The organism is Gordonia aquimaris, from assembly GCF_026262595.1.
Lineage (GTDB): Bacteria > Actinomycetota > Actinomycetes > Mycobacteriales > Mycobacteriaceae > Gordonia > Gordonia tangerina.
Genome location: NZ_JAPKFM010000011.1, coordinates 57672 through 148331, shown reverse-complemented (window position 1 = coordinate 148331; position 90660 = coordinate 57672). Strand labels below are relative to the sequence as shown.

Genomic DNA, 90660 nt, shown 5'->3' with positions numbered 1-90660 from the left:
CAGGTTGCCGAGAACCGACTGGACAACTCACTCGGCCAACGATTCTCGGCTGAGAAAGGCATCGATCGGGTGGCGTCGAACCTGTTGGTGGACCTCGCTTCACACGACGACGACTTCACCGCCGGCGACCTGACCGCGGTGACGTCGGCAGTCCTCGACGTGGTTGCCGCAGCGGTGAATACACGAGTTCCGGCGGCAACACTCATCGAACGCGCACATGATGCCGACCTGCGCGTGGTGCAGCAGGTGATGGTGCGCGAGATCAGCAATCCCGATCACCGTCTCACCGATGTGGCCGGCGAGGTCGGCATGTCGGTGCGGTATATCCACAAACTGTTCAGCGCCGCCGGCACCACCCCGCGAACCTGGTTGTACGCGCGGCGTTTCGACCGTGCGCGGTCGCTGTTGTTGCAGACCGACCTGCCGGTTGCCGACATCGCCGAACAACTCGGCTTCCGCGACGTGTCGCACTTCAGCCGGGCGTTCAGCAAGCATTTTGGCACCAGCCCGGGCCGCTACCGCACCGCCGGGTCCTGACTGTTCGACGGGGCATCATTCGCCGACGTCGCGGCCCGCTCCGCGATCGTCACGTCGCCGGCGGCAAAGTGCGTCGGTGGCACTTCCCGGACCACCACGCGGATGTTGGCCGCCGGCGCACCGACGGCTCGTTGGGCAGCCGCGGTCAGCTCGTGGATGAGCGCGCGGATCTGCTCGTCAGAACGCCCTTGTGCCAGCGTCACATCGATGAACGGCATGTCACCCTCCCGCAATCGTGATCGAGCCCAGCGAGGTGAAGTGGGCGGCCACCCGCGCGCCTTCGGGCACGGCCACCGCATCGGTCATGCCGCCGGTGAGTACCGTCCAGCCGGCCTCGAGCGTGTGGCCACGAGCGCCCATGGTGTTCGCGGCGAACGCAAGCGCCTCCGCCGGGTGGCCCAGAACCGCTGCGCCGGTGGCACTGTCGATGACGTGACCGTCGACTTCCAGGAGACATGCCTCCAGGCCGAGGTCCAGGTCGGCGGGTCTACGTGGCACGGGTCCGGTCACGTACACACCCGACGAGTTGTTGTCGGCGACGGCATCGGCGAGGGTGAACTTGAAGCCGGAGTAGCGGCTGTCGATGATCTCGATGGCGCCGACGACCGTGTCGACCGCGGCAAGCGCCTGCGCGGCCGTCACACCCGGTCCCTTCAGTGGTCGTTTGAGCACGAAGGCGATCTCGGGTTCGGCCCGTGGATGAATGAGCTGGGCACGCGGCACCGGCAGACCGGCAGGCAGCACCATCGCGTCGGTCAGCCATGCCACCGACGGCACATCGACACCCATCTGCCGCTGCTTGGCGCGTGAGGTGAGGCCGAGTTTGACGCCGGTGATCACCTCACCCCGCGACAACCGGTCGGCCAATGCCACATCCTGTGCGGTGTAGGCGATGTCCAGATCGAGATCAGGCCATTCGGCCTGGATGGACATGCGGGCGGTGCGGGTGCGTTCGGCGGTCAGCAGGATGTCGGCAACGCGGGCCGCACTCCACACTGTGGCGGTCTCCGTGGTCATCGGTCTTCCTTTCCTGCGAGAACTGCGGTGACGCTGCCGACGCCGGCGATGTCGGCGACCACCGCATCACCCGGGGCGATCGGCACGGCCTTGGTCATCGATCCGGGCAGGACGACGTGTCCGGGTTCGAGTGTCACGCCGAGCGGACCGACGGTGTTGGCGAGCCACACCAGAGCGTTGAGGGGTGAACCCAGCACAGCCCCGCCGGCGCCGGTGGCGATGAGCTCGCCATTGACGTGCAGGGTGCAGCCGGCCAGCCGTAGGTCGACATCGGCGAGCCGGACCGGGCGGCTGCCGAGTACCACGCCACCGGAGGAGGCGTTGTCGGCGACGGTGTCGAAGATGCCGATCTGCCAATCCTGGATGCGGGAGTCGACGATCTCCAGCGCGGGCAGGCAGAAGTCCACGGCCGCCGCAGCTTCCGCGACGGTAACGCCGGGTCCGCGCAGCGGCTTGGCCAGTACGAACGCCACTTCGGGTTCGATGCGCGGTTGGATGAATGTGTCCGCGGGAATCGGCTGGTGTTCAAGGTGGAACATTTCCGCGGTGAGGTGGCCGAAGTCGGGTTGGTCGACATTCATCTGGCGCTGGATGGCGCGGGAGGCAAGCCCGACCTTGTGCCCTTTCACCACGTCGCCGTCCTTTACCCACGACTCGACCTGGGCGAGTGCGATCTCGTAGGCCGTCGACAGCGGGGCGTCGGCGAAGCGTGCGGCGATCGGTGAGATCGGTTGGCGGGTGCGGTAGGCCGTCAGCAGGGCATCGGCCGCCCACTGCACATCAACGGTCATCGGATCTGCTTTCTGTGGAAGGGTCAGCCGGCGACGGCGCGCAGGCTGGGGTCGTCACGGTCCTGGCCGAACGGCTTGTCGACGGCGGCCACGAGCGACTTCGAGATGGCCCCGGCTGCAGCGATGACGGCCCGCCGATACTCGTGGTGGCCGGCTTTGAACCTGGTCTCGGGCGCGGTCATGCTGATGGCGGCGACCACCACGCCCATCTCATCGCGGATGGGCGCGGCGACGCAATGCACCTCGGCGACAGCTTCCCCGGAGTCGTAGGCACAGCCGTTGCGCAGCACCGCCCCCAACTCGCGCTGCAGGTGGGCCGGGTCGGTGATGGTCGACGACGTGAATCGGCGCAGCGGCTTGTCGGTGATGTTGCGTTCGATCTCGGCGGTGTGACAGTGCGCCAGCAGCACCTTGCCGACGGCGCTGCAGTGCGCGTCCAGGTGGGCGCCGACTCGTGCGCCGTTCACATTGATGACGTGGTTGCCCAGCACCTTGTCGACGTACATGACGCGGTAGCGCTCCATGATCGCCAGATGTGTGGTCTCGCCGTACTCCTCCGACAGGGCCTGCAGAATCGGTGCCGCGCAGGTCTTCACGTCGACGGTGCCCTGCAGAGTCTGATTGAGTTCTACCACCCGCCAGCCGATCCGGTAACGACCGCGCGATCTGCACTGCAGTAAGCCGATGTCGACGAGTGACGCCAGCAAGGCATGAGCGCTCGATCGCGGCAGCCCGAGTTCACCGGCGACCTCGGTGACCCCCCACTCCGGCCGCTGCACGGTGAACAGGTCGAGGACCGGGCCGATCTTCTGGACGGTTTGCAACGCGGCCATGTCCTAGAACCCCCAGCCGTCGGAGGTACCCTGCAAATCCAGGGCGCGGAAGCTGCCGGTGTAGAACAGCAGCGGCCGTCCGTTGTCGTACCAGAGTTCCTCCACCTGACCGACATGCAGCGTGTGGTCGCCCGCCGGATGCGAGTCGGTGACCGTACACGACAGGTGCACCAACGCCCCATCCAATAGCGGAACCCCTCTTCGCCAGGTGAATCTCACCAAGTCGGGTTCATGCGCGGCACCGGCGAAATGCAGCGACAGCGGTTCCTGATCGCCAGCGAGGATCGACACACCGTAGCGGCCGGTCTCGGTGATCTTGTCGTTCATCCTCGCCCGGTTGGCGATCGACACGAGCACCAGCGGCGGGTCCAGCGAGACCGAGGTGAATGCGTTGGCGGTCATGCCGTGCACGGACTCTTCGCCTGGCCCTTCGGCAGTGGTGACGATGGTGACCCCGCTGGCGAACCGTCCGAGCGCCTTCCGCATCCGCGGCGGTGTCGGGTCCAGCTCGAGGGTGTGGTCGGTAATAGTGCTCATGGCAGCCCTCTCAGCGCCGGACGATGGCGAGGTCGTCGTTGTTGATCAGGTCCGGTCGGGTCCAACCGTCGACGTTGTACTCCGACATGCACTGTTCGGCGAAGCCCTTGAGTGCCAGATCCTGCCCGGTGCCCTGGTAGGCGAACAGGGTCTGGAAGCGAACGGCTTCGTGGTCGCCACCGTAGTTGCGTTCGTACAGTTCGTGGCGTCCCCCAAACTCGGAGCCGACAGCGTCCCACAGCAGTTTGAGCAACTGCACGCGGTCGATGGCGGCGATGCCGTTGGAGCCGCGGACGTACTGGTTGAGATAGGGCTCGATGTCCGGGTTGCCCCAATCGTCGGCGTGGGAGTTGAGATAAATCAGACCGCTACCGAGCACCTGCTGGATGATCTCCTTGACCCGCGGATAGCCGATACCCATGAAGGTTCGGTACGCCAAGCCGTAGTTGAGATTCGGCTGCACCGCACCGTTGACCCACTCGTCGGGCGACTTGGCCATCGCATCCGAGAGGCCCCAGAACATGTCGCGCCAGTTGAGGATCTCGCCAACCTGCATCTGCACCCCGCGGAATCCCGCGGAGCCGGTCATCTCCACGCCCTTCATCACGCAGCCGGCGATGAAGTCCAGTTTCACCGCCAGGCGGGCGCAGCCGTGGAACATGAAGCGGTTGAGAAAGCCGGAGCGCATCACGAAGTTGTTGGTGGTGTCGACGTCATAGGCGAAGACGTTCTCCCACGGCACCAGTACCCGGTCGAGCACCATGATGGCGTCGTTCTCGTCGAACCGGCTCGACAGCGGATAGTCGAAGGGGGTGCCCATCACCGCGGCGTTCATCTCATACGAGGTCCGGCACAGCAGTTTCAGGCCCTTCGAGTCCATCGGGATGGTGAAGATCAGGCCGTATTCCTTCTTACGCAACGGCAGTCCGTAGTGCGCGATGAAGTTGGCGTTGGTGATGGCCGACCCCGTCGCCACGACCTTCGCGCCGGAGACGATCAGGCCGGCATCGGTTTCGTCGACCACATGCACGCACACGTCGGCGGTCTCGTCGGCAGGCTTGTCGCGGTCGATCGGCGGGTTCACGATCGCGTGATTGAGGTAGAGCATCCGCTCCTGCGACTTCTTGTACCAGTCCAGCGCGTTCTGCTTGTAGTCGCCGTAGAAGTCGGCATTGGCGCCCAGGGTGCCCAGGAAGGATGCCTTGTAGTCGGGTGATCGGCCCATCCAGCCGTACACCTCTCGCTGCCAGGTGACGATCGCGTCGCGGGCGGCGACCAGATCATCCGCCGAGTGCGCCGTCTTGAAGAACGGATGGGTGAAGCCACCGTTTCCGGTGTCGGTCGGTACCGCCAGCACACCCTGCGCGTCGGGCTGATGCATAGCGTCATACATCCGGGCGATCGAGCGCGCCGAATTCCGGAATGCCGGATGCGTGGTCACATCGTCGACGCGTTCTCCGCGAAAATAGATCTCCCGGCCGTCCCGCAGCGATTCCAGATACTCTGCGCCGGTCATGGGGCGGACGTCGTTCTCCTCGGATGCGGTTGCTGCCGGGTTCACTGTTGCGGGTGCTGATGTCACGGAACAAACCTCCTGGTACGGACCGACGATGTGCCCGATCGCCGGGTCATCGGTCGAATCTGTTGCGTGGGTGCCGAAATGACAGCCACTCGCGGGACCGTGACGTTTCGGTGTATGTTGGCCGAGCCACGTCCCTGTGACGTAGAACACTAAGAGGCGGAGGTGTGGCGCGGAATGGCTGAGAACGAACAGTCACATGGCGGATTGCGCACGGCCGACACCGACGATGTCGTCGAGCTACGAACCGGTGATCTCGATTCAACCGAAGGGCGAGCCGAATGGGCGCGCACGATCGGCCAGCTCTACGGCGAGATGGACGTGACCTGGGACAAACCCACCGAGCGCTACGACGCCGAGTGGGGCGGGCGCGCGTTTGGTCGGCTCCACGTGAGCGCGATCCGGTCCGACGTCCAGACCGTCGTCCGGTCACCGGCCATGATCCGCGACAGCGGAGAGGATGGCTACCTGCTGCTGATGGTGACCGACGGCGCGGTGGAGGTCACCCAATGCGATCGGACGGCAGAACTAGGGCGCGGCGCGTTCGCGATGGTGAACCTCAACCGACCCTTTGTATTTCATTCACTTGTTCCGTTTCATCAAGTGGCGGTGCGTATTCCGACGTCGCTGATGGAATCTCGGCTGCCGGCACGACTTGCCGGCCACGCGGTTGCGCGAACATATGAACCCTTGGGGGCGCCTGCTGTTCTGGGACGTCTGCTGGCAGACCTGGCCGGCAGCGACGAGTCCATGTCGCAGTCGACGAGAGCTTCGTTCGGGTCGGCCACGGTCGACATGCTCGCCGCAGCGCTGAGTGAGACGACCTCCATTGGCCCCGCGTTGACGCAGCGGGAACGGGATCTGGCGCGGATCGCCCAGATCATCTCCGATGGGCTGCACGACCCGTACCTCAGCCTGCCCGACGTTGCGGCTGCGGCCGGGATGTCGTTGCGCAACATGCAGAAACTGGTGAGTGCCACTGGACACACGCCAACCGGCCTGCTGCATCAAGCTCGTGTCGAGCGAGCCAAGAATCTTCTCCTGACGACCGACCTGTCGGTCGCCGATGTTGCGGCAGCCGTCGGATACCTCGACGTGTCGCATTTCAGCCGCACATTTCGCCGCCTCACCGGGCACAGCCCGGGGCGGTTTCGCGCGGCGAACTCCTAGTCGCTACTTTTTCCCGCAGGTGCAGTTCTCGCCACACTGGCAGTCGGGCCCGCAGGTGCAGTCGGGGTTGTCGCAGCCTTTTGTATTGTCAGCCATGCATATGAGCATACGCGCTCGCCGGCTCGCTGCGTCGTGCTCGACGCGGCCACCGCGAATGGGTGTCGGTGGGCCATACCCGCTACGCAGCAGGTTGTTCCCCATCGTTGTGCGGGGTCGGCTCCACCGACCGCCCCCGTCCGGTCAACTTCATCGTCCACCGCGGACGACGCTGTCCGGCAACAGCACTCACGGTCCGATCGCTCGCCGGCCGCCCCTCGAGACGATCCGCCAACCACCCCACCGCCATCGGCCCCGACAGCGGCAGCAGCGAGTAGTGCTCGCTGAGCTGGTCGCGGACGTAGGTGACCGTGGCGCCCTGCTCGCGGTAGCGGGCGACCTGACCGTCGATGTCGTCGACGGCGATCACCTCGTCGTGCACCGCCTGCACCACCAGCAGCGGGATCGTCGGGGCGTGGGTGCCGAGCTGGAGGTCGTCCATCATCTCGACGATGTCGGGTTGGGCGAGCAGGTCGGCGAGCGGGATGTCGAGGTAGTCGTCGATGTCGTGGTGGCGGAACTGCCGCACGGCATCGAGCACCGGCAGCCGGGCGATCTCGTCGAGGTGCCGTCGCCCCTTCTCAGTGGCATGCTCGCCGATCGCCCGTTCCAGCTGCGGATAGACGCGGCGCAGGCCGGCGATCGCCATCACCGGCAGCCCGGCGTGCAGGCCACCGTTGAGCCGCATCAGCGCCGAGGCCATGTCACCGACCGGGGACCCGAGCACCGCGCCGATCAGGTTGAGCTCGGGCGCGTAGTCCGGTGCAACCTCCGCTGCCCACGACGTCGCCATCCCACCACCCGAGTAGCCCCAGAGACCGACAGGAGTGTCGGCGGGCAGTTCGTGATGCGGGAATGCCAGGGCGGCGCGGATGCCGTCGAGGGTGCGGTAGCCGGGTTCACGGGGCGCGCCCCACGCACCGACCATGCCCTCGTGGTCTGGGATGGAGACCGCCCAGCCCTTGGCCAGTGCACGACGCACCACCAGGAATTCGAACGGCGCGATGGTTCGGACCGAGTCGGCACCCTTGCGCAGTGCATACGACGGAAAGCATTGGCTCGAGACCGCGTCGATGGCGCACTGGAACGACAGGAGCATGAACCGGCCGGCGGGCGCGGGCTTGCGCGGCAGCACCACGGTGGTCGCCGCCACACCGGCGCCGCCGTGCAGGTCGGTCGAGCGGTACAGCAACTGCCACGCCTGGCTACGGTGATGCGACGCCCAGTAGTCCTTGAGCTCCACTTGGCGTGACCGGATCAGGTCGCCGGGCCGCATACGGTCCAGGTCGGACGGGACGTCGTAGAACGCATCGTCGTCGGGTAGCAGCAGGTCGGCAGCGTTGGCCGGCCCGCGCGCGGTCTGCGTGGTCATGGTCACCTCGGTTCGGCCCTGTTGGGTGTCGATCCACGTTGATCCCCCCTGTTCAGAGCCTGTTTGTGCTGTGTTCAACGCCGTGGCCTCGACAGCGATTCCATCGACCTCGCCGCGGCGACGGTTCACCTGACCTGCGGATGTAACGCGACACCCATCGTTGCGCGATGCAACAATGACACCGCCACCGGAATCAAGCCCGCGTTCCGAGGGCGTATCCCACCGAGACGATCGCGTCATCCTGTCGGATACCTCCCCTATGGTTCAGACACCGAGAAGCACCGCGACACCGTCCTGCGAGCGGTCCACCACTGCCGCCGCACCGGTCACGTCGCACGCCTGACGAGAGGAGATGCCATGCGCGACTTCGATTTCGACGCATCTGTCGATGACGCCTGGCGTGCGTTCCGCATCGACCTGGCCGACCGGGCCGCACAGCTGCGCGCCGACGACGAGCATCATATGGTGCAGGTCCAGCAGTCCCCCGACGGCCCGCGAGGCACCCTGACGTTCACCGTCACCCGCGCGCACCGCATCCGCTGCACCGCGCATGTCGCCGACCTGCACCCCGCACCGAACGTCCACGCCGAGCAGCTCGACGCGCTAACGGCAGCCGGGTGGCGGCTGCTGCGCGACGGACGGCTGATCGTCGAGGTCAGCCGCCGCCACGTCGACCGGTTGGCGCAGGTCGCCGTCGACGCGCTGCGCGAGAACTGGGAGGTCGTGCACCCGTCCTTCCTCGAACAAGACCTCCCTGTTATCCGCGAAGCGTCCGTCGCCGTCGGCGCACACCCGGTGTCGCGCGAGCACCTGCTGCGGTTGATCGTGTCCGCGCTGCAGGACATCGCCGGCCGCCGCATCACCGTCGACGACGACGGCGACATCCCGCTGCCCACCGGGTCGCTCGCGTCGTGGCTGCGGGTACTCACCGAGGAGCCGACCATCGAGTTCGTCGCGACGCTGGTCGACGAGGTGCCCGACACAGCGATCGCCGCGGAGTTCATCGCCACCGAATCGGTGCGCTGGCCGGGCATCACGCTGGTGCTGCACCAGGGATCGCTGATGGCGTTCTCATCGGTCCCGATGACCGCATTCCACCGGGAGAACCTCACTGCAGCCGTCGGGCACTGGTTGCAGTTCACCGCAGAGACCGCGCCCGGCATCATCAGCGCACTGGCCGGCTCCGGTCCCGCCGCGCAGAACGAGGCGCTGCCCGATCCGCTACAGACGTTGATCGTGCTCGACGAGGACGGCTCCACCCTCGACCCGCACGAGGTCGCGACGATCTGCCGCCATGACCAGTCGGCCATCCTCGACTACATCCGCACCAGCCAGGAGCAGTACCTGGAGTGGATGAAGTCGGCGGCCGAGGCCGACCTCGCGGGCGACGCCGACGAAGCGGCGGCCTGCCGACACGAGGAGCAGGCGTGGCGGGCAACCACCGAACAGTTGCGCGCGGCGTTGCGGGTGGTGGTGTTGCGCGGGGACGGGGATGTGCCGTCCCAGCGAGTGCGGTGAATCGGAGCACCATCCACGTCTACCGCTCCATCGACGCGTCGGTCAGCGTGTCATGCAACGCTTTTGGTCCGTCGAAGGCGGAGATCAATGCAATGGCGACACTCACCTTGTCGAGATCGGTCCGCATTCCCCGATCCGGTCAGGTGGACGGTGTTCGCGGAAGAAAGAAGCGCTCGCAGTCCCGATAGCAACGTTCGATACGGAAGCTCTGTGTTCGATATCGCGGCGCGAGGTCACTACTACGTGTACTTGTAAAAGCCTTCGCCGGTGGATGTTCCGAGCTTTCCTTTGTCGATGTAGTTGGTTTTCAGGTAATCGGCGAACTGCTGCTGGATCGGACTCTCTGATGCCGCAGCGATGTTGCGGGCGGTCGTGAGACCCACGATGTCGAAGATCTGAAACGGGCCGAGTGGCGCGCCCGTACCGATCCGCCAGGTCTTGTCGACAGTCTCGATGTCAGCATACCCACCGACAAGAAGTTCCGCGGCGGCGTCGAGAAGCGGCACCAGCAGCGAGTTCAGGACGTAACCCGCCTTCTCCTTCTTGAGTTCCACCGGCACCATGCCCATGCGTTCGGCGAAGTCCACAGCGGTCTGGAACACCGCATGATCGGTGTCGCTGGTGCCCATGATCTCGGCAGTGTTCTGTGCCCAGATGTGATTGGCGAAATGAATGGCGAGGAACTTCTCCGGTCGGCCGGTGAAATCCTTGAGCGAGCTGGGCAACAGCGTCGACGAGTTCGTCGCGAAGATCGTGTGCTCGGGGGCCGATCCTCCGACCCGCGTCCATGTGTCCCGCTTGATGGAGGGATCCTCGGGCACCGCCTCGATGACGAGATCCGCCTCGGCGAGCGCGGTTGTGAGGTCGGTCGTGAGCGTGATCGACGTGGCCGTGTGACGAGCTTTGTTTGCGTAAGTCGCGCCCTCCACATCACTTTCGTAGGTGTCGGCCAACTGCTGGAATCGCGTGCCGGCCGCGGTGACGGCGTCGTCGCTGATGTCCCACGCCGTGACGTGGAAGCCAGCGTACGCTGCCTGGTAGGCGATCTGTGAGCCGAGCACCCCGGTGCCCAGAACGGTCAGATTCTCGATCGTCATGATGGTTCTCCTTGCGTGTGATGGTGGTTGTGTCTGATCGGGTGTATGGGGTCCACGTCGATGACGGAGCGACGAGAACTTCTGTTGCCGAGTATGTTCCAAACCAGAACGACGAGTGTGCCGGCCCCTGCGTAGAGACCGAGGCAGAGCAATGCGAAACCGTTGCCGGCCTGTGGGAAGTAGAGGGAGTTTCTGATGAGCTCAGCGCCTCCTCCGGTTGGGAGCCACTCGCCGAGCACCGCCCAGAATCTCGGGAGGAAGTCCCACGGGATAGACGCGCCGGAAATCGTTGCGCCGACAAGGAAATAGAACGCACCAGACAGCGATCCCACCGGCCCGAACAGCGTGACGAATCCTGCGGTGGACCCGGTGATCGCCAGGGAGACGAGCGTGTATGTCCAGAAGAGCTTCGTGGTATCCGACGAGCCGCCGACGCCGAAGAACGACGAGAACAGCAGGACGATGGCAGCCGAAACCACCGCGTAGGCGACGAGCGCGGCCACATGACCGACGCCCCGGCGCAACGATTGCGGCACACGCGGCATCAATCGTCCCAGCCCGAGCGAGGCGATGCTGCCACCGAGCGAGATCACCTGGAGGATGTAGCCCAGTGACGATCCGTTGATGTCCTCGTCGGAGAGTTCGACCACATCGACCGGCAGGGTCTGCGACATCCCGTTCTGTTCATTGACTTCGGCGGCAACTGCTTTCACGGCCGTGGCGGGCAGCGCTCCGCCCGCCCCGGCCGTGACGGCGACGACGCCGTCCGGGGTCACCTCTAAGCCGCCCGCCTCGGTCCGCTTCTCCACGGCGTCCGTCAGTGCATCGAGTGTCGGATACCCGGTGACATCGAACGATCCGTCGGACTCCAGACTTGCCGTCAGCTGTGCCGTTTGCTGGTCTGACCCGACGATGCCGATGGGCATCTCGCGCGGCGACGGCGAATGGCCGACTGCCAGATAAAACGTACCCAGGGCGAACTGGGTGAGCCCGCCCAGGAGCACCACGGCGAGCAACAGCCTACGATACTTGGCGCCGAACGTCATCGGTTCGGGTGACAGCAAGATCAATGGTGTGGTCCTTCGATGTCAGATCAGATCACTGTCGCTGAGCAACTCGCCGATCTCGGTTCGGTCGAGCTTGGCCAGCAGTCGCTTTCGGAGGAACTCGGGTCCGGGGAGGCGGATCTCTTGACCATCGCGAACACGACTGGTCGCCGCGAGGAGGCTGCGGATGTCGTAGGTCGAGTTGAACACCTCGGGCACGCCCCGCTCGACGTCGAGAAGGGTGTAGACGGCCTCCATCGGTGTGCGCACCGAATACTCGGTGGTGAAGATGCAATCACGTTCCTTCGATTCGGCGAACTGGCCGATGAAGGCGAAGTTGACTGCCCCCTCCGGCACCACGTCGGGTCGATCCCCGGCCTGCCTGGGCATGAAGAATGAAGTGACGTAAGGCATCATCACGGGAACCGTCTTGGCGCCGGTGGCGGCCAGTTCGGCGATGTCCTCGACAGGGACGCCGAGGTGGTAGAGCCACTCCTGCGTGATCTCCTCGCCCGTGCAGTTCTGCATCGGCTTCTTCACGTAGTCCCCAGGGGTATCGACGAAGAGCGCGTACACCCATACGACGATCTCCTCGGCTTTCTGTGCCTTGAAATGCGGCTGGCGGTTCACCGTCCAACTCAAAAGCCACTGTGAGTCCTTGGCGGTCACGATCCCACCGGTGACGACCTTGCCGCTGAAAGGGTCTCGCTTGCAGATCTTCTCGATGTAGCCCGGTATGCGGGGGTCGACGGTGGTGACTGTCGCCGATTCCCACTTCGTCTGCGGGATATGGCCACCGAAAACATCGGGGCGACCGAATGAATCGTCCTTCGCGGCGATACGCCGCCACAGATCCCACGCGGGAGCAGGGCCTTCGTCGAGCTCGGCCGGATGATGGTGATCTCCGTTGAACGAGTTCTCGGTCAGCGACCCGATCGTCATGAACAGCAGATCGTTCTCGCTGAGGCTGGTGCCACCCTCGGTGCCATTCTCGTCGATCCAGTGGAGGTACGACGCCTGCTTGCGGCCGGAGCGGATGTCGAAATCGACGTCGGTGACCTCGGTGTCGAAACGGAACTGGACGCCTTGATCGAGCAACCACGTGTACAGCGGCAGCACCAGCGATTCGTACTGGTTGTACTTGGTGAACTTCAGCGCGGAGAAGTCGGGGAGACCGCCGATGTGATGGATGAACCGGTGCAGGTAGAGCTTCATCTCCAGCGCCGAATGCCATTCCTCGAAGGCGAACATCGTGCGCCAGTACAGCCAGAAGTTGCTGGCAAGGAATTCGTCGGAGAAGACCTCGTCGATCCGCTTGTTCTCCATCTCTTCCCGGGTGGCGAGGAAGACCTTGACGATGTCCTTCTGCGCCTTGTCGGACAGCGCGAAAAGTCCATCGGTGTGTGCGTCTTTCCCGCGGTCCACGGTCGCACGTTGCAGCGAGTAGTTGGGGTCGTCGCGATTGAGGCGATAGAACTCGTCGAGCACGCTCGCGTCCTCGACCTCGAGCGAGGGAATCGAACGGAAGAGATCCCACAGACATTCGAAGTGGTTTTCCATCTCGCGACCACCGCGAATCACGAAACCCTTCTCGGGATGCTTTATGCCGTCGAGCGCACCGCCGGGAAGTGGCAAGCGCTCCACGATGGTGATCCTGTCTCCTGGCATCTGTGCATCGCGGATGAGGAATGCCGCCCCCGACAGCGACGACAATCCTGCACCGACGAACCACGCGGTCTTCTCATCGACTCCGGCCGGCCTGCGCGGCCGAACGAACGCCTCGTAATTGCCACTGGTGTAACGCATCTGTTCTTCCTTCTCTGTGTAGTGAGATGTCAGCGATCCTCAAATGTCAGACGGGCGAAGAATCCCTCCACCGCAACACCGGCCTGCGCCCGGATGTCCTCGATCGGATCGCGGTCGGTGTGCGTCCGCGTAGAGGGGCGGGCGATTGCGAGGTGGGTGACCCCGAATACCATGTTCGCCGCGAGCGCGGCGAGCTGCGGATCCGGGCTCAGGCCCCGCTGCCGGGCGTCGTCGATCATCCGTCGAGCAATCCGATCCTGCAGTCGCAGAATGAGATCCAAACCCTCGGCGCGATACATGTCGTCGGAACTCCCGAACAGCAGTTCACGCTGGTAGGCGAGCCCATTCGTCGGATGGCGGTGCGCGTACTCGACAATCGGCAGCACCATCTGAGTGACTGCTTCCGCGGTCTCGCTCTCGACGGCGCCACGCTCCGCGCCGGCCTCGAGCGCGGTCCGAAGCATGTCGTTGAGCACCATGAGCAGGAGCTCACCCTTCGACGACGCGTACCGGAAGACGGTCCCGATCGCGACATCGGCCCGCTCGGATACCTGGCCGGTCGAGACGTCCTCGAATCCACGCTCCGCGAAGAGTTCGGCAGCGGCACGAAAGATCCGGTCCTGCTTGTCACGCATGTTGCGCGCTCTGCGGCCACCGGATTGGGGCGACAGGGTCGTCATGGCTCGAACCTCCAAGAGATAATGAGTGGACTCAATAATGAGTGTACTCCACAACTGAGCCATCGCCAGTCGACCAAGGAAATCCACCGACCCTGTGGCGTTCCTCCATCCCGGCGCAGGCGTCACTGACTCCGAATCTGCTCGGTGCACTGGACTCAGTGGGCGCCACCTCAGACGACGGTGCATCGGTGCCTGGTGTCTGCGTCGACGGCACCTACGATGTCGAGGACTCGGACGGTGCTGTCGGCCCCCGGATAGAGCCCATCCGACGTCACCGGTGCCGGCGGTGTGTTTGGGTACCTCCGAGGCGTCCGGCGGTGGTGGCACCGTGGTCGCGATCGATGGCACATCAGCGTTGTTGGGTGGTCGGCAGTAGCCCGCCGACTGTCGACGGTCCTGAGTGCGCTGAACGTTGCGGGCACCGGTACGTTCAACGCACACCGCAACGACGATCGGAGCGCCGCCGATGACCGCTGAGCCGATTCAGGGCAGACGACGACTCCCCATATGGGGCTTCATCGTGCTGGCCATCGGATATCTGGCGATCATCCAGACGGTGCCGCTGCTGACCACCCCGGACGGCGCCGAGTACGGCAACTTCGAAACCGTCTCCGAGATCACCCGCGGATTGTGGGTGACCACCGGCCTGGGCTGTCTGATCGTGCTGATCGCGGTCGGAGTGCTGCGCTGGTGGCGGCCGGTGTTCGTCGAGGAGAACCGCCTACCCCGGTGGGTGTGGCTGTTTCCGGCGGTGATGCTGTTCGCGATCGTCGCCGGAACCGCCTACTCGCGGTTGGCCGACAAGGGTCTCACCTTCACCATCCTGCTGCTGCTCGGCACCCTGGCCGTCGGGTTCAGCGAAGAGGGCATCTTCCGCGGCATCGGTGTGGTGAGCTTCCGCGACGCCGGTTACAGCGAGCCCATGGTTGCGCTGTGGACGTCGGTGCTGTTCGGGTTGGCGCACGCCACCAACCTCTTCTCCGAAGGCGTCGGCGCCATCCCGCAGGTGCTGACGACCGCCATCGCCGGGTACTTCTTCTACCTCGCACGGCGCGTGTCGGGGACGCTGATCTTCGCGATGGTCCTGCACGGCCTGTGGGACTTCGGGCTGTTCACCAACACGATCGGCGACGACATTGGTCTCGGCGCGATGCTGTTCATCCTGGTCGACATCATCCTCGCCATCATCGCGTTCGCGACCATCCGCAAGCTCTTCGCACTGCGCAAGACCGCGTCCGCGGACGTGCCGCCGAATACCTGACCCGGGTATTTCAGCGCGGTTTCAGCATCGGCGTCGCACACTCGGGGCATCTGTCGTCCGGCCAGGAGTTCCCGACGGTGTGGTCCGCCACTGCTCGCACGTTACTGATGGCTGTGCTGTCGGCGGCCGGATTCCTCGCACTGCCTGCCGAGCCTGCGGCTGCGACGCCCGCGCCGATCAGACCCGCTCCCCCGCCCGGGTCGCTGATCGTGGCCTTCGCCGACAATCAACTCACCTACTGCTCGCTGATCTGTCCGCATCTCGTCGACTTCGTCGTCGACGTCCCGCGGGCGCTGGTGCAGGCTCCAGGTGTGTACGACTCGGCCCGCTCGAACGGCCATTCCCTCGAGCGCGCAACGGGTATCGCGGCGGCGACGGTCACCGCACCGGCCCGCTCGGCGATGAGCGGGATCATCGACAACGACCTTAACCTGGTGTTGCCTCGCGCACAGAACGCCCTCGAGGTGGCGGTGGTGGAGATACTCGACGTGGCCGACGTCGCGTGGTCGGGCGCAGATTCGGCGGCAGTGGGAGCACGCGTCGACACCGGCCGGGCGCGTGTGCTCGACGCCCTCACGGCACCGATCGTGCCGAATCCACCACAGATCGCCGTGCCGACGACCCCCGCGCAGCAGGCGGCGCTCGCCGTCGTCGACACCGGGTCCGCGGTGTTGTTCCAGGCTCCTGAGATCCTGATGACCGGTGCCACCGAGTCGGCCGACGTCGCCGCGAGCGAACTCGCCGTCAGCGGAGATGTCGATCGTGCGCGGGCGGGCGGGATGACCCGATTCGGCGAGTTCCTCGACGCGGCGGACGCGGTCATCGACGCCACCCGATGAGCACGGTCAGCGACTCGCGACGAGGTGGCTGACCACGATCACCACCGCCGCCATCAACCCCGACATCGCGAGCAGGAAGTCTGCGCCGGAACCGGCCGCAGCCGCCCACACCCCACCGAGCACGGCCACGGCAATCATCGCCCAACCGACGCGGCGCACCAGCTCCCAGCGCACGGGCGGTCGCGCCGCAATCGCGGCCATCGCCAGATAGCCGGCGGTATCTGCCGCGCCGTCCACCACTGCGAAGACCCCGCTGCGCGGTACGTCGGCGATTACCGGCAGCGTCGACGTCGCCAGCGTCATCATCAGCCCGGCCAGCGCGAGCGTGATGACGAGAACGCTCTCACGACTGGTGGGGTCCAATGGTCTGCCACGGTCCGGGTCGTCGGGGTCCGGGTCGTCGGGGTCGGTCATGGTCTCCGTCCAGAATCGGTGCCTCCACGCTACGTTTTTGTGGTGTGGGGGGTGACCCTTCGTGACGCCCTCCGCAAGCTCCGGGCTCCTCAGGGACCAGATGTTGCGACGCCCTGCGCAAGTCCTCGGACACCCTTGCGCCGTCCCGTGCGGGAGAGCACGATTATCGGTGGAGTGGCTGCGGCCATGGGCCGTCGGTGTGCGACGGGACCTGCGACGGGTCGGCCACCACCAGATGATCTCACTGCGGAAATCCGCACGGAGGCAATCATGTTCATTCAACTCTTCCAAGGAAAAGTATCCGATGCCGACGGGCTGCAACGCTGCCTCGACCGATGGGACACCGAACTGAAGCCGGGCGCGACCGGCTACCTCGGCACCACCGCCGGCATCACCGACGACGGCACCTTCGTGGCGCTGGCTCGGTTCGAATCCCAAGAGGCCGCGAAACGCAACAGCGAACGTCCCGAACAGGGCACCTGGTGGGCCGAGACCGAGCAGTGCTTCGACGGCCCGGTCACGTTCATGGACTGCACGGATGTCACCGAGTGGATGCAGGGCGGTTCCGACGACGCCGGCTTCGTCCAGATCATGGAAGGCCACTCCAGCGACGTCGGCCGCATGCGCGAGCTGATGGGCGAAGTGTCCGACCGGGTGCACGAGGGTCGCCCGGACATCATCGGCGGACTGCTGTGTGGCGACGGCAGTGACTCGTATGTGGAGGCCATCTACTTCACCTCCGAGGCCGCGGCCCGCGAGGGCGAGAAGATGGAGATGCCCGACGATCTGCGGCCGCTGTTCGAAGAGGAGATGCGGTTGATGGGCGACATCTCCTACTACGATCTGCACACCCCGCTGCTGGCGTCGCGCTGAGGATTGTCACCCGCCGATGTCGGTCAATGCGCCAGGTACATGACGATGTCGGTGGTGCCGTCGTCGGCGCGACGGGATTCGACGGCGAACGGGGTGGTGTGGTCAACCCCGACGCCCAGCGTGGTGACACCTTCGAAGGAGGTGGCGAAAGCGATCTCGCGCAGTGTGCGGTACTGCTCGTCGGCCGTGAAGTCGAAGGTGTCGGTCAGTTGTGGGTCCAGCACCGGCGCGGACACCGAGACCTGCAGGAACGCGTCACCGCGGAGCGGGACGGGTCGACCCGATCCGTCCTCGGTGACCTGCGGTACGTAGCGGACGTTGAAGCCGACGTCGGAGTCGGTGTCGGTACGGATGACGATGGTGTCGAAACAGTCTCCGGCGCTGGGGGTCACGTCGGTGACTCCGCCGTCGGTGACCGGGGCGAGCGGCGGTGCGGTGTCGGTGGCGGTGTTCCAGGTGGCTGGGTCCATGCCGTCCTCGACACAGTTGGTGTTGCCCGGTGATCCGGCGGCTTGGCTACTCGCCGCAGTGCTGGGGGTGACAACCAGCGTGCTGGTCACGGTGGCGACACCCACGTCGTCGTCGGAGTCGCCACACCCGCTCAAGGCCGCCGCGCCGACCAGCATCACCGCCACCGCCATCGCCCGTCGTTTCATCATCACGCTCCCTCAGATCCGGCATCGAGCGTAGTGGCGGTCTAAGACTGACTGCGGCACGATGCGCCGTCGGTCAGGTGAATACCTCCGACGATGCCCGCTGGTGCAGCTCCTGCAGGGTCCGCGCCTGACGTTTCGCGTCCTCGTCATAGATCCGTAGCTGCTCAACGGTGCCCGGATCGACGACGTCGTCGCCGATGGCGATGCCGAGTTCCCACATCGCCTTCTTCGCCAGTACCAGTGACCGCATCGCCTCAAGCGCGAGGACGCGCCGAAACCGCCCGCGGGTGGGGCGCAACGGGGCCACGACGCGGCGCACCCCGGCGGTGAGAGCGAACGTCGGCGGTACCCACGACTCGGACAAACCACTCACCGACGCCGCCCAACCCCGAGCGAAGGTGGCCTCGTCGGCGAGTTCGTCCGGTAGGTGGTCGAGCCGGCCGTCGGTCCAGGGATCACCGGCCAGCAGTTCGGCCAATCGAATGCCGGCGCCCGCGCCGACGAGGTGCATGCGCAGATACGTCGCGAGGAGTTGACGGCGGTACGGACTCGGAGTGGTCATGGTGACCGGATACCCAGGACAGGGCGGGTTGAACACGTGCCTGCCGCTCTGAGCCACGACATCCGCGTAGCGCTACCAAGCAACTGCTTGCTTTGCTAGCTTGCCCACGATGGGATTCCTGAAGCAGAACACCCCTGAGATCGACTTCCCGACGTGGAGTCAGGGGACGCGGGCGGAGAAGATCCGCCCGATGGCGAAACACTGGGCCGAGGTCGGGTTCGGGACACCGGTGGCGTTGCACCTGTTCTATGTCGGCAAGATCGTGGCTTACGTCCTGGTCGGGTGGATCATCGTCGTCGCGACCCCGGGTATCGACGGGTTCTTTGATGTCACCGCCTGGTACAACGAGCCGATCGTCTTCCAGAAGGTCGTGCTGTACACGATGCTGTTCGAGGTCATCGGCCTCGGCTGCGGATTCGGGCCGCTGAACAACCGGTTCTTCCCGCCGATGGGATCGGTCCTCTACTGGCTGCGACCGGGCACCATCCGCCAGCCGCCGTGGCCGGCACGCATCCCGCTCACCCGCGGCGACACCCGCCGACCCCTCGACGCGGTGCTCTACGGCGCCTTCCTGCTGATGCTGCTGGTGGCATTGTTCGGTTCCGGTACCGGACCGATCCCCGCGCTCGACACCACCGCCGGCGTTCTGCCGGTGTGGCAGATCTGGACGATCCTGATACTGCTCGCGGTCCTCGGCCTGCGGGACAAGACCGTCTTCCTCGCGGCCCGCGGCGAGGTGTACGCGGCCCTCACGGTGACGTTCCTGTTCGCCGGCGCGGACATGATCATCGGCGCGAAACTGATCTTCCTGTGCATCTGGCTGGGCGCGGCCACGTCGAAACTGAACAAGCACTTCCCGTTCGTGATCTCGACGATGATGTCGAACAACCCGATCTGGCGGTCGCCGGCGATCAAACGCAAGTTCTTCGAGAACTTCCCCGACGACCTGCGCCCCGGACGACGCTCCCGCTGGATCGCCCACTTCTCCACCGCCGTCGAGGGTCTGGTCCCGATCGCGCTGTTCTTCTCCCACGGCGGCTGGATCACCGCGGTGGCAGCCACCGTCATGCTGATCTTCCATTTCGGCATCCTGTCCTCGATTCCGATGGGGGTGCCGCTGGAATGGAACGTCTTCATGATGTTCGGCGTGCTGGCGCTGTTCGTCGGCCACGCCGACATCGGCCTCACCGACCTCCAATCCCCCTGGCCGATCGTGTTGTTCGCGGTGTCGGCGGGCACTGTGGTCCTCGGTAACCTCTCGCCACGCACCGTGTCGTTCCTGCCCGGCATGCGCTATTACGCCGGCAACTGGGACACCAGCCTGTGGTGCATGAAGCCGTCGGCGTCGGCGAAGATCGAGAACGGCATCGTCGCCATCGCCTCGATGCCGGCCGCGCAGCTCGAGCGGTTCTATGGCTCCCCCGAGGCGGCGCAGATCCCGCTGTACATGGGATATGCGTTCCGCTCCTTCAACAGTCACGGCCGGGCATTGTTCACGCTCGCCCATCGCGCCATGGCGCCCCACGACGAGTCGGCGTATGTGCTGACCGACGGCGAACGCATCTGCTCGACGGCGATGGGGTGGAATTTCGGCGACGGCCACATGTGCAACGAGCAGCTCATCGCCGCGCTACACAGCCGCTGCCGGTTCGAGCCGGGCGAGGTACGTGTCGTGCTGCTCGACGGGCAGCCCATCCACCGGCAGACCCAGCAGTATCGGCTCGTGGACCCGGCGATCGGTGAACTCGAACGTGGCTACGTCAACGTAGCCGACCTGGTGACCCGCCAACCGTGGGACGACACCGTCCCGGTGATCGTCACCTGGCGCGCTGACGCCGGGGCGGTCTGAGCAACAGATAGACCTGGTGTTCGCCCCGCCGCAACCCCGCTCGAGTCGTCGAACCGTGCCTCACTATGCACGATCGCCGCGGCAGCCTTCACTGACCGAGTCGGCATGCAACACACCACGACCCCGGCGCCAGGGAGAGTGGGCACCGGGGTCGTGGCAGCTGGGTGTGGCGGGTCGGGGTTTACTTCCACACCCAAATCCAGCGGCGCAGGCGCTTGTCGAACTGGCGAACCCGACGACGGCGGCGCTGCGGGGCGATGTTGGTGTTCTTGGCGGGAGTCGGCATCGTTGCCCTTCCTGTTCGGTCCGGCCTCACGCCGGCGCATCTCTGACAGGAACAACGATGCGCCCCGAACCTGGTCAGCACATCGGGTCCGGCTGGGAGATTGCTGACAGGACATCCGAGGTCTTTGCTCAGGACTCGGCTCCCCTGACGATGGACCACAGCCGCTGCATGGCAGCTATTCCTCGGTCAGCTCGTCCAGCGACGCCTCCGAGGTCGCGCTGATGACATCGAGCACCCGCTCGTAGGACGGCGCGTCCGATGAGACGATCGCCGCGTGGTCGATGTCGGAGAGCAGGACCAGCGAGGCGGTCCCGTCCTCGCGCTCCACGGCTTCGACATAGCGGCGCGAATTGACCGGGGCCACAACGGTGTCGGCGGAGCCGTGCATCGCGATCACCGGCGTGTCCGGATCGATGTTCTGAATCGGGTCCACCGAGGTGTACCTGTCGGGCACCTCGCCGGGAGTGCCGCCGAGCACGGTCACGATGCGGTCATCACCGTGTGTCGCGGCGTAGCGCATGTCCAGGGGACCGGCCAACGACACGACTCGGGTGGGCCGGAACTCCGGACGGGAACCGACCTCGTCGTTCTCCAGTTTGTGTCGGGTTCCGCCCCACACCGCCAACTGCGCACCCGCACTGTGCCCGACGACGAGCTCATCGTCGGTGGTCAGTTGCGGGTAACGCTTGTCCACGTCGACCACATGATCGAGGGCACTGGCGATGTCGCGGAAGGTGGTCGGCCACCCGCCACCGGATCCGACGCGCCGATACTCGACGTTGTAGACCGCCATCCCCCGCGCCGCGAGGTCGCGAGCCAACGGGTCGAACAGATCCGCACCCAAGTGGCTCTGCCAGGAACCGCCGTGGATCAGCACGACCAGCGGGACGGTGTCGGGTTCCTGCGCATTGGCGGGCAGGTAGAGGTCGGCCCAGTTCTGTTCGGTGTCGGCATCGTCGACGGTGGGGTACTCGATGCGGGTGACGGTCACCTCACCCGCATCGGCACCCGAGGTCGCGACTGCGCTGTGCTGGCCGCCGGCCGGTGGTTCGGAACCATCCGAGCCACAGGCGACGGCGGCCATCACCATCGCCCCGACCACTCCGGTCATCGTGGACCTATTCAATCGCCGCACGCGGGCTCCTGTTCAGCTTCTACCACCGCGACCGCCTCTGCGGTGGTCGTTGTCGTCAGTGTTGTTCTGCTCGTTCCGAATCGCGCTTGCCTACCGGCGGGTGCAGCACCAGCACGACGACGATGGCGATCAGTAGCACCGCGGTCAGGGTCACCGGTACCGGGATGAACGGGTCGAAAAGCACCAGCAGCGCACCCACCGGCACCACCGTGTTGACGACGCGATCGGCGTTGGCGCGCATCGCTATCCACCAGATACCGAGGATGAAGATGGCGATCGGGACGGTGACGGTGAACGACGCCTGGGTTTCGGTGAGTTCGCTGTGATGGGTCAGCACGTCGATCTCCACCTCGATCCCCGCCGAGAACGCTCCCGCCGCGGCGAACACGAAGTAGTGCACATAGCCGTACCGAATCGACTGCGAAAGTGACCCGATGGCGCGATGGTGCTGCGGCCAGAAGTAGATCCAGAACAGCGAAGCAGTGACGATGAAAGTGAGGATCGCCAGCGAGATGAGGGGTGCGAGTTCTTCTTCACCATGTAGCGCCTCGATGATGGCGTTGGCTGAGGCCAACAGGCTCTCGCCCAACAGGATCAGCGTGAACAGGCCGTAGCGTTCGGTGATGTGGTGTGGATGCCACGGCGTGTTGCCCCGGCGCTCGGCGATCACCGGCACCGCCAGCTCGGCAACCACCAGCACACACCATCCGATGATGCCGACGACGTTGTGGGGAAGCAGCAAGTAAAGCAGCCACAGCACCTGCACCACAGCGATTCCCGCCGCATAGATCTGCGTGGTCCGCCGCATCGTGCCGGCCCCGCGTGAGGCACGCAACCATTGCGCAACCATCGCCAACCGCATGATCACGTAACCTGCCACGACCAGGGTCAGGTCGCGATCGGCGAAGGCGGGCTCGATCCCCGCCGCCAGCACCAACACACCGGCCATCTGGACGAAGGTAAGCACTCGATAGAGCCAGTCGTCGGTGCTGAAGGAGGTCGCGAACCAGGTGAAGTTCATCCACGCCCACCAGATGGCGAAGAACACCATCGCATACGACAGCAGCCCGTCCGCCACATGGCCTTCGGTCAGTTCATGGTGCAGCTGCACCGCGGCGATGGCCACCGCCACCACGAAAACGAGGTCGAAGAACAACTCGAGCGGACTAGCGGAGCGGCCGGGTTCGGCCGGGTCGCGCGGTCGCATGCTGCTCAGGTGAAGTTGAGGCGGCATTCTCATCTTCCCGGTGGGGTCTTGGGTCACGGACCCTCGCATCATGTCACTCGAGCCCCGCCACCGCTGTGGACATCCTTCAATGCGGATGCGGATCATCCCGCAACGCACTTATGTACTATCGTGCACCAGCGATCAAGTATGACACTGGGGAGGGTGGTCGGCACATTGGTCCGCATGCAACGCATCGAGATCGTCGACGACATGGATGGGGAACCGATCGATCCCGATGACTTCAACCGCGTCGAGTTCGAGGTGAAGCTACCCGGCCGGCGGTCGGCGCGCTACCGCCTGGACCTGCGTTCGGCGAATGTCGCCAGGTTCGAGGCGGGCATCGCAGAGTACGTCCAGATGGCAGCGCGCGTACCGACCATCGATGGCCCAACCGGTGGCTCCACGCGCGCCAAATCGCGCCAACGCAACCAGGCCATCCGGCTGTGGGCACAGGAGAACGGCTACGAGGTGTCGACACGCGGACGGCTATCGGCCGAGCTCATCGACGCATTCGACGCGGCGGCGTCGTAAGGCGCTGCCTTGTCAGACGGTTCGGCATCCGACCGTTCACCACCGCATCGGCCGCCGCGATTGACCACCCAGGTGGCACCGAGCGCCATGCTCAGCCCGAGGATGGTTGTCCACGTGAGTGGTTCGCTGTACATCGCCGCTCCCCAGACCGCCGTCACCGGCGGCATGAGGAACATCAGGGTGTTCGTCGATGTCACGCCGACCCGGCGAACGAGCACCCAGTACATGCCGAAGCCGCCCAAGGTCGAGAACACCACCAGCCACCCGATCGCGAGCCAGAAGTCCAGCGCCATCGGCGGAACCACGGCGCCGGTCGCGATCGCCAACGCGGCGAACAACGCCGCCGATGTCACACAATGCACGGTGAACGCCTCCCACACCGACATCGGCGAGTCGATTCGCCGCTCCAAAAAGGTTGCCGCAACGAGACACCCCATACCGATGAGCGGCACCAGATAAGCCCACCACGGCGCGTCGGTGGCCGCACTCGCCGCATCGGTCCCCGTCACGATCACCACGCCCGCAGCTCCGACGAGCAAACCCCACCACTGCCGTCCCGTCGCGGCGGTGCCGAGGACCGGCCCGGCCAGTGCGGCGACCACCAGCGGCTGCACGCCGTCGATGAGCGCAGTGGTCCCGGTGCTGACGCCCAGCCCGATGGCCCAGAACACGGTTGCGGCGTAGCCGAACAGTGAGAGCGCGCCGATGACGACCTGATGGCCGTAGACGCGCGCCGCACGGCGAGGTGGTGCTGCCACACGTCGCACCAGGGCGCCCACCAACACGAGAAATACGCTGACCACCACAAACCGCCATGCCAAGACGGTGGTCATCAGCGCATCGGCGGCACCGAGCTTGGCGCCGATGAATCCCGACGACCAACAGAGAACGAAGAGCACCGAAAGGGCCGGTGTCACCCACGAAGCAGCTTTACCGATCGGTGAAGTCATCATGTTCGCGACTTTACCGATCGGTGTAGTATTTGCAAGGTGAGTATCGAGGTCGACTGGACACCGAAGGCGCGGGTGATCCTCGACGCCGCTTCCGAACTGTTCTATGAACAGGGCATTCACGCCGTGGGGGTCGAGGCGATAGCCGCGCGTGCCGGCGTCACCAAACGCACCCTGTACGACCGGTTCGGGTCCAAGGAGCAACTCGTTGTCGAGTACCTACGGGCGCGGGACCTCGCGTGGCGAGAACTGGTCAATGAACGTCTCGCGCAGGCCGGCGACGAGCCGGTGACACGCCTCCGGGTGATCTACGCCGCCACCCGGGACTGGGCTGTCGACCGAAGCCCAAGGGGCTGCAGCATGATCAACGCTCATGCCGAGATCAGCGACCCCGGTCACCCCGCGTATTCGATCATCATCGGCCAGAAGCACTGGATGCTCGACCTGTTCACGCAAGTCGCCGTCGACGCCGGGATCGGGTCGTCGGCGGACGTCGGCGAGCGGCTGCTGCTCATCCATGAGGGCGCACTGGTCACCAACGGGATGGGCGTCGTCGACGATGCTTTCCGGGTCGCCGAAGAGCTGTCGGTGACGCTGATCTCCACTGGTTGACGATGTTGTCCGCCGCAGGTGCGCGGTAGGCGATAATGCCTGCCATGGCGTCCTCGCGACTCGACCGCTACCTACCCGGACTGGCCACCCTCAAGTCGTACGACCGTTCCTGGCTGCGCGGCGATCTCGTCGCCGGCGTGGTGCTCACCGCCCTGCTGATCCCGGCCGGCATGGGGTACGCCGAGGTGGCCGGCCTGCCGCCGGTGACCGGCCTGTACGCCACCATCATCCCGCTCATCGCCTACGCGATCGTCGGTCCATCACGCATCCTGGTGCTGGGCCCGGATTCCTCTCTCGCACCGATCATCGCCGCCGCCATCATCCCGTTGGCCGCCTTCGACGAAGAACGCGTGGCCCTTGCCGGCGTGTTGGCCATCGAGGTCGGCATCGTGCTGGTGATCGGCGGGCTGTTGCGCGTCGGGTTCGTCACCGATCTGCTGTCCAAACCGATCCGGATCGGCTATCTCAACGGCATCGCGTTGGTGGTGTTGTTGAGTCAGCTGCCCAAGCTGCTCGGTTTCTCCATCGAGGGCGACTCGGCGCTGGAAGAAGTGGTCGACTTCGTCACCGGCATCGCTGACGGCGAGGTCGACGGGCTGTCGACCGCGATCGGTGTGTCCTGCCTGGGGGTGATCCTGCTGCTCAAGCTGTGGCGCAGAGCTTTTCCGGGAGTTTTGATGGCCGTCATCGGTGCGATCGTGGTGGTCGCCGTGTTCGGCTGGTCCGACGACATCCCGGTGGTCGGAGCGATGCCACGAGGTCTGCCCACCCCCGCGCTCGGTGGTGTCACCCTCGACGACGTGATCAACCTGATCGGGCCGGCCATCGGCATCGCGCTGATCGCGTTCGCCGACACCAGTGTGCTGTCACGGACCTTCGCGGCGCGCGCGGGCACCACGGTCAACGGCAGTCAGGAGATGGCCGCCATCGGTACCGCCAACATCGCCACCGGCTTCCTGAGCGGCTTCGCCATCTCGGCATCGTCGTCGCGGACACCGGTGGCCGAATCATCTGGTGCACGAACACAGCTGGCGCCGTTGGTCGGCGCGTTGATGATCGTGGTATTCATCTTTGCCGCCCCGAATATCACCGAGTACCTGCCGTCGTCGGCGTTGGCCGCAGTGGTGATCTCGGCTGCGCTGACGCTGGTCGACATCCGCGGGGTGGTGACGCTGTTCCGGATGCACTGGATCGAGGGAGCCTTGTCGGTTGCGGCGTTCCTCGGTGTCGCGCTGATCGGCGTGCTGCAGGGCATTCTGGTGGCCATCGGACTGTCGTTCCTGGCGTTCATCAACCAAGCGTGGCGGCCCTATCGCACCGAACTCGGACGGGTGCCGGGCGTCCGCGGATACCACGACGTGAGCCGCCACCCCAGTGCCGAACGCATCGAGGGTGTACTGATACTGCGGTTCGACGCGCCGCTGTTCTTCGCCAACGGCGGGATCTTCGATGACTACGTGCGCACTGAAGTGATGCGCGCGCACCGCGACCTGCACACCGTCATCATCGCCGCCGAACCCATCACCGAGATCGACGCGACCGCGGTCGACGAAATCGTGGAGCTCGACGACTTCCTGCGCGCACAGGACATCACCCTGGTCTTCGCCGAGATGAAGGACCCCGTACGCGACCAACTCGCCCACTACGACCTCACGTTGCATGGCGAGCCGCGCTTCGACGAGAGTCGATTCGCACCGACCACCGGGGCGAAGGTGGATGAGATCACCGGGCAGTGGCGCGGGGATCTGGGGCCCGCATAGTCGGGAGCTGGCAGTTCGTCGGTGGACATCATTCGTGCGACCGACGTGACGGCGGGCCTCCCACGGTGCCGCGCAGCGGTCCCGTACGGTGCTGCGCGACATGACCGCCCATCCGTACGCCCCGCCACCGACGACGGGACCTGCCGCCGACCTCCGTCGACGACCGCTCCCCACTCGGGCGTGGGCGCGTCGACCGCACGTCGCCTCGTCCCAACCAGTGCGTCGGCCCGGTCGGGCACCGCGACAGTTGCATCAGGGTGTGGCGATCACATGCTGGCTGGCGGCTGCATATCTTCCCGCGCCGCTGGGCGGTGCTCATGTGGTGGTCGACGGTCACGAATTGCTGCAGGGACGGTGGGGGCGCATCGAGCTTCCGCTGCCGGCCGGACATCATCAGGTTCTGATCTATCTGCGGCGCGGACGACGGCGGAGCCGGGTCGCGCAATGTGCGATTCATGTGCCCGCACACCATCTGGTGGAGCTTGAATACCGGTTGGCGGCAGGGTGGTTCGGTGGGGCGGGGTTGGCGCAACCCCCCGATACCTGAGGAGGACCGGAGCCTGCGGAGGTCCGTCACGAAGGGTCGCCCACAGATGCGTCGTCGCCGACGAGGGCACGGACGTCGGCGGCGCTGATGACGGTGCCGAATAGGTCGCCCTCGTCGACGACGGCGTCGAACAGCGCGCGCTTGCGGTCCTGCAACTCCACCACTTTCTCCTCGATGGTGCCCTTGGACACCAGGCGGTAGACGGTGACCGGTCGGGTCTGCCCGATGCGGTGGGCGCGGTCGACGGCCTGGGCCTCGGCGGCCGGGTTCCACCACGGATCGCACACGAAGCAGTAGTCGGCTTCGGTGAGGTTGAGGCCGAAACCGCCGGCCTTGAGGCTGATCAGGAACACCTTCGCGGTGCCGTCGGTGAAGGCGTCGATCTGGGCCGTGCGCTGGGCCGCCGACATCGAGCCGTCGAGGTAGCTGTAGGCGATGCCGAGGTCGTCGAGCCGCTCACGGATCAGCCCGAGGAAGCCGGTGAACTGGCTGAACACCAGCGCCGCATGGCCTTCGGCGATCAACTCGGGCAGTTTTTCGGCGAGGTAGTCGATCTTCGCCGACGCCACGTCGCGATGCTTGTCCTCCACCAGCCCGGCGTGCAGGCTCAGCTGTCGCAGCATGGTCAGCGACCGGAAGATCGCGAACCGGTTCTCCTCCCAATCCCCGAGCAGACCGAGCACCCGTTGCCGCTCCCGGTTGAGGCGAGTCTGATAGATCTTGTCGTGTTTGGCGGCCAACCCCACGGCGAGCACCTGCTCCTGTTTCGCCGGTAGGTCGCCGACCACCTGATCCTTGGTGCGGCGCAACATGACCGGCCGGATACGCTGCCGCAGTTGCTCGAGCCGGCCCGGGTTCTGTCCGGACTCGATGGGTTTGCGGAAATAGTCGCCGAACACCTTCGGCGACGGGAACAACCCGGGCGCGGTCAGCGACAGCAACGACCACAGCTCCATCAGGTTGTTCTCCATCGGGGTGCCGGTGATGGCCAGCTTCATCTCGGCCCCAAGCCGACGTGCACATTGATGGGTTTTGCTGTTGTGGTTCTTGACGAACTGCGCCTCGTCGAAGATGACGCCCGTCCATTGGAATTGGCTGATCTGCTGGAACTGCAAGCGCAGCAGTGTGTACGAGGTGACCACGATGTGTGCGCCGTCGACCTGTTCGGCAAAGCTCACTCCGCTCTTGGCTTCGGTGGCGGTGACCGCGACAGCCCGCAGATCGGGCACGAAACGCTGTGCCTCGCTGACCCAGTTCCCCACCACACTTGTCGGCGCGATCACCAGGAAGCTGCCGGTGGGGACCTCGGCGGAGGCCTCGGCGATCAGCGCGAGCGCCTGCACCGTCTTGCCCAGTCCCATGTCGTCGGCGAGGATGCCACCGAGCCGGTTGTGCCAGAGGAAGCGGAGCCAGTCGAGGCCGTCGGCCTGGTAGTCGCGCAGCTCGGCGTTCAGACCGGCAGGTGGCCCACCTGGACCGGGCAGGGTGGCGGTGGCCAGTTTACGCACGCGCTCATGCCATTCGGCGAGCTGATCATCGACCACACCGAGGCTGAGCAGTTCGTCCCAGAGGCTGGCGTGATAGGTGTCGCGGCGCACGTGCCCGTTGTCGACCTCGCCGAGTTCGTGGGCCTCGTCCATCAGTTCGGCGAGCCGCCGCAGGCCTGGGTCGTCGAGCGGAAAGTAGGTGCCATCCGCCAACAGCAGGTGGGTGGCGCGCGCGGCGATGGCCCGGATCACCACACCCAGCGGGACGTCGTGCCCGTCGACGGTGACGGTGATCGCGAGATTCAGCCAGTCGTTGCCGGCGGTGGTCTCCTCCTCGGAGATCGCGATCTCCGGTTCGTTCTCGGCGGGCCGGAAATCGGTGGCGTTGCCGGTGATCTCGACGGCGATGTTGTCGCCCAGCTCTGGGATGAGCTCACCGATCAGGACGGCCGTGTCGAGCATCGAGTAGGTGAAGGTTCGCCGAAGCAGCCGGGTGCTGGCCTTCTGGACAGCGGTCTCGGTGTCCTCGGCCACCACGGCGTCGAGATCGGCGTCGACGCCCGCGGCACCACGCAGATCGCTGTGTACCCATCGCGTGGCCTGCGGCAACCACCGTGAGCAGCGCATCGCAACGAGCTCCAGCGCAGCGCGCGCATCCTTCCAGGCCTGCGCTTCGGCATCGACATCACGCAAGGTGCTGGCCGCCGGCGACTCCCGCTCCTCGAAGTCGCGCGGCCGCCCGTTGATCGTGTAGCGGATGCTCCAATGCACGAGCGCCGACTCGTCGCCGACCTGAACCGTCAACAGGGGTGTGGGACCGTCGATGACCGGGGCGGCGATGGCGTCGTCGACGATGTCGACCGGTACATGCGCCGACAGTTCGGGTAGCAGCTCGGCTGCGAACTCGTCGATGTCGTCGTAGGGAATGGTGATACCACCGGAAGCAACCAGACTGTCCAGGGCGCCACGGTGGGTGGGGCATTCGAACGGTCCCATCAGCAACACACCGTCAGCGACGGTGAACGCACTGTGCGGCATCGGAGAACCGATGAGCCCCACCGGCGACTGGTCCCACTGCTCGTGGTCGACCTGCAGATACGGGGAGACCAACGCACCGTCGTCGACGGCGGTGATGCGTAACGCGATGCGCGCACCCGCGAATACCTCGACCCGGTCGGCGCCCGTTGACCGATCCGCGACCAGTGCCACCCCGGCGGCCTGTGCCTCGGCGAGCATCGTCCAGATGTCGGCGGGCGCCCACGTCAGCGACAATGTGTCGACGTTCATCCCGCCCTCGGCGACGGCACGCGCGATCGCGACGACGGCCCGATGCTGGGCGGGGTCATAGCCGGCCGGCGACCTCGCGCTGAATGCGCCCGATGCGGCGCCCGACACCGTGCGCCAGTTGATGCCGGTCCGAACCCACTTGCCGCTGGTGCCGCGCCGAACCAGCCGCAGAGTGGGCGCCGGATTGGGCGCATACCGATGGGTGGGCGGCAGTTCCACGAGGATGCCTAGCGGGTCGGGTTCGGTCTGCTCCGGCTCGACCGGGACAAGTGCGCTCAGCGTGGTCCGCCACTGCGCCGGCAGGTGCGCAACCGACGCAGGCGCCACTGGCGTAGGTGGGTGTGCGGTCCGTCGCTCTTCGTCGAAGGCCGTCAACAGCAACGCGACCGCGTGCTTGCAGAAGAACCCGACCGGGCAGCTGCACTCGGTCGTGTCGAGTCGGCGGGTGCGCTCGTGGGAGGTGAACTCGATGGTGGTGTGATAGCTGTGGCCGCCCGATCCTTGACACAACCCGGACAGCACCAGCTCGTCGTCGGACCAGCTCATACCGGCGATGCGCCCCTGGTCGGCATAGGCGGAGCCGCGATCGACAGTGCGCTCGTCGAAGGCAGTGAGGTGGTGAGCCCCGTTGGTGCCGATGGGTTGATAGCCGGACATGGCCCCCAGCGTAGGACTCGACGACGACGAAATTCGTGATGAGCGTGCGTTGTGCACAGGATCTGTGGTTACCGTGTCGTCTGTGAATGAAGTGATCGACGAGCTCCACCCGTGGCGCTGGAGCAGCTATGCCACGCTGGCCGACGTCCTGCCCGCGATTGACGACTCGCTGAACGGTCAGCTGTCGGCGGCGGTACCGGTGCCGGGGAGCAAGGATGTGGTGCTGCTGCTGATCGACGGCCTCGGTGACAGTCTGCTCACCGCGCACGCCGATGTGGCGCCGACCCTCACGTCGCTGCGCTCGACCACCATCCGCGCCGGCTTCCCGGCCACCACCGCGTCCAGCATCACCAGCCTCATGTCCGGGGCTTCGTGCGGCAGTCACGGCGTGATCGGTTACTCGTTTCGCACCGACCGTGCGGCCACCCGGGCACCGAACCGGCAGCTGCTCAACGCCTTACGCTGGACCCTGGACCGCTCCGACGGCCGCTCGGCGTTGGGAACCTATCTACCCGAACAGATCCAACCCATCGAGGGATTGTTGCCGGAGATGGCGGCGCGTGGCGTCGAGGTCACCTATGTGATGCCGGGGCTCTACCGCGGATCCGGTTTCAGTCGGGCAGCGTTTCGAGTGGAGGGCACCTATCGGCCGGCGCAGAACCCGGCCGAGATCCTCGCCGGGGTGGGTGAGGCGCTCGCGCCGCAGAGTCCACGGCACCAGTTCGTGTACGCGTACTGGCCCGACCTCGACGCCGCCGGCCACCTCTTCGGACCCGGATCTCCGCAGTGGGTCAAGGCGTTGGCTGTGGCCGACCGCATGGTGGCCGACCTGGCCGCCGCGCTCGGTCGCGACGCCACGCTGGTCGTCACCGGTGATCACGGGATGATTCAGGCGAACAACAGATTCGACATCGACACCACCGACGAGATGTTGAAGGGCGTGGAGGCCGTCGCGGGCGAGATGCGGGTGCGTCAGGTGTACACCCGGCCGGGCGCCCGCGACGATGTGCAGTCGTTCTGGACCGACGCGCTGGGCGACGATGCGCATGTGGTGGCGCGTGAGCAGGTGCTTGACGAGGAGTGGTTCGGGGTGGAGGTGACCGACGCCGTGGCCGAACGGATCGGTGACCTGGTGGCGGTGGCGCGCGGTACGACGATCCTCACCCGCAGCCTGACCGATCCCGAGATCGAGGTGAACATGGTCGGCCACCACGGGGCGTGGACCGCTGCCGAGCAGCTGGTGCCGGTGTTGTTGGCGCAGGGGTGATCTCGGCGTTGGGTGACGTGGTCTCTCGGAGATAGGTCACGTGGTCTCGATACGTCTCTCGCCTAGCGGCTCGAGACTACTCGACCACCGACGGAAGTGACTCACCCATTCGGTGGTCGAGTAGGGACGAGCCGCTAGGCGAGGACTGTATCGAGACCACGGCCACCGACAGGGTAGGGATGCGCCGCATAGAACTCGAGGTGCGCTTGGGCGGCGTTGTCCCAGGTGAGCGACCTGGCCAGCGCTTCACCGGCTGCGCGCCGGCCGGGATGGGAGGTGCGCGCCGCGTGTAGCTGCGTGGCCAGCGCGTCGAGGTCGGCGGCATAGGTGACGGTGTCGCCGAACACCTCGCGCAGGATGGGGAGTTCGCGGGCGACCACCGGACGACCTGCGGCCAGCGCCTCCATGGCCGCGAGACCGAAACCTTCCTTCGTCGACGGGAATGCGAAGACCTCGCACCCGGCGACCAGGGCGGGCAGGGCGTCGTCGGCCACCGGGCCCAGCACGACCGGCTCCACCCCGAGTTCGGCTTGCCGACGCTCGAACTCGGCCCGATAGTCACGGTAGTCGAACAGCGTTTCACCACCCGCGAAAACCAAAGCTAGATCGGGATTCTGCTGCCGCAGCGCGGCGTAGGCCTCCAGAAGATCGATGCTGCCCTTGCGCGGTTCGATACCGCCGACCGCGAGCACATACGGCCCGAGCCGCTCGCGCCATCGTCGACGATCCTCCGTAGCGGCGGGAGCAGCCGCATCGTGGAACCGCTGGTAGTCAACGCCATTCGGTATCACCGTCGGCGATAATCCCCAACCGCCGTGCACCTCGTGGGCGACCGCCCGGGACACACAGATGTGTGCGTACGGGTTGACGACGGCCTTCTCGTGGCATTCCACCAGGATCGGGGTGGTGAACTGGTCGAGATGATGAATGGTGCGGATGCATGTTCCGACAGCGTTGGCGCTGATGCAATCTTGCGCGTGCACGATGTCGTAGGCACTCGGGTCGAACGCGTGACGCAGGGTCTCGATGGAGCGCACGATCCGCTCGGTGATGGTCTCGTCGGCAACGTCGGCGAACGGGATGAGCCGCTGCGTCACCGTCGGGTCGATCTGGCGGAAAAAGCCGTCGTCGCCGCCGCGGGCGAGACTCCACACCGTGACCTCGGCGCCGTGGTGCGCCAGCGCCTCGGCGAGGTTGAGCGTATGAACGACGCCTCCGCGCGGCTTGGTGGAGTACGTGAGCAGGGCGATACGCATGGTCATCGGCGTCCGTAGGCTTCGCTCTTGAGTTCCGCGAGGTGGTTGAGAACCTTGCGGGCGCGAGTGATCTCGGCGGTCACATCCACGTCCACCTTGGCCAGGCCGCCCTTGGATCGGGTATTGGCCAGGACATCGCCGCCCGGCCCGACGACCTTGGCCTGCCCCAGGAATCGCAGGGAGCCGGTGACACCGGTCAGGTTCGACGACGCGACGAACACCTGGTTCTCGGCGGCGCGCGCACAGTCGTACAGGTCGAACAACCGCGACTGACGGTCGGCGGGCAGTCGTGCCGCCCGGTCGGTGACACTGGCCGGCCAGGCGTTGAGGGCGGCGATGATCCGCGCACCATCCAGGGCGAGCGTGCGGGCCGATTCCGGGAAGGTCTTGTCGTAGTCGATCAGCATGCCCATTCGACCCACCGGGGTATCGAAGGCGCAGAACGACTCTCCGGCAGCGTAGGCGAGCGACTCTCCCGCCGGCTGATGCACCTTGCGATGCCTGCCGAGAACGCCGTCGCCGGACAGGCACACGGCACTGTTGTAGCGCTTGCCTTCTGCCGCTTCGGTATACCCGATGCAGACTGTCATCGCACCGGCGGCTGCGGCGATGGCCGCGAGTTCGGGACCGTCGGGATCCAGTGTCGGCGGCAACTCGGTGGTGTCGGGCCGACGCAGGTCGCCGATGTAGCCGCCGATCGAGGCGTCCGGGAAGACGAGCAGATCGACCCCATCTCGCCTGGCGGCTTCGATGATGCCCACCGCTTTGGACACGCCGCGGTCGACATCGCGTCCGAAATGCGCCGCGAGGGCGCCCAGCGTGACCGTGGTCATGTCATCGGACTCTACTCACGCGGCGCCCAATCCGGTGACCGTGGATGCGACGGCGACCGTCACCTCACCGTCGGGCCAGCGTAGTCGCACACCCGGGTCACCGGTCAGCCGTCCGCACGATGCGCCGACGGTGGGCCCGGCAACGGTGTCGTGCGCATGCCGATCTGCCACCAGCATCGCGTAACCGGGGAAGCAGGTGAGCCAGTTACCCATACTCGCGTCGGTCGGCCGCGGGATCGCGGCGACATCGAGTTCGGCGCCCGTCCCGGACGCCTCGGCCAGCATGCCGAGAGTCCCGGCGATACCGGCCATGCTGACGTCCTTGGCCGCGGCCGGCTGCAGTCGTCGGATCAGTCCGGCCATGTCGGCGAGTTCGTCGGCGGATCGTGCGCTGCTGGAGTCCCATTGCCGTCCGTGGTAGCCGGGTCGCCAGCCGCCGCCGAGGTCGGCGATCAGCGAGACCGTGTCGCCGACCCGGCCGCCGCCGGCCGGGACCGGTCTCGCGGTGCGACCCAGCGCCGTGACCGACAGCGACGCGTGCACACCCACCTGGGTGTGTCCACCGAGCACGGGCGCCCGCCACGCCTGCGCGGCCGAGGCGACACCTCGCATGATGCGGGTCAGATGTGATCGGGTCGGCGCGGCAACGGCATCGAGCAAGCCCAGGGGTGCGGCACCCATCGCGGTGAGGTCGTTGAGGTTGACCAGCACCGAACACCAGCCCGCCCATTCCGGGTCGCGGTCGACCATGGCCGGCAGGATGGCGTCGCAGGCAGCGATCACGTCGGACTCGGGTACCGGCACACCGTCGTCGCCGCGGAAGCCACTGGGACCCAATCCTCCCGGCTGCCGACCGAGTGGAGCGAGAACGTCGGCGAGCATGGCTTTGGTGGAGTCGGCGGTCTCCTGAATGTGCCCGATGGGCCACCGCATCTCGCGGTGGGCACGTCCGGCTAGTGTCGGGCCCGCAGCGCGGTCCGCCCAGCCGAGGGTGCGGAACATCCCCGCGTAGCGGTCCTGCACGGTCGCGTCGAACCGCACCACCCCAACGGACTCCACGTAGGCGCATGCGGCGCGAACCAGCGCCGCGCCGATACCGGCGGCGTGCGCCGGGTCGGCGACAACGAGTCGGCTGCCCGACCACCAGCCGATGTCGGTGGCGGTACACGGCGCCACCCGCACGCCCCCGATCAGCGTGCCGTCGCCGGTCACGGCGGCGAGCACCACAGCACGTGGATCGTCGTCGGTGTCATCACGATCGGTGCGGTCGAAAAGACCCTGTCGCTCGACGAATTCGCGGTGGCGCAGCGCGTGATACGAGGACAACTCGTCGGGTGTGTCGACCACTTGGATCAGGTACGGCGGCATGGGGCGGACTCGGGTGCCGGCCAAGATCGACAGGTCGCCGGATGGCCGCAGAGCCGGGATCATCGTGTGGGTGCCGTCCAGCATCGGTCAGCCTCCCACGTTCTGCAGGACGCTGCAGGCCCCGCAGGCGGCACAGCCGGCACGTTGCTCCGAGCCGGTCATGCCGATCCACTGTAGGTGCGCGGCGACCTCGCGACTGATCTTCTCGACGATGGCCGGGTCGGGCCCGGCAGCATGGTCCACGTCGACCGCGAGGGTGCCTGCGTGCGGCCGGAACGGCACGATGAACGGGTAGACGCCGGTGTCGGCGAGTTCTTTGGCGCCGGCGATCATCTCGTCGGGGTTCTCGCCCAGACCGACGAGCAGGTACGTGGACACCTGGTTGCGGCCGAACACCCGCACCGCCTCAGCCCAAGCGGCGCGGTAATCGTCCAGGGACACCGTCGCCTTGCCGGGCATCCAGCGTCGGCGTACGTCGTCGTCGAGGGATTCGACGTGGATGCCGATCGCGTCGGCGCCGGCGTCCCGGAGGTCGGTGATGGTGACGAGGTCGGCGGGCGGTTCACACTGCACCTGGATGGGGAGATCCGGCACGGCCGCCTTCACCGCCCGCACGCAGCGCGCGAGATGCTTGGCGCCGCGGTCCTTACCGTTCGACGTCCCGGTGGTCATCACCATCTGGGTGATCCCGTCGAGTTCGACAGCGGCGCGGGCGACGTCGGCGAGCTGCTCGGGTTTCTTCACTGCCACTGTCGCCCCGGACCGCAGCGATTCCTCGATGGAGCAGAAGCGGCAGCGCTGGTCTTCTGCGTAGCGGATGCAGGTCTGTACCACGGTGGTGGCCAGCACGTCGGCGCCGTGCAGTTTGGCGATCTGCTCATACGGCACCCCGTCGTCGGTGGTGAGATCGTAGAAGCGGGGCCGCCCGATCGTCGCCACCTCGACACCCGCGTCGACACCGTCGAACAGAACGCGGTCGCCGTCGAAGATGAATGGACTATTCGGGTTTCGTGGTATCGCGGCGTTGAGGCCATCGATCAGCAAGTGACCGTCGTCGGACGGTCCGGCGCCGCCGGTGCGATTGACCGGCGGGGTGCCGCGGATACCGAGCAGGGCGAGGTCGACTCGGGTGGACACGGTCATGCGGGTACTCCGTTCACGTGCAGGGTCGCCAGTTCCGGGCTGCAGCCTGTCAGCGACCGCCGGCGGATCTTGCCCGCGTCGTTGCGGAGTGGTCGATGGGCCAGACAGATGCGGTCGGGTCGGTGGGATCGTGGTAGGTGCGCTGCGGCGAAAGCCGCCAAAGCGTCGGTGGTGAGAGCATTGTCGGCGACGTCGGCCACGACGGTCAGCCGCGCGCCCGCCGCGTCGTCGCCGACCGCCACCGCACCGCGCACCATCGGGTGTCGCTCGAAGACCTGCTCGATGTCGGCGGGATAGAGGGTTGTGCCGTCGCGATGCACGACGTCCGCGGCCCGGTCGATCACGTACAAATATCCGTCGGTGTCGAGATACCCGATGTCGCCGAGTGTGTCCCAGCCGTCGGTCGTGCGCCGCGACCCGACACCGAGGTAGCGGTAAGCAGTGCCGAGCCCGCGGCGCATCCATATCTCGCCGGTCTCCCCCGGTGCGGCGAGTGTGCCGTCGGCACGTGTGATGCGGGTATGGGTGCCGCCGATCGGTTTTCCTACGCTGCCCGGATGGGCTAGCCACTCGGCTCCGCCGACCATCGTCAGCCCGTTGGACTCCGTACCCGCATAGACCTCGACGACGCGGTCGGCTCCGAGCCAGTCGATCAGGGCCAGCTTGTCCGGTACCGGGCAGCGTCCACCGAGGTGCAGGATCGATTCCAGCGAGCTGAGATCGTGGCGGTCGCGTACGTCACGGGCCAGCCGCAGCAGACGGCGGATCGACGGTGGCGACACCACCGCCCAGCTGATCTGATGTCGGTCGACCGCAGCGAGGAAGCTCCGTTCGTCGAACTCGGGCTCGATGACGAGGCGATGTCCCGCCGTCAGTCCGCGGAAGGCATACGTGAAGGCTGTCGCATGCCACAGCGGTGACGACACGAGTTGTATCGCGCGGTGCGGGACGAACGGCGCAATCGGCGCCTCGGGATCCACGAGAGCGGGTGCGGTACTGGCGATCACCTTCGGTCGTCCGGTGCTCCCCGACGACGTCGGGGCCTTCCAGCAGTGAGCCCACCGATCCGCCAGTTGTGCGTCGGAGAACCCGGCGGCCTGTGCCTCGTCCACCCACGCGATGTCGGCACGAAACGGCGGCGAGCCGAACGCCGCAGCCGGTCGCGCCACCTCCTCCAACGCCGCACGATCCTCGTCGGACAGTCCTGGCGGCAAGGGCATCGGGGTGGCGCCCACCCGCCAGACGGCCATGCAGGCCACCACGAATCCGACGTCGTTCGGTAGCGACACGGCGACGAGGTCGTCGCGCCGGACACCGCGATCGATCAGCAGACGGGCCAGTCGGGTGGCGCGGGTGTTGATCTCCCCGGCGGTCACATCACCGTTTCGATCGGTCACCAGGACGTCCGCCGGCCCGACGCGTGCGCGGTGCGCGAGCACAGCGGAAATCGGTTGTCGTGCCATCGTTCCCCGCCTACCGAACGGCAGCGAGCCGGGGCGCAGCGGCGCGGAGCCCGTCGATGATGGTGTCGGCGAGGTGTCGGGCGTCGCGGTCGACGCCGAGGAATCGTCCCGAACCCCAGGTGTGCATCCACGGCAGACCGATGAAGCTCAGTCCGGGCACCTGGGTGGCGCCGCGGGTCTGCATGGGCCGGCCGCCGCCGTCGAATGCGCTGGCCTCGATCCACCGGTAGTCCGGGCGGAAACCGATGGCCCACACGATGCTGGTCACGCCCGCCGCGGCGAGGTCGAGTTCGGTGGGATCGGCCTCGGGTGTCCACACCGGTTCGTAGCGAGTCGGTGGTGGGGCGTCGATGCCGGCGGCATCGATGTGGCGGTCGATGTCGGCGCAGATGGAGTTGTAGACGGAATCGGCCTTGTCCAGAGCTGCGGTCAGGGTCGGAGCGAACCGCAGCCCTGTGTCCTTGCCGTCGGTCAGGGTGCCGTAGAGCTGCATGCCCTCGGCGGCGAACTGGCGCAGATCCACATCCCGGCCACCGTCGCGGCCGGTCACATAGTGGTTCGTCTTCTCCTGCGCGGCTTTGCCTCCCGGATATTCCTGGGCGGGTGTGTCGTAGAGTCCCATGTCGGCGAGCCAGGTCATGCAGTCGCGGCCCCGGTAGAAGCGGGCCACGCGCGGCGCGTTGCCGACGGCCAGGTGCACCTGCCGACCGGCCAGGTGCAGGTCTTCGGCGATCTGCGCCCCGGACTGGCCGGAGCCGACGACGAGAACCGCACCGTCGGGGAGCTGCTCGGGATTGAAGTACTGCTCGGAGTGGATCTGGGTGATCGACCGGTCGAGTGATGACGCGTAGGGCGGGATGACCGGCAGCGGGTAGCCGCCGGTGGCGATCACCACCTGGTCACAGGTCACGAGTTCCACACCGTCGGAGCCGGTCAGGGTGAGTTCGAAGCCGGCGTGGCCGTTCTGGCGCAGCCGGGTGACCCTGGTGTGGGTGCGTACCGGCGGGTCGAAGGTGTCCAGCCAGCCCGCGAGCCAATCGACCACCTCGTCGCGGGTCATGAATCCGTCCGGGTCCGGGCCGTCGTAGGTGTAGCCGGGTAGCCGGCAATGCCAGTTGGGGGTGACGAGAGTGAAGTTGTCCCAGCGTGAGTCGGCCCAGGCGTGGGTGGGGGTCTCTGCTTCGACAACAAGGTGGTCGATGCCGGCGCGGCCGAGGTACCAGCTGACCGAGAGTCCGGCCTGGCCGGCGCCGACGATCACGACGGGGTGATGAGCGGGAGCGCTCATGATGTCTCCAGTGGGGTGGGCAGGGGTGGGTACATGCGGACGACTTCGACGGAGGCACCGGAGTCGTGGCGTTGCGCCGTTCGGATGATGTCATCGGCGGAGGCGGCAGCGGACGTGCAGGCGAAGCCGAACTTCGCCCGCACCCGGTCGGCGGCCTCACCGAGCGCCGTGGTGGCGCGGCTGGTGAATTCATCGACCGTATACTGTTGCCCGACAACGAGATGGTCGTGCATCACCAGGCTCGGCGAATAGCATTGCTGCACTTGGCCGTCCGGCCAGCGGACGGTGAACGTCATCTCAGGCATGCGACAGATCCCGCCAAGGTGCGGTTCCGGTCGCGTCGAGTTCGGTGAGTACGCCGTAGGCGTCGGGCCGACGATCCCGCAGGTGGAACATGCCGCCACGCATGGCGGTGAAGGTTCCGGCGATGTCGACGTCGGCCACGGCCATGCCGCTGCCGAGCAGGGTGGTGTCGAGAATATTGCCACCGGGATCGACGATCTTCGCGTTGCCGACGTAGCGCAGCGAGCCAAAGGTTCCGGATTGGTTGGACGCGATCCAGAACACCTGGTTGTCGAGGGCACGCGCGGTGTCGAACAGGTTGAACCGGTAGGTCCACCGGTCGTCCTGCAGATTCTCGGCGGTGGCCGTGCGGGCAGCAGGCCACGCCGACAGGCTCGCGATGATCTCGGCCCCGTTGAGTGCCATCACCCGCGCGGCTTCGGGAAACGCTTTGTCATAACAGATCTGAAGTCCGACCCGTCCGACCGGGGTGTCGAAGACGCCGTAGTCGGTTCCCGACGAATACGACATGTTCTCACCCAGCGGCTGATGCACCTTGCGATAACTGCCGTAGATCTGCGAGCCGTCGAGCACAGCCGCCGCGTTGTAGCGGGTCTCCCCGTCGTCGGCGATCTCGCAGAAGCCGATGGCGATCACCATGTCACCGATGATCGATTGCACGCGTTGGATTTCCGGCCCGTCGATGCGGATGGCCGGCGGCATCGATCGGCTTGTGTTCTTGACGGTGTCACCGTGATTGCCGAGTGACGAGAGGTAGCCGCCGATGGCCGCTTCGGGGAAGACCAGGAAGTCGACGCCCCGGTCACGGGCCTGCGCCACGTAGTCGGCGATGGTTGCGTAGTTCTGTTCGAGGTCGCGGGTGAAATTGGCCGCGACCGCGGCGATGGTGGTCATGAGGTTGCCTCGGGTTCGGTCACACCATGTAGGTGGAGTTGATGATCGCGCCCTTGCGCGCGTAGTGGATGATCGCGTCCTGGACATCGAGTGGATGGGCAGGAATCACGCCTTCGATTAGATCCTCCTCGCGGCCACCGTGCAGGGCCAGACCGAAGCGGCAGCAGAACACGGTGCCACCCTCGGAGATGAAGGTCGCCAGCGAGTCGTTGATGTTCTGCTCACCCGGGAAGCCGGAGTCACCGGTCTTCGGAAAGCCTCGGGTGGCAAGGCAATTAATGGCGCCGGGGCCGTAGAAGTAGATGGCCGATTCGAAGCCCTTGCGCAGTGCGCGGGTGGCCTGCAGAACCGCGACGAACGACACCGACGATTCGTGGGCGATGCCGTGCACGAGGGTGAAGTAGGTCTCGCCGTCCTCGGCCTGGTAGTCGGGGAAGATCTTGGTGCCACCGTAGATGTTGGAACCCTTCGGCAGCGAGGGGTGCGGGATCTCACCGAGTGACGTGGCGATGTTGTCGGTGATGGTCTCGTCGAAAGTAGGCACGGAGTCTCCTAGAATGAGGCACGACGGTTCACGGCCGTCGACCCGGTTAGCGGAAGTCGAGGCGACGCTGCCTCGCAAGAGGATTCGATCCGGAGATCGGGGTTGTAGCCGTCGGGCGGCTACGACATTCAGTTCACGCCCGATCTATTGCGTGGTGGTTACCGGGAGAATAATTGCGGCACGGGTTTCGTTAACATGGCCCGCTATGCGGCTGTGTGGTCTCGATACGTTCCTCGCCTAGCGGCTCGGATCTACTCGACCACCGAACGGGGCGGCTGCGCACCACTCAACCACCGAAGGGAGCGGCTGCGCACCACTCAACCACCGAAGGGAGCGGCTGCGCACCACTCAACCACCGAAGGGAGCGGCTGCGCACCACTCAACCACCGAAGGGAGCGGCTGCGCACCACTCGACCACCGAAGGGGCCGCTCCGCACCACTCGACCAACAGGTAGGCGGCTCGGACTACTCGACCGCCGAAGGGGTGGCGACGGCGGCAACCCCGCCGTGGCGTCCACGACGGGGTTGCGGGGAGGGCGAAGCCCGAAGCTAGCGGCGGCCGCAGGTCACTGCCAGATCCAGAGCCAGCGGCGGGTGCGCTGGTCCCAGTGACGCACGCGACGGCGGCGGCGGGCGGGGGTCTGCGGGGCCTTATTCTTGTTGGTGGTCTTCTGCGGAGTGGGCATCGTCGGCCTTTCTCGTCGGTGTGCGACCCGGGGTGGATCTCGTTGACACCATTGAGAATGCGGGCCAGGGCTGGTGAAACCTTCGACGCCCGCTGGGAGGTTGCTGGTGATGGCCGATCAGACGGTGACCGGTATCTGCTCGGCGGGGAGGTCGTCGCCGAGCAGCCGACCTCCGTCGGGTTCGGCGCGCAGAAAACGTCGCTTCTCCCGCCATCCGGACACCAGGCGTTGCTGCTGGAAACGAAGATCCGAAACCACCTCACGGGTCGGCACCCCCGGCCGACGCACTGCCTTGACCACGGCACTGGCCACCGTGGACGGCGACATCATGGCCGCCGGCGGCTGCACACGGTTGTAGATGTCGCTGAGCACGGCGGCGTAGTCGGTCTGTCGCTGCGCTCGCCGGTACAACTCGTACTCCAGCGGCGACGGCGGCAGTCCCGAGGCCAGGAAGTTGGTCCACTGGAACACGTCGATGCAGTCGCGGTCACGTTGCGCCGCCCAAGCCGCGGTCGCGCGGTCGAGAGCCGACGCATCCACACCTGTTCGCGCACCGAGCACCGGCGCGATCGCCTCACCCAGGAGGCGGCCATAGCGCAGTCCGTCACGGATGCCCTGTGCGGTCACCGGGTCCTTGAAGTGGCCGGCGTCGCCGGGCAACGCCCAGCCAGGACCGCTCGAGCGGCGGAAGTAGGACTCGATCCCGACGCCGGCCCGAACCCGCGAGGTCAGCTCACACCCCGACAGCCTGGCCGCCAGCCCCGGCAACGCCGCCACTCCCTCCAGATAGGCGTCATGGGCCTGACGTCCCCGGAACTGCGGGATCATGTCCACCGGCGGTTGCAGCAGGCACAGCAGATCGCCACCGTCGCAGGGGAACGCGGTTCCCAGCAGCCGATCGACTCGCCATTGGGATGCGATGTGGCGCAGGTCGTCACGGTCGTCGGACCAGTACGCGTAGTAGCAGGCGCGTCCGCTGGGCGCGAGAAGTGTCGGCGTCTGCGCTCCGACCTGACGGGCGACGAAACTCTTGCGTCCGTCCGCGCCGATCACGATGGGCGCGTGGATCTCGTGAGTTGTGTCATCGTCGTCGGTGTAACTCAGGCCTGCCACCCGCCCGTCGACCCGAATGAGTTCGGTGGCCGTGCACTGCTCACGGATATCGGCGCCCGCGTCCCTGGCCGTCTGGACGAGGACGTGGTCGAGGTGGGTGCGCCTCAAACACATTGCGTAGTCGATGCCGGCGACCGGCGAGTATGTGGTGCGCCAGCCGATATCGTCGAGGATGGCCTCGGCCATCGGCATCCTGGGCGCACCGATCGCCTCGACCGCCGGGAGCGCGCCCAGCGTCTGGATCTCGGCCATGGTGGTCGGCCACAACAGGTGGGTGGACAGGGTGTCCGACGGGAATCGCGCGGAATCGATCGCGAGGACCCGCAATCCCCGTTCGGCCGGCGTGATCGCGGTGGCCGATCCGGCGATGCGGGCCCCGACGATCACCGCGTCGAACTGCTCGACGGTTGAGCTCATGACCTCGCTCCTCCCGGCCGGCCCCCGACATGCAGTCCGACACAGTGTCAGGCTGACGTTATGCCTGCACAACCCGGGTGTCAAGGGTGGCGTAGCATCAGGCGCATGGGGTCGGTGACGCGGGCGCACACGGGGCAGACGCTGCAGCGTCGGGCCGAGGTCACCGATCGGGTGCTCGGCGCCGTGGAAGATCTGCTCGGCGCCGGAGAACGCTTCACCGAGCTACCGGTGCAACGGATCGCCGAGCGATCGGGCATGTCGCGCACCAACTTCTATCAATACTTCCCGAACAAGAGTCAGGTGTTGATCGAGGTCGCGGAGATCGCGTCGAAGGAATTCTTTGCGGCCCCGACGTCGTGGTTCGCTGACGACGCCTCGCTCGATGCCGGGGTGGCCGGGGTGCAGCGGGCCATCGCCGAGATGTTCGCGGAGTTCCGCAAGCACTGGCCGTTGATGCGCGCGCTGGGCGAGGCCGCCGCCTACGACACCGAAGTCGCCGAGTTCTGGTTCGGACGCACCCACGAGTTCATCGACTTCGCCGCCGATCGGGTGGCGCGCTGGCAGACGCAGGGCCGCGTCGACGCCGTGGTGACCGCCGAGTCGGTGGCAGCGGTGACCTGGATGGTGGAACGCAGCATCGCCCAGCACATCATCTCCGCAGACAGCGACGTCTCCGACGACGATCGGGTGGTCGCCGCGCTGTCCCGCACCATCTGGCTGACCATCACCGCCGGGCCCGACTGACCGCCGATACAGCGGCGGTTACAGCGAGGTCCCGGAACAATAATTGACGCGACGATCCGCTGGCACCGCTGGCGGATACGGCGCTCCCGGCACCTACCGCAGGTGGTCGGTTTCGTTGAGCGACATCACCTGGCGGTAGCCGCCCGGCAGCGCGATCACCCGCGACACCGAAGTGTAGAAGGGTTCGGTGAAGAACATGCGCTCGGCGCCGATGATGTGCGAAAGGTAGGCGTTGATCACCCCGCCGTGACAGACCACAGCGACGGTCCGCTCGTCGTCGACGATCAGAGATTCGATCCCGTCGACAACGCGACTGCGGAACTCGTCGAGGTCGAAGCTGTTGTCTCCCAGGCGACCGGCGTTCATGTCTGTGAGGAGGGTCGCGCGGTCGGTGTAGGTGTGCACGACTCCGTACGTCGTCCACCCGTGATCGAGTTCGACGAGTCGGTCGTCGAAGGAGATCTCATGCGACAGCGCTGCCGCGGTGACCGATGCGGTCTGCGCCGCCCGCCGCATCGGGCTGCTGACCACCGCATCCACCTGGCCGTAGCGTCCGGCGGCCATCGCCTTCGCCAGCAGCTTCGCCTGGTCCTCGCCCTCTGGCATCAGATCGGGGTCGGCCCCCGCCGGATCGGACAGCCGGAACGGTTTGGCGTGACGGATCAGCAGCAGTTCCATGCGTCCAGTTCAGCGCATCGTCGGCGCCGACGCGACGTCGGGGCAGTGGTTACCCATCACCGGCTCGCCGCAGCCACCTTGTCGATCGCGGAGGTCACCGTCTGCCGGAAGGTGTTCACGTCCGGATCGTCGGCGACGGCGCCCGCCGAGGTCACCGTCACTGCGTAATCGCCGACCGACGCCCAGGCCAGCAAGGTGGTGGAGGCAACCTCACGGCCGTTGAAGGTCGACGTACTGGTCTGCTCGACCGCGAACACGTCGTCGGCTGCAGTGTCGGAAAGGTCGATGGGGTCGCTGGTGATTCTCGATTCGGCTGCGCCACCTCCGTTGCCGATGGTCGCCGTCACGTTCGCACATTGTCCGGTGCGCGAGGCGCGGACGTCGTCGAGCGAGCCCCCGCCACCGGGCGTCACCGTCTCGGTGACCGTGGTGGAACCGGAGACGGCCATCAACATCACCATCCCGGAGTCGTCGGCGGTACCGGTCGCCGCACACTCGGCGGGACTGATGGTGGCACCCTTGGCCACATCGAGAACGCTGTTGGCGGCCTGCGCCACCTGCCCGGCCGGGATGGGCATGGTGCGGAATCCGGCCGGAAGCTCGTCGGTGGTCAGCAACAGCGCGTTGACCTCTGCCGACGCCGACTGCTCGGCCGACTCGCCGGTGTCCGGTTGCGAACCCGAATCCCCGCATCCCGTAACACCGATCGCGGCGACCGCCGACACCGATATCGCCGTCACCCGAAATTGTGATGTGCGCACTGATTCCACCCCCTGATCGAACGAACCCCGAAGGGCAGGGTAGCGGATCGGATCTATCGGTCGGTGAAGCGTTCGGCGATGGCGTCGCCCTCGGCCTCTTCGGGGATGGTGTCGCCGGTGCGTTCTCGCCACTGTGCCAGGGTCTCTGCCAGGATGCGCTGTGTCTCGCGGTGTGCGGGATCGTCGGCGAGGTTGTGCAGTTCCCCGGGATCGGCAGTGAGGTCGTACAGTTCGCGCAGCGGTCGCGGCTTCTGGGCGGCCGCCTGGTCTATCGAACGGGCCGAGCGGCTCTCGGCGATGTCGCGCGGCAGCTGCAGAGTGGGACGTATGGCGTAGTTCTCGATGTAGGAGAAGTCTCTGGTGCGTACCGCGCGGATCGGATCGAATGCGTCGTGGTAGGTCTTCTCGGTGAAAACCTCGGTTCTGCATGGTGTTTCAGTATCGCCAACGATCGCTTCGGCATGCGACAGGCCGTCGACATCGTCGGGGACCGGCACCGACAACAGGTCCAGCACCGTCGGTACCAGGTCGACGCCCGACATCAGTCCGTCATGGCTGCGGGGCAGCAGGTCGCGGCGGCGCGGCGGGCGGATGATCAGCGCGATTCCCGTACCCGTTTCGTACAGAGTGGATTTCGCGCGCGGGAAGGCAAGTCCGTGGTCGGTGACGAAGACGATCCAGGTGGTCTCGTCGAGCCCGAGGTCGGCGACCGCGGCGAGCAGTCGTCCCACCGCAGCGTCGGCGGTCGCGATGGTGCCGTGCAGGCCCGCGAGGTCGGCGCGGACATCATCGGTGTCAGGCAGGAAGTCGGGGACGGTGATCGATGTCGGGTCCGCGGGCGGATACCGGTCCTCGGGGTATGGACGGTGGGCTTCGAAGAAGCCTGCGGTGAGGAAGAACGGCCGCTCGTCGGACACGCGCACGTGTTCGGTGAGCCACTCGGCTGCGCGGTCGCTCACCACGTCGCCACGGGTGTCGGAGTCGTCGACGGTGTCGAAGCCGAGGGTGGTGGCGGCGGCACTCTCGTGCTGCATCCCGATCAGCACCGTTCGGTAGCCCACCTGCGACAGCAGGAACGGCAGGGTGCGCACCCCGTCGCGGTACTCGGAACCGTGGTGCGCGAGGCCGATGAGCCCGGTGCTGTGCGGGTAACGGCCGGTGAACAGTGATCCACGCGCCGGCGAGCAGAGTGGCGCGGTGGCGTGCGCAGCCGTGAATCGAATTCCGTTGGCCGCCAACCCGTCCAGATGGGGACTGTTCACCCCGGCGGCCCCGTAGCACCCGAGGTGCCGGCCGAGGTCGTGCCAGTGGATCATCAAGACGTTCTCGCGCGGGGTCTCGCTGCTGCGGGCATCCGCAGCAGAGACGCCGAGGGATTGCGCAGTGGACATGACTTCCATGATGCGCGCATGAGGGTGATCAAGCCGCTCTTGAAGTTGAAGTCACCCTCAAATACAGTCCGGAGAGAGTGACCCAGACCACACGATTCGGCCGCCCGCCTGCGCAAAGGAGCCACATGAGCACCGTCAACACCGTCACCGGACCCGTCGATTCCGCTGACCTCGGCAATGTCCTCATCCACGAGCACGTCTTTGTCCTCGGCGAGGAGTATCGGCAGAACTACCAAGATGATTGGGACGAGGACGAGAAGATCGCCGAGGCAGTGCGCGACCTGACGGAACTCAAGGGATTGGGGATGGACACCATCCTGGATCCGACGGTGCTCGGGTTGGGCCGCTACATTCCGCGAATCCAGCGCATTGCCGAGCAGACCGACCTGAAGCTCGTGGTCGCGACCGGTTTGTACACCTACAACGACATCCCGTTCCAGTTCCATTACACCGGTCCAGGCCTGCTGTTCGACGTTGCCGAACCGCTGGTCACGTTCTTCGTCAAGGACCTGACCGAGGGAATCGCCGACACCGGGGTGAAGGCGGCATTCCTCAAATGCGCCATCGAGGAGCAGGGTCTGACGCCCGGGGTGGAGCGAGCCATGCGCGCCGTCGGACAAGCCCACGTGCAGACCGGGGCGCCCATCACCGTGCACACCAACCCGCACACCCAGTCGGGGCTGGTGGCGCAGCAGGTGCTCAAGGAGGAGGGCGTCGACCTGACGAAGGTCGTCATCGGCCACTCCGGCGACTCGACGAATTTGGACTATCTGATGCAGCTCGCCGACGCCGGCTCGATTCTGGGCATGGATCGTTTCGGACTGGATGTGCTGCTGCCGTTCGAGGACCGCGTCAACACGGTGGCCACCCTGTGCGAACGTGGTTATGCCGACCGGATGGGCCTGGCGCACGACGCCGCCTGTTTCATCGACTGGTTCTCGCCGGAGGCCAAGCGCGAGGCGGTGCCCAAGTGGAACTACCGGCACATCAGTGAGGACGTGCTGCCGGCGTTGCGCGAGCGGGGTGTGAGCGACAAGGACATCCAGACGATGCTCGTCGACGTCCCGCGGCGGTACTTTGAGTGAGGGCCATACCGGTGAAAGAGTAGCCCACGAACAGAGTGAGTGCGCGCTCCCTCGGTGATCGAGTAGCGCGCGAACGCAGTGAGTGCGCGCTCCCTCGGTGATCGAGTAGCGCGCGAACGAAGTGAGTGCGCGTATCGAGATCACCACCCACACAGAGCATGTCAGCCTGCGTGGTCTCGATACGCACCCTCGCCTAGCGGCTCGGACGCTACTCGACCACCGACTTGGGACGACGACGACAGGGACGGCCCGGACGCTAGCCGCTCCCCGACGGAGAGCGTGATCGAGCAGCGCGCGACCGAAGTGAGTGCGCGTACCCTCGGTGATCGAGTAGCCCACGAACGAAGTGAGTGCGCGTATCGAGATCACCACCCACACAGAGCATGTCAGCCTGCGTGGTCTCGATACGCACCCTCGCCTAGCGGCTCGGATGCTACTCGACCACCGACCTGGGGCCACGCCCACAGGGCGGCCCGGACGCTACTCGACCACCGACTGGGGGACGCCGACAGGGCGGCTCGGACGGTACTCGACCACCGACAAAAAGCAACGACGACAGGGCGGCCCGGACGGTACTCGACCACCGACGAACGGCGACGCCGACTGAGGTCGACCACCGAGGGGTTCGAAAGCTACTTGCGGGTGAGGCCGAGGGCGTTGGCCCACAAGCGTGTTGCGGTGAAGACCAGGTCCTCGATGTCGTCGGCGCCGCCGACGCCCAGGCTCTGATACGCCATCCGTGACACCATTCCCGAGAGTGCGCGGGCGGCCTGCACGGGGTCGAGGTCGGGGTCGGCGAGGCCGGCCTGCTGGAGCTCATGGATGCCGCGGGCGTTTCGTTCGATGAACACCTGGCCGCGCTCGACCCGTTTCTGGCGGAAGTCCGGACTGATCCCGGCCACCTGTTCGCGCACCATCATGAGCTTGGCGTTGCGTCGATACGCCTGGAAGTAGGCGCGGTTGGCCGCTTCGATGGTCGCGATCGGATCATCGGAGTCCGGTTCGCCATGGGGCATCCCCGGATGCAAGATCTCCTCTTGGGCCGCGGCGAGCACCGCGTCGAGGATGTCCTCCTTCGAGTCGAAGTAGGTGTAGAACGAGCCGGTCGCGCAGCCCGCCTCCACCGTGATGTCGGTGAGGCGGGCGTCGGCGAACCCGTCACGCTCGAAAACGGTTCGGGCTGCGACGATCAACGCGGCCCGGGTACGTTCACCGCGCGCGGTGAGCGGCCGCACGGTCATCGCGATACGAGCGCCTGATCCGACACACCCGCCACGGTCTCCTTCGCCGCGGCCGCCGCGTCGCGGTACGGGCGCAGCTCTCGCCGGGCGATGGCGCGCTTGTGCACCTCGTCGGGGCCGTCGGCCAGCCGCAGCGTGCGAATGTGTGCGTAGGCCATGGCGAGCGGGAAGTCATCGGTGACCCCGCCACCGCCGTGCACCTGAATCGCGCGGTCGATGATCTTCAGGGCGATGTTCGGCGCGGCCACCTTGATGGCCGCGATCTCGGTGGCGGCGGCCTTGTTGCCGACGGTGTCCATCATGTAGGCGGCCTTGAGCGTCAACAGCCGGACCATCTCGATGTCGATGCGCGCCTCGGCAATCCAGTCCTGGATGTTGGCGCGCTCGGCGATGGGCTTGCCGAAGGTCACCCGCTGTGACGCTCGCGCGCACATCGCCTCGAGTGCGCGTTCGGCGACACCGATGGTGCGCATGCAGTGGTGGATTCGACCGGGACCGAGGCGGGCCTGGCTGATCGCGAATCCCTCGCCCTCACCTTTGAGGACGTCGGTGGCCGGAACACGCACGTTGTCGAAGGTCAGTTCGCCGTGGCCCTCGCGGTCGACGTAACCGAAGACCGGTAGGTTCCGCACGATGGTCAAACCGGGTGCGTCGGTGGGCACCACCATCATCGACTGCTGCCGATGCGTCGCGGCGCTCGGGTCGGTCTTGCCCATGACGATCAGCACCTTGCAGTCGGGACGCATCACGTTGGACGCGAACCACTTACGCCCGTTGAGCACGTACTCGTCACCGTCGCGCACCATGGACATCTCCACGTTGGTGGCATCCGAGCTCGCGACGTCGGGTTCGGTCATGGCGAACGCCGATGCGATCTCGCCGTCCAGGAGCGGCTTGAGGTAGCGCTCCTTGTGCTCGTCGGTCCCGAACAAGGTCAGCACCTCGATGTTGCCGGTGTCGGGGGCGTTGCAGTTGAACACCTCCGACGCGAAGCCCACGTGTCCCATGATCTCGGCCAGCGGCGCGTACTCGAGGTTGGTCAGGCCCGGCCCCCACTCCGGATGCGGGTGGAAGAGGTTCCACAACCCGGCGTCCTTGGCCTTCTGTTTGAGCTCGAGCAGGATCTCCGGTGTTCCGTGCGGGTTGTCGGACTCGGCCATCTGCTGGGCGTAGACCGCCTCGTTCGGGTAGATGTGGGCGTCCATGAATTCGAGCAGCTGCGCGCGATACTTCTCCGCACGTTCGGAGGGAGTGAACAGATCCATCGGATTCTCCTTTGTCGAGGGGTTCAGCTCTGGCCGGCCGGGGCGCCGGTTCACGGTTTCGCGGAGTCGACCAGACTCTGCTGGTAACGGCGCATACCGCGCAGCCATCGGTCGTAGTCGGCGCCCTTGTGCCGGTACATCTCGAGCACCTCGGGGTGCGGCAGGATCAGGAAGCGCTCATCGCCGATGGCGTCGATCACCACGTCGGCGACCTCGGTGGTGGTCAGCACCCGCCCGGCGGTCTCCACCGCTCGTTGCATGAGCACCGCGCCCTCGTCGGCGGGGGTGTCGTCGGGACGCAATAGCTTGGTGTCGACACCCATGGGGCACAGGCAGCTCGCCCGCACGCCACGGTCGCCATAGGTGACGTTGAGCCACTCCGCGAAACCCACCGCAGCGTGTTTGGTCACCGAATAAGTGGCCGATCCGAGTTGGGTGAGCAGGCCGGCCGCCGACGCGGTCGACACGAAATAGCCGACACCGCGCTCCACCCATCCCGGGACGAGCCGCCGGGCCGCCCGGATGTGGCCCATCAGGTTGACGTCGATGACCTGCGCCCACTCGTCGTCGGTAGCCGCCAGCCCGGGAGCACCAGTGATGCCCGCGTTGGCGAAGTAGAGATCCACCGGCCCGAACTCGGTTTCAGCGAGGGCGATGGTGGCATCGATGTGCTCGGGGGAGGCGGCGTCACCGGCGATGGTGGTGATCGATCCGGGCGCGTGTTCGGCCAGTGTCGCTGCGACGGAGTCGAGTCCCTCGGCCGCCAGGTCGGTGATAACCACGCGTACGTTGCGCGCCACGAGTGCCTCGGCCAGTGCTGCGCCGATACCGCCGGCGCCTCCGGTCACGATGGCCACCTTGCCGTCGAGCTCCATCACCACATCCTCGTCGTGGACGGTTGCGGCCGAGTGGCATCACCCGGTCGCGTCGGGTTCGGCTCGAAACCTACTTGAAGTTGCGTTCAGGTTCAAGTGCTTGCTCGGTGCCGCACCGCTGGTCACCAGTGCAGAGAGAAATGACAACGGGGATATTCCACAATCAGGAACAATGCGTTTTCACAACGTTCGTTGAGAAATTCTCAACTACCGTTGGGAAAAGAACAGATTCACGTTACCGAGGTTAACTGAGACTTTGCTGGGGGAGAACCAAGATTTAGGTGACACCCGACTGGGTCATCCGTACACTTCGGTATATGGTGTTCGTGAGAATAAATTCTTCGGTGGTTGTAACGAATCACTGAGCGTCACCGAAACGCAGACCAGAGGATCGTCAAGCCCGCGGCGATCCCACGAGATCTGCCAGACCCCCCGAGCTTCGGCCGAGAGATCCAGGCCCCCTTTGGTTCTCACGGTCGTTGGTGTCCGTGTCCGTTTCATGTGGAAAGGAGGTGACAACAATGCTGTTCGACATCCTCAACGAGTTCATCGGAGCTGCCCTCGCCTTCCTCGGCCAGTTCTACTGAGCCTGGATTGGGTAGTACTAACGCCCGGCCTCACCGACATTGCGTGATGATCAACGCAAACGAGAGTCGTTCCCCCCCTGTACTCTCTTTTCACTGATCAATCCCGTACTCATTTCTGAGTACACCTCCGAAACCGCTCGGAGTGAAGACTTGCCTTTTTCACTCCGAAGGTTCTCGGGCGGGATATTCGCAACGGTGGTGAGTCCGGGCGTTACGCCGTCTCCGGCCTTCCGGGGCACCCCCGGTCAGGGGGTCGTCCGACCGAAGCACGCCCATCGCTCCATTCTGTGATCTGGATTACACTTACGCGGGTAATCCCAGGTCACCGGAGGGAGGTGCGCCATGTTCAGTCTGATCGCCGATCTCGTGTACGGCATTCTCAGCGCCGTCGGCAACTTCCTCTGGTGATCGTCGACACCGTCGGCCGGAGCAGTCAGGTCACCGCAGCGATTGCGCGGTCGGCGACCGTCGGGGAGACGTAGTCGATCGCCGGGAGGAGTGCCCGCAATGCCGCGGGCGCGACCGCGCCGGGTTGATGGGTCACCGCCCGCAGAATCCAGTTCGCCGCGTCGTCGACCGTCAACGCGGTGACGTCGTCGTATTCGGTGGTCGGGGAGATCATCTCGGTCCGCACCAGCGGGAAATGCACATTCGTCGCGCGCACGTTCGGGTGTGGTCGCTCGGCGTTGAGGCTGCGCCCGAAGATCGCCAACGCACTCTTGGACGCCCCATACGCGGAGAACCGTGGAAACGTGTTGGCCATCAACGCCCACGTACATACGTTCACCACCTGCCCGCGGCCACGGGCGACCATGCCGGGCAGCAACCCCAGACTCAGCTGGACCGCGGCAAAGTAGTTGAGCTGCATCGTCCGCTGGTAGTCGTGCAGACGGTCGGTCGAGTCCATGATGGAGCGGCGAATCGAGTGCCCGGCGTTGTTCACCAGTACGTCCACGTCCCGATCGGCAAGCTGAGCCAGCAGGTCGACAATCGCCGACTCATCGGACAGATCGCAGACGAGATACTCCGCTCCCGTCTCGTCGGACAGGGTCTGCAGTTCGTGCTCGCGGCGTGCCACCGCGATCACCCGCGCACCACGTTGCGCGAGCAACTGTGTGGTGGCCCTCCCGATCCCGGCCGACGCCCCGGTCACCACCACGGTGAGGCCGGCGACATCGCGGCCCGGCCAGGTCAGGGTCCGCTCCACTCGACCGGGCAGCAGCGTCCGCCTTTGGACCAGGTCGAGCAGGCCTGCGGAGAACGACGGCATTGCTGTCCTTTCGACGACCTCCCCGACGGTAGCGCGCAGAAATCTCGGCCGACACCGCCTACCTCGCCGGCCAGGCCATCCACAGCGGCGACGGGGTCTTCGTGCCGCTGCAGCAGGTGCAGCCCGGCGCGCAGATCAGGCTCGACACCACCGCCGGCGCACGCACGTACCGTGTCGATGCGACCACAACCTACGAGAAGTGGAATCTCACCCGATACGACGAGGTGTGGCAGGCCGTGCCCGGGCGACTGATCCTGGTGACCTGCTTTGTCGTAACGGGCAGCCCACCGACGCTTATCTCGTCTATGCGTCGCCGATAGGACGAGCGTGAAGAGCGACATATTTCGGTAAAAGGAAAAATCCGACACATCTGCGAAACGAATGCGGGCCCGGTATCGAGGGCCCGCATTCTTTGCGTATTCCGTGGAAACCGTCAGTGCATCAGAACGGCAGGATGTTCTCCAGAGATCCGAATCCTGTGCTGGGGGCGGTCTTCGCGAAGTTCGTGGTACATCCGTTGAATGTCACATTGTCGACGTACACCGTGTCCGGCACGGAGGAGGGCTGGCTCGAGATGCCGTAGTCGTCGACGACGGTGTTCGCGCCCGCCGCATCCGACAGTTCCTGCAGCGTGCCACGTGTGCCGCGGGGGAAGTTGTCCCCCAAGTCGCGGGTGGCCCACCACTGGTCGGAGGTGGTCGCATTGCGTTGGCCTGCATCCTCGGCACTCGTGCTCCACACGAAGGTGACGAATCCGTTGCCTTCGCCGGTGTCGGCGCCGGTGGAGCGGATCTGCCAGTTGGCGTTGCCGCCCTTGCTCTCAAAGGTGAGCGGCTTACCCAGGATGTCGGAGAGCTTTACTCCGCCGGCCGAGTGATAGGACGCTTTGCGCTTGTTCGCCGCGTCGGTCTTCAGCTCCAACGATCCGTCCGTGTCGATGACGTTGGTCGCCGAGTAGGTGCCGGCCTGCCCCTGCTCGTCGGGCGCGGTGTTGCCCCAACCGTTGGTCTGGTTCTCGGCCGAGATCTGTGCGCATTGATTCGACCCGAGGCTGCCGGTGTCGGGTGCTGCTGTCGCGACTGCCGGAGAAATCATTGCGGCCGCCCCCAGTGCGCTGGCCACCGTCGCGGTGCGGACAAATCGACGCATCGGAAAGGTACCTCCATGGATTGGCTTCATTGGCATATCCGTGGGCCAGCGTATCAATTGTCGGCTGTGGCGAGTTCGCTCAAAAGGATGAATTCACGGACAGTTCCGATCACTACGATTATTCGGAATTGTCGGGTTCCGGGAGATTGCTCTATCACGCGGTCTCGCGCGAGTGAAGATCGTGACGGCACGGTACGGCGCAGTTCGCGGCTCTCTGGGACACTGTGCTGTCGTGACGCCACAGCCGCTGAGCGAACTGCCACACCCTGCCGGCCGCATCCCCGTCCTCGGCGACGTGACCTCGGTCGATCGCCACAAGCCCACCCAGCACGAGACCGAATTGACCCGCGAACTGGGACCGATCTTTCAACGCCTGCTGCTGGGTGAGCGGCTGATCGTGGTCGGCGGCGCGAAACTCGCCAATCAGACCCTCGACGAACGGAACTGGGGCCGAGCACTCGTCGGGCCTCTGGCCAAACTCCGGGAAGTGGCCGGAGCCGGCCTGTTCACGGCGAAGACGAAGGACCCGCTGTGGGGTCAGGCCCGGCGCATCCTCACACCGGGTTTCTCCCAGACTGCGATGCGGACCTATCACGATGCGATGGCCAGCGTCGCAGCCGACCTGTCGGCCCAATGGCAGAAGGAACCTACGGTCGATGTGCATCAGGACATGACCGCCGCCACTCTCGAAGTGATCGGCCGAGCCGGGTTCTCCCAACGGATGGGCTTGCTGGGCGACACCGGTCAAGCGGTGACCGAGACCGAGGAGTTCCTCGAGGCGCTCGGCCGTGCACTCACCTGGGCGAGCGAGTCGACCAACGATCTACCCATCATCGGCCCGATCCGGGAGATGCTCAGTGCCCCCGGCCGCCACCGCGACGTGGCGACCGCCCGCCGATACGTGGAAACCATCATCGAGGACAGGCAGCGCGCGGGCGACATCGACACCACCGACCTGCTCGGGCTCATGCTGAGCACTCCCGACCCGAAGACCGGTGCCAGCCTGCCGCTGGACAACGTGCGCGATCAGGTGCTGACCTTCCTCGCCGCCGGCCACGAAACCACGGCGGCCCTGATGGAGGTCGCACTGTACGAACTCGCCGCGAACCCGGACGTGGCCGACGACCTCGCTGCCACCGAACTGGCCGGCGGCCCCGAGTTCAGCTACGACGAGGTCGTCAAACTCCGCCGCGTTAAGGCTTTCATCAACGAATGCCTCCGCCTGTGGCCACCGGCGCCGGGGTTCTTCCGGGTCGCGCGGACCGACCAGGACCTGGGTGGCTACCAGATACCCGCCGGCCGGGGCGTGTTCGTCCTATCCCTTGCCGCGCAACGGGACCCGGAGATGTGAGGCGACGACGCCGACACCTTCCGAGCCGACCGGTTCGTCGGCGAGCGGCTCACCGCCAGCTCGGACAAGTACTTCGCGCCATGGGGAACCGGCCCGCGCTCGTGTATCGGCCGCCAATTCGCGTTGCACGAGACGACGTTGCTCATCGCTGCGCTCATCTCGCGGTTCCGGCTGCACCTGGCGGACCCCGCCACGCAACTGTCCATGCGTGAACGAGCCACGCTGCGACCCGAGCCGTTCACCATCGTCGCGACGCGGCGGCGGTGACGGGAAGTACGCGGTTTGACCTGGCTTCTGTTCGGCCGCGTGCAACGTTGGCGTCGAAGCGTAAGCGCTGCAGTTCTTCTCGGGCAATGTGCCGGGGCGGATTCTGCTGTTCGAGTCGTTCACCCGACGCACGAGCAGCGCTTGGGAGCACGCTTGTCACGTTCGGCGGTCTGGTCCGCCCTTTGGCCGTCTCGGACCGGTGGGGCACAGGCAAGGACAAAGCCGCAGTCCCAACGAACTGCGGCTTCGTATTCTTACTTGCGGTTTCCCGCTCATGGTGGGCGAAGGGGGACTTGAACCCCCACGTCCCGAAGGACACTGGCACCTGAAGCCAGCGCGTCTGCCATTCCGCCACTCGCCCGTGGCTGTCTGCGTGAGACCCGAGAACGATAGCAAGGGGTACGGGGCGGAAGCAAAACGCGTCGCGTGAGGACCCAGCCGACGGAAACCAGCGCCCAGTCGACGGGGCGCCCTTCGTATCACTCGCAGGCTCACTCGTCGGGCCGGCGCGTACCCACTCAACGGAAAACAGCGCCCAGTCGACGGGAAATGGCGCCCACTCGACGGGGTTTGTGGACGTGCATGTATCTGTTCGTGATCGGAAATACACCCGTATGCGCTGGTCAGCGACGGTGTGGCAGGTAGGGTGAACACCACGACGTCGCTGTTGCTGATGTTGCGAACGTTGCTGCATTGACGTCAACCCAGGCTAAATGGTCAGAATCGGTATCATCTATCAAGGCCATACGCACGGCGACACGCCACGACCGTGTGCAGCAAGCCGCGAAGGGAGGGTCGCCGGTGGGTATTTTGCAGCGTATCGAACGCAAGCTGGAGGGCGCGGTCGACGACAGCTTCGCGCGTGTCTTCGGCGGTCAGGTCGCACCGCAGGAGATCGAGAACGGACTACAGCGCGAGGCGCAGGAGGGTCTGCGCGATCTCGGTGACGGCGCGATCCTGGCCCCCAACAGCTATCGATTGCAGTTCAGTTCCACCGACTTCAAGCACGTGGCGGCCGAGTACGAACTGAACCGCAAGACCTTCTCCAAGCACCTCGAGAACTTCATCTCCGACAACGGCTGGCAAACCTACGGCCGGGTCGTCGTAGAGTTCGACGAGTCCCCGTCATTGCATACCGGTATCTTCCGTGCCCACGGATCGGTGAATCCGGATGCCCGACCCAGACCGATGTCGCCCGGCCGACAAGATCCACCCGCAGCGCAGGCACCGTCGGCGCCGCACGCACCCCAGGCAGAGCAGCACCCCGAAAGTGCACATCGACAAGTAGGAGCCCCACAGATGACCAACAACCCCGGATATGACCAGCGCAGGGGGACCGACCCGGCGTATGACCAGGGTGGCCAGCAGGGTGGCTACGACTACCAGCAGGCCGGCGGCTATCCCCAGGGCTACGGCCAGCAAGGCTACGCCGACCAGGGATACGCACAGCAGGGCTACGGACAGCCCGGATATGACCAGGGCTATCAGCAGGGCTACGACCCGGCCTACGCCCAGCAGGGCGGCTACGACCAGGCCTACGCCGACCAGAACTACGGTCAGGGCTATGCCGACCAGGCCTACGCCCAGCCCGGCTACGAGCAGGGCTACCAGCAGGGTGGTTACGACCAGGGTGGCTACCAGCAGGCCTACGACTACCAGCCGGGTGACTACCAGCAGCAGGGCTACGGTCAGCCCGCCTACGGCTACGGCCAGGGCGGTTACGACCAGGGCTACGGCCGGCCGGGATACGCGCCCGCGGCGATCACCCTGCTTCTCGAGGACGGCAGCAACCGCACCTTCCAGCTGCGGGAGGGCTCCAACATCATCGGCCGCGGCCAGGACGCCCAGTTCCGGCTGCCCGACACCGGCGTGTCGCGCCGGCATGTGGAGATCCGCTGGGACGGCTCCGTGGCGATGCTGACGGATCTGAACTCCACCAACGGCACCACCGTCAACGACCTGCAGGTCAGCAGCTGGGAACTCGCCGACGGTGACCGTATCCGCGTGGGCCACTCCGACATCACTGTCCGGTTCCAGTAGTCACCACGCATTCACCCGGTCGCTCACCAGGCGACCGGGCGTTGATACTGAACTGTCACATCTCAATGCAGGCGAAAACTCAGTCTGCCCATAAGATGCAGTCGGGTCCGTTTGTACGACCGGCGCCCGGGGTGGAACGCGTGGGCCGAGAAGTGATGGCGCTGGAGGTGAACACTTAGATGCAGGGCTTGGTGCTGCAGCTGACCCGAATCGGGTTCTTGCTGCTGCTCTGGCTGTTCGTGTACGCCGTCATCCGAACCCTGCGCGCCGACATCGCGTCTGCCGGCGGCAGCCGCTTGGCGCGCTATACGCGCGGCGACAAAAGGGATCGGTCGAGCGCGCGTACGGCCCGCGGCTCCGCGCGGTACCTGGTGGTGACCCAGGGCGCGCTGGCCAACACCCGGATCACGCTGGGCACCCAACCGGTGCTGCTCGGACGCGCCGACGACTCGACGCTGGTCCTCACCGACGACTACGCATCCGAACGGCACGCGCGGCTGTCGCGGCGCGGCGACGACTGGTACGTCGAAGACCTCGGCTCCACCAACGGCACCTACCTTGACCGCTCCAAGGTCACCACCGCGGTGCGGGTTCCGCTGAGCACGCCGATCAGGATCGGCAAGACCGTGATCGAGTTGCGCCCGTGACCCTGGTACTGCGCTACATCGCGCGAAGCGACCGTGGGCTGGTCCGCTCGAACAACGAGGACTCCGTGTACGCCGGTGCCCGGCTGCTGGCGCTCGCCGACGGCATGGGCGGTCACGCGGCCGGGGAGGTCGCCAGCCAGCTGGTGATCCAGGCGCTGCGCAGCCTCGACGACGACGAGCCCGGCGGCGATCTGCTGGCCCAGCTCGATCGCGCCACCCACAACGGCAACGCGGCCATCGCCGCCCAAGTGGAGCACTCCCCCGAACTCGAGGGCATGGGCACCACCCTCACCGCGATCCTGTTCGCGGGCAGCCGTATCGGCCTGTGCCACATCGGTGACTCCCGCGGCTACCTGTACCGCGACGACCAGCTCACCCAGATCACCCGCGACGACACGTTCGTGCAGACCCTCGTCGACGAGGGCCGCATCACCGCCGAACAGGCCCACACCCACCCGCAGCGTTCGCTGATCATGCGGGCGCTCACCGGTCAGGAGGTGGAGCCGACGCTGACCATCCGGGAAGCCCGCGCCGGCGACCGCTACCTGCTGTGCAGCGACGGCCTGTCCGACGTGGTGAGCGAGGAGACCCTCGCCGACACCCTCGGATCCATCACCGACTACAAGGAATGCGCCGACCGGCTCATCGAACTGGCGTTGCGTGGTGGCGGTCCCGACAATGTGACCGTCATCGTCGCCGACGTCGTCGACACCGAGTACGGCGATTCGCGACCCATCGTCGGCGGCGCCGCCGGTGGCGATGACGAGGGCTACACGCCCAACCCGGCAACCGCGGCCGGACGCGCAGCCGCCCTGCGGCCACCGGCCGAGAAACCGCAACGTCCCACCATCATGGCCGACGACGATCAGGCACCGCCGCACCGACCGTGGCGCCGTTGGGTGTTCGCCGGGACCGCGGTGGCCGTGATCGCACTCATCATTGTGGGTGCGTTCATCACCCGGGCGATGGTGCGCAACAGCTACTACGTGGGCGCCGAGAACAACGAGGTGGTGATCTTCCAGGGCTCGCCGGACAAGGTGCTGTTCCTCGACCTCAGTTCAGCCAACCAATCGGTGTGCGTAACCGGTCTCGACCAGGAACAGCCGCAGGTGGAGTTCGTCGAATACGACACCTCAGACACCTGCACGCCGCTGCAGACGTCGGATCTGGCCGAACTCGATCGCAACGCCGTCGAGGGCAAGTCGATCCGCAACATGCCGCTGTCCGACGCCGAGGACCGCGTCGAGGCGCTCAACTTCCTGCCGCTGTGCCCGGAACCGCTGCCCGAGCCCACCCCGACACCCGCGCCGGTGCCCGGTCAGCCGGCTCCTCGGCCCTCCCCGACACCCGCCACCCCACCGGCCCCATCGCCGGCGTCGTCCACGCCCGCCTCGACCACGTCGTCGTCGCTGGCACCCCAATACGACAATGACGGCAACAAGATCTGCCGGGGCCACTAGATGAGTCAACCGTCCGCGACCGTTCACGCTCCGCCGCGCCAACCTCCCGAACAGACCGGCCGCACCGCCGAGATGCTGCTGCTCGGGTTCGCCATCGGCCTGGTGACCGTGGCGCTGCTCATCGTGCAGTCCGCCCAGGAACAGAGCCTCACCTGGGATCTGGCGAAGTACGTCGCCGCCTACACGGTGCTCTTCGGCGTCGCGCACCTGGTGGTGCGGCGCTACGCCCCACACGCCGATCCGCTGCTGCTGCCGGTGGTCGCGGTGCTCAACGGCCTCGGGTTGGTGCTGATCCACCGAGTCGACCTGGGTACCGGACCGACCGGTGAATCCATCAACGACTCCGATGTCACCCACAATGCCGACCAACAACTGCTGTGGGCGGTCCTGGGCATCATCGCGTTCTCGGCGGTGCTGATCCTGGTGCGCGACCACCGCACCCTGTCGCGCTACGCCTACACGCTGGGCCTGGGCGGCCTTGTGCTGCTGATCATCCCGGCGATCCTGCCGTCGTCGATGTCGGAGATCAACGGGTCGAAGAACTGGATCATCCTGCCGTTCTTCTCGATTCAGCCCAGCGAGTTCGCGAAGATCCTGATCATCATCTTCACCGCGGCGTTCCTGGTGTCCAAGCGCGATCTGTTCACCACCGCGGGAAAGCACTTCCTCGGTATGGATTTCCCCCGCGCCCGCGATCTGGGACCGCTGCTGGCGGCGTGGTTCGTGTCGATCGCGGTGCTGGCCTATTCGTCGGATCTGGGTAGCTCGCTGCTGATCTTCTCCACCGTGCTGACGATGGTGTACGTGGCCACCGAGCGTGCCAGCTGGCTGGTGCTGGGCATCACGCTGTTCGTGATCGGCGCGTTGATCGCCTACCAGCTCTTCGGGCATCTGCAAGTGCGGGTGGAAGTGTGGCGGGATCCGTTCAGCGACTTCGACGGCTCCGGCTACCAGATCGGGCAGAGCCTGTTCGGTCTGGCCACCGGCGGCCTGTTCGGGACCGGACTCGGCTCGGGCCGGCCCAACATCGTGCCGTTCGCCAACACCGACTTCATCATCGCCACCGTCGGTGAGGAACTCGGACTCACCGGGCTCGCCGCGATCCTGATGCTGTACCTCATCTTCGTGATGCGCGGCCTGCGCACCGGTATCGCGGTGCGCGACAGCTTCGGCAAGCTGCTCGCGACCGGCCTGTCGTTCACCATCGCGGTGCAGATCTTCGTGGTGGTCGGCGGCGTCACCAAGCTGATCCCGCTGACCGGTCTGACCACCCCGTTCCTGTCCTATGGCGGGTCGTCGCTGCTGGCCAACTACATTCTGGTGGCGTTGCTCATCCGGATCTCCAACGCCGCCCGCGAACCCGACCCCACGCGTCGGCGCCCGCCACCCAAGAGCATCGACTCGCTGCCCACCCAGGCGGTGCGCCGATGAACAAACCGATCCAACGGGTGTCCATCGCGGTGATCGTGATGGTGGTGGCCCTGCTGGCCAATGCCACCTACGTGCAGGTGTTCAAGGCCGACGCGCTGCGGTCGGACCCGCGCAACAACCGAGTGCTGCTCGATGAGTACTCGCGGCAGCGCGGCGCGATCACCGCCGATGGAGGTTCGGTGGTCGCGGTGTCGGTGCCCACCGACAGCCGACTGAAGTTCTTGCGCACCTACCCGCCCAACGGCGCCGACGCGTTCGCGCCGGTGACCGGTTATTACTCGTTCCAGTACGGCAGTTCCGGGCTCGAGTTGTACGAGAACTCGATCCTCAACGGCAACGACGACCGGCTGTTCGGGCAGCGGTTCATGGACATGTTCTCCGGCCGCGACCCGCGCGGCGGCAACGTCGTCAGCACCGTGATGCCACGCCTGCAGCGGGTGGCCTACGACGGCCTGCGCAACGGCTGCCAGGGCGGCTGCCGTGGCGCGGTGGTGGCGTTGCAGCCCAACACCGGCAAGATCCTCGCGATGGCGTCGTCGCCGAGCTACGACCCCAACAAGCTGGCCAGCCACGACCAGGATGTGCGCGAACGCAGCTGGGCAGCATGGAACCAGCCCGGCGACATCAACAACCCGATGCTCAACCGCGCCGTCAACCAGCTCTACCCGCCGGGTTCGACGTTCAAGGTGATCACCAGTGCCGCCGCGTTGCGCGACGGGGTGACCCCCGATGTGCGGCTGACCGCGGCTCCCCAGATCACCCTGCCCGACACGGCGACGTCGCTGAGCAACTACGGCGGCCAGACGTGCCCCGGGTCGTCGGGCGGAACCGTGTCGCTCACGCAGGCATTCGAGTACTCCTGCAACACGGCATTCGTCGACCTGACGACGACCAAGATGAAGGATCCGATCACCGTGTTCACTGAGACGGCGAATCGTTTCGGCCTCGATGAGGAACAGCCCGACACCCCACTGCCGGTATCGGAGTCCACCGTCGGCGCGATTCCCGACCTGGCCGCGCTCGGCCAGGCGTCGATCGGGCAGCGCGACGTGCGGGTGACGCCGATGCAGATGGCGATGGTCGCCGCGACGGTCGCCAATGGCGGCGTCCGGATGCAGCCCTACCTGGTGGACAAGCTCCAGGCCGCCGATCTGCGTACTCTGCAGACGACACAACCGACCACGATCAACGAACCGATCAGCTCCGATCAGGCGGCGACGCTGACATCGATGATGATCGACTCCGAACGCAACACCGCCGGCGCCGGCGGTCCGGTGTCGATCGCATCGAAGACCGGTACGGCCGAGCACTCCGCGACCTCCGACGTGGAATCGGAGACGCCGTACTCCTGGTACATAGCCTTCGGGCCGTCGGCGAACGCACAGGTCGCGGTGGCGGTTGTGGTGGAGAACGGTGACCTCGGTCCCGCCTCCACCGGCGGCGCGGTGGCCGCGCCGATCGGACGAGCTGTGATCAACGCGCTGGTGGGAGGTGCAAGCTGATGACATTGCAGAGCGGCACCACCATCGCCGACCGCTACCGGCTGATGCGTCTCATCGCCACCGGTGGCATGGGCCAGGTCTGGGAGGCTCTCGACGCCCGGCTCAATCGGCGGGTGGCGGTGAAGGTACTCAAGGCCGAGTACACCCACGACCCGGAGTTCACCGCACGATTTCGGACAGAGGCACAGACCACCGCCAAGCTGAACCACCCGGGCATCGCCAACGTCTTCGACTACGGCGAGACACCCGATCGCGGCGGCGGTGAACCGCTGGCGTACCTGGTGATGGAGCTGGTCGACGGCGAACCACTCAACTCGGTGATCTCGCGGATGGGCCGCTTGTCGCTGAACAACACCCTGGACATGCTCGAGCAGACCGGTCGGGCGTTGCAGGCCGCGCACACGCAGAATCTGGTACACCGCGACGTCAAGCCCGGGAACATCCTCATCACCCCGACCGGGCAGGTGAAGATCACCGACTTCGGTATCGCCAAGGCCGTCGATTCGGCGCCGGTCACCCAGACGGGCATGGTGATGGGCACCGCCCAGTACATCTCGCCCGAGCAGGCCACCGGCGACGAAGCGACCGCCGCGTCGGACGTCTACTCGCTCGGTGTGGTCGGCTACGAGGCGCTGACCGGCCGCCGACCGTTCCTCGGTGACGGCGCGATCACCGTCGCCATGAAACACATCCGCGAGACGCCGCCGCCGCTGCCCAACGCGGTACCGGCCAATGTGCGCGAGCTGATCGACACCACGATGGCCAAGGACCCGAGGCAGCGGTATGCCAACGGTGGCGAGTTCGCCGACGCGGTGGCCGCGGTACGTGCCGGGCATCGTCCGCCGCGACCGGGTGCCATCGCCGGTGCTGCGGCGGCCGGAGCGGCCGGTGGGGCCGCCGCTGCGGCGGCCATGCGGCCGTCGGCGACCCGCGCGATGACCGGGTCGTCGACGCAACCGGCGACGGCGCGGACCTCGAGCCGCCCGCCCAGTCGACCGATGCCACCGGCCGACGACAACAGTTGGACGACCGGGCAGAAGGTGCTCGCCGGGGTGGCCGGCGCGTTGCTGGTCGCCGCGCTGGTGTTGATCGGCTATTGGCTGTTGAACATGAACTCGTCGTCGCCGGGGGTGCCCGCGACGTCGTCGACGACCACGGTGACCGAGACCACCACGGCGGTCCCGGAGACCACCGAAGAGCAGGTGGAGCCCGAACCGACCACCACGACACGTGAGCGGCCCACCACAACAGCCGAGACCACCACCGAGGAGACCACCACCGAGCCACCTCCCGCGCCGGACACCGCAGACACCACGGACCCGGGCGCGCCGACCGCAGAGAACCCGGTGTTCCCGACCTTCACGATCCCCGGCCTGTCGGGTCGATGAGGTGACGATAATGGTTGGGGTGTCGATGGGGATGGCAGCACACGAGCGGGTACCGCTCGGCCGCGGCCGGACTGTGAGCTGCGAAAGATGGTGAGCGCAAAGTGATGTCGACGCCGCACCATCTGTCTGATCGGTACGAACTCGGCGAGACGCTCGGGTTCGGTGGCATGTCGGAGGTGCATTTCGCGCGGGATCTCCGTTTGCATCGCGATGTCGCGATCAAAGTGCTGCGCGCCGACCTGGCACGTGATCCCACGTTCTATCTGCGGTTCCGACGTGAGGCGCAGAACGCGGCGAAACTGAACCATCCGACGATCGTGCAGGTCTTCGACACCGGTGAGGCCGAGACCGAAGACGGTCCGCTGCCGTTCATCGTGATGGAGTACGTTGACGGCGACACGCTGCGCGACGTGCTGCGGTCCAACGGGCCGGTCTCGCCCCGCCAGGCGATGACGTGGATGGCCGATGTGGCCGCGGCGATGGATTTCTCGCACCGCAACGGCATCGTGCACCGCGACATGAAGCCGGCGAACGTGATGATCGACAAGGCCGGCGCGGTGAAGGTGATGGACTTCGGCATCGCCCGGGCGATGAGCGACACCACCTCGACGATGACGCAGACGTCGGCGGTGATGGGCACCGCGCAGTACCTGTCCCCCGAACAGGCCCGCGGCATCAAGGTCGATCCGCGCAGCGACATCTACTCGATGGGCTGCGTGCTGTTCGAACTGCTCACCGGCGAACCTCCGTTCACCGGTGACTCCCCGGTCGCCGTCGCCCACCAGCACGTACACGAGGACCCGGCGTGGCCGTCGTCGATTCGCGAGGAGATCCCGCCGGCACTCGACTCGGTGGTGCTCAAGGCGATGAGCAAGAACCCGGCGAACCGGTATCAGTCGGCCGCCGACCTGCGATCGGATCTGATCAAGGTGCTCGCCGGGGGTCGGCCGTCGGCGCCGATGCTGATGTCGGATGCCGACCGCACCGAGTTCATCGACAGTACCGCGCGACGGTCCCTGACCGACTCCGGACCCCGTCGTGCGGTCAGCGGAGGCTCGCATCGCCGTGAGGACGACACCGGCGACGTCGATCCGCCGGTGCGACGACGGCGCCTCGGGCTGATCGTCGGGACGGCGGTGGCCGCGGTGATCGCACTGGTGGCCGGTCTGCTGCTGTGGTCACCGTGGGGTTCGGACACCGCCGCCCAGATCCCGGTGCCCGCGGTGGTCGGCAAGACGTCGGCGGAGGCCCGCGACAGTCTCGAGGCCGCCGGGTTCACCGTTCAAGAACTCGAAGAGCCGAGCCTGGAGGTGGCGGCCGGTTCGGCAACCCGATCCACGCCCGCAGAGAACGTGCTGGCCGCCGAGGGCTCCGAGATCACCCTCTACATCTCGACCGGTCCGCAGCGTCACCAGATGCCCGACCTGCGTGGACAGACCCCCGACGAGGCGACCGAAGCCTTGCGGGTGCTCGGATTCTCCAACGTCAGGACCGACCGGGTGGATTCGACCGGCGAACTGAAAGACAAGGTCGTCGGCACCACCCCGCCGGTGGGGGCCGAGGCGCCCGTCAACGGCGCGGTCGTGGTGCACGTGGGTAACGGTCCCAAGGAGATCACCGTGCCCGATGTGACCGGGCAAACCGAAGACGAAGCGCGCACCGTGCTCGAACAGGTCGGTCTGCAGGTGGTCAGTGTGGCCGGCGATTCCGAGCTCCCGGCCGGGCAGGTGGTGAGCAGTTCGCCGTCGGCCGGTGAGACGGTGGAGCAGGGCACGACCGTGCAGATCGTGGTGTCGCGCGGCAATATGTTCGTGATGCCCAACCTGCGCGGTCAGACCCTACAGCAGGTCCGCGCCAGCCTGGCCGACGCCGGTTGGGGGGACGGGACGCTGAACCGGACCGATCGCAATGTGCCCATCACCAGCCCCGACAACGACAAGGTGCTCAGCCAGACCCCCGCTCCCGGCTCGCGGGTGCGCAAGGGCGGCTCAGTTTCGGTGGTGATCGGTCAGGCGAGTCTGCTGCCGGGCTGAGCCGCAGCGGAGCCTCAGCCGATCGCGGCGGCCATCTCCGATTCCAGGACGGCGACGCGAGATTCGGGGATGTCGATGCCGCAGACGGCCAGCCAGTTGGCCAGCATGCGGTGTCCGCCCTGGGTGAGCACACTCTCCGGGTGGAATTGCACGCCGTGGATGGGGAGCTCGCGGTGGGCCATCGCCATCACGATGCCCGACTCGGTCCGGCCGGTGACGATCAGTTCGTCGGGAATCGTGTCGGGCACCACGGTCAGCGAGTGATATCGGGTCGCGGTGAACGGGCTGGGGAGTCCGGCCAGTACGCCCACGTCGTCATGGATCACCTGCGAGGTCTTGCCGTGCAGGAGTTCGGGAGCGCGGTCCACGGTGCCGCCGAACGCCGCTCCGATGGCCTGATGGCCCAGGCAGACACCCAGCAGCGGCATCCCGGACTGCCGGGCCACACCGACCAGTGGGATGGTGGCCCCGGCGCGCTGCGGGGTGCCTGGGCCCGGGCTCAGCAACACGCCGTCGAAACCCTCGACCGCGGCCGCCGGATCGGCCAACTGTGGATCGTCGTTGCGCCACACGACGGCTTCCACACCAAGCTGGCCCAGATACTGGACGAGGTTGTAGACGAAGCTGTCGTAGTTGTCGATGACGAGGATGCGACCGGCTGACGACCCCGATCCCTCGTGCACAGGCGGCTGATTCACTCCGTCAGGCTACCTTGGGCGACCCGGCGGCAGTCCATCGGATTTGCGCCGCCCCGCGGTGGCCGTACGCGACGTTGCCGGGTCGGCGACCTGGTGAGATACCGTAGAGACACACCTTTGCGAGCGGCGGACCCACTGTCAGGGAGTCATCCCGGTACCGTCGCGACCGACCGACAGCCCGATGAGCTGTTCAGCACTACAGAGGAAGTCATGCCGAAGTCAAAAGTCCGGAAGAAGACCGATTACACCATCAACCCGGCAAGTCGGACGCCGGTGAAGGTGAAGGCGGGTCCCTCCAGCAACATCTACGTCTGGATCATGCTCGGCCTCATGTTGATCGGGCTCGCCTGGCTGATCGTGTTCTATCTCGTCGCCACCCCATCGGCGCTGGGCGCCGAAGGCAAGGCACTGCACTGGATGTACGAGCTGGGTCCGTGGAACTTTCTGATCGGATTCGCCCTGATGGTGGTGGGTTTGCTGATGACCATGCGGTGGCGTTGACGCGTGCGCGAAACGGACGCTCGACCCGTCCACAGCACCTACTCACATGTGTGTAATTCATCCACACTGTGGAAACCACATGTGTGTAAGTCATCCCCACTGTGAGTAAAGCCTGTGGATAACTCAGCCCATCTATCCACAAATGAATGGGCCACCCCTCGGCCAGCCGCGGTCGCGCTGGGCATCGGTGGTGTGATCCTGTTGGTGGCGGCGGTCTGGGCAGCCGGAGACCCGGCCGGTCTGGTGCTGATGGGCGCCGCCGGACTACTGCTGTTGGGATTCTCCGGCTACGCGCTGCTCATCCGCCCGCGGCTGGCGGTGATCACCGCGCCCGACGGCCGACCGGCGATTCTGGTGCGCACCATCGGCGGCGCGCACACCTATCCGCGAGACCGGATCGATCGGATTCGGTTGCTCGACTTCCGCCGTATCGGCCGTCGGACCGGCCAACTGGAGTTCGATTTCCTGCAGCACGATGCGCCGACAACCGCCTCGGCGGATGACGCGCTGCGCGACGACACCCGCCTGGTGGTATTCAGCCGGTGGGATCTGGGTGCCGACCTCGGCGCGGTCGCCGAGGACCTGCGCCGGGCCGGCTTCGTGGTCGACGACCAACGCGCCTGATCCCCGGCCGCCGCGGCAAGTTCAGCCGACGAAGACGCGGATCCCGGTGTATGACATCGCGACCACGACACTGACGGCCAATGCCAGTACCAACAGGGCGGCGATGACGATCCACCCGATCCGGGAGGCGGCGGCCGCCGATCGACGCTCGGGCGACAGCAACCATCGGGGTGCGAAGATGATGCCCGCGGTGGCGGCCGCGCCGAACAGCAGACCACCGACGTGGGCCAGCAACGAAATGCCCGGAATGGTGATCGACAGGACCAGGTTCAGCACGATGATGGAGATGACCGGTGTCGGGGACACCCGGGCTCTGAGGACCACGATGAGGACCGCACCCATCAGGCCGTAGATGGCTCCCGACGCCCCGGCGTTGATCGAGATGTCGGGCCCGAACGCCATCACCGCGGCACTACCGCCCAGCAGCGAGGTGACATACACCCCGAGATAGCGCGGGATGCCGATGGCGATCTCGAGGTCACGGCCGAGAATGAACAGCGAGATCATGTTCACCGCGACGTGGGTGATCGAGAAGTGCAGGAACCCAGCGGTGAACAGTCGCCAGTACTCGCCGTCGGCGACCAAGGGTTTCACCAGCGCGAGGTCGACGAACAGCCGCGAGTTCAGCATGTCGAAACCGCCGGCCTGCAGCGCACACAGCGCGAAGATGACCAGGTTGATCGCGATCAGCGTGTAGGTCGCGTACGGCCGGGAGGCCACCGGACCGGCCACCATGGGTCGGATGCCGCGATCACCGAACGTCGGGGCGGCCACGTTGCGTTGGACACCGTCGTTGCGCAGACATTCGACGCAGTGCTGTCCGACGGCGGCCGGTCGGAGGCATTCGGGGCAGGCCGGTCGCCCGCACCGGCTACACGACAGGCCGGTGGGACGATCGGGGTGCCGAAAGCACACCGCAGGCGGACCTGCGGTGTACTGCGGACCGGGGTACTGCGGGCCGGTCAGTTGATTTCGATCTTCTCGATGACGACCTCGTCGAGCGGGCGGTCGGCACGATCGGTCGACGTGGTGGCGATGGCGTCGACGACCTGCTGCGACGCCGGGTCGCTGACCTCACCGAAGATGGTGTGGCGACGGTTGAGGTGCGGGGTGGGGCCCACGGTGATGAAGAACTGCGAGCCGTTGGTGCCCGGTCCGGCGTTGGCCATGGCCAGCAGATATGGGCGATCGAACTGCAGCTCGGGGTGGAATTCGTCGGCGAACTGGTAGCCGGGCCCGCCGCGGCCGGTGCCGGTGGGATCGCCGCCCTGGATCATGAAGCCCTCGATGACGCGGTGGAACACCGAGCCGTCGTAGAACGGGCCGCTGTCGCCGCCGGAGGCGTTCGGCTGGCTGTAGTCCTTGGAGCCGTCCGCGAGGCCGGTGAAGTTCGCGACCGTCTTGGGTGCGTGATTGCCGAACAGTTCGACAACGATGTCGCCGCGATTGGTGTGCAGGGTCGCGGTCTGCTTCTGAGTAGTCACATCACCATCCAACCACTTTCCGCGACGAGGGGTTCCCGGCCGGTTACCGCGGGTCACACGCCCCGATCGCAACACACCCGAGATGACAGGCGACCCGAGCGACTGGCACGCTGGTGGGCATGTCGAACAAGTACGTGTGGGCGGGCGTGTCGAGTGCTGCTGCGCTGATCGCCACAGCGGTCACCGTCGGCGTCGTGCGCCGCTCCCGCCGGGAGCCGCCACCGATTTCGGCCACCGTGCCCCGCGTGGAGGATCTGCGCACAGTCACCGACGGCGCGGACCCGGATTCCGCGGCGTCGTGATCACATGGCGGTCCTGACGAGCGTGCCGGCCGGGCCCCCCGCGGCGCCGATGGGTGTCTGCACGGTCACCGACCGAACAGCGGCGACGCGGAAACGGTAATTTGGAACAGTGACCTCCGACGACACCTCGCGTCCGAACTCTGATCCGGGCGCCCCCCGGAGCAGCGCGGACGCCGACGGCGACGCCTCTGCGAACACCCCGGTGTCGGCGCCCTGGGAGCGGCCGCCGACGGCACCCGTCACGTCGTCGGGATCAGCCCCAGCGCATGTCACGCCGCCACGCGGTCCGAATTCGCCACCGCAGAACCGTCCCAGTCCGCGGCCGCCGCAGTCGGGTGGTCCGCAGTCGGGTGGTCCACAGTCGGGTGGTCCAGAGTCGGGTGGTCCACAGTCGGGTGTTCCGCAGGGTCCGGCTCGACCGGCGCCGCCACGCGGTTTGGGCGCACCGGGTCCTGGACCCGGCGGACGTCCGGGACCGCAGCGTGGTCCGGCCAATGGCATCCCGCCGTGGTCCACCGGTCCGGGCGGGCGCAACACTCCGCCTCCGATGCGAGGCGGCCCGCCACCGCCTGGCTATCGCCCGCCGCCCGGTCGACGCCCCCCGCCCCCCGGCGCGCCTGGAGGTCCGCGGCCCGGGCCGCCGAATGCGGGTGCCCCGGCTCGGCCGTACGGAGCCCTGCCGCGTCCCAGCGGCAATTCACCCGGTGTCTTGCCTCCGGGTGATCTGCCCACCCGAACGGTGTCGGTTCCGACCACCGCCGACGATCCGGTCACCGCCCGCGTCACGCGGGACCCGGAATCCGCCGCCGAGACCGAGGTCCGTCCGTCCGCGCCGGCCACGGAGTCCGACGACTTCCGGCCGCTGCACGGACCTGCCGCCGCAACCGCCGCGGCGACGGCGGCCGGCACCGAGGGTTCGGAGCCGACCAAGCCTCCGCAGGCGTACTCCAGCATCAGCATCGACGACGACAAACGCCCGGAGGAACAGGTGCCCACGCGAAATCAGCCGACCCGAACAGGGCGATCGGCGAAGCCGCGTGGCACCAACCGAACAGCGATCTGGGCGCTGGTCCTCTCGATCCTGGGTATCACCTCACCCGTCGGGCTCTACCTCGGTTACCGTGCGCGGACGCAGATCGCGCGAACCCGCGAACTGGGCGAACCGTTTGCGCGCGTGGCGATCTGGATCGGCTGGCTGTACCTGGTGGTGATCGTTCTGGGGCTACTCACGTACTTCTGGATCGCCGGTCAGGGGTCTTAGGACCGCCGTGCGGCTGTTCGCGTTGTCAGCGGGTGTCGCTTATCGACGCACTGTGGCCGCGGCCAGGTCGTGGATCGACTGCCGCGTCGCGGGTGAGAATCCCTGTTGCGCAGCGTTGTCGAGGGCCGTGCCGGCTCCCAGCACGGGTTCGTAGTCGAGGCCGATCACGCCGGCCACCTCACCGGTGACGGCGTCGGTGAGCATTCCGGTCAGCGCCTGGTGGTTCAACGTCGGTACCTGGCAACAGATCACCACGATCGTGCGGCGCAGAACCCCGGCGTGCTCCCACTCCGAGAACACCTCGCGGGAGCGGTTGAGCAGATCGGGTCGCGGGCCGACCACCAGAACGGGTGTGACATCGGCCAGCTCCGGCGAGCACAACTCGGGTAGCGCGGTCAGCGGCCGAGCTCCCGCATCCACCACCGGTACCGCGCCGAAACGCCAGGTGTGCAGCACGACGTCGGTGATCGCGGCCTCCGGCGCCGGCAACAGTCCGGTGCCGGCCGCGGTCCGCAGCAGCGCCTCGTCGCCGGTGGCCCGCAACCGCTGATGGAGGTCACCGTCGTTGCCGGCGGCATCCACCCACCACGACGCGCCGCTCAGGGACGTGCTCGCGCGGTATTCGGCCAGCAATGCGGAGATGACCGACGTGCCCACTCCCCCGGCGGTGCCGCAGACGACCACGCTACGTTCGCTGTTCGACGGTGGCGGGATGGGACCACCGTGTCCCTGCATGTCCTCGGTCATCGTCTCTTCCGAACTGTGTCTGGTCGAATCCGTGTTCCCGGCCGGATCCCTCACCGCGGTCGCGACTGAGGCCCGCCCCGCGGCAGGCCACAGTCAGTGTAGGCATACGCCTGCGACCACTCAGGCCTGCGGCGCGGCCTCCTGTGGCCAGGCGACATACAGATCCGGGTTGGCGTTCTGCGCCTGGTCGGTGCGCTGCTTGGTGGCCTGCTGAGCCGACTTCTCGGCCTGTGGCCCGGCGACACCGAGCAACCCGTACGGTGCCAACGCCTGCTCGACCGTCCAGTTCGCCTCCATACCGTTGATAGACGCATGGACGTCGCCGCGGGAGTTCACCACATACGAGACCGACGGCAGGCCGGCCTTCTGCGCGTCTTCAGGTGCCAATTCCAGCTCGAACTGGTTGGCGTCGGGATTGGGCAGCGGCTCGGCATCCGGGCGGCCCTGCTTCCACGGTTCGTCCGGGTTCGCGCCGGGGTCGCCGGCCCCGAGGGCGTAAGCGAGTGCGCCGCCGGCGGTTCCGCCGATGAGGGCGCCGGTGGCCGCACCTGCGGCCGCGCCCGCGGCGGCACCCACTCCGAGACCGATGCCGGCGCCGGCGGCTGCGCCGAGGCCGACGATGCCGCCGCCTGTAGGACCGATGAGGTATGGAAAGACCACCGCGTTGTAGATCGCGCCGACCGCTGCACCCACCGGAAGTCCCACGGCTGCACCGGCAATGCCTCCCGGAACCGCGCCGACCGCAGCACCCGCGGTACCACCCAGCGCCACACCGATAATGGTCGATGCCGCCTGCCGGGTGGCCTCGTCCTCGGGTACGCCGATAGAGATCAGGCCCTGCGCGATCTTCGCCTCACCGTAGGCGGCCCACGCGTTGATGGAGTTGACGTCCTTATCCGACATGCCTTCCGGGATGTCGGTGATGTAATTGCCGACACGGATCTTGTCCGGTGGCGGTGCGATCGGGCGGACCGGCGCAACGGGTTTCGGCGCTGTCAACGGTCCCTGCGGCACCGGGTTGTAGGCGTCCTCGTACGTCGGGGCCGTGTAGGTGCTGGGCTCGACGTAGGGCTGGTACGGCGCCTCCTGCGGCGGCCCAGGGATGGTGCCGGGTCCGGGCACGTTGACCGGGGCGACGTCGGGCGTCGGCGTGGTGCCGCCCTGTTGCGGAGCCGGCTCGGCTTCGGGGGTGGTGCCGCCCTGCTGCGGGGCGGTGTCGCTCGGGCTGGTGCCACCCTGGTGCGGAACGGCGTTGGCCATACCTGCGGCGAAGCCGGTCGCGATCGACGCGGCCAGTGCGGCCGAGGTCATCGTCATCAGCACCGGGGACCGTCGGTCTTCTTCGGCGCGGTGTCGGCCCCTCCGCTTGGGTGGATTCGCCATCGTCGTGTGAGTCCTCTCGTGTTTCGTGGGCTGGTGGTGTGTGGCCGCGTGGTCACGCGCTGCGGCGATGTCTGTTGCGGGCTATTCCTCGCTGGTGATCGACGCGATGAACACCTTGCCGTCGGTGCGGATGGTCTTGATCGTCTGGCGGTAGACGATGCGTTCGGCATCGGGGCCGGGTGGCGTCTCGGTCAACACCACCGCGTAGGTCCCGGCACCTTCGTCGGTGATCGACAGGCAGTGCGTCGTTCCCTCGGGCACCTCGTCGATGAAGGTCTGCAGTGGATCCTCACGTGCGACCGCGTTGGGTGCCGCGACAGCACGTGCCTGGCGAGCTGAGCGATCAACGTAATAGGCGTGATTGAAGGCCTTGATCGCGCCCGCGCCGGTCTGCTGATCGCCCGCGTCATCACCTGTGGTGACCGCCCCATCCGACAGCGACGGGCAGGGGTCTGCGGCGGTTGCATCCGAGACGTCCGCAGGCGAACTGGCGGTGGCGTCGGCCTGCGTCGCGGTCGAGTCATCACCGCCCTGACCGGCCAGCAGTCCGATCGACACCGCAGCCACCACGACCAGCCCGACCACCGTGGCAGCCGCACCGATCAGCGCGGTCCGGTGCGTGCGCACGAAACCAGGCTGTCCGTCCTTGGTCTTGGCCCTCGTGGAGCGCACCCGCATCTGTTCGAAGGGATCGTCGTCGTCCGATGCGGTCGGAATGAATTCGGGCTCGGAGAAGTCGGCGGCGGTGTCAGCAGGGGCGTCGAACCCGTAGGTGGCCGCCGCGGGTCGATATGAGTCCGGCTCCGGTGACGTGTGCTGCGGGATAGGAGCGCCGGCGCCCACCAGCCGAGCCTCTGCAAGATGACGAGCCAGCTCACGTGCCGGAGCGCCTCCGCCCGCCGGCCAGGCCGGGACATCGTCAAACCAATCCGATCGATCGCCCGTCATCGGCGACTCCCGAAGCCTGCCGGGTGCTGGATGCGAGATCCACGTAGCGTAGATGGCGCGCGGTGGCACCGCGCCAGCACATTACGACGTGCATTGCTGCTGACACCGCGCATCCAGAATTCACCCCCCGACGAAACTGTGCAGCACCTTACCGAATGGCGAACCGTTCGCCGCCGTGCGCATCACTTCTCGCGCGGATTGTGCCACGGCTTAGCTGCCGGTTTGGCTTCGAAAAGTCGTTCTTGGCAACGGACACACCAATATTCATTCGTCTGGAGGACACCTAACGCACGTCAGTGTGATACGGGTCACGGCCGGAGGGTACCGGTGATCAGGGAACCCACATACGAGCTTCTGACCCGTACGACTGAACCTGACCGGACTGGCGTCCGACGCCGTACGTGCCGACTCCGATGATCGCCGGGCCTGAACCGGGCTCGAGGATTCGGCTCACACGTTGACCGGGTTTGCGGCCGAAAGACATCGGAATGCGTGTCGTCTTGTAGAAGTGTTTAGGACTGATCTCCGTCATCACGAGAGTGACGCGACAGTGCGGATTTCGAGCCCAGCCCGGACCGTCACCGGTGAATCCATGGGACGTCACGGTCGTGCGTACGTGCCCGGGCTTCCCGGCGGGAGCACTGAAGCTGACGTGCAACGCTCCTCGACAGTAGGCGTGGTCACCGAATGTCCCGAAGTTGTCTCCAGCGATGGTCCAGAACATCGGAATCGGTGTATCGGCCGATGCCGTCCCCGCACCGGCAAATGACAGCACCCCGAACGCGGCGACCAGAACGGAGACAAGAGCTTTACGCATGACCAAACGACCCCCATCGAATTGACTGCAACCTGTCGAACTTAATACACGCTGAGCACGTGCCCACAATCGAGTCGGCTACGTGAACGACAGACAGGCACTGGCACAAGGGATTCGGCCCGCGCACCCGGATCATCGTGAGCATGTCGCTCAACAGATACCTGGGGTGGTTCGTGCTCACTTATCTCGGCGCGGGCCTCGTCTTGGCGTTCATCGGAACGTTTCTCGACATCGGGTCCGGAGCGTCGGCGATCGTCCCGATGATCGCCGCGATGAGTGCCGGCGATCGATTCGTTCGCGACCACGGTCGTATTCCGACGAGCTCTGAGAAGTGGGCTCTCGTCAACGCATCGTTCGCGATCGCGGTCGTGCTCACCGCCGTCACGATCCTGGCCATGGTGCTCACGGCGCCTGATGCGCCGCTGGCGATCGTCGACGCCGTGGGATGGGTGCTCACCGTTGTCTTGCTGATCGCCGGTCTGCTGGTGACCTACGGGCTCATCTGGTTCGGATATGGCTGGCTGACCTCGCGCACGCTGCGCAATCGCACCAAGCGCGTTCAGCAGCCGTCGTGACGAGCGGGTCGGGCAGATGCCCCGACTCGCAGACTTTGGAGGTGGATGACTTCGAGTGATCACTACACGATGAGTGAGATGGGGCATGTTTGGAATTGGTCCTCACCAGCAATGGGCACAGGCCTCCTGGCCGGCGGCACACTCCTTTGCCATCTCTGGCGCACCCCTGCAGCCGTGGGCGCGTCAAACTTCTTAAAAGTTATGACTCCATGAGTACTCTGGCTAGTCTATTCCATACTTATGCATAATTGGTCCATGGAGTCACGCGCACTGATCGCAGGCGGAGAGACCTTCACGACCGAGTTCAAACGCTCCGACATCAGCGCCAAGGACCTCACCAAGGCGGTCGCGTGCTTGGCGAATGGAGAGGGAGGAGTGCTGCTGATCGGAGTTGACGACGACGGCACCGTTGTCGGCGCTTCACCTCGCCATGGACAGGTGACCAATCCTGAACGCGTCGCGGCATACATCCAAGCCAACACCGAACCCGCCCTCGCCGTCGGTGTCCACCTCGAGACAATCGACGGCCACGAGGTCATACGCATCGACGTGCCCCGCGCAGACCCGGGACCCGTCGGGACGAAGTTGGGCGTCTTCACCAAACGGGTACTGAAGTCGACAGGTCAACCCGAGTGCGCACCAATGACGGCTCACGAGATCGTCAGCATGGGCATGGTGGCCCGCGGACAGGACTTCGCGGCGTCCATCGCAAGAGACGCCAGCATGGATGATCTCGATCCCCTCGAGTTCGACCGCTTCCGGCGGCTGTGCCAAGAAGCCGGCGACGAGCTCGCTGACCTATCGGATGATGACGTGTTGCGCGCTCTTGGCCTCGTGCCGATCGCCGCGCCGGTGAGTATCGGTGCCGTCCTGCTGTTCGGAACCGACGCAGCACTGCAACGGTGGGTCCCCAACGCAGAAGTGCTCTTCCAGGATGCTCGATCCGGACACCAATCGACAAACATCAGAATCGCCGAGCCCCTCCTCGGTACAGCCGAGCGTCTTCGTGAACTCATCGACGCCCGCAACACAGTCACCGAACTGATGGCCGGGCTCTATCGAATTGAGATTCCACTCATCCCCTCGATCACGCGCCGGGAAGCAGTGGCCAACGCACTTGTACACCGTGACTATGCGGCCGTGGGTCCCATACGCGTACAACTGAACGACAGCTCATTTGTGGTCGCCAACCCCGGAGGGTTTCCTCCCGGCGTCACCACCCAGAACATCCTTGACCAGTCACGGCCCCGCAGCCCCATTCTCGCCGCCGCATTCAAGCGTGCGGGCTTGGTCGAGCGACGAGGCAAGGGAGTCAACGACATGTTCGAACAGCAACTGCGCGCAGGCCGCGACGCACCTGACTACTCGCACAGCACCAGCGAATCAGTAGTCGTCACCGTCCCTCTCGGCAACGCCGACCTCGATCTCGTCCGGTTCCTGCTCACCTGGGAGAGCGATCACCAGGAGCCACTCAGCCTCGACGAACTGCGGATCGTTCACGAAGTGAAGACTTCCGGTTCGGCGACAAGTTTCGAAGTGGCAGGCGACCTGAATCTCATCTCGGCCATTGTGAAATCGAGTCTTGGCCATTTGGTCGAATGCGGGATTCTCGAATCTCGTGGAGTCGGTCGAAGTCGCAAATACCATCTCACCGCGCGGTTCTATGATCTCGCCCAAGATCGCAACGCCTACGTGCGTGTCAAGGGAATTGATCCCCTCCAGCAGGAGCGAATGATCCTCGACTACGCAGACGCCTACGGCTCCATCACCCGCGGCCAAGCCGCCGAGTTATGCCAGACGACCCCGACCCAGGCGAGATCAGTCCTGAAACGCTTGGTGGAGGACGGCCGACTACGCCTGACAGGGGAACGCCGCGGCGCGCGATACGTGCCTAGAGAATGAGCCCGAGAGAAGGGTCGTTGGTCAATCGATCGATTGAATGGATGGAATGGTGGAGCCTAGGAGATTCGAACTCCTGACATCCGCCTTGCAAAGGCGGCGCTCTACCAACTGAGCTAAGGCCCCGTGCCGACTGAAACAACCGGACTTGGGTGTGCGAATGGGTGTCTGACACCTCTCGCAGTGGGCCTAGGAGGACTTGAACCTCCGACCTCTTCGTTATCAGCGAAGCGCTCTAACCGCCTGAGCTATAGGCCCGTGAACCGAAGACAGAGATTACCCGACGGGGTGGCGTCGGAGCAAAACGGGTGGTCAGGGAGGGTAGGGGTCGATGTTGGAGGCCCGCGGTGGTGGTTTCGATACGCCTGCTCGCCTAGCGGCTCGCACGCTACTCAACCACCGGAAGGGAACCGCCTATGCGCATCCAGAACCGGAAGGGCAACGTTTCTGCACATGACGAAGGGAACCGGGCGTACCCGAGGACGGTCAGTCCAGATCGCCCAGTGTCACCTCGGCGCCGCCGACGAGATCGGCGCACAGGTTGTAGATGTAGGCACCGATGGTCGCCAGGGCGGTCAGTAGGATCGCGTTGATCGCACCGAGCAGCGTGGCCCAGCCGAACACTGCACCCGCACCGATGATGTCGCCCTCACTGGTGGAACCGTCGGCGGTCACCAGGGTCCCGAACGAGCTGTTCACCTGCTCCCAGACGCCCATGCCGTCGAGCACCAGGTACAGCACGGCCACCGAGATCATCCAGATCAGGAAGCCGACGACCGACAGCACCGCCGCGATCTTGAAGGTGGCCCACGGATCGATGCGACGTACTTGCACCGCCGCACGCAACGGGCGCGCGCCGATCTCGGCCGGGGCCGACCGCGTCGGAGTGGGTGCCTGCGGTGCCGCAGGCTTCGGCTCGTTCACGTGATGGATGGCGTCGAGGTTCGGCAGCTTCTCGGCCGGCAGGTTCTCGCGGTCGATGTGCCGGGTCGGCGACTCCACGAACTTCTCACCGGGGTCGTCGGTCTTGGTGGCCGACGAACCGTACGACGAACTGGCTTCCCGCGGATCGTCGAGCTTCGTGATCGGCGCCTGCTGACCGGCCATGCTCGCCGCCGCGGTGGCACTGACGATGCCCCGCGGCGGCGGGCCGGGCTGACGCGAATTGCCGTTGGGTGCCTCCGACTGGTGACCGGTGCCGTTGGGGCCACGCTGCCACGGCGGCACGAGGCCACCCGGAGCGGTCCCCTGCGGCCCCGAACCAGAGGCCGCGTGGGGACCCGAATCCCCGTTGGTCGGCTTCTTGTCGTCCGGTGTGTTCGGTGAGCTCACTGGCATTCCCTCATTCGGTGGTCGTAGGACCCACACTAACCGCTACCGGTGGCCGTACCCGGCCACTACTTGCCGGGACCCGCCGATGCGCCTGCTTCTTCTTCCGGCTCGTCGGCATTGCGTGCTATTGCGATGACGGTGGTGCCCTCCTCGAGGTTCATCAGGCGCACACCCTTGGTCTGGCGACCGGCCTTACGCACCTGCTTGGCCCCCGTCCGGATGACACCGCCACCGGAGGTGATCGCATACAGCTCCGAGTCGTCGTCGACGATCAGCGCACCGATCAGTTCTCCGCGCTTGCGGTCGTGCTGGATCGTGAGCACACCCTTGCCGCCACGACCCTGTACCGGGTAGTCATCCATCCCGGTGCGCTTGGCGTAGCCGCCCGACGTGGCGACCAACAGGTACGTGCCCTCGCGGACCACGTTCAGCGACAGCAACAGATCGTCGCCGTTGAAGCGCATACCCTGCACGCCGGAGGTCTGGCGACCCATCGGCCGCAGCGCCTCGTCGTCGGCATGGAACCGGATGGACTGGCCCTTGGCCGACACCAGCAACAGATCGTCGTCGGCGCTGCACAGCTGCGCACCCACCAGTTCGTCCTCGCCCCGCAGGTTGATCGCGGCGATGCCGCCGGACCGATTGGAGTCGAAGTCGACCAGCTTGGACTTCTTCACCAGACCGTTGCGGGTGGCCAGCACCAGGTATGGCGCGTCCTCGTAGGTCTTGAGCTGGATGACCTGGGCGATGCGTTCTTCGGGCTGGAAGGCGAGCAGATTCGCCACGTGCTGACCGCGGGCGGTCCGGTTGGCCTCGGGCAGCTCGTACGCCTTGGCCCGGTAGACGCGACCCTTGGTGGTGAAGAACAGGATCCAGTCGTGTGTCGAGCTGACGAAGAAGTGTTTGACGATGTCGTCCTGCTTGAGGCCGGCACCCTGCACACCCTTGCCGCCGCGGCGCTGGCTGCGATACAGATCCGAGCGGGTCCGCTTGGCGTAACCGGTCTCGGTGATCGTGACGACCACTTCTTCACGCGCGATCAGGTCTTCGTCGCTGACGTCGCCGTCGGCGGCGATGATCTGGGTGCGCCGGTCGTCGCCGTACTTCTCGACGACCTCTGTCAGCTCGTCTCGCACGATCGCGCGCTGACGCTCGGGCTTGTCGAGGATGTCCTTGTAATCGGCGATCTCACGCTCGATCTCGGCCAACTCGTCGATGATCTTCTGCCGCTCCAACGCCGACAGACGACGCAGCTGCATCGCCAGGATCGCGTCGGCCTGGATCTCGTCGATGTCGAGCAGATCCATCAGGCCGGTGCGGGCGGCCTCGGTGTTCGCCGAGGCGCGGATCAGTGCGATCACCTCGTCGAGGGCGTCGAGCGCCTTGACCAGACCGCGCAGCACGTGGGCGCGCTCCTCGGCCTTGCGCAGCAAGTACCGGGTACGACGCACGATCACGTCGATCTGGTGCTCGACGTAGAGCCGGATCATCTGATCCAGGCGGAGCGTACGCGGCACACCGTCGACGATGGAGAGCATGTTGGCGCCGAAGCTGGTCTGCAGCTGGCTGTGCTTGTACAGGTTGTTCAGCACCACCTTCGCCACCGCGTCGCGGCGCAGGGTGATGACGATGCGCATACCGTCGCGATCGGAGGACTGATCCTCGATTCGGCTGATGCCCTTGAGTTTTCCCTCGTTGACCTGCTCGGCGATCGACTGGATCAGGTTGTCCGGGTTCACCTGATACGGCAGTTCGGTGACCAGCAGCTGGGTGGTGCCCTTGTTCTCCTGGATCTCCACCACGCTGCGCATCCGGATGCTGCCACGGCCGGTGGTGTAGGCATCCTTGATGCCCTGACTGCCGACAATCAGTCCGGCAGTGGGGAAATCGGGACCCTTGATGGCGTCCATACACGCGGCGAGCAACGCCTCGTCGTCGGCGTCGGGATGCTCCAGCGCCCAGAACACCGCATTGGCAACCTCATTGAGGTTGTGCGGCGGGATGTTGGTGGCCATACCGACCGCAATACCGCCGGAACCGTTGATCAGCAGGTTCGGGATGCGCGAGGGCAGCACCGTCGGCTCGCTGGTCTTGCCGTCGTAGTTCGGGATGAAATCGACGGTCTCCTTGTCGATGTCCCGCAGCATCTCCATCGCCAACGGCGTGAGACGGGCCTCGGTGTAACGCATGGCGGCCGCACCGTCGTTGCCCCGGGAACCGAAGTTGCCCTGCCCGTCGATCAGCGGATACCGCATCGACCACGGCTGCGCCAGCCGCACCAGTGCGTCGTAGATCGCCGAGTCGCCGTGCGGATGGTAGTTACCCATCGTCTCCGCAACGGGTTTCGCCGATTTCACGTAGCTGCGGTCGGGCCGGAAACCGGCATCGAAGGATGCGTACAGCAGGCGGCGATGCACCGGCTTGAGGCCGTCGCGCACCTCTGGCAACGCGCGGCCCACGATCACGCTCATCGCGTAATCGATGTAGCTGTTCTGCATCTCCTGGCCGAGATCGACCGGCTCGATGCGGTCGCCCTCTCCCCCGGCGGGAGGCAGTGTGGTGTCAGTCATGGGGTTCTCTTTCGTTGAGACTGTCGGCGGCGGTGGTTTCGAGGCTCGTCGCAGGCTCCTCGCACCTCAACCACCAGCGAGATCGACCATCGGACGGATCTCAGACGTCCAGGAAGCGAACGTCTTTCGCGTTTCGGGCGATGAAGCTGCGGCGGGCGGCCACGTCTTCACCCATCAGGATCGAGAACAGTTCGTCGGCTGCGGCGGCGTCGTCGAGGGTGACCTGACGCAGCACACGCACCGCCGGATCCATGGTGGTCTCCCACAGTTCCTTGGCATTCATCTCGCCGAGACCCTTGTAACGCTGGATGCCGTCGTCGGTGTTGATCTTCTTGCCGGCGGCCCGGCCGGCCTCGAGGAGGCCATCGCGTTCCCGATCGGAGTAGGCGAATTCCGGCTCGGTCTTCTGCCATTTCAGTTTGTACAGCGGCGGCTGCGCCAGGTAGACGTGGCCGTGCTCGATGAGCGGACGCATGAACCGGAACAACAGCGTGAGCAGCAGGGTTGCGATGTGCTGGCCGTCGACGTCGGCGTCGGCCATCAGCACGATCTTGTGATATCGCAGCTTGGCGATGTCGAACTCGTCGTGGATGCCGGTGCCGAAGGCGGTGATGATCGACTGCACCTCGGTGTTCTTGAGCACCCGGTCGATCCGTGCCTTTTCGACGTTGATGATCTTGCCGCGGATGGGCAGGATCGCCTGATACATCGAGTCGCGCCCGGATTTGGCGCTGCCACCGGCGGAGTCACCCTCCACGATGTAGACCTCACACTTGGTGGGGTCGTTGCTGCGGCAGTCGGCGAGCTTGCCGGGCAGACCGCCGATGTCGGTGGCCGTCTTGCGACGCACCAACTCTCGCGCCTTGCGGGCAGCCAGCCGCGCCTGCGCGGAATCCACCGCCTTCTTGATGATGATCTTGGCCTCGGCCGGATTGGCCTCGAACCAGTGTGCGAGATGCTCGTTGCAGGTCTTCTGCACAAAGCTCTTCACCTCGGTGTTACCGAGCTTGGTCTTGGTCTGTCCCTCGAACTGCGGGTCGCCGACCTTCACCGAGATCACCGCGGCCAATCCTTCACGGATGTCGTCGCCGGTGAGTTTGCCGTCCTTCTCCTTGAGTAGCTTCTTGTCGTAGGCGTACTTGTTGACGGTGCTGGTCAACGCGGCGCGGAAGCCCTCTTCGTGGGTGCCGCCCTCATGGGTGTTGATGGTGTTGGCGAAGGTGTGCACCGACTCGGAGTAGCCGGCGTTCCACTGCATCGCGATCTCCACCTCGTGGCCTGTGCCCTTGGCGGTGAAGCCGACCACCGAGGTGTGGATGGCGTTCTTGGTCCGGTTGAGGTGCTTGATGTAGTCGACCAGACCATCCGGGTAGTGATAGGTGCGGGTGCGCACCTTGGCGGCCTTCTGCGCCTTCTCGGCTTCGGACTTGATGGTCTCGGCGCCGTCCTCGGCATCCGGGTCCATCTCCGCCTCGGCCACCGCGGCCTCATCGCTGAGCCGGTTGTCGGTGAGCGTGATGGTCAGTCCCTTGTTCAGGAACGCCATCTCCTGCAGGCGCCGCGCCACGGTCTCGGCACTGAAGGTGGTGGTCTCGAAGATGTCGGCGTCCGGCCAGAACCGCACGGTGGTGCCGGTCTTGCGGGTGGCGTCACCCTTTTCCAGCTTGCTGGGTTTGGCGTGGTCGTAGTGCTGTTCCCAGTGGAAACCGCCGTAATTGATCTCCAGCTCGACACGGGTCGACAGCGCGTTGACCACCGAGATGCCCACACCGTGCAGACCACCGGAGACCGCGTAGGCGTCGGAGTCGAACTTGCCGCCGGCGTGCAGCTGGGTCATGACGACCTCGACGGTCGGCACACCGGTCTTGTGCATGTCGGTGGGGATGCCGCGGCCGTCGTCGACGACCTCCACACCACCGTTCTCCAGCAGGGTGACCTCCACCTTGCTGGCGTATCCGGCCATCGCCTCGTCGACCGAGTTGTCGACGACCTCCCAGATCAGATGGTGCAGGCCACGCTCACCGGTGGAACCGATGTACATGCCAGGCCGTTTGCGAACGGCCTCGAGACCTTCCAGGATGCTGATCGAATCGGCGCTGTACTCGCCCGGCTTCTTGGACTTGCGGTTCTTCTTCGCCGCAGCGTCGTCGGAACCGGTGGTGTTGGTGTCGGCCACGAGGTGCGTCCGCTCCTTCTGTCTCGGTGAAACCCGGCGGGGGTGAAGCCTTGACGCACGACGACCTCATCCGCACTCCGCGCACGGACGAGATCGGTATGCAGTCCGGGCACTCTGCCCAGGTGGCTCCACCCCTGTCGGGACAACTGCCTACATACTACTGCCTGACCCGACCAGGAACGGGTATCCGGGGCCGCTAACAACCGCGTAGATCGATTTTTTTCGTGAGATGCCGGTCCGATCGTGGATGAGGCCGGATTCTTCCGTCTGACGTACGCTGACTCGCCCCTCGGCCGCTACGGCTCGCGGCGGGCGGTCCGGAGGGTCACCCGTAGGTGTCGCGGGGTCCACGGCCGGCGATGTGTTTGGGTCCCTTGCGCCACGACGGCTGCTTGGGTCCGGTGATCCGCAGGCTGGTGACCATCCCGTCGCCGACGGCACCGGCGATCTTCGCGAGGATCTGACCCTGCATGTAGCGCAGTTGGGTGGCCCAGGCAGTGGACTCGGCGGAGATGTGTAAGACGTTGTCCTGCAAGGATGTCGGTTGAGCATGTGCGGCCACGTCGGGTCCGACGATCTGCTCCCAGAGACCGAAGACGGTGCCCTGCCCGATCTGCGGCTCCCACCCACGTTCCCGGGCCAGACTGCCCGCGAGGCGACCCAGGGGCTGCGGATCCCGCGCATCCGGACCGGATCCGGACCAGCGACGTCGGCGGCCGGCCGGTCGGCGACGTTCGGTCACCGGGGAAGACCTGCCCTGGCCGACAGATTTGCCCTGGGCGCGGGCCACGGCCCGCGCCTCCTCCAATGCTCGCCGGGCGAGTTCATACCCCGACGAATGTGACGGGCCTGTCTGGGGTGACGCTCCGTCCGGCCTCGACTCGCTCATGCACCGCCCTCCCCTGCAGTCGGCTCGGTCAGCACCGAATGTCGAGTGCCATTGTCCTCCACGACCCCGACAGAAACCCGGCGACCACCGATGGTGTCGGGAATGTCCTCGCCAACCGCCGCGGTGATCAGCAACTGTTCGGCGGTTTCGGTGAACGCGACGAGTTGCGCGCGACGCTGGGCGTCGAGTTCGGCAAAGACGTCGTCGAGCATGATCACCGGTTCGATGCCCTCGGCCCGGACCAGTTCCACCGAACCCAGCCGCAGCGCCAGCGCCAGTGACCAGGACTCACCGTGGCTGGCGAAGCCTTTGGCCACCTCGTCGCCGAGGACGATGTCGAGGTCGTCGCGATGCGGACCCACCAGGCTCACCCCGCGGTCGATCTCCTTGTCGCGCAGTTCGCGCAACCGGGTCAACAGGATCTCGGTGATGTCATCGGCGGAGACCGGGGCATCGTCGGCTGCGACCACCTCCGGCCCGGCCGCGGCCCGATACCGCATCGTCGCCGGCCGCGAATGCGGTGCGATCGATGCATATGATTCGGTGACGTGCGGACGGAGTTGCCGTAGCACCTCGATCCGTGCGGCGGTGACCTGGCCGCCCAGATCGGCGAGTTGGCCGTCCCACACGTCGAGCGTGCTGATCACCGATTCGGCGTCCGAACCGCCTCGTCGCAGCGCGGATCCTGCCGTCTTCAGCAGTGCCGATCGTTGGCGAAGCACCCGGTCGTAGTCGGAACGTGCTGCAGCCCAACGGGGTCCACGTTGGGCGACGAGTTCGTCGATGAATCGGCGGCGGTCGGACGGATCACCGCGCACCAGCAACAGATCCTCCGGCGCGAACATCACCGAGCGCAGGATGCCGAGGATGTCCCGGCTTCGGCGCGACGGCGCACCGTTGACAGTCGCCTTGTTGGCGCCCTCGGCGTTGATCTGCAGCTGCACGGTGAGTTCGCGGCCCAAGTTCTCGACCGTTCCGGTGACCGTGGCCGACGACGATCCGCTGTGCACCAGCGGTGCGTCAGTGCTGACCCGGTGTGAGCGCAGAGTACCCAGATAACCCACTGCCTCGAGCAGGTTGGTCTTACCGAACCCGTTGCGGCCCACAAAGATCGTCGGTTCTGGACGCAGCGTCAGATCGATTTCTCGCCAGGACCGGAACTCGCGCAGGGACAGTTCGCGGACGAACACGTCAGGTCGGGGTGCCGGTTTCGCCGACCGAACGTCCCGAGCTGTCCTTGACCGAGTGTCCACCGAACTGATTGCGCAGTGCCGACACCGCTTTGAGCGCCGGGGACCCCTGATCCTGCCGTGAGGCGAAGCGCGCGAACAGGGCCGCGGAGATCACGTTGGCCGGCACCGAATGCCGGATCGCCTCCTCCACAGTCCACCGACCTTCCCCGGAATCGGTTGTGTAGTCGGAGATCTCGGCGAGACCAGGATCTTCGTCGAGGGCCCGGACGAGCAATTCGAGCAGCCAGGACCGCACTACGGTCCCGGTGGTCCAGGCGCGCAGGGTGCCTTCGACGTCCGTGATCAACGGCTCAGCGCTGAGCAGCTCGTAGCCTTCTCCGTAGGCGTGCATCAACCCGTACTCGACACCGTTGTGCACCATCTTGGCGTAGTGACCGGCACCGACCGGACCGGCATGGACGAAACCGTCGGCCCGCTCACCCGGCGGCCGCAGCGCGTCGAAGACCGGCATCAGCCGGGTCACGTCGTCGTCGGAACCGCCCACCATCAGCCCGTATCCGTTGCGCAATCCCCACACACCACCGGAGACACCGCAGTCCACGTAGCCGACCCCGTTGCCGCCCAACAGTTCTGAATTCGGAAGGTCGTCGCTGTACTTGGAGTTGCCGCCGTCGACCACCACGTCACCGGGCTCGAGCAACTCGGCGAGCTGCGCGATGGTGGTGCGGGTCGGATCCCCCGACGGCACCATCACCCACACCGCGCGCGGCGCGTCGAGCGCGGCGACCATGTCCGCGAGGGTCCCCACGTCGGAGACCTCCGGCCGCGGATCGTAACCGACAACCTGATGCCCGGCCTCTTGGATGCGGGTGCGCATATTGGCACCCATCTTGCCGAGGCCCACGAGCCCGAGCTGCATTGACGTCCCTTCGGTCGGTGCGGATCTGCGAACGGCGCGGCCGGAACTCAGCCCGGCAGACGCACCGGCATCAGCAGGTAGGTGAACACGCTGTCCGGGGCCACGAAGGCGCCGGACTCGTCGGCGACGGGCTCCTCACCGGTGGAGGGCCGCAAAACCGCCGGACGGCTGGGGGTGGTGAACCCGAAGTCCACGGTCGGCACGCCGATGGCCGAGAGGCCATCCTGCAGATAGCCGGGGTTGAACGCGATGGTCAGCGGCTCGCCGTGGAACTGCACCGGCAGCTCTTCCTCCGCCTTGCCGGCCTCGTCGCCACCGGCGGTGAGCACCAGCAGGCCGTCGCTGAACTCCATCCGGACCTGCGCACCACGCTCGGCGACCAGGGCCACACGTTTGATCGCGTCGAGCAACGGCGCGCTGTCGATGGTGGCGATGGCCGTGTGGCTGGCGGGCAGCAGCTGACGGAACTTGGGGAACTCGGCGTCGAGCAGCCGGGTCGTGTTGCGCTTGGTCTCGCCGAGAATGCCCATGATGCCCTCGCCGCCGATACTCGAGCCGGTCCCGAAGGCCAGTGAGATCTCGCCGGTGCCGGATCCGGCGGTGCGGGCGCTTTCCGAGAGGGTCTTGGCCGGAACCAGCACGGCCCCGGTGGCCTCGGCGCCGGTCGGCTGCCATTCGAGTTCACGGACGGCGAGTCGGAAACGGTCGGTGGCCGCGAGGACGACGCGGTTGCCGTCGATCTCGACCCGGACGCCGGTGAGCATCGGCAGGGTGTCGTCCTTGCCGGCGGCCACCGCAACCTGTCCGATGGCCTCGGCGAATACCTGGGCGGGGATGGTGCCGGTGACCGCGGGCGGTGTGGGCAACTCCGGATAGTCCTCGACCGGCATGGTCGGCAGCGAGAACTTGGCGCTCCCGCAGCTGATCGCGACCCGTGACCCGTCAAGGCTCACATCGACCGGTTTGTTCGGCAGCGCCTTGGTGATGTCGGCGAGCAGACGACCCGAGACCAGTACCTTGCCCGGCTCGGCGATCTCGGCGCCGATGGACTGCTGGGCGGACACCTCGTAGTCGAAACCGGAGACCTCCAGGCCGTCCTCGGCGGTCAGCACCACACAACCGAGCACCGGAACCGGCGGGCGGGCCGGCAGGCTGCGGGCCACCCAGGCAACGGAATCTGCGAACTCGTCACGCGCGACACGGAACTTCATGCTGGGTGGTTGCCCTTCTCTGTTCAGCTGCTCTCGCCACACCCACCGTCGTCCGCCGAGCACGCTGAGGCTGTCGGTGGGATTTCCAGATGGGATTTCAACTGTAGAACGAGCCTGCCAGACGGGGAGGCAATGGGGGCGAACTGCCGGGGTGTCCGGAGCTCGGACGAATCACACGTTCGCGCCGTCTGTGCACAAGACCTTCTTTTGAAAGATTCTCTTTAGAGAGGGATCCATCTCAGTCATAGGGCCTGTGGATCTGTGCACCAGTGCGATCTCATGCAGGTCATCGGGCATGCGTGCGTGTGGATGTCTGGTGGACAACTCGTGAGGGGATCCGATGCCCTGTGGGCGCGCCGACAATCGTTCCATCACTGTCCACGTCCGGTACACATGTGATCCACGGTTATCCCGAGCTTTGTCCACAGCTGGTGATGAACCGATTTCGGGTACGACGATGCCGGGATCCGTGGGATCCCGGCATCACAAAGTCTGTGGTTCGAGTCGAGAGTTGGCGACTGGAGAGTTTGGCGGTGAGCCGTCAGTTCGCGCGCTGCTTGATACGCGCGGTGAGTTCCTGGACGTGGTCGTACACCTTGCGGCGTTCGGCCATCTCCTTGCGGATCTTGCGTTCGGCGTACATCACCGTCGTGTGGTCACGGTCGAACGTCTCGCCGATCTTCGGCAGCGAGAGGTCGGTCAGCTCGCGGCAGAGATACATCGAGATCTGTCGGGCCTGAGCGATCGAGCGGGTCTTGCCGGGCCCACGCAGCTCCTCCACCGAGATGTCGAAGTACTCGGCGGTGATGGCCAGGATGCTGGCCGCACTGACTTCCAGGGTCCCGGAGTTGGGCAGCAGCGCCTGCAACACCACTTCGGCGAGCGCCTTGTCGAGTTCGGCGTTGTTGAGCGAGGCGAACGCGGTGACGCGGATGAGTGCACCTTCGAGTTCACGGATGTTGCGTTCGATCTTCGACGCGATGAGTTCGAGCACGTCGTCGGGGACCGCGATGTTGTCCATCTGCGCCTTCTTGCGCAGAATGGCGATCCGGGTTTCCAGGTCAGGCGGCTGGACGTCGGTGATCAGACCCCACTCGAAGCGGGTGCGGAGCCGATCCTCAAGTGTCGCAAGCTGTTTGGGCGGCCGATCAGAGGATACGACGATCTGCTTGCTGGCGTTGTGCAAGGTGTTGAAGGTGTGGAAGAACTCTTCCTGGATACCTTCCTTGCCGATCAGGAACTGGATGTCGTCGACGAGCAGCACGTCGACGTCGCGGTAGCGCCGTTTGAACGCGACCCGGCGGTCATCACGCAGCGAGTTGATGAAGTCGTTGGTGAACTCCTCGGTGGAGACGTACTTCACCCGCATGCCGGGGAACAGTCGCTGGGCGTAATGGCCGGCGGCGTGCAGCAGGTGGGTCTTGCCGAGGCCGGACTCGCCCCAGATGAACAGCGGATTGTAGGCGCGCGCCGGCGCCTCGGCCACCGCCACCGCCGACGCATGGGCAAAACGGTTGGAAGCGCCGATCACGAACGTGTCGAAGGTGTACTTCGGGCTGAGATTGGCACTCGACGGGGACTGGCCGGCGGTGGGTCGTTCGGCGAAGTAGGTGGACCAATCCGACGTCTCGGGAGCAGGCGCGGTTCTATCCGGACGGCCGTCGAACCCGGTCGGGGCCGTCGACGGCGCGAGCGGGCCGGCGGTGTGCGGGATGACGGTGTGAGCGGCCGTGGGGTCGTGATGGTCGGTGAGCGGCGGCGGATCGGTTACCGCCTCCTCGACCATCGGGGTGGCGATCCGGACGCCGAGGTCGACCGGTTGTCCGAGGTGGCGGCTCAGCGCCGAGCGGATGGTGTCGCGCAGATTGCGCTCGATCTGCTCCTGCACCAACGGGGTCGGCACGGTCAGGAGTGCGAAACCCTCGGCGAGGGTCAGCGGTTGGACAAGCGACAGCCACGCCTTCTGTTGGCGGGTCAGCGGCTCATGATGATGGGCGGAGGCGTCGTCGTTGAGCTCGGCGACGACGCTCTGCCACACTTCGCCGAACGAATCACGATCACTCACCACGGTGCTGCGCCCCTCCTACCGGAACTACGACCAGCGTCGGTCATGAGCATGTCACCATGCCGCACCCCAACGCGAGTTGTCCACATAGTTGTCCACAGCTGTGTACAGATCTGGGGGTATCTCGAAGTCTCAAGCCGGCCAGGAGGGAGTTCACTGAATCGTCTCTTTGTTGAGCCTGCGCCGAAGTTAACAGAGTGCAGCGCGCCCGACAAAGTGAATGAGGCAATCGATCGGACGAATCGTGCAACTGGTGAGCGCCCCTCTCAGCATGATCGATCTCATGGTGTGGGCGGCGTCACCGGCGTGGGTG

Annotated in this window: 79 protein-coding genes, 3 tRNA genes and 1 pseudogene; 29 read left to right on the top strand and 54 right to left on the bottom strand. The window is 66.1% G+C overall.

What is annotated here, in order from left to right; translation table 11 throughout:
• The coding region (locus tag OSB52_RS12580; RefSeq protein ID WP_266061991.1) for a helix-turn-helix transcriptional regulator at positions 1–537 on the top strand (537 nt) is incomplete at its 5' end.
• Here the strand turns inward: OSB52_RS12580 and thmT are convergent.
• Genes thmT through OSB52_RS12550 form a run of 6 tightly spaced genes read right to left on the bottom strand, consistent with a single transcriptional unit; the run spans position 516 to position 5231 of the window.
• Positions 516–755 (bottom strand): 2-hydroxymuconate tautomerase, encoded by a 240-nt coding sequence (gene thmT, locus OSB52_RS12575; protein WP_235721549.1) that lies wholly within the window; start codon positions 753–755, stop codon positions 516–518. The genes OSB52_RS12580 and thmT overlap by 22 nt on opposite strands.
• Before the next feature lies 1 nt (position 756).
• Positions 757–1554, bottom strand: a complete 798-nt coding sequence (locus OSB52_RS12570; RefSeq protein WP_266061988.1) for a 2-keto-4-pentenoate hydratase — start codon at positions 1552–1554, stop codon at positions 757–759.
• Positions 1551–2345 (bottom strand): 2-keto-4-pentenoate hydratase, encoded by a 795-nt coding sequence (locus OSB52_RS12565; RefSeq protein ID WP_266061986.1) that lies wholly within the window; start codon positions 2343–2345, stop codon positions 1551–1553. The genes OSB52_RS12570 and OSB52_RS12565 overlap by 4 nt, the downstream gene beginning before the upstream one ends.
• A gap of 23 nt (positions 2346–2368) precedes the next feature.
• Entirely contained in the window at positions 2369–3178 is an 810-nt protein-coding gene (locus tag OSB52_RS12560; protein ID WP_235721546.1) for an IclR family transcriptional regulator, read from the bottom strand.
• Positions 3179–3181: 3 nt separating this feature from the next.
• Positions 3182–3706 carry a flavin reductase family protein gene (locus tag OSB52_RS12555; RefSeq protein ID WP_235721984.1) on the bottom strand — a complete coding sequence of 175 codons (525 nt, stop codon included), beginning with the start codon at positions 3704–3706 and terminating at the stop codon, positions 3182–3184.
• 19 nt (positions 3707–3725) lie between these two features.
• Positions 3726–5231: a 4-hydroxyphenylacetate 3-hydroxylase family protein gene (locus OSB52_RS12550; protein WP_266062001.1), complete on the bottom strand. Its 1506-nt coding sequence runs from the start codon at positions 5229–5231 to the stop codon at positions 3726–3728.
• A gap of 240 nt (positions 5232–5471) precedes the next feature.
• Here OSB52_RS12550 and OSB52_RS12545 point away from each other — a divergent pair, with 240 nt between their 5' ends.
• Positions 5472–6464: a helix-turn-helix transcriptional regulator gene (locus OSB52_RS12545; protein WP_266061983.1), complete on the top strand. Its 993-nt coding sequence runs from the start codon at positions 5472–5474 to the stop codon at positions 6462–6464.
• A 178-nt stretch (positions 6465–6642) separates the two neighbouring features.
• Here the strand turns inward: OSB52_RS12545 and OSB52_RS12540 are convergent, their stop codons facing one another.
• Entirely contained in the window at positions 6643–7932 is a 1290-nt protein-coding gene (locus OSB52_RS12540) for a lipase family protein (RefSeq protein WP_266061980.1), read from the bottom strand.
• Between the two features lie 357 nt (positions 7933–8289).
• Here OSB52_RS12540 and OSB52_RS12535 point away from each other — a divergent pair, with 357 nt between their 5' ends.
• Positions 8290–9450, top strand: coding sequence for a TY-Chap domain-containing protein (locus OSB52_RS12535; protein WP_266061979.1), 1161 nt, complete (start codon positions 8290–8292; stop codon positions 9448–9450).
• Between the two features lie 239 nt (positions 9451–9689).
• Here OSB52_RS12535 and OSB52_RS12530 read toward each other — a convergent pair whose 3' ends face one another.
• Genes OSB52_RS12530 through OSB52_RS12515 form a run of 4 tightly spaced genes read right to left on the bottom strand, consistent with a single transcriptional unit; the run spans position 9690 to position 14079 of the window.
• Positions 9690–10547, bottom strand: a complete 858-nt coding sequence (locus OSB52_RS12530; protein WP_266061978.1) for a 3-hydroxyacyl-CoA dehydrogenase — start codon at positions 10545–10547, stop codon at positions 9690–9692.
• Complete coding sequence (locus OSB52_RS12525; protein WP_266061976.1) at positions 10544–11617, bottom strand: ABC transporter permease; 1074 nt, start codon at positions 11615–11617, stop codon at positions 10544–10546. Before OSB52_RS12525 ends, OSB52_RS12530 begins: the two co-directional genes overlap by 4 nt.
• A gap of 18 nt (positions 11618–11635) precedes the next feature.
• On the bottom strand, positions 11636–13399 hold the full coding sequence (locus OSB52_RS12520) for an oleate hydratase (protein ID WP_235721539.1): 1764 nt from the start codon (positions 13397–13399) through the stop codon (positions 11636–11638).
• A gap of 29 nt (positions 13400–13428) precedes the next feature.
• Positions 13429–14079, bottom strand: coding sequence for a TetR/AcrR family transcriptional regulator (locus OSB52_RS12515; RefSeq protein WP_235721538.1), 651 nt, complete (start codon positions 14077–14079; stop codon positions 13429–13431).
• Positions 14080–14545: 466 nt separating this feature from the next.
• Between OSB52_RS12515 and OSB52_RS12510 the strand changes: the two genes are divergently transcribed.
• Both OSB52_RS12510 and OSB52_RS12505 read left to right on the top strand, forming a co-directional pair.
• On the top strand, positions 14546–15340 hold the full coding sequence (locus OSB52_RS12510; RefSeq protein ID WP_235721537.1) for a CPBP family intramembrane glutamic endopeptidase: 795 nt from the start codon (positions 14546–14548) through the stop codon (positions 15338–15340).
• A gap of 77 nt (positions 15341–15417) precedes the next feature.
• Positions 15418–16179, top strand: a complete 762-nt coding sequence (locus tag OSB52_RS12505; protein WP_266061974.1) for a hypothetical protein — start codon at positions 15418–15420, stop codon at positions 16177–16179.
• A gap of 6 nt (positions 16180–16185) precedes the next feature.
• Here the strand turns inward: OSB52_RS12505 and OSB52_RS12500 are convergent, their stop codons facing one another.
• The gene (locus OSB52_RS12500) at positions 16186–16593 is read right to left on the bottom strand and encodes a hypothetical protein (protein ID WP_235721535.1); all 408 of its coding nucleotides are present in this window, start codon (positions 16591–16593) and stop codon (positions 16186–16188) included.
• A gap of 270 nt (positions 16594–16863) precedes the next feature.
• Between OSB52_RS12500 and OSB52_RS12495 the strand changes: the two genes are divergently transcribed.
• Positions 16864–17466, top strand: a complete 603-nt coding sequence (locus OSB52_RS12495) for a hypothetical protein (RefSeq protein WP_266061971.1) — start codon at positions 16864–16866, stop codon at positions 17464–17466.
• A gap of 23 nt (positions 17467–17489) precedes the next feature.
• On the opposite strand, the gene OSB52_RS12490 is transcribed toward OSB52_RS12495, so the two are convergent.
• The gene (locus OSB52_RS12490) at positions 17490–18122 is read right to left on the bottom strand and encodes an AMIN-like domain-containing (lipo)protein (RefSeq protein WP_266061969.1); all 633 of its coding nucleotides are present in this window, start codon (positions 18120–18122) and stop codon (positions 17490–17492) included.
• A gap of 73 nt (positions 18123–18195) precedes the next feature.
• Positions 18196–18684 (bottom strand): hypothetical protein, encoded by a 489-nt coding sequence (locus OSB52_RS12485; protein ID WP_266061967.1) that lies wholly within the window; start codon positions 18682–18684, stop codon positions 18196–18198.
• Between the two features lie 109 nt (positions 18685–18793).
• Between OSB52_RS12485 and OSB52_RS12480 the strand changes: the two genes are divergently transcribed.
• Positions 18794–20533 (top strand): DUF3556 domain-containing protein, encoded by a 1740-nt coding sequence (locus OSB52_RS12480; RefSeq protein WP_266061966.1) that lies wholly within the window; start codon positions 18794–18796, stop codon positions 20531–20533.
• 461 nt (positions 20534–20994) lie between these two features.
• On the opposite strand, the gene OSB52_RS12475 is transcribed toward OSB52_RS12480, so the two are convergent.
• Both OSB52_RS12475 and OSB52_RS12470 read right to left on the bottom strand, forming a co-directional pair.
• On the bottom strand, positions 20995–21930 hold the full coding sequence (locus OSB52_RS12475; RefSeq protein ID WP_266061964.1) for an alpha/beta hydrolase family protein: 936 nt from the start codon (positions 21928–21930) through the stop codon (positions 20995–20997).
• A 79-nt stretch (positions 21931–22009) separates the two neighbouring features.
• A complete protein-coding gene (locus OSB52_RS12470; RefSeq protein WP_266061962.1) occupies positions 22010–23188 on the bottom strand; it encodes a low temperature requirement protein A in 1179 nt (392 codons plus the stop codon).
• A gap of 177 nt (positions 23189–23365) precedes the next feature.
• Here OSB52_RS12470 and OSB52_RS12465 point away from each other — a divergent pair, with 177 nt between their 5' ends.
• Positions 23366–23713 carry a histone-like nucleoid-structuring protein Lsr2 gene (locus OSB52_RS12465; RefSeq protein WP_266061960.1) on the top strand — a complete coding sequence of 116 codons (348 nt, stop codon included), beginning with the start codon at positions 23366–23368 and terminating at the stop codon, positions 23711–23713.
• Here the strand turns inward: OSB52_RS12465 and OSB52_RS12460 are convergent.
• Positions 23644–24666, bottom strand: a complete 1023-nt coding sequence (locus OSB52_RS12460; RefSeq protein WP_266061958.1) for a DMT family transporter — start codon at positions 24664–24666, stop codon at positions 23644–23646. The two genes, OSB52_RS12465 and OSB52_RS12460, sit on opposite strands and share 70 nt — an antisense overlap.
• 36 nt (positions 24667–24702) lie before the next feature.
• Here OSB52_RS12460 and OSB52_RS12455 point away from each other — a divergent pair, with 36 nt between their 5' ends.
• The 3 genes from OSB52_RS12455 (at position 24703) to OSB52_RS12445 (ending at position 27582) form a co-directional block, all read left to right on the top strand.
• A complete protein-coding gene (locus OSB52_RS12455) occupies positions 24703–25275 on the top strand; it encodes a TetR/AcrR family transcriptional regulator (protein WP_266061957.1) in 573 nt (190 codons plus the stop codon).
• A 44-nt stretch (positions 25276–25319) separates the two neighbouring features.
• Positions 25320–27035 (top strand): SulP family inorganic anion transporter, encoded by a 1716-nt coding sequence (locus OSB52_RS12450; protein ID WP_266061955.1) that lies wholly within the window; start codon positions 25320–25322, stop codon positions 27033–27035.
• Between the two features lie 259 nt (positions 27036–27294).
• Positions 27295–27582, top strand: coding sequence for a hypothetical protein (locus OSB52_RS12445; protein WP_266061954.1), 288 nt, complete (start codon positions 27295–27297; stop codon positions 27580–27582).
• A gap of 26 nt (positions 27583–27608) precedes the next feature.
• Here the strand turns inward: OSB52_RS12445 and OSB52_RS12440 are convergent, their stop codons facing one another.
• Positions 27609–31013, bottom strand: coding sequence for a DEAD/DEAH box helicase (locus OSB52_RS12440; RefSeq protein ID WP_266061952.1), 3405 nt, complete (start codon positions 31011–31013; stop codon positions 27609–27611).
• 82 nt (positions 31014–31095) lie between these two features.
• Between OSB52_RS12440 and OSB52_RS12435 the strand changes: the two genes are divergently transcribed.
• On the top strand, positions 31096–32280 hold the full coding sequence (locus OSB52_RS12435; RefSeq protein ID WP_266061951.1) for an alkaline phosphatase family protein: 1185 nt from the start codon (positions 31096–31098) through the stop codon (positions 32278–32280).
• Between the two features lie 134 nt (positions 32281–32414).
• On the opposite strand, the gene OSB52_RS12430 is transcribed toward OSB52_RS12435, so the two are convergent.
• From OSB52_RS12430 to OSB52_RS12385, 10 genes are all read right to left on the bottom strand, one after another.
• Positions 32415–33536: an MSMEG_0565 family glycosyltransferase gene (locus tag OSB52_RS12430; RefSeq protein ID WP_266061999.1), complete on the bottom strand. Its 1122-nt coding sequence runs from the start codon at positions 33534–33536 to the stop codon at positions 32415–32417.
• Positions 33537–33538: 2 nt separating this feature from the next.
• The gene (locus OSB52_RS12425; RefSeq protein ID WP_266061950.1) at positions 33539–34369 is read right to left on the bottom strand and encodes a carbon-nitrogen hydrolase family protein; all 831 of its coding nucleotides are present in this window, start codon (positions 34367–34369) and stop codon (positions 33539–33541) included.
• Between the two features lie 15 nt (positions 34370–34384).
• Complete coding sequence (locus tag OSB52_RS12420) at positions 34385–35821, bottom strand: MSMEG_0567/sll0787 family protein (RefSeq protein WP_266061949.1); 1437 nt, start codon at positions 35819–35821, stop codon at positions 34385–34387.
• A gap of 3 nt (positions 35822–35824) precedes the next feature.
• Positions 35825–36880 carry an MSMEG_0568 family radical SAM protein gene (locus tag OSB52_RS12415; RefSeq protein ID WP_266061947.1) on the bottom strand — a complete coding sequence of 352 codons (1056 nt, stop codon included), beginning with the start codon at positions 36878–36880 and terminating at the stop codon, positions 35825–35827.
• The gene (locus tag OSB52_RS12410; RefSeq protein WP_266061945.1) at positions 36877–38343 is read right to left on the bottom strand and encodes an AMP-binding protein; all 1467 of its coding nucleotides are present in this window, start codon (positions 38341–38343) and stop codon (positions 36877–36879) included. Before OSB52_RS12410 ends, OSB52_RS12415 begins: the two co-directional genes overlap by 4 nt.
• 10 nt (positions 38344–38353) lie before the next feature.
• On the bottom strand, positions 38354–39631 hold the full coding sequence (locus tag OSB52_RS12405; protein ID WP_266061943.1) for an MSMEG_0569 family flavin-dependent oxidoreductase: 1278 nt from the start codon (positions 39629–39631) through the stop codon (positions 38354–38356).
• The gene (locus tag OSB52_RS12400) at positions 39628–39936 is read right to left on the bottom strand and encodes an MSMEG_0570 family nitrogen starvation response protein (protein WP_266061942.1); all 309 of its coding nucleotides are present in this window, start codon (positions 39934–39936) and stop codon (positions 39628–39630) included. Before OSB52_RS12400 ends, OSB52_RS12405 begins: the two co-directional genes overlap by 4 nt.
• Positions 39929–40828, bottom strand: a complete 900-nt coding sequence (locus OSB52_RS12395; protein WP_266061940.1) for a carbon-nitrogen hydrolase family protein — start codon at positions 40826–40828, stop codon at positions 39929–39931. Before OSB52_RS12395 ends, OSB52_RS12400 begins: the two co-directional genes overlap by 8 nt.
• Before the next feature lie 19 nt (positions 40829–40847).
• The gene (locus tag OSB52_RS12390; protein WP_235721517.1) at positions 40848–41372 is read right to left on the bottom strand and encodes an MSMEG_0572/Sll0783 family nitrogen starvation response protein; all 525 of its coding nucleotides are present in this window, start codon (positions 41370–41372) and stop codon (positions 40848–40850) included.
• Positions 41373–42175: 803 nt separating this feature from the next.
• On the bottom strand, positions 42176–43588 hold the full coding sequence (locus OSB52_RS12385; protein ID WP_266061938.1) for an NAD(P)/FAD-dependent oxidoreductase: 1413 nt from the start codon (positions 43586–43588) through the stop codon (positions 42176–42178).
• Between the two features lie 105 nt (positions 43589–43693).
• Here OSB52_RS12385 and OSB52_RS12380 point away from each other — a divergent pair, with 105 nt between their 5' ends.
• Positions 43694–44332, top strand: coding sequence for a TetR/AcrR family transcriptional regulator (locus OSB52_RS12380; protein WP_235721515.1), 639 nt, complete (start codon positions 43694–43696; stop codon positions 44330–44332).
• Between the two features lie 93 nt (positions 44333–44425).
• Here OSB52_RS12380 and OSB52_RS12375 read toward each other — a convergent pair whose 3' ends face one another.
• From OSB52_RS12375 to OSB52_RS12365, 3 genes are read right to left on the bottom strand one after another with little or no spacing between them, the layout of a single operon-like run.
• Positions 44426–45010 (bottom strand): histidine phosphatase family protein, encoded by a 585-nt coding sequence (locus OSB52_RS12375; protein WP_266061936.1) that lies wholly within the window; start codon positions 45008–45010, stop codon positions 44426–44428.
• A gap of 56 nt (positions 45011–45066) precedes the next feature.
• Positions 45067–45771 carry a hypothetical protein gene (locus OSB52_RS12370; RefSeq protein WP_266061935.1) on the bottom strand — a complete coding sequence of 235 codons (705 nt, stop codon included), beginning with the start codon at positions 45769–45771 and terminating at the stop codon, positions 45067–45069.
• A 53-nt stretch (positions 45772–45824) separates the two neighbouring features.
• Positions 45825–47162, bottom strand: coding sequence for a sulfatase family protein (locus OSB52_RS12365; RefSeq protein ID WP_266061933.1), 1338 nt, complete (start codon positions 47160–47162; stop codon positions 45825–45827).
• 125 nt (positions 47163–47287) lie between these two features.
• Here OSB52_RS12365 and OSB52_RS12360 point away from each other — a divergent pair, with 125 nt between their 5' ends.
• Complete coding sequence (locus OSB52_RS12360) at positions 47288–48247, top strand: phosphotriesterase family protein (protein ID WP_266061931.1); 960 nt, start codon at positions 47288–47290, stop codon at positions 48245–48247.
• Between the two features lie 632 nt (positions 48248–48879).
• Here the strand turns inward: OSB52_RS12360 and OSB52_RS12355 are convergent.
• The 4 genes from OSB52_RS12355 to OSB52_RS12340 form a co-directional block, all read right to left on the bottom strand.
• Positions 48880–49488, bottom strand: coding sequence for a TetR/AcrR family transcriptional regulator (locus tag OSB52_RS12355; protein ID WP_266061929.1), 609 nt, complete (start codon positions 49486–49488; stop codon positions 48880–48882).
• Positions 49485–50753 (bottom strand): acyl-CoA dehydrogenase family protein, encoded by a 1269-nt coding sequence (locus OSB52_RS12350; RefSeq protein WP_266061927.1) that lies wholly within the window; start codon positions 50751–50753, stop codon positions 49485–49487. Before OSB52_RS12350 ends, OSB52_RS12355 begins: the two co-directional genes overlap by 4 nt.
• Positions 50754–50803: 50 nt before the next feature.
• Entirely contained in the window at positions 50804–51628 is an 825-nt protein-coding gene (locus OSB52_RS12345; RefSeq protein WP_266061926.1) for an SDR family oxidoreductase, read from the bottom strand.
• Positions 51629–52648: 1020 nt separating this feature from the next.
• The gene (locus tag OSB52_RS12340; RefSeq protein WP_266061921.1) at positions 52649–53485 is read right to left on the bottom strand and encodes an SDR family NAD(P)-dependent oxidoreductase; all 837 of its coding nucleotides are present in this window, start codon (positions 53483–53485) and stop codon (positions 52649–52651) included.
• A gap of 41 nt (positions 53486–53526) precedes the next feature.
• On the opposite strand from OSB52_RS12340, the gene OSB52_RS12335 reads away from it, so the two are divergent.
• On the top strand, positions 53527–53805 hold the full coding sequence (locus OSB52_RS12335) for a sortase domain-containing protein (RefSeq protein WP_372512411.1): 279 nt from the start codon (positions 53527–53529) through the stop codon (positions 53803–53805).
• 121 nt (positions 53806–53926) lie between these two features.
• Here OSB52_RS12335 and OSB52_RS12330 read toward each other — a convergent pair whose 3' ends face one another.
• Positions 53927–54634: a hypothetical protein gene (locus OSB52_RS12330; RefSeq protein WP_266061918.1), complete on the bottom strand. Its 708-nt coding sequence runs from the start codon at positions 54632–54634 to the stop codon at positions 53927–53929.
• A gap of 172 nt (positions 54635–54806) precedes the next feature.
• On the opposite strand from OSB52_RS12330, the pseudogene OSB52_RS12325 reads away from it, so the two are divergent.
• Positions 54807–56252: pseudogene (locus tag OSB52_RS12325) on the top strand (cytochrome P450).
• 275 nt (positions 56253–56527) lie between these two features.
• On the opposite strand, the gene OSB52_RS12320 reads toward OSB52_RS12325, so the two are convergent.
• A tRNA-Leu gene (locus OSB52_RS12320) sits at positions 56528–56613 on the bottom strand.
• Positions 56614–57053: 440 nt separating this feature from the next.
• Between OSB52_RS12320 and OSB52_RS12315 the strand changes: the two genes are divergently transcribed.
• The 7 genes from OSB52_RS12315 (at position 57054) to pknB (ending at position 66753) form a co-directional block, all read left to right on the top strand.
• Positions 57054–58292, top strand: coding sequence for an FHA domain-containing protein (locus OSB52_RS12315; RefSeq protein WP_266061916.1), 1239 nt, complete (start codon positions 57054–57056; stop codon positions 58290–58292).
• Positions 58293–58471: 179 nt separating this feature from the next.
• Positions 58472–58939, top strand: coding sequence for an FHA domain-containing protein FhaB/FipA (locus OSB52_RS12310; protein ID WP_235721503.1), 468 nt, complete (start codon positions 58472–58474; stop codon positions 58937–58939).
• Positions 58936–60399, top strand: coding sequence for a PP2C family protein-serine/threonine phosphatase (locus OSB52_RS12305; protein WP_235721502.1), 1464 nt, complete (start codon positions 58936–58938; stop codon positions 60397–60399). Before OSB52_RS12310 ends, OSB52_RS12305 begins: the two co-directional genes overlap by 4 nt.
• On the top strand, positions 60400–61830 hold the full coding sequence (locus tag OSB52_RS12300; RefSeq protein ID WP_235721501.1) for an FtsW/RodA/SpoVE family cell cycle protein: 1431 nt from the start codon (positions 60400–60402) through the stop codon (positions 61828–61830).
• Complete coding sequence (locus OSB52_RS12295; protein ID WP_235721500.1) at positions 61827–63332, top strand: penicillin-binding transpeptidase domain-containing protein; 1506 nt, start codon at positions 61827–61829, stop codon at positions 63330–63332. The genes OSB52_RS12300 and OSB52_RS12295 overlap by 4 nt, the downstream gene beginning before the upstream one ends.
• The gene (locus tag OSB52_RS12290; RefSeq protein WP_235721499.1) at positions 63332–64720 is read left to right on the top strand and encodes a protein kinase domain-containing protein; all 1389 of its coding nucleotides are present in this window, start codon (positions 63332–63334) and stop codon (positions 64718–64720) included. Before OSB52_RS12295 ends, OSB52_RS12290 begins: the two co-directional genes overlap by 1 nt.
• 104 nt (positions 64721–64824) lie before the next feature.
• Positions 64825–66753: a Stk1 family PASTA domain-containing Ser/Thr kinase gene (gene pknB, locus OSB52_RS12285; RefSeq protein ID WP_266061911.1), complete on the top strand. Its 1929-nt coding sequence runs from the start codon at positions 64825–64827 to the stop codon at positions 66751–66753.
• 14 nt (positions 66754–66767) lie between these two features.
• On the opposite strand, the gene OSB52_RS12280 is transcribed toward pknB, so the two are convergent.
• Positions 66768–67451 (bottom strand): aminodeoxychorismate/anthranilate synthase component II, encoded by a 684-nt coding sequence (locus tag OSB52_RS12280; protein WP_266061909.1) that lies wholly within the window; start codon positions 67449–67451, stop codon positions 66768–66770.
• 210 nt (positions 67452–67661) lie between these two features.
• Here OSB52_RS12280 and crgA point away from each other — a divergent pair, with 210 nt between their 5' ends.
• Together crgA and OSB52_RS12270 are read left to right on the top strand one after the other, a co-directional pair.
• Positions 67662–67952 carry a cell division protein CrgA gene (gene crgA / locus OSB52_RS12275; RefSeq protein WP_235721496.1) on the top strand — a complete coding sequence of 97 codons (291 nt, stop codon included), beginning with the start codon at positions 67662–67664 and terminating at the stop codon, positions 67950–67952.
• 114 nt (positions 67953–68066) lie between these two features.
• Positions 68067–68576: a PH domain-containing protein gene (locus tag OSB52_RS12270; protein ID WP_235721495.1), complete on the top strand. Its 510-nt coding sequence runs from the start codon at positions 68067–68069 to the stop codon at positions 68574–68576.
• Positions 68577–68597: 21 nt separating this feature from the next.
• On the opposite strand, the gene OSB52_RS12265 is transcribed toward OSB52_RS12270, so the two are convergent.
• Together OSB52_RS12265 and OSB52_RS12260 are read right to left on the bottom strand one after the other, a co-directional pair.
• On the bottom strand, positions 68598–69542 hold the full coding sequence (locus OSB52_RS12265) for a rhomboid family intramembrane serine protease (protein WP_372474946.1): 945 nt from the start codon (positions 69540–69542) through the stop codon (positions 68598–68600).
• A complete protein-coding gene (locus tag OSB52_RS12260) occupies positions 69539–70060 on the bottom strand; it encodes a peptidylprolyl isomerase (RefSeq protein WP_235721493.1) in 522 nt (173 codons plus the stop codon). Before OSB52_RS12260 ends, OSB52_RS12265 begins: the two co-directional genes overlap by 4 nt.
• Positions 70061–70179: 119 nt before the next feature.
• Here OSB52_RS12260 and OSB52_RS12255 point away from each other — a divergent pair, with 119 nt between their 5' ends.
• Positions 70180–70362 (top strand): hypothetical protein, encoded by a 183-nt coding sequence (locus tag OSB52_RS12255; RefSeq protein ID WP_266061904.1) that lies wholly within the window; start codon positions 70180–70182, stop codon positions 70360–70362.
• On the opposite strand, the gene OSB52_RS12250 is transcribed toward OSB52_RS12255, so the two are convergent.
• Entirely contained in the window at positions 70363–70605 is a 243-nt protein-coding gene (locus OSB52_RS12250; RefSeq protein ID WP_266061903.1) for a hypothetical protein, read from the bottom strand.
• A 466-nt stretch (positions 70606–71071) separates the two neighbouring features.
• On the opposite strand from OSB52_RS12250, the gene OSB52_RS12245 reads away from it, so the two are divergent.
• Complete coding sequence (locus OSB52_RS12245; RefSeq protein WP_266061902.1) at positions 71072–71623, top strand: DUF4190 domain-containing protein; 552 nt, start codon at positions 71072–71074, stop codon at positions 71621–71623.
• A gap of 39 nt (positions 71624–71662) precedes the next feature.
• Here the strand turns inward: OSB52_RS12245 and OSB52_RS12240 are convergent, their stop codons facing one another.
• The 3 genes from OSB52_RS12240 to OSB52_RS12230 all read right to left on the bottom strand — a co-directional run bounded on the left by OSB52_RS12240 (position 71663) and on the right by OSB52_RS12230 (position 74701).
• Positions 71663–72370, bottom strand: coding sequence for a hypothetical protein (locus tag OSB52_RS12240; protein WP_266061901.1), 708 nt, complete (start codon positions 72368–72370; stop codon positions 71663–71665).
• Between the two features lie 120 nt (positions 72371–72490).
• Positions 72491–73753 carry a hypothetical protein gene (locus OSB52_RS12235; RefSeq protein ID WP_266061900.1) on the bottom strand — a complete coding sequence of 421 codons (1263 nt, stop codon included), beginning with the start codon at positions 73751–73753 and terminating at the stop codon, positions 72491–72493.
• An 81-nt stretch (positions 73754–73834) separates the two neighbouring features.
• Positions 73835–74701 carry a DUF8176 domain-containing protein gene (locus OSB52_RS12230; protein WP_266061898.1) on the bottom strand — a complete coding sequence of 289 codons (867 nt, stop codon included), beginning with the start codon at positions 74699–74701 and terminating at the stop codon, positions 73835–73837.
• Positions 74702–75661: 960 nt separating this feature from the next.
• Here OSB52_RS12230 and OSB52_RS12225 point away from each other — a divergent pair.
• Positions 75662–76093, top strand: coding sequence for an ABZJ_00895 family protein (locus OSB52_RS12225; protein ID WP_266061896.1), 432 nt, complete (start codon positions 75662–75664; stop codon positions 76091–76093).
• A 240-nt stretch (positions 76094–76333) separates the two neighbouring features.
• Positions 76334–77995: an RNA/DNA-binding domain-containing protein gene (locus OSB52_RS12220; protein WP_308203670.1), complete on the top strand. Its 1662-nt coding sequence runs from the start codon at positions 76334–76336 to the stop codon at positions 77993–77995.
• A gap of 47 nt (positions 77996–78042) precedes the next feature.
• On the opposite strand, the gene OSB52_RS12215 is transcribed toward OSB52_RS12220, so the two are convergent.
• The 10 genes from OSB52_RS12215 to dnaA form a co-directional block, all read right to left on the bottom strand.
• Positions 78043–78118: transfer RNA gene (locus tag OSB52_RS12215), tRNA-Ala, on the bottom strand.
• A gap of 58 nt (positions 78119–78176) precedes the next feature.
• A tRNA-Ile gene (locus tag OSB52_RS12210) sits at positions 78177–78250 on the bottom strand.
• Between the two features lie 228 nt (positions 78251–78478).
• Positions 78479–79324, bottom strand: coding sequence for a DUF3566 domain-containing protein (locus OSB52_RS12205; RefSeq protein WP_266061892.1), 846 nt, complete (start codon positions 79322–79324; stop codon positions 78479–78481).
• Positions 79325–79389: 65 nt separating this feature from the next.
• Positions 79390–81894: a DNA gyrase subunit A gene (gene gyrA, locus OSB52_RS12200; protein WP_266061891.1), complete on the bottom strand. Its 2505-nt coding sequence runs from the start codon at positions 81892–81894 to the stop codon at positions 79390–79392.
• 100 nt (positions 81895–81994) lie between these two features.
• Positions 81995–84070: a DNA topoisomerase (ATP-hydrolyzing) subunit B gene (gene gyrB / locus OSB52_RS12195; protein ID WP_266061890.1), complete on the bottom strand. Its 2076-nt coding sequence runs from the start codon at positions 84068–84070 to the stop codon at positions 81995–81997.
• A 325-nt stretch (positions 84071–84395) separates the two neighbouring features.
• Positions 84396–84959: a DUF721 family protein gene (locus OSB52_RS12190; RefSeq protein ID WP_266061888.1), complete on the bottom strand. Its 564-nt coding sequence runs from the start codon at positions 84957–84959 to the stop codon at positions 84396–84398.
• Complete coding sequence (gene recF / locus OSB52_RS12185) at positions 84956–86149, bottom strand: DNA replication/repair protein RecF (RefSeq protein WP_235721481.1); 1194 nt, start codon at positions 86147–86149, stop codon at positions 84956–84958. The genes OSB52_RS12190 and recF overlap by 4 nt, the downstream gene beginning before the upstream one ends.
• Position 86150: 1 nt before the next feature.
• The gene (gnd, locus tag OSB52_RS12180) at positions 86151–87122 is read right to left on the bottom strand and encodes a phosphogluconate dehydrogenase (NAD(+)-dependent, decarboxylating) (protein WP_372512410.1); all 972 of its coding nucleotides are present in this window, start codon (positions 87120–87122) and stop codon (positions 86151–86153) included.
• Complete coding sequence (dnaN, locus tag OSB52_RS12175) at positions 87119–88282, bottom strand: DNA polymerase III subunit beta (protein WP_235721479.1); 1164 nt, start codon at positions 88280–88282, stop codon at positions 87119–87121. Before dnaN ends, gnd begins: the two co-directional genes overlap by 4 nt.
• Before the next feature lie 541 nt (positions 88283–88823).
• Complete coding sequence (gene dnaA, locus OSB52_RS12170) at positions 88824–90350, bottom strand: chromosomal replication initiator protein DnaA (RefSeq protein ID WP_266061884.1); 1527 nt, start codon at positions 90348–90350, stop codon at positions 88824–88826.
• Positions 90351–90660 lie beyond the last annotated feature (310 nt).

Excerpts from the sequence above, each read along its gene's own strand:
- thmT (WP_235721549.1), bottom strand. The coding sequence starts at position 755 with ATGCCGTTCATCGATGTGACGCTGGCACAAGGGCGTTCTGACGAGCAG.
- OSB52_RS12570 (WP_266061988.1), bottom strand. The coding sequence starts at position 1,554 with ATGACCACGGAGACCGCCACAGTGTGGAGTGCGGCCCGCGTTGCCGAC.
- OSB52_RS12565 (WP_266061986.1), bottom strand. The coding sequence starts at position 2,345 with ATGACCGTTGATGTGCAGTGGGCGGCCGATGCCCTGCTGACGGCCTAC.
- OSB52_RS12560 (WP_235721546.1), bottom strand. The coding sequence starts at position 3,178 with ATGGCCGCGTTGCAAACCGTCCAGAAGATCGGCCCGGTCCTCGACCTG.
- OSB52_RS12550 (WP_266062001.1), bottom strand. The coding sequence starts at position 5,231 with ATGACCGGCGCAGAGTATCTGGAATCGCTGCGGGACGGCCGGGAGATC.
- OSB52_RS12545 (WP_266061983.1), top strand. The coding sequence starts at position 5,472 with ATGGCTGAGAACGAACAGTCACATGGCGGATTGCGCACGGCCGACACC.
- OSB52_RS12540 (WP_266061980.1), bottom strand. The coding sequence starts at position 7,932 with ATGACCACGCAGACCGCGCGCGGGCCGGCCAACGCTGCCGACCTGCTG.
- OSB52_RS12535 (WP_266061979.1), top strand. The coding sequence starts at position 8,290 with ATGCGCGACTTCGATTTCGACGCATCTGTCGATGACGCCTGGCGTGCG.
- OSB52_RS12530 (WP_266061978.1), bottom strand. The coding sequence starts at position 10,547 with ATGACGATCGAGAATCTGACCGTTCTGGGCACCGGGGTGCTCGGCTCA.
- OSB52_RS12520 (WP_235721539.1), bottom strand. The coding sequence starts at position 13,399 with ATGCGTTACACCAGTGGCAATTACGAGGCGTTCGTTCGGCCGCGCAGG.
- OSB52_RS12515 (WP_235721538.1), bottom strand. The coding sequence starts at position 14,079 with ATGACGACCCTGTCGCCCCAATCCGGTGGCCGCAGAGCGCGCAACATG.
- OSB52_RS12510 (WP_235721537.1), top strand. The coding sequence starts at position 14,546 with ATGACCGCTGAGCCGATTCAGGGCAGACGACGACTCCCCATATGGGGC.
- OSB52_RS12500 (WP_235721535.1), bottom strand. The coding sequence starts at position 16,593 with ATGACCGACCCCGACGACCCGGACCCCGACGACCCGGACCGTGGCAGA.
- OSB52_RS12495 (WP_266061971.1), top strand. The coding sequence starts at position 16,864 with ATGTTCATTCAACTCTTCCAAGGAAAAGTATCCGATGCCGACGGGCTG.
- OSB52_RS12490 (WP_266061969.1), bottom strand. The coding sequence starts at position 18,122 with ATGAAACGACGGGCGATGGCGGTGGCGGTGATGCTGGTCGGCGCGGCG.
- OSB52_RS12485 (WP_266061967.1), bottom strand. The coding sequence starts at position 18,684 with ATGACCACTCCGAGTCCGTACCGCCGTCAACTCCTCGCGACGTATCTG.
- OSB52_RS12480 (WP_266061966.1), top strand. The coding sequence starts at position 18,794 with ATGGGATTCCTGAAGCAGAACACCCCTGAGATCGACTTCCCGACGTGG.
- OSB52_RS12475 (WP_266061964.1), bottom strand. The coding sequence starts at position 21,930 with ATGACCGGAGTGGTCGGGGCGATGGTGATGGCCGCCGTCGCCTGTGGC.
- OSB52_RS12470 (WP_266061962.1), bottom strand. The coding sequence starts at position 23,188 with ATGCCGCCTCAACTTCACCTGAGCAGCATGCGACCGCGCGACCCGGCC.
- OSB52_RS12465 (WP_266061960.1), top strand. The coding sequence starts at position 23,366 with ATGCAACGCATCGAGATCGTCGACGACATGGATGGGGAACCGATCGAT.
- OSB52_RS12460 (WP_266061958.1), bottom strand. The coding sequence starts at position 24,666 with ATGATGACTTCACCGATCGGTAAAGCTGCTTCGTGGGTGACACCGGCC.
- OSB52_RS12450 (WP_266061955.1), top strand. The coding sequence starts at position 25,320 with ATGGCGTCCTCGCGACTCGACCGCTACCTACCCGGACTGGCCACCCTC.
- OSB52_RS12440 (WP_266061952.1), bottom strand. The coding sequence starts at position 31,013 with ATGTCCGGCTATCAACCCATCGGCACCAACGGGGCTCACCACCTCACT.
- OSB52_RS12430 (WP_266061999.1), bottom strand. The coding sequence starts at position 33,536 with ATGCGTATCGCCCTGCTCACGTACTCCACCAAGCCGCGCGGAGGCGTC.
- OSB52_RS12425 (WP_266061950.1), bottom strand. The coding sequence starts at position 34,369 with ATGACCACGGTCACGCTGGGCGCCCTCGCGGCGCATTTCGGACGCGAT.
- OSB52_RS12420 (WP_266061949.1), bottom strand. The coding sequence starts at position 35,821 with ATGCTGGACGGCACCCACACGATGATCCCGGCTCTGCGGCCATCCGGC.
- OSB52_RS12415 (WP_266061947.1), bottom strand. The coding sequence starts at position 36,880 with ATGACCGTGTCCACCCGAGTCGACCTCGCCCTGCTCGGTATCCGCGGC.
- OSB52_RS12410 (WP_266061945.1), bottom strand. The coding sequence starts at position 38,343 with ATGGCACGACAACCGATTTCCGCTGTGCTCGCGCACCGCGCACGCGTC.
- OSB52_RS12405 (WP_266061943.1), bottom strand. The coding sequence starts at position 39,631 with ATGAGCGCTCCCGCTCATCACCCCGTCGTGATCGTCGGCGCCGGCCAG.
- OSB52_RS12400 (WP_266061942.1), bottom strand. The coding sequence starts at position 39,936 with ATGCCTGAGATGACGTTCACCGTCCGCTGGCCGGACGGCCAAGTGCAG.
- OSB52_RS12395 (WP_266061940.1), bottom strand. The coding sequence starts at position 40,828 with ATGACCACCATCGCCGCGGTCGCGGCCAATTTCACCCGCGACCTCGAA.
- OSB52_RS12385 (WP_266061938.1), bottom strand. The coding sequence starts at position 43,588 with ATGAGCTCAACCGTCGAGCAGTTCGACGCGGTGATCGTCGGGGCCCGC.
- OSB52_RS12380 (WP_235721515.1), top strand. The coding sequence starts at position 43,694 with ATGGGGTCGGTGACGCGGGCGCACACGGGGCAGACGCTGCAGCGTCGG.
- OSB52_RS12375 (WP_266061936.1), bottom strand. The coding sequence starts at position 45,010 with ATGGAACTGCTGCTGATCCGTCACGCCAAACCGTTCCGGCTGTCCGAT.
- OSB52_RS12365 (WP_266061933.1), bottom strand. The coding sequence starts at position 47,162 with ATGTCCACTGCGCAATCCCTCGGCGTCTCTGCTGCGGATGCCCGCAGC.
- OSB52_RS12360 (WP_266061931.1), top strand. The coding sequence starts at position 47,288 with ATGAGCACCGTCAACACCGTCACCGGACCCGTCGATTCCGCTGACCTC.
- OSB52_RS12355 (WP_266061929.1), bottom strand. The coding sequence starts at position 49,488 with ATGACCGTGCGGCCGCTCACCGCGCGCGGTGAACGTACCCGGGCCGCG.
- OSB52_RS12350 (WP_266061927.1), bottom strand. The coding sequence starts at position 50,753 with ATGGATCTGTTCACTCCCTCCGAACGTGCGGAGAAGTATCGCGCGCAG.
- OSB52_RS12345 (WP_266061926.1), bottom strand. The coding sequence starts at position 51,628 with ATGGAGCTCGACGGCAAGGTGGCCATCGTGACCGGAGGCGCCGGCGGT.
- OSB52_RS12340 (WP_266061921.1), bottom strand. The coding sequence starts at position 53,485 with ATGCCGTCGTTCTCCGCAGGCCTGCTCGACCTGGTCCAAAGGCGGACG.
- OSB52_RS12330 (WP_266061918.1), bottom strand. The coding sequence starts at position 54,634 with ATGCGTCGATTTGTCCGCACCGCGACGGTGGCCAGCGCACTGGGGGCG.
- OSB52_RS12310 (WP_235721503.1), top strand. The coding sequence starts at position 58,472 with ATGCAGGGCTTGGTGCTGCAGCTGACCCGAATCGGGTTCTTGCTGCTG.
- OSB52_RS12300 (WP_235721501.1), top strand. The coding sequence starts at position 60,400 with ATGAGTCAACCGTCCGCGACCGTTCACGCTCCGCCGCGCCAACCTCCC.
- OSB52_RS12295 (WP_235721500.1), top strand. The coding sequence starts at position 61,827 with ATGAACAAACCGATCCAACGGGTGTCCATCGCGGTGATCGTGATGGTG.
- OSB52_RS12290 (WP_235721499.1), top strand. The coding sequence starts at position 63,332 with ATGACATTGCAGAGCGGCACCACCATCGCCGACCGCTACCGGCTGATG.
- pknB (WP_266061911.1), top strand. The coding sequence starts at position 64,825 with ATGTCGACGCCGCACCATCTGTCTGATCGGTACGAACTCGGCGAGACG.
- crgA (WP_235721496.1), top strand. The coding sequence starts at position 67,662 with ATGCCGAAGTCAAAAGTCCGGAAGAAGACCGATTACACCATCAACCCG.
- OSB52_RS12255 (WP_266061904.1), top strand. The coding sequence starts at position 70,180 with ATGTCGAACAAGTACGTGTGGGCGGGCGTGTCGAGTGCTGCTGCGCTG.
- OSB52_RS12240 (WP_266061901.1), bottom strand. The coding sequence starts at position 72,370 with ATGACCGAGGACATGCAGGGACACGGTGGTCCCATCCCGCCACCGTCG.
- OSB52_RS12235 (WP_266061900.1), bottom strand. The coding sequence starts at position 73,753 with ATGGCGAATCCACCCAAGCGGAGGGGCCGACACCGCGCCGAAGAAGAC.
- OSB52_RS12230 (WP_266061898.1), bottom strand. The coding sequence starts at position 74,701 with ATGACGGGCGATCGATCGGATTGGTTTGACGATGTCCCGGCCTGGCCG.
- OSB52_RS12225 (WP_266061896.1), top strand. The coding sequence starts at position 75,662 with ATGTCGCTCAACAGATACCTGGGGTGGTTCGTGCTCACTTATCTCGGC.
- OSB52_RS12220 (WP_308203670.1), top strand. The coding sequence starts at position 76,334 with ATGCATAATTGGTCCATGGAGTCACGCGCACTGATCGCAGGCGGAGAG.
- gyrA (WP_266061891.1), bottom strand. The coding sequence starts at position 81,894 with ATGACTGACACCACACTGCCTCCCGCCGGGGGAGAGGGCGACCGCATC.
- OSB52_RS12190 (WP_266061888.1), bottom strand. The coding sequence starts at position 84,959 with ATGAGCGAGTCGAGGCCGGACGGAGCGTCACCCCAGACAGGCCCGTCA.
- dnaN (WP_235721479.1), bottom strand. The coding sequence starts at position 88,282 with ATGAAGTTCCGTGTCGCGCGTGACGAGTTCGCAGATTCCGTTGCCTGG.